The sequence below is a fragment of the Actinoplanes sp. NPDC049668 genome, assembly GCF_044465445.1.
In the GTDB taxonomy this organism is placed as follows: domain Bacteria; phylum Actinomycetota; class Actinomycetes; order Mycobacteriales; family Micromonosporaceae; genus Actinoplanes.
Window position 1 is genome coordinate 1 of sequence record NZ_JBITLR010000001.1, and the last position, 110840, is coordinate 110840.

The window sequence follows — 110840 nt, forward strand, 5'->3', positions numbered from 1 at the left end:
ATCGACAGCACGAAGAACAACCTGGCCGCGTTCAAGAAGCTCGCCGCCAACCCGATCTTCAACGTCAAGATCGCCTGAACCACCCCGCACCACCCGCACTACCCCACGAGCCGCCCGGCACCCGCCGGGCGGCTCGACCGCTTTTGCCGTACGGGCTGGCCGGCAACCGATCGGCGACCAGGTGGAACCCGTCTTGCTATGAGAACTCCCCGAACGGCGCCGACCAGAACTGTGAACCTGGCGACGGGCCAGGCGCCGAACGACGAAGGGACCTCCTTGCGCTACCGCCGTTACGTCTTGGCCGCCCTCGTTCCCGCCACCCTCAGCACCGCGATGTTCGTGTCCCCGGCCGTGGCCGCGCCGGCCAAGGCGTCGGAGCAGTCCCTGCAGGCGGACATCGCGCGCCTCACCAACGAGCAGCGCACCGCCAAGGGTTGCCCCGCCGTCACGGTCAACGCGCAACTCACGACCGCGGCCCGCGGCCACAGCGAGTGGATGGCGGAGACCGGCACGTTCTCGCACACCGGCCGGAACAACTCGAGGTTCGTGGACCGCGCCAAGGCCGCCGGCTACGTCCGCCCCTCCAGCGAGAACATCGCCTACGGCTACCGCTCCGCCGACGAGGTCGTCAAGGCCTGGATGAAGAGCTCCGGCCACCGCGCCAACATCCTCAACTGCAAGTCCAAGGCCGTCGGCGTCGGCGCCGTCTACAACGCCAAGGGCAACGCCTACTACACGCAGGTCTTCGGCTTCTGAGCCGACCGGAACGACAGCGCCCTCGCCGACCCCCTTCGGCGGGGGCGCTGTTTCATTCCGGACCGGGTGCGCGGGCGCGCACGTCAGCGTGGGCGGTGCGCAGCGCGTCGAGGCGGGCGTCGGCGCCCGGCGGGGAGAGCCGGTCCAGCTCCCGCCAGGCCTGCTCGAGCGCCCGCTCCAGGCCGACGTGCTGGCGCCTGAGCTCGGCGCGCAGCTTCTCGATGCGGCGGATCCAGCCCGCGGCGGCGCCGTCGCTCCGCTCGGCGACGGCCCCGGTCACCGGGACGATCGCCGCCAGCGGGCGGCCGCCGTCGGTGACCACAGTGGTCTGCCGGGTGAGACCGGCGAGCCGGGCCAGCTGCACGAAGCGGGCGCGCGCCTCGGCCAGCGGCAGCTCGAGCCTCGGGTGCGGAGTCGGGGCGGCGGTTTCAGCCATGCCCCGGATGATGCCGGGAGCCTGTGACAATTTCCGGCTCGGCGGGCGCGGCGAAGATCGGCCGGCCGTCGATGCTGACGCCGTTCTTCACCCGGCGGTACTCCGCGAGGTCCTCCTCGGTGCGCCGCTCGCTCCACCGCGTCAGCAGGTCACGGTCGCCCTCGTAGGCCATCAGCGGCACCGCGTAACCGCACGAGTCGCTGACCCGGGTGACGTCGACGTCGATGATCGAGCGGACGCCGTGGGTGTCCGGCGGGGCCGGGAAGAAGCGCACCAGCTCCGCGTACTCCGGGTCGGTGATCGGCACGGCACGGCCGCGGCCGTGCAGCCGGACGATGTTGGGCGGGCCTTGGAAGGCGCAGAACATCAGCGTGATCCGCCCGTTCTCGCGAAGGTGTGCGATGGTCTCCGCGCCGCTGCCGTGGTAGTCCAGGTACGCCACCCGGTGCTCGCCGAGCACCACGAACGTGCCCGTCATGCCCTTGGGCGAGACGTTGACATGACCGCCCGGGCCGGACGGCGCGGTCGCCACCAAGAACATCGGCTGCGCCTCGATGAAGTCGCGCAGCCGGCCGTCGATCCGCTCATGCACCTTCATGCCACTCATCCTCGCCGATCGGCGACGGGCCGGCCGACGTGATTTCCCACTCACCGTACGCTCGACGGTGTGAGCATCGCACCGCCGGCCGTGGCCCTCGGCAACCGCTTCGCCCGCGAACTCCCGGAGCTGGCGGTGCCCTGGCAGGCCGCGGCGACGCCCGATCCACGGCTGCTCGTGCTCGACGAGCGACTCGCCGGCGAGCTGGGCCTCGACCCCGCCTGGCTGCGCGGCCCCGGCGGTGTGCGCCTGCTGGTCGGCGCCGACGTCCCCGACGGCGCGACCCCGGTGGCGCAGGCATACGCCGGGCACCAGTTCGGCGGGTACTCCCCGCGGCTGGGCGACGGGCGCGCGCTGCTGCTCGGCGAGCTCGTCGACGCCGACGGCAACGTGCGCGACCTGCACCTCAAGGGCTCCGGGCGCACACCGTTCGCGCGCGGCGGCGACGGCCTGGCCGCGGTCGGCCCGATGCTGCGCGAATACATCGTCAGCCGGGCCATGCACGCCCTCGGCATCCCGACGACCCGCTCGCTCGCGGTGGTGGCGACCGGGCGCCCGGTGCGCCGCGAGACCACGCTGCCGGGTGCCGTTCTGACCCGGGTCGCCGGCAGCCACCTGCGCGTCGGAAGCTTCCAGTACGCCCGGGCCGCGGGCGACACCGGCCTGCTGCGCCGCCTCGCCGACCACGCGATCGACCGGCATCACCCCGGCGCGGCGGGTGCCGAGCGCCCGTACCTCGCGCTGTTCGAGGCGGTGGCCGCCGCGCAGGCCGCGCTGGTGGCCCGGTGGATGCACGTGGGATTCGTGCACGGCGTCATGAACACCGACAACATGACGATCTCGGGCGAGACCATCGACTACGGGCCGTGCGCGTTCATGGAGGCACACGACCCGGCCGCGGTCTTCAGCTCGATCGACCACGGCGGGCGCTACGCGTACGGCAATCAGCCGGTGGTGGCCGAGTGGAACCTCGCCCGGCTCGCCGAGTCCCTGCTGCCGCTCTTCGATGACGACGAGGAGCGGGCGGTCGCGCTCGCCCAGGAGTCCCTCGCCGGGTTCCGCACCGGCTACGACGCCGCGTGGTCGGCCGGCATGCGGGCCAAGCTCGGCCTCCCCTCCGGCCTCGCGGCGGCCGCACCGCTGATCGACGGATTGCCGGCGCTCCTACGCGCGGACCAGGTCGACCACACCTCGTTCTTCCGCGCGCTCGCCGTCGCCGCCCGCGGTGACGCCGAGCCCGTACGCCGCCTGTTCGCCGACCTCGCGCCGCTCGACGACTGGGTGGCGCGCTGGCGCGCCCTGCGCCCGGACGCCGACGCCATGGACCGGGTCAACCCGGTCTACATCCCCCGCAACCACCTCGTCGAGGCGGCCCTCGCGGCCGCGGCCGCGGACGACCTCGGTGAGCTCGACCGCCTGCTGGACGCCGTGACCGCCCCCTACGACGAGCGGCCCGGCCTGGAGCGCTACGCCGCGCCGGCGCCGCCGGACTTCGGCAGCTACCGGACCTTCTGCGGCACCTGAGGCGCGGCCCGGCCCGGGCGACCCCCGGCCCCGGAGCGGGTGACCGAGGGTCGCACCTGAGGCGGTCCGGCCCCGGCGCCCCCGGCCACCGGAGCGGGTGACCGAGGGTCGCCGTGCCCGATCGGCTACGGGCACTCCCTCCAGGCGAAGTGGTAGGTGGTGGAGATGCTGCCGTCGGTGGAGTCCATCGTCAGGAAGCTCGCGTCCGTGGATGTGCCCTTGGCGAGCCGCAGCTCAGTGTTGATGTTGAGGTTGCGCAGTTCCCCGCACGGATGCCAGACGACCGCGGCGACGGGGACCTCGTCGCTGGCGAACCAGTTGTCGTCCAGCGGAGCCGCGATCGGGTGCACGGAGTACGTGCTCTGGGTCATGCCCTGGAAGTAGTAGTTGGCCCGCTGCGAGGCGGTGGCACCCCGCTGCAGCAGCCCGTACCCGCGGTAGTCCACCTTGGTGATCGCGAAGGTGAAGCCCTGCGGTACGTGGACCAACACGTTCAGCTGGCAGTTCTTGCGGCCTTCCGTGGTGGGAATGCCCGTTCCGGCCTGTGCCAGGTAGTCGCTGTAGATCGCGGTGAAGGCGGTGTTGTCCGGCGAGACCGCGACGTCGGCCGTGCCGGGCCGGCAGCCGGACCCGGCCATCGCGACCAGGTCGATGACGATGTGGTCGGACGGCGGGTCGCCCAGCGGGCCTCCGGCTGAGGCGGGTGATCCCACGACAAGCGAGGCGGCTATTAACGCCAGCACGGCTCCGCCACGCACCAACAATTTACGCATGGAACTCCCTTCGAGGTGATACAACGATGCGCACGCGGATCGATGTTATGGGCATTCATTGATGTCGGTCAATGGGCTGCCATTTGGTCTCAATGCGCGGTAGTTGGATTGCGCCATACAGGCTTCTCGGGCATTTTCGACAGGTCGCGCAAAGCAACACATCGCATCTTCAGGATTTTTCGGGCCACACACCTGGTTGAAAGGACCGAAATATCCTTGCAATATCCGCGAATCGCCGCGATTACTGGGCGTCAGGCCGCCTCAACTCGGCGTACGCACAGGGCACGAGACATCGATCATCGTCAATGCTTGTGTAGGGGGTACCCGCTGGCTAGCATTCCCTAGCGGCACGTATTGACGCTATGGCCGCCACCGATGACGGACATCATCCCGGGTCGCACGCGGCCCGGGTAATTCAGCGATGAAGCACGCGCGATTCCCGGCAGAAATTGAGTAGCAATCGAGAGGAATACGATGACCAAAAGCTTCGCCGGCGCGAGACGAGGAGCTCTCGCCGCACTCTGCACGGTGCTGTCGCTGTCGCTGTCCGCCCCGGCACACGCCGCCGCTCCCGCCGCGGCCGCCACCGTCCCGGACACGAACATCACGCTCGAGGTGATCGCCGCCAACGGCTCGGGCTGCGCGCCCGGCACCGCAGCGGTGATCCCCAACTCCGACCGGACCGGCTTCCGGATCCGGTACTACGACTTCGTGGCCGAGTCGGGCGGCAACGCCGACCCGACGGACCGCCGCAAGAACTGCCAGGTCGGCGTGCTGGTGACCGTCCCCGCGGGATGGACCTTCGCGATCGCCGACGCGGAGTACCGCGGCCGGGCCCGGCTCTACTCCGGCGCGACGGCCCTGCAGCGCACGAACTACTACTGGCAGGGCTCCTCCACCAGCAGCAGCACCGAGGAGACGTTCGCCGGCCCGCTCCAGGGCTACTGGGAGACCCGGGACGTGGCGCCCGTGCTGGTCTACACGCCCTGCTCGGCGCAGAAGGTGCTGAACATCAACACCGAGCTGCGGGTGGACGGCGGCTCGTCGGGCAGCAAGAGCAGCATGTCGATGAGAACGAGCGAGGGCGACGTCGACACCCTCTTCAACTTCAGCTGGACGCGGTGCTGACACCGTAACCCGCCGCTGCAGCAGATCCGATGATCACGAAGGGCTCCGCGGAGCCCTTCGTGGTCGTTGCCCGGGCCCGCCCGATCCGATTCACCCCGAACAGGGTACTGAGTCGCGAAGACGCTGTCAGCGCTTCAAACTACCGCAAAAGCCCCGGGATCATCGACGCCCTCAAACTGCGTCGCTGGCTTCGCGCCCGTTTTTTCCTTATATGTTGGATTAAAGCGCGCGCATGGTCGGTGACTGCCGGGACGGAGGGTCTTCGTGCGTTGGTTCAACGACCTGTCGGTAGCTCTGAAGATCTACGTGGCGGTGCTGATCGCGGTGGTGACCGGCAGCGTCGTCGGCGCGGTCGGCCTGCAGAAGCTCGCGGACACGGCGGTGGCGACGGAGTACCTCTACAGCCAGACCCTGGTGCCGGTGGCCCAGCTCGGCAAGGTTCAGCAGGAGGTGCAACGGTCCTGGGTGTCGCTGCTCGACGCCCTCATCGCCGACGACTCCGCCGACCGGCTCAGCGATCTGCGGTCGATGTCCGACGCCGACGCCAAGGCCGATGCGGTGTTCGCCGGGTACACCGCGACGGACATGAGCGGGCGGGAGGAGGCGGTGGCCCAGTACCGCGACTCCCTGGAGACCCTGCGCGAGGTCCGCAACGAGGAGCTGGTGCCGCTCGCCGTCAACGGCGACGTACAGGGCTTCCAGCAGGTGGTCGACGAGGTCGCGCGCCCGGCGCTGAACTCCGCCGCGGCGGCGCTGGAGGAGCTGGTGATGATCGAGACGGCGGCGGCGGTCGAGAAGCGCGCGGAGACCGACGCGGCCTACCAGACGGCCCGCGTCCAGATGATCGCGGTGTGGCTGGCCGGGGTGCTGCTCGCCTTCGGCCTGGCGTACCTGATCGTGCGCGGCATCATGGCGACCCTGGCCGCGGTGGCGCGGGTGACCATGGCCCTGGCCTCGGGCCATCCGACGGTCGGCACCGGAGTGTCCGGCCGCGACGAGCTGGGCCGGATGGCCACGGCCCTGGACAGCGCCGTGGTGCACCGCGACCAGCTCACCGCCGAGCTGTCGGCGACGGTGACGGCCCTGCGCGCGGCGAGCGCGGCCAAGAGCGAATTCCTGGCCAACATGAGCCACGAGCTCCGCACGCCGCTGAACGCCATCATCGGGTTCAGCGACCTCATGCGCACGGAGCCCACCGTCGGCCAGAACAGCATGGTGCCGACCGAGTGGATCCACCACATCCACTCCAGCGGCAGCCACCTGCTCGGGCTGATCAACGAGATCCTCGACCTGGCCAAGGTCGAGTCCGGTCAGCTCGACCTGCACCCGGAGCCGGTGTTCCTGCCGGACGCCGTCGCCGAGGTGGTCGCCTCGCTGCGCGCGCTCTCGGAGCACAAGGAGATCGAGGTGACCGTTGCGGTCGCGTCGTTGTCGGTGCGGGCGGACCGGATGCGACTGCGGCAGATCGTGACGAACCTCTTTGCCAACGCCGTCAAGTTCACCCCCGCCGGCGGGCGGATCTTCCTGGCCGGGCGGCGGGTCGGCGCCGAGATCGCGCTGAGCGTCGCCGACACCGGGCCGGGGATCGCCGCCGCGGATCATCATCGGGTCTTCGAGGAGTTCCAGCAGGCCGGCGAGCTGGGCGCCCGCGCGCAGGGCACCGGGCTCGGCCTGGCACTGACCCAGCGGCTGGTCGCCGCGCACCGCGGCCGCCTCGAGCTGGAGTCCGAGCTCGGCCACGGCGCCAAGTTCACGGTCTACCTGCCGGCCGCGCGGTCACCGGAGGCCGGCCCGGGACCCGGCGGATCCGGGCCGGGCACGGCCGGCATCCTGATCGTGGAGGACGACCGCGGCGCCGCCGGGATGCTGTCCACACACCTCGAGAAGGCGGGCTACGACGTTCGGGTCGCCGCCGACGGTGAGCAGGGGCTCGCCGCCGCCCGGGACTGCACGCCGGAGGCCGTCCTGCTGGACCTGCGGCTGCCCGGCATGGACGGCTGGGAGGTGCTGGCCGCGCTCAAGGCCGACGACCAGCTCCGGCACATTCCCGTGGTCATCATCAGCGTCGCCGGCCCGCGGGCGATCGGCATGGCGCTCGGCGCGGTCGACTACTTCGTCAAGCCCCTGAGCCGGCCGGCCCTGCTGGCCTGGCTGGCGCGCCACGGACTCATCCCGGCGACGACCGACCGGACCCTCGACATCCTGGCCATCGACGACGACCCGCACAGCCTGGAGATCATCGACGCCAGCCTGACCGCGGAGGACATCCGGATCCGGCGCGCCGGCAGCGGCAGCGAGGGCCTCGCCCTCGCCCGCGCACGCCGGCCCGACCTCATCATCTGCGACCTGCTCATGCCCGGCATGGACGGGTTCGACGTCGTCGCCGCCCTGCACGCCGACCCGGCCACCAGCGGCATCCCCGTCGTGATCCTGACCGCGCGCAGCCTCACCACGACCGACAAGGCCCGGCTCAGCGCCAAGATCATCACGACCATGCCGCACGGCCCGGGCGCCACCAGCCTGCCGGAGCTGTCCCGGCTCGTCGGGGAACTCACCGGGCGCACGGCCGAGCACCGGGAATCGCTGAGCGTGTAGCCGGGCCGACCGCCTTGCCCCGAGCCGGGACATTGACCTACGCTGATCTCCGTCGCGAGCCGGGCAGTCATCGTCGGGTCCATGTCCGTGGGCCGGACGCCTCCTGCCCCCTTCTCCCGGGGCCACTCGTTCTGAGGTAGCTCATGAAGAGACGACTCGCCATCCTGGGCGCTGCCCTGCTCGCCATCGCCGCTTCGATGGTGGTGTTCTCCCCGCCGGCGTCGGCCGCCGTCGGACTGCACATCAGCGGCCGGAACATCGTTGAAGCCAACGGCCAGACCTTCGTCATGCGCGGCATCAACCACCCACACGTCTGGTACACCAACCAGACCAAGTCGTTCGCCGACGTCAAGGCGCTCGGCGCGAACACCGTGCGCGTCGTGCTCGGCAGCGGCAAGCGCTGGGGCCCGTCGACGGACGTCGCCAACGTGATCTCGCTGTGCCGGCAGCAGCGGCTGATCTGCGTCCTCGAGGTACACGACACCACCGGTTACGGCGAGGACGGCGCCGCCGCCTCGCTCGACGAGGCGGTCAACTACTGGATCAGCCAGAAGAGCGCGCTGGTCGGCCAGGAGAGCTATGTCGTGATCAACATCGGCAACGAGCCGATCGGCAACACCAACGCCGGCCAGTGGACCAGCGCGACCACCGCCGCCATCCAGAAGATGCGCAGCAACGGATTCGAGCACCTGATCATGATCGACGGCCCCAACTGGGGGCAGGACTGGCAGTACGTCATGCGGGACAACGCGCAGACCGTGCTGAACGCCGACACCCTGCGCAACACCGTGCTGTCGATTCACATGTACGACGTGTTCAGCACGCCCGCGAGCATCACCGACTACCTCAACCGCTTCCAGGCCGCGGGCTGGCCCCTGGTCATCGGCGAGTTCGGCTGGCAGCGCTCGGCCGGCAACGTCGATCACGAGACGGTGCTGGCCGAGTCGGTCTCCCGGGGCCTCGGTTACCTGGGCTGGTCCTGGTCCGGGAACACCGACCCGTACCTGGACATGGCGGCCGGCTTCGACCCGGCCCAGCTGACCACCTGGGGCCAGCGGATCTTCAACGGCGCCAACGGCATCAAGGCCACCGCCAAGGAGGCGACCGTCTACGGCGGCGGACCGACGACGCCGCCGACCACGCCACCCACCACGCCGCCGACCACGCCACCCACCACGCCGCCGACAACCCCGCCGACCACGCCGCCCAGCGGCCAGGGCTGCACGGCGACGTACAACGTCGTCGGCCAGTGGACCGGCGGCTTCCAGGGCAACGTGCGGGTGACCGCCGGCGGCGCCGCCGTCAACGGCTGGACGGTGAGCTGGACCTTCCCCAACGGCCAGAGCATCACCCAGTCGTGGAACGCGACGATCACCAGCAGCTCGTCCAGCGTCACCGCGCGCAACGTGAGCTACAACGGCCGGCTCGGCGCCGGCGCCTGGACCGAGTTCGGGTTCCTCGGCAGCTGGAACGGCACGAACGGCATCCCGGCCGTTTCCTGCACCGCGGCCTGAGATCGCCGGCGTGCGGGTCGGGCTGCGCGCCCGGCCCGCACGCGCCTCAGGTCAGCGGGCGGACGATCGCCCACACCACCTTGCCGTCCCGGGCCGGCATGGCGCCCCAGACACTGGCCCGGGCATCCACCATCCGCAGGCCCTCGCCGTACCCCCGCACGGCGGCGCCGGAGTCGTCGGCGCCCGGGCCGAGCACGCCCGTCAGCCCCGGATCGCCGTCGCGTACCCCCAGGTAGATGCCGCAGCCGCGGCGGGAGACCGTGACGGCCATGTCGGTGCCGGTGTGTTCGACCGCGTTGGTCACCAGCGCCGACATGACCTTCCGGCTGGTGTCCGTCAGGTTCGGCAGGCCCCAGGCGTCGCAGGCGACGGTGACCAGGTCGCCGGCGGCGCCGGCCGAGGCCGGCTCCGGGCGCAGCCGGCTCAGGTACAGGCGATCGGTCATCAGCGTCCGGTCGGCGACGGCGGCGCGGGCCTGCTCGACCGTGACGAAGATGGGCAGGGTGCGCACCGCGCCGAGCCTGCGCAGCCGGCCGGCCAGCTGCCTGGTCGGCGGCATGGCCAGGACCAGCTGGGCCGGCGGCGCGAGCGCGCTCGCCGCCCGGGCGTTGGCGAGCCACACGCCGGCGCTCGCGGCGTCCAGGTCGTTGAGGTCGTGCAGGTCGATGATGATCGCCGAGGGGTGCTCCGCCATGCACCCGCGCAGCAGGGCATGCACGTCGAGGCACATCCGGCGGCTCCACCGCCCGTGCACCGCGATCTCGATCACCGAATTGTCCGGGGCCCGGGTGACCGACAGGCCGGACTCCGCCTGGTGGTCCTTGCTGAACACGTACGGGGGCTCGACCTCCATGTCTTCTCCCCTGATCCCCTGCCCGTTTCATGCCTCATCGGCAGTCTGGAACGTCCTGCTGCGGGCGGTCAACATCGTCAGCCGCTTATGCTCCAGCGTCATCCGTTCGGGACCCTCGGCCCATGCAGCAGCCAGGATGCAGTCAGGGCCGGTCCGGCCGATCGACCCGGCCGCTACCGAGCGATCGCGACGGCCTCCGCGAAGACCGCGGTCGCGTCCGCGACGTCGACCTCCCGCAGCCGCAGCGGGCCGCCGGTCTCGGTCAGGCAGGCGTTGGTCGCCCCGCCCGCGAAGAACGGCGCGAACCCGATGTCCCCGATGAGCCGGGTGGCCGCGTCGCGCGCCGCCCGGTGGTCGGTGCAGATGAACTCCGCCAGCAGCGGATCCCGGCCCCGGCGGCGCCGGAGCACGCTGGGCGAGCAGGTGTTGAACGCCTTGACCCACTGGGCGTCGGGCGCCCACTCCGCCAGCGTCTCGATGCCGCTGTGGCCCTTCGGCACGGCGCGCTCGTACCCGTGCCCCCTGGTCCAGACGACGGGGTTGGTCGCGTCCAGCACGGGCTTGCCGGTCAGCGCGGCCCCGGTGGCGTCGATCAGCGAATGCGCGGACGCCCACTCGGGCGCGAAAAGTACGACGTCCCCGAAGTCGGCGGCGTCCGTCGCGGTGACGATGCCGGTGAGTCCCCGTTCGGCCGCCGGCGCGCTGATGACGACGTCGTGACCGGCCTGCGCCCACCACTCGGCCAACGATCCGCCCAGCTCACCACCGCCGATGATTCCGATGCGCATGTCGAGATTCTCCTCCCGCGGTCGGCGCCGCGAGGGGGAAACGCTTGAACGCGGCGGGGGTGGGCGCTCCCGCACCTCCCCGCCGCGCGCGCTTACGAGCCGAGGTTGGCCAGCGTGAGCACCAGCGCGAACGGGATGGCCAGTCCGATGATGGTCATCGGACGCTGCAGCAGGCGCGGGCCCGGCTCCATCGGCGGGCGGCTGGGGCCGTACGGGTTCGGCTGCGGCGCCGCCAGGTTGGCCACCTTGCCGCGCTTGGCCAGGTTGATCAGCACGGTGATCGGCGTGACGATGAACGACCCGTAGCCCCACCAGCCCTGCACCAGGGTGCGGGACGTCATGCTGCGGAAGGTGGCCAGTCCGCAGTCGCGGCAGAACGGACCCTCCTGGCTGAGGAACTGCATCAGCACCACGAGGCCACGGTGCCCACGGAAGGTCACCGGCACGGCGGGCACGCTGCCGCACATCCGGCAGGAGGAGACGGCGACCTGCGCGTAGGGCGCCTGCGTCATGGACGGCTGCTCTGAGTAGGACACGTTTGCCTCAATCGATCCGGGGGTGAAGGCGCGTCAGGCTACTCGCAGGCCTCCCGGATGATCGAGGCGGTGGCGCGGCGGGCCGGGGCCGCGCCGCGCAGGTCACCACATTGCCGGGCGATTCCGGCACACCCGCGCGGCAAGCGGGGACGACAACGGGCCACACCCGGATTCGGATGTGGCCCGTCTCGTGCTGTCGGTCAGGCAGGACTAGCCGCGGTGCCCGCCACCCTGGTGCGGACCCCCGCCACCGCCGTGCGGACCGCCGGGACCACCGGGGCCACCCGGACCGCCCGGACCACCGTGGTGGTTGTTGTTGTTCCAGTTGTTGTCGTTGTTGTTCCAGCGCCACCCGACCCAGAGGTCCCAACCGCCCCTACGGTTCCGGTCGCAGTGGTAGTAGTCCCAGCGGTCCCGCCACACCCCGCGACGGCCCGCGTCCCGGCAGTCGCCCCGCCAGCGGTAGCTGCGGATGTAGCGTTCGCGGGGAGACTGGGCCTGCTGCTTGGCGGCCTGCGTCGTCGCCGCGTTCGCGGTCAGCGCCGCCGCCGTCGACGGGGCCGCGGCAGCCGGAGCGACCACGAGGGTCATCCCGGTGACCAGAGTCATTCCGGTCACGGCCAGCATTCGTGTTGCCCTACTCATGAAACCACCTTTTCTAGGCAGGTCAATTGCTTGATCAACACAAACACAATCGGGCACCGGAATTCGCGATTCACGGCGACGTTAACCCGATTAGGTGATTTAGCGTGTCGCGCCGTTGCCGCTCGAGAAACCCGAGGGTAATTCCGCCGATTCGGGCCTTGTCCTCCGGGCGGACGATAGGCTCCCGCCGACCGGGTCGGAAGATCAGACCTTTCGGTTGATAAGAAACGCGCAACCAATCAGGCCGCGCGTGCTATTGCGGCCAGAGAGCCTATTCGGCCGGCCGTTGAGCGCGAACTACCTGGGCTCCGACGAACCGGAGGACCCACCATTTCCTGCGGTGACGGCCACACCGGAGCAGTGGAATATCGCCGCCAGGTCGCCGAAACGAGCGATTCAACGCGGTCGGAAATCGACTTTTCGCGATTTAATACATGTCTCACGGCAACGACACGCCACCAAATAATATTGCTCGGCAAACACTCGTAAGACGGTCGGGATCCGCGCGCGCAATAGACAGCGGTGCACCGCAAAAAGCCGGCGCCCGCCGGAGGGTCGTCGAAATGTTCACAGAATGAGGGAACTGGGTAGTGTCTGACAGGCCGATAGGCGGCGCGCCAGCTGGGGCCGCCGCGGCTCCCGGGTGCGCTCGACCCGCCCGGCGGCGGGCGCGGTGGCACGCCGCGACTCTGCCGTCCGCTCAGGTCAGGGTGCGGCCGTGCCGGATCGACGGGCCGGGATGCTCCGGGAGGTACACCACCTCGACGATCTGCACCCCGAGTTCGTCGAGCCGCAGGAGCACATCGGACAGGACCGCCTGATTCGGCAACTCCCCGCGCAGCACCGTCTGCGGCTGCGCGGAGAGCAGCGGAAATGCGGTCAGTAGCTCGTCGGAGAGATGCCCGGCCACCCGGATCAGGTAGTTGGTCACGGGCCGAGCCTGCCGGGTCCGCGCCCGCCGCGCCTCATCCCGGGCGAGCGAGAAGGCCTCCGTCCCCTGTGGTGGGTACTGCCCGGGTAGACATCGACCTCTGTCCGTTCCGCCCCCACCCCCGGGCCACACGACGGGGTACGGTTCGCCGGGCACAAACCCCGTCGACGGCCCCAGGAGTGCACAGGATGCGTCGGATTCTCGCCGCTGCCACCGCGATAACGACGCTGCTCGCGGCGTACGCCTGCACCTCGGACGAGGGGCCCGGCGTGGCGGCCACCCGGATCAGCGTCGGCGTCATCCCGATCGTCGACGTGGCACCGGTCTACCTCGGCCGGCAGAAGGGCTTCTTCAGCCGCCGGGGCATCGACCTCACGCTGGTGCCCGAGCAGGGCGGCGCGCTGATCGTCAAGGGCGTGCTCGCCGGGCGCTACCAGTTCGGCTTCAGCAACGTGACCTCGCTGATGGCGGCGCAGTCCGAGGGCGCGCCGCTCAAGGCGGTGGCGAACGGGGTCGCCTCGACCGGGCGGCCCGGCCGGGACTTCTCCGCGGTCGTCGTCACCGACGGCAGCCCGATCCGGTCGGCTAAGGACCTGGCCGGCAAGCGGATCGCCGTCAACACCCTGCGGAATCTCGGCGACACCACCGTGCGGCAGTCGGTGCGCCGGGCCGGCGGGAACCCGACCGGCATCCGGTTCCAGGCGATGCCGTTCTCGGAGATGCCGTCCGCGTTGCAGGCCCGGCAGGTGGACGCCGCGTGGGTGGTGGAGCCACAGCTCTCCGAGGCGCTCACCCAGGGCGGCCAGGTGGTGGCGTCCAACTTCGTCGACACCGCGCCGGACCTGACGGTGGCCATGTACTTCACCAGCCGCCCGACCATCGAGGCGGATCCGGACCTGGTCGCCCGGTTCGCCGAGGCGGTGAACGAGTCGCTGCGGTACGCCGCCGGCCACCCGGAGGAGATCCGCGACACGGTCGGCACCTACACCCAGATCACCGACACCGTACGCACGGCGATGATCCTGCCGAACTGGTCGAGCGACATCAACCGGGCGTCGCTGGAGCAGCTGGCCACGCTCGGCCGCGCGGACGGGATCTTCACCAGCTCCCCCGCCCTGGATCAGCTCCTGCCCTGACCGGGCGAGTGAGCGCTTCCCCATCGCGGCCGCATCTTTCCGCACATGATGCCTAGAATCCTGCCGCAGGGATCGAGAAAGCGCTTCCCCAGCGGCATACTCCGGGGCACCCCGAACGACCGACCGGCCCTCCCCAGCCGATCCCCCATCGCGGCGAGGGCGGCCCCGTCCCCCGAAGGATCGCCATGCACAGATCCCCGACCAGCGGCACGCGGGCGTTGCTCGCCGCGGCACTCACCACCGTCCTGACCGGCGCGCTCTGCCTGGCGGTCGCCGACACCGCGGCGGCGGCCACGACCGTCGTACAGGCCGAGGCGTACGCCGCGCAGTCCGGCGTGCAGCTCGAACCCACCGGCGACACCGGCGGCGGCCAGAACGCCGCCTACCTGGCGAGCGGCGACTGGATGCGGTACGACGGCGTCGACCTCGGCGCGGCCGGCGCGCTGACCGTGACCGCGCGGGTCTCCTCGGCCATCGGCACCGGCAGCGTCGAGCTCCGTACCGGGTCGGCGACCGGCCCGCTGCTCGCCCAGTTCCCGATCACGGCGACCGGCGGCTGGCAGAACTGGGTCACGCTGACGGCCACCGCCACGACCCATCCGGCCGGCGCGCAGACCGTCTTCGCGGTCATGCGGAACACCGGATCCGGCGACTTCGTCAACATCAACTGGTTCTCGTTCGGCTCCGGCGGCACCCCGGGCGACGGCTGGATCCCCATCGACCAGGCCAGGTGGAACGCCCAGCTCGCCGAGTTCCGGGCGATGGCGCCGCGGCCGGTGCCCGCCAACTCCGTGCGTGTGCCCGAGTTCAACGCGTCCTGCCTCTACAGCCACTCCAGGCCGGACGACCCGATCATCTTCCCCGGGATGCCCGGGGCCTCGCACATGCACAGCTTCATCGGCAACGACAGCACCGACGCCGGCACCACCACGGACACGTTGCTGCGCAACGCCGGCACCAGTTGCCGCCCGGCCGAGGATCTCTCGGCGTACTGGATTCCCAGCCTCTACGAGCGCGGCCAGGTCGTCGAGCCCAAGGACGTGGTCGTCTACTACGGCTCGCGGCTGACCAACGCGGCCGCCACGGTGCCGTTCCCGCAGGGTTTCCGGATGATCGCCGGTGACGCCCGGCTGCAGGCGCCCACCCCGGCCGGCTCGGTCAACCAGTTCTACTGCGCCGGCGCGGGCGGCGAGATCGGCCGGAGCGCGGACGGCAACTGGCCGCGGTGCGCGCCGGGCGCGACGCTGATGTTCCAGCTCGTCTTCCCGGACTGCTGGGACGGCGTGCACCTGGACAGCCCGACGCACAAGGCGCACGTCGCGTACACCTACGACGGCACCTGCGGCGGGGCCTTCCCGGTCGCCATCCCGTCGATCTCGTTCCTGATCGCGTACCCGACCAGTGGCTCGGCGGACGGCTTCCAGCTCTCCTCCAAGATGGCGTCGTCGATGCACGGCGACGCGTTCCTGGCCTGGGACAACGCCGCACTCGGGCACCGCGTGAAGAACTGCGTCGTGCAGCGCGCCAAGTGCAACACCGCCGGCGACTTCTGATCCGTACGCCCGTAAGCGCCGGCCGGAGCCGGTCGGCGCTCTACGGCGCGGTGCTGGCACACTCGAGGCGTGGGCGACGAGGAGCTGGAGAGTCACAGCCTCGTCGACCTCGCCGTCGACCGGCTCAGCCGCGAGATCCTCAGCGGCCGCACCGATCCCGGCGAGCGGCTCGTCGAGGAGCAGCTGACCCGCCGGCTCGGCATCAGCCGGGCGCCGCTGCGCGAGGCGCTGCGGCTGCTGGCCCAGCAGGGGCTCGTCGAGCACATCCCGCGGCGGGGCGTCCGGGTCGCCACACTCTCCGACGACGACGTCCGCGAGCTCTACGAGGTCCGCGACGTCCTGGAGCGGCACGCCGTCGCGGGCATCCCGCCGGGCGCGGACCTCTCCGCGCTGCGGGCCGCGCTCGAGGTGATGCGCAAGGCGACCGAGGCGGGCGACCGGCTGGCGATCGCGGACGCGCACCGGCACTTCCACGTCGCGGTGGTCGCGCTCGGCGGCAACCGCCAGCTGTCCGCGCTGTACGAGTCGGTGCTGGTCCGGCTCCAGCTCTACATGGCGGTCAACCTGCGCCGCGAGGCCGAGGTCGCCGAGCCGTCCGACGGCGTGCACCGGCACGAGCGCCTGTTCGCGGCGGTCGCCGAGGGCGGCGCGGAGGCCATCGTCTCCGCATTGAATGCGCACGGAGCACGGACCTACCTGCCGTAGGTTCCGGTCCGCCCAGGACCTAGATCACTTCGCGACATCAGTCCGTTACCTGGCGTGGACTCGGCCGAAACAGAACGGTCGACAATCGACAGAATGAAGGAAGTCTTCCAGCGCATCCGCGACCGCGGCGACGACGGAGTCTGGATCAGCACCGTCACCGAGGCGGAACTGCGGGACCGGGCCGCCGCCGTTCCGGACGGTCTGCCCCTGGCCGGACTCACCTTCGCCGTCAAGGACAACATCGACGTCGCCGGGGTGCCGACCACCGCGGCCTGCCCGGACTTCGCGTACGTTCCGGAGCGGACCGCGCCCGTCGTACGGCGCCTGCTCGACGCCGGGGCGCTGCTGGTCGGCAAGACCAACATGGACCAGTTCGCCACCGGGCTGACCGGCGCCCGGTCGCCGTACGGGACGCCGGAGAGCGTCTTCGGCGGTGGCCTGATCTCCGGTGGCTCCAGCTCCGGCTCGGCCGTCGCGGTCGCCGCCGGGCTGGTCGACTTCTCCCTCGGCACCGACACCGCGGGCTCCGGACGGGTGCCCGCGGGACTCAACGGGATCGTCGGTGTCAAGCCGACCCGTGGCCTGCTCAGCACCGCGGGGGTCGTGCCGGCCTGCCGCTCGCTCGACTGCGTGTCGATCTTCGCGCCGGACGCGGCCCGGGCCGCGGCCGTCCTGCGGGTGGCGCGGGGCCTGGCCGCCGGCGACGCGTGGGGCCGGACCGGCTCACGCCCGCTGCGGAGCCCGGCCGAGCTGCGCATCGGCGCGGGCCGCGGCCTCGACTTCCTCGGCGACGCCGGCCAGGAGAAGGCGTTCGCCGCCGGGCTCGACCGGTTCGGCGGCGCCGTCCGGGCCGTCGGCATCGAGCCGCTGCTCGAGGCGGGCGACCTGCTCTACCGGGGCCCGTGGGTGGCCGAGCGGCTGGCCGACCTCGGCGACTTTCTGAGCGGGCATCCGGACTCGGTGCTGCCGGTGACGCGGCAGGTGCTCGAGACCGGGCTGCGGTTCACCGCCGCCGACGCCTGGCGCGGCCTGCACCGGCTGCGGGAGCTGAAGGCCTGGACCGACCGGCTCTTCGAGACCGTCGACGTGCTGGTCCTGCCGACCGTCGCGACGACGTACACGCACGCCGAGATCGCCGCCGACCCCATCGGGCGCAACCTGAACCTGGGCCGGTACACGCAGTTCGCGAACCTGCTCGACCTGGCCGCGGTGACCGTGCCGAACGGGTTCACCGCCGACGGCCGGCCCGCCAGCCTGACGCTGTTCGGCCCGGCCTTCAGCGACGACACCCTCGCCCTGCTCGCCGAGGAGCTGGGCGGGACGCAGGACCTCATGACACTCGCCGTCGTCGGGCTGCACCTGAGCGGGGAGCCGCGCAACGCCGAGCTGACCGACCGCCGGGCGACGTTGATCGGCGCGGCCCGCACGGCGCCCTGCTACCGGCTCTACGCCCTGCCCTCCGGCGCGCCGGGCCTGGTCCGCGACGACACGGGCGCCGCCATCGACATCGAGCTGTGGCAGCTGCCGACCGCGGCCGTCGGCAGCCTGCTCGCCGGCATTCCCGCACCCCTGTCGCTCGGCCGGATCGTGCTGGCCGACGGCACCGAGGTGACCGGCTTCCTCTGCGAGGCCTACGCGGTCGCCACGGCACAGGACATCACCGCCGGCGGCGGCTGGCGGGCACACCGTTCCGCATCGGAAAGGCAGGACACATGACCGTCACCATCGGCCCGGTCAAGGCCTCCCCCTATCTTTGGCCCTACGACGGCTCGGTTCCAGTCGAGCGCACCGCCTTGATCTGCATCGACTGGCAGACCGACTTCTGCGGCCCCGGCGGCTACGTCGAGTCGATGGGCTACGACATCGCGCTCACCCGGGCCGGCCTGCCGGCCACCGCGCGGCTGCTCGCACACGCCCGCGGCCTCGGCATGCTCGTCGTGCACACCCGCGAGGGCCACGACCCCGACCTGTCCGACCTGCCGGCCAACAAGCGGTGGCGCTCGGCGCAGGTCGGCGCCGAGATCGGCGCGCCGGGACCGTGCGGCCGCATCCTGGTCAAGGGCGAGCCGGGCTGGGAGATCGTGCCCGAGGTGGCACCGGTGGCCGGCGAGGTGATCGTCGACAAGCCCGGCAAGGGCGCCTTCTACGCGACGAATCTCGACCTCGTCCTGCGTACCCGGGGAATCACGCATTTGATCCTGACCGGGATCACCACCGATGTCTGCGTGCACACGACCATGCGGGAGGCCAACGACCGCGGCTACGAATGCCTGATCCTCTCCGACTGCACCGGCGCCACCGAGGCGTCGAACCACGCCGCCGCGCTGCACATGGTCACCATGCAGGGCGGCGTGTTCGGCTGCGTGTCCACCTCGGACGACGTCATCGCCGCGACGGAGGCCTGAGATGCCGACCGTCGAGGCACAGCCCGCACCCTTCACGTTCGCACCGGAGAGCACCGCGCTGCTGGTCATCGACATGCAGCGCGACTTCCTCGAGCCCGGCGGCTTCGGCGAGAGCCTCGGCAACGACGTCTCCCAGCTGCGCCGCACGATCGCACCGCTCGCGGCCTTCATGACCACCTGGCGGGCCGCCGGCCTGCCGATCATCCATACCAGGGAGGGCCACCTGCCCGACCTGACCGACTGCCCGCCCGCCAAGCTCGAACGCGGCGCGCCCAGCAAGCGCATCGGCGATCCCGGCGCCTTCGGCCGCATCCTCATCCGCGGCGAGTACGGCCACGACATCATCGACGAGCTGCGGCCGATCCCCGGCGAGGCCGTCGTCGACAAGCCCGGCAAGGGCGCCTTCTACGCCACCGAACTTCAGGAACTGCTCGACAAGGGCGGCATCCGCAGCCTGCTCGTGGCGGGCGTGACGACCGAGGTGTGCGTGCACACCACGGTGCGCGAGGCCAACGACCGCGGCTACGAGTGCCTCGTGCTCGCCGACTGCGTCGGCTCCTACTTCCCCGAGTTCCAGCGGGTCGGCCTGCAGATGATCGCCGCACAGGGCGGCATCTTCGGCTGGGTCGCCGATTCCACCTCCGTGCGTCTCTAGGAGCGAGCCATGAAACTTCCCTACTGGGTACGCGGCGACACGAACGCGTTCTTCGGCTTCGGCGTCAACGTCCTCGTCAACGTGCTGACCCTGACCGGCCTCTGCATCGGCGTCGTCGGGATGGACCCGGCGAACGTCTTCGGCGTCATCCTGCCGGCGCTGGGCATCGCCCTGGTGCTCGGCAACATGTACTACACCTACCTGGCGCGCCGGCTGGCCGCCAAGGAGAACCGCGCCGACGTCACGGCGATGCCGTACGGGCCGAGCGTCCCGCACATGTTCATCGTCATCTTCGTCATCATGCTGCCGATCTACCTGCGGACCAAGGACCCGATCCAGGCCTGGACGGCCGGCATCGCCTGGGCGTTCATCATCGGCGTCATCGTGCTGATCGGGGCGTTCGTCGGGCCGTACATCCGTAAATACACGCCCCGCGCCGCCCTGCTCGGCACGCTCGCCGGCATCTCCATCACGTTCATCTCGATGAACCCGGCCGGGACGATGTGGAGCGCCGCCTGGATCGCCCTGCCGGTCTTCGGCCTGCTGCTGGTCGGCCTGCTCACCGACGTCAAGCTTCCCTTCAACCTCCCGATCGGCCTGGTCGCCCTGCTGGTCGGCAGCGCGATCGGCTGGATCGGCGGCGCCATGTCCGTGCCGGACGTGACGGCGGCCGCCAAGGACATCGCGTTCGCCTTCCCGCACCTGAAGGTCGACCTGCTCCTCGACGGCCTGCGCGACATGGCACCGCTGCTGGCGACGGCGATCCCCCTCGGCGTCTACAACTTCACCGAGGCGATGACCAATGTGGAGAGCGCGGCCAGCGCGGGCGACCGCTACAACCTGCGCAGCGTGCTGCTGGCCGACGGCGGCGGCGCGGTCGTCGGCTCGATGCTCGGCTCGCCGTTCCCGCCGGCCGTGTACGTCGGCCACCCGGGCTGGAAGGCGGCGGGCGGCCGCACGGGGTACTCGATGGCCACCGGCGTCGTCATCGCCCTGCTCTGCTTCTTCGGGATGTTCGGGCTGCTGGGCACGCTCTTCCCGACCGCGGCGATCGTCCCGATCCTGCTCTACATCGGCCTGCTCATCGGCGCGCAGGCGTTCCAGGCCACCCCGAGGGCGCACGCCGCGGCCGTGGTCGCCGCCCTCATCCCGAACATCGCGAGCTGGGCGACCGGCCAGATGGACAACGTCCTCGCGGCGGCGGGTACCTCGGCCGCCGAGGTGGGCATCAGCACCCTGGCCGGCGCGGGCGTCGTCTACGACGGGCTGAAGACGCTCGGCGAGGGCGCGATCCTGGCCGGCCTGGTCCTGGGCGCGATCGTCGCCTTCATCATCGACAAGCGCTTCTGGCACGCGGCGATCTTCTCCGGCACCGGCGCGGTGCTGACCTTCGTCGGCCTGATCCACGCGGAGAAGGTGCAGTTCAACGCCGACGGCCCGGTCAGCCTCGGCTACCTGCTGCTGACCGTGGTCTGCGTGCTGTTCGCGCTGACCAGGCCGGAGCCCCGGCAGCCGGACGCCGACGAGCTCGAGCTGGAGCGCCTGCACGCCGGCGGCAACCACACCGAGGAGGGCGTGCCCGAACCCAGCAAGGAGACCAGCGCGGTCTGATCCACCCGTCCACCCGGCGGCCCGGCGCGTCACGTGCCGGGCCGCCGAGCCCCGCCAGGAGGCGCCATGGAGATCAACCGGCCCGACGTCGTGTCCGAGGTCGCCGCCGCGTTCGCCGACTACGAGGACGCCCTCGTGGCCAACGAGGTCGAGCGCATTGTCGGCTTCTTCGCCGCCGGCGCGGTGCGCTTCGGCGTCGCGGACCGCCAGACCGGCCTGCCCGAGCAGGCCACCTGGCGGCGCGCGCAGCCGCCACTGCCGCCGGGCCGCCGGCTCAAGGAGACGATCATCACCGCGTACGGCGCGGACGTAGCGGTCGTAACCACGCTTTTCGGCTATCCGGGCACCGACGCCCTCGGCCGCCAGTCACAGACCTGGGTACGCCTACCGCAGGGCTGGCGCATCGTCACCGCGCACGTCAGCCATGAATTGACCTCATGACCCGTCGGGCCCTGCCGATGGGGATGGCCACGTGCCGTCCCCTCGGAAGGACCATGGATGCGCCTGACGTCGAAAGCCCTGACCCGGGTTTGGTTTGCCCTGGCCACGGCCGTCGCCGCCGGGTTGCCCGCCGTCGCCCCGGCGGTGGCCGCCGCGCCCTCGACGCCCGGTGCGCCTCCGCACGCCGTCGGCGGCTACCTGCCCAGCCCGGTCCTGACCTCCGCGAAGACCAGGCTCGGCGACGCGTCCGCGTTCGAGGTGCTGCCCGAGGCCGTCGACCTGCGCAAGTACGCCCCGCCCGTCGGCGACCAGGGGCAGATCGGCTCCTGCGTCGCCTGGACCGTCGGCTACAGCATCATGGGCTACTACGCGAACCGCGCCGGCGGCACCGGCGCGCCGTACGCCCCGCTCTTCCTCTACATGCGCAACGTCGCCAGGAACGGCGCGCCGACCGCCGGGCTCAACCCCGACGCCGTGCTGACCAGCGCGCAGACCGCGGGCGTCGACACCCAGGAGCACTACTGGCAGGGCACCACCAACTGGCAGTCGCCGCCGACCCAGGAGGAGATCGACAACGCCCGTGACTACCGGGTGAACGGCTGGAGCCGGCTGTTCGTCGGCGGCAACCAGGGCAGCCCCGCGCAGACGCTGATCAAGCAGACGCTGGCGTCCGGCCGCCCGGTGGCCCTCTCCATGCCGGTCTACGAGGACTTCATGTACCTGCGCGGCCACAGCCTCTACGACACGCTGACCGGCTCGAGCCTCGGCGGGCACATGATCGCCGCGTACGGCTACGACGAGCAGGGCGTGACCATCCGCAACTCGTGGGGCACCCACTGGGGCAACGGCGGCGACGCGAAGCTCTCCTGGGCGTTCATCAACAAGGCCGCCAGCAGCGCGTACGCGGTCGACGGCATCGCCACCCCGGCCCGGGTGGCGGCGCCCCCGGCCCCCGCGATCACCTCGATCACGCCGAACCGCGGGTTCGCCAACGCGCGGACCGCGGTCGTGGTGACCGGCGTGAACTTCACCGACTCCACCCGGCTGACCGTCGGCGGGGTCGGCGTCGCGTACACGAAGGTCTCGGCCACCCAGGTCAGGGTGACCCTGCCGGTGCACAAGGCCGGCGCGGTGGACATCCGGCTGACCACGCCGGGCGGCGTCACGGCGCCCGGCGCGTCCTCGCGGTTCACCTACCGCGCACCGGTTCCGGTGATCAGGCGGCTGAGCGTCACCAAGGCCGCCCTGCGGACCGCCACGCCCGTGCGGATCACCGGAAGCGGGTTCACCGGCGCCACCCGGGTCACGGTCGGCGGCGTGGCGACCACCTTCATGCGGGTATCGGACACCGAGATCAGGATGACCCTGAAGGCGCGGACCCGGGCCGGCTCGGCGCCCGTCGTGGTGACCGCCGCCGGCGGCAGGAGCGCGGCGGCGGCCTTCGCCTTCGTCGCGCGGCGACCCTAGCGCCGGGCGAGCGCGGTCTCCGACTCCACGCGGGTCAGCTTCGCCGGGTTGCGTACGTAGTAGAGGCCCGCGATGCGGGCGTCCTCGACGCGGACCGCGAGGATGCCGTCGATCTCCCCGTCCAGGCGCAGGAGCAGCGCCGGGTTGCCGTTGACCACGCGGGGCTCGGTGGTGATCGTCGCCGTCACCTTGGCGAGGCCGCCGAGGAGCAGGCGGCTCACCCTGTCGGCGCCGGTGACCGGCCGCAGCGCGGCCTGCTTGACGCCGCCGCCGTCGCCGATCAGCACCACGCCGGGGGCGAGCACCTCGACCAGGCCCTTCAGGTCACCGGTCTCCACCGCGCCGCGGAACGACTCCATGGCCGCCCGGGTCTCGTCCGCGGAGACCGCGGCGCGCGGGCGGCGGGCCTCGACGTGCCGGCGGGCCCGGTGCGCGATCTGGCGCACGGCCGCCGGGCTCTTGTCGACCGCCGCGGCGATCTCGTCGTAGCCGACGTCGAACGCCTCGCGCAGCACGAACACCGCGCGCTCGGTCGGCGACAGCGTCTCGAGCACGAGCATCAGCGCCATCGACACGCTCTCGGCGAGCTCGACGTCCTCGGCCACGTCCGGCGCGGTGAGCAGCGGCTCGGGCAGCCACGGGCCGACGTACGACTCCCGGCGGCTCTTCACCGCGCGCAGCCGGTTCAGCGCCTGCCGGGTGGTGACCCGGACCAGGTAGGCGCGCTGATCGCGCACCTGCGCCAGGTCCACCTTCACCCACCGCAGCCAGGTCTCCTGCAGGACGTCCTCCGCGTCTGCCGCCGACCCGAGCATCTCGTACGCGACCGTGAAGAGCAGGTTGCGGTGTGCGACGAACGCGCCGGTCGCCGGGTCGGTGGCCGGGTCGCTCACGTCAGGCCGTCCGATCGGCGGCGGCACGCAGCAGCTCCTGGCGCTTGGCGTCCCGGACCGGCCAGGTGTGCGAGCCGGGCCTGTGCGCCTCGTCCGCGAGCTGCTTCACCGGGCTCTTGCACGCGGCCTCCTTCAGCCTCGCGCCGAGCCATCCGCTGACGTGCAGCCGCATCGCGATGTCGTTGCGGTGTGCGACCTGGAACACGCCGGCCCGGCGACCAAGGCTGACACACATGGCGGCGATCCCCCGGCTGAAGTCCGCGGGTCGTTCGCCCGCGATCCGGCTCAGCACCGTGTCGGCGGCGTGCGAGCCGAGCGGAAGCGCGGCCTGACAGCTCATCCGCAGCGGCAGGCCCGAGGGTGCGGCCGAGTCGCCGGTCGCGACGATGCGCTCGTCGCCCACGCTGGTCAGCGTCTCGTCGGTGAGCAGCCGCCCGACGGCGTCGGTGCGCAGCCCGCTGCGGGCGGCCAGGTCCGGCACGCCGAAGCCGGCGGCCCAGATCGTCACCGCGCTCGGCAGCTCGCGGCCGTCGGCGAGCCGTACGGCGTCGCGCGTCACCGCCGCCGCCCGCGAGCCGGGGCCGTCGAGCACGGCGACACCGAGCCGGGACAGCGACCTGGCGACCGAGCGCCGTCCTCGCGGATGCAGGTACGGGCCGAGCACCCCGCCGCAGACCAAAGTCACGGCGCGGCCCTGCTCCGCCAGCTCGGCGGCGGTCTCGATGCCGAGCGGGCCGCCGCCGACGACCGTCACCGGCGCCGTCGCGGGCGCGGCGCCGAGGACCGACCGTAGCCGCTGCGCCTCCTCGAGCCCGGCGATCGGATGGGCGAACTCGGCCCCGCCGGGCACGCCGGGGTCGGCACTGCCGCTGCCCACCGCGTAGACCAGGTAGTCGTAGCCGGCCGCCCCGCCGGTCGCCAGCGTCACCCGGCGCTCGGCGGCGTCGATCCGGGTCACGGTGTCGACCACCAGCCGGACGCCCCCGGCGAGGACCTCCCGGTAGTCGACGACCGCGTCGTCGGATCCGCCCAGCAGCTGGTGCAGGCGAACCCGCTCGACGAAGACCGGCCGCGGGTTGATCAGCGTCACCGTCACGTCGTCGCGCTGCGTGAGGCGATTGGCCGCCAGCACGCCGGCATACCCGCCGCCGATAACCACTACCTCGATGTTCGCGCTCATGGTGTCTCTCCTCGTTCGCATCGGTTCGGCTCAAGACACCCCGGGCCGCGCCGTTGTGACACCAGTGAGCCGGATCACCTCACCTCCGCCGCCGCGGGGTATCAGCGTGCGCCGCCCAATGGTCTGTTTCCTGGACGCGCACGAGGGGGACGCGTCCCCGCCGCCCGCCCCCGGCGGGGCGGGCGGCACCCGCGGGCCGGGATCACGGTCGATTCCGGCCCGCGTTCGAACGCGCTCGGTAGCGGTCCGAATACGCAGCACCGGTGACGGCGCGTGAGCGCCGGGCGTCTGCCATCATGGCCGGATGCTTGTGATCGGCAGGGTCTTCCGGGTCGCCGTCGCCGCGTGCGCCGTCGCCGCTTTCGCCGGGTGTTCGTCGGACGATCCGCCCGACGGCGGCAACATCAGCGTGGACACCATGCGGAACGCTCTGCTCAAGGCCGCCGACATCGGCCCGACCTGGACGGCGCCGGGCGAGTCCGCGACGCCGAACCAGCTGGTCAGCATCTGCGGCGCGGACACCCCGCCGGTGGCCGTGCCGGGCAACCCGGCGATCGTGTCGGCGCCGCTGTCCGACGAGGGCAAGGAGGGTGTGCAGAGCCTCACCCAGCACGCCCTGGTCTACGAGGACGCCATCTCCGCCGCCACCGCCCTCGCCTCGCTGCGCACCGTCGCCGACGCCTGCGCGCCGAGCGTCTCGCGGCCCGCGAAGACCGGCGACCGGGAGGAGCCCGCGTACACGGAGACGGCCTCGACGACGCCGCTGGAGGAGGGCGCCTGGATCGGCTTCGTCACCGCCCGCAACAAGCAGTACGACAAGGCGCACCCGGCCACCGCCGACATCGCCGTGACGGCACTGGCCCGGGACAACGTCGTGCTGGTCGAGCAGTACGCGATCTACCGCCTCGGCCGGTCCGACGCGAGCGCCAACCCCCAGTTCTCCGGCGACTGGCAGAAGCTGGTTCGCACCACTCTCAACCGGATCGGTTAGGCGACCGTCTCGAGGTCGCGGTCGGGCTCGGCCGGGGTCGGCTCGTCCCGGACCTTCGTCAGCTTGCTCGGCCACCACATCCACCGGCCCAGGTCCAGGTTCAGCGCCGTCACCAGCACCGAGCGCACGACCAGGGTGTCGAGCAGGACGCCGAACGCGACCGCGAAGCCGATCTCCGCGAACGCCACCAGCGGCAGGCTGCCGAGCGCCGCGAACGTCCCGGCCAGCACCAGGCCCGCGGAGGTGATCACACCGCCGGTCGCCGCCAGGCCGATCAGGGCGCCGCGCCGGGTGCCGTGCTGGTGCGCCTCCTCGCGTACCCGGGTCATCAGGAAGATGTTGTAGTCGATGCCGAGGGCGACCAGGAAGACGAAGACGAAGAGCGGGAACGCGCTGTCCTCGCCGGCGAAGCCGAAGAGATGCCGGAAGGCCAGCGCGCTGACGCCGAGGGCCGCGGCGAAGGACAGCACGACGGTGGCGATCAGCACGATCGGCGCGACGATCGCGCGCAGCAGCACGCCCAGGATCACCAGCACGACGAGCAGGACCAGCGGAATGATCAGCCGGTTGTCGCGGTCGTTGGCGTTGTGGATGTCCAGGGTCATCGCGGTCAGGCCGCCGACCTGCGCGTCGCCGACCGGATGCACCGCCTCGCGGACCCGTTCGACGGTGTCCATCGCCTCGTCGCTGTCCGGTGCGGCGGTGAGAATGCCCTCGATCAGCGCCAGGTCGCCCTTGATCACGGGCTCGCCGGCCTCGCTGATGCCCGGCGTCGCGGCGACCGCCGACCGGATCGCCGGCGCCGACGCGGCCTCGCCGATCACCACGATCGGCTGGCCCTGCCCGGCCGGGAAGTGCCGGGCGAGCGTCTCCTCGCCGACCACCGCCGACGGCTTGCTGGTGAACTGGTCGGCCTGCGCGAGGCCGTTGGCGTCCAGCTGGAACAGGCCGAGGGACATGACGCCGAGCGCGGCCGCGGTGCCGATCCAGACGGCCCGCGGCCGGCGGGCGATGCGGTCGCCGAGGCGGGCGTAGACGCCGTTGGCGGTCGGCTCGACCGAGCCGGGCTTGGGGCGTACCGGCCAGAAGAGCCAGCGGCCGAAGATGACCAGCATCGCGGGCAGCAGGGTGATCATGGCGAGCAGGCCGACGACGACGCCGATCGCGGCGACCGGGCCGAGGCCGCTGGTCGCGTTCACCTCGGCCAGCGTCAGGCAGGACATGCCGACCGCTACCGTCGCGGCGCTGGCGATGATGGCGGGGCCGGCCCGGTGCAGGGCGAGCGCCATCGCCTCGTGGCGGTCGTCGTGCCGGCGCAACTCCTCGCGGTAGCGGGCGACGAGCAGCAGGGCGTAGTCGGTGCCCGCGCCGAAGACGAGCACCGTCAGGATGCCGGCGCTCTGCGCGTTGACCACCAGCCCGGCGTGCTTGGCCAGCAGGTAGATGACGGCCTGTGCGGTGGTGAGCGCGACGCCGGCGCTGATGATCGGCAACAGCCAGAGCACGGGGCTGCGATACGTGATCAGCAGGATGACCGCGACGATCACGAGTGTGGTGTACAGCAGCGTGCCGTCGATGCCCTCGAACGCCTCGGCGCTGTCGGCGGCGTTGGCCGCGGGGCCGGCGAACTGGACGTTCATCCCCGCGGGCGGCGTGCCCGTCGCGGCCCGCAGGTCGTCGACGACGTCGACGATCTTCTCCCAGCCCTCGGCGTCGACCTTGACCGGAACCACGGTCTGCAGGGCCTGCCCGTCCTTGGCCGGCAGCGGGCCGATGACGTCACCGCTCACCCCGTCGACCTGCCGCATCGCGGCGGCGTCCGCGGTGGCCTTCGCCACGTCGGCGGGCGTGATGCCGCCGGTGCGCTCGTAGACGACCACCGCCGGGGCGATGTCGTCGGGCTGGAACCGCTTCTGCAGCTCCGAGACCTTGGTGGCCTCGGCGTTACCCGGCAGCCAGGCGGAGTTGTCGTTCTTCTCGACGCCGGTCAGCTTCCCGGCCAGCGGGCCCGCGACGGCGAGCACGACCACCCAGAGGCCGAGCACGGCCCACTTCGTCCAGCGTCCGCAAACCAGCCAAGCCATCTCGCGTCCCCCCAGGTCGCCCGACGTCCGGGAGCCTAGGCCGTACGGGGAGACACGGAAAGCGGATTGTCGACCGCAGGGGGTATCTCAGGGGCATTTCAGGGTCGATACCGGACGTTCGGCCAGGCGAATCAGGGCTGGGTGTGCAACCAGCCACAGTCCGAGCAGACGTCGAAGCCGCGGAACTGCGCGAGCCGGCGGCGACCGCACACCGGGCAGACCACCCGGTACGTCTCGTGGTGGCCGGCGCCGCGGCGGGCCGGGTGCAGGAGCGTGAAGAAGACCCGCCGCTGCCAGACGCCGTCGCCGGCGTCGACGGCGACCACACCCGAGCGACTGGGCACGTCGACGCGGAGCAGCAGCCGGGTGTCGGCGCCGACGGCGGGCTCGACGAGCAGCAGGGGCGCGACGTCGGCGGGCTTGACGTCCTCGATCGCGCTGATCGCCGCGGCGCCGTCGCGGATGCCCTCGGCGCCGAGCGGGCCGAGCGGCAGGTCGGCACACCAGCCGGGGCGCGGGCCGTGATCGGACTGCCCGAGCCGGCACCGCAGTACCGCCCAGAGCCCGAGGTTCTCCGAGCCGATCAGGCCGATCTTGACGTCGGACCCGCGCTCGTCGTTGAGCCCGACCAGGGTGGGTCCCCACTTGGTGGCCCGCCGGGCGCTGCCGACCGCCGGCCCGATGCCGGGGAAGAGCACGTCGGCGACGCCCTCGGTGAACCGCCAGAGTCCACCTCGGATGTCGCCGACGATCTCGTCGCAGCGGGCCGCGGCCCACTCGGCGATCCGGCTCGGCTCGACGCTCGCCGTCAGGGCGGGCCTCGGCGGGGCCGCCGGTTCAGCCGGTTCGAACCAGGACGGTGGATCGCTCGAAGTCTCGCGAGGGCCGAATCGCATTGAAACATGCTGTCACTGAGCGGCTACGGTGGCCACCCGGCGGCCGTGTCAGAAGGCTCCCGTGTAGAGCAGGCGGTTGGGTGATCCGGAGCCCGGGCTGACCACCACGCCGGTCGTCGAGTTGCCGACGATGGCCGAGTGGACCTCCGCCGGCGCCGCCGACGGGTGGGTCTGCAGGTAGAGGGCCGCCGCGCCGGCCACGTGCGGTGCGGCCATCGAGGTGCCGCTGATCGTGTTCGTCGCGGTGTCGCCGGTGCCCCACGACGACGTGATGCCGATGCCCGGGGCGAAGACGTCAACGCACGTGCCGCGGTTGGCCCAGCCGGCCTTGCGGTCCGCGTTGTCGACCGCCGACACCGTGATCGCCGCCGGCACGCGGGCCGGCGACTGGGTGCAGGCGTCCAGGGCGAACAGGCCCAGGAAGCCGTTGCCCGCCGCGATCGCGTAGCTCACGCCGGAGGCGATCGAGCCGGCGACGGCGCTGTCCAGGGCCGCGTCCGCGCTGCCGCCCAGGCTCATGTTGGCGACCGCCGGCTTCGCCGCGTTCGCCGTCACCCAGTCGATGCCGGCGACGACCTGCGCGGTCGTGCCGCTGCCCTCGCAGTTCAGCACCCGTACGGCGACCAGTCGCGCGCTCTTCGCCACGCCGTACGCGGTGCCCCCGACGGTGCCCGCGACGTGCGTGCCGTGGCCGTGGCAGTCGTCCGCCGTGCCGCCGTCGATCGCGTCGAAGCCGCTCACCGCGCGGAGGCCGAAGTCCTGGTGCGTGGTCCGGACGCCGGTGTCGATGATGTACGCGTGCACGTCCGCCGCACCGTTGGAGTACGTGTACGCCGAGTTCAGCGGCCGGTTCCGCTGATCGATGCGGTCGAGCCCGTACGAAGGCGGGTTGTTCTGCGTGTCGCTCACCCGGTGGATCACGTCGGCCTGCACGTAGGCGACCGCCGGGTCGGCGGCCATCCGCCGGGCCTGCCGGGCGCTCATCGTGGCCGCGAAACCGCGCAGGGCGTGCGAATACGTCTGGCGCACCTGGGCGCTGTGCCGCCCGGCGAGCGTGCGGGCCTGGCCGGCGACGGCGGCCCGGTCGGGCTTGAGCACGACGACGTAACTGTCGGGCACGACCTCGGCTCCGGGTGCGGCGAGGACGGCTCGTTCGGCGGGCTGTGCACCGGCCGCCTGTGCGGCGCCCGGGATCCCGACTGCGGTGACGACGGCGACGGCGACTGTCCAGCGTGCGGTGCTACGCATCTGCGTCTCCCCACGTGACGGATTGGCTGCGTGCCGTGACGTTAACAGCTCAATCGATGATTGAGAATGTCTTACGGCCGCGGCCGGACGTCACTCCGCGTCGGCGGGACCCGCCAACCCGGCCCGCTCGTCACGCTCCGCCCACTCCAGCAGCGGCGCCAGATCGAAGGCGGTGTCGTCGATGCCCGCGTGCAGGTCGCCCAGCTCGGCGAAGCGGGCCGGCACGGTCAGCATGGTCAGGTCGTCCGGCCGCACGGCGTCGATCTCGTCCCAGCGGATCGGCGTGGAGACCGTGCCGCGCTGGTTGCCCCGCACCGAGTACGCGCTCGCGATGGTGTGGTCGCGGGCGTTCTGGTTGTAGTCGACGAACAGCGCCTCGGGGTCCCGGTCCTTGCGCCACCACGTCGTCGTCACGTCCCGGGGCGAGCGCCGCTCGACCTCGCGGGCGAAGGCCAGCGCCGCCCGGCGGACGTCGCCGAAGCCGTGCTCGGGTGCTATGCGGACGTAGATGTGCAGGCCGCGGCCGCCGGAGGTCTTCGGATAGCCGGTGATGCCGAGCTCGTCGAGCACCTCGTGCGCGACGTGCGCCACCCGGCGCACGGTGTCGAACCCGCACTCCGGCATCGGGTCCAGGTCGATGCGCCACTCGTCGGGCTTCTCCGTGTCCGCGCGGCGCGAGTTCCACGGGTGGAACTCGACGGTCGACATCTGCACCGCCCAGATGACCTCGCCGAGCTGGGTCACGCACAGCTCGTTCGCGTGCCGGCCGTACCGGGGGAACTCCACCCGGACCGTCTGCAGCCACGGCGGCGCGCCGTGCGGCACCCGCTTCTGGTGCACCTTGTCGCCGGCCAGGCCGTCGGGGAACCGGTGCAGCATGCAGGGCCGCTCGCGCAGCGCCCGGACGATGCCGTCGCCGACGCTCAGGTAGTAGTCGACCAGGTCGAGCTTGGTCAGCTTCAGCTCCGGGAAGTACACCCGGTCCGGGTTGGAGACCCGGACGGTGTGCTCCCCCGCGGCGACCTCGATCGCGGGCGGCTTGGTGGCCATGGAGTCAACCTAGCGGTTCAGTCCTCGGCGCGGTGGCGTCCCGCCCGGGCGGGCTCGCGCTGGTCGTTGGCCGCGCGGCGGCCGCCGCCGAGGTGCTTGACCGCGTACATCGCGTGGTCGGCGGCGCGCAGGGCCTGGTCCGGGTCGTCGCTCGGCGTCGCCAGGTGCACGCCGACGCTCGCGCCGATGGTGACCTCGTTGCCGAACACCAGGAACGGCCGCTCGATGGCCGTGCGCACCCGGCTGCTCATCGCGTCGGCGTCGGACTGCAGGGTGATGCCGGGCATCAGCACGACGAACTCGTCGCCGCCGACCCGGGCGAGCACGTCGCCCTCGCGGACGCAGGTGCTGAGCCGCTCCGCGACCTGGCGCAGCAGCTCGTCGCCGGCCTCGTGCCCGTGCGCGTCGTTGACCGGCTTGAACCCGTCGAGGTCGACGAAGAACACGGCCACCGCGTCGCCCTGCAGCGAGGTGCCCAGCGCGTCCTGCATCCGGCGCCGGTTCGGCAGCCCGGTCAGCGCGTCGTGGGTGGCCTCGTGGTGCAGCCGCTCCTGGAACGCCCGGTTCTCGGAGATGTCGCGGGCGTTGATGACGATGCCCGCCAGCGAGGGGTTGTGCATCTGGTTGGACGCGGTGAAGTCGAACCAGGTGGCCTGCCCCGACGCGTTCAGGATCCGGGTCTGCAGCCGCAGCACGCCGTCGCGCTCGGTGAGCAGCTTGCCGAACGCCTCCACCATCCGCGGGCGGTCCTCGGCGTGCACCAGCGCGAACACGGTCGAGCCCTGCAGCGAGCCGGCCGGGAAGTGCAGCAGGGACGCGGCGCTCGGGCTGGAGTAGGCGACCCGGCCCTCGGCGTCGAGCACGGCCACCATGTCGGGCGCGTGCTGGAACAGTGCCTGGAACCGCTCGTCCGCCCGGCGGCGCTGCACCTGGGTGCGGTACCCGAGGAGCGAGATGCCGACGGCGCCGATGATGAGCATCGCCAGCAGCGTCAGGTTGATGTTCTGGCTGCGGGAGTGCACCGGGCCGTCGAAGGAGGCCATGGTCTGCGTGCGCATGTACGTCCAGCCGCCCGGCAGCGCCTCGTCCTTGACGACGACGGAGATCATCTCGGTCTTGCCGACCTTGTACTCGACGAACTCGAACCCGGTGGTGATCCGCTGGACCGCCGCGAGGACCGCGGGGTCGATCATCGTGCCGATCTTGTCTTCCTCGCTGGTGTGGCCGATGCGCCCGGTGGAGTCGACGAACGTGGTGATGCTGCCCGGCGACCGCAGCCGGGTGGTGTAGTTCTGCAGGGTCGTGGACGCGATGTCGTTGTAGCCGATGAGGATCGCCCGCGGCGTCCCGCCGACCTGGATCGGCACCGCGAACGCCTGCACCGCGACGGTGGCGCCGGAGCTGACGTCGGCGGAGTCCTTGACCAGCATGACCGAGGAGAAGCCCGGCTTGCCGCTCTGCAGCGACTTGCGCAACGGCCCGTAGCCGGCGTCGTCGGCCGCGGGCAGCACGTGGGTCCGGGTGGCGTTCAGGACGGTGCCGTCGAGGGAGGTGATCGCGGCCCCGTACTTGAAGGCGGCGGACTTCGCCACGTAGCCCTCGAGGGCCTTGCGGTCCTTCTCGTTGCCGACGCCGAGGTCGAAGGTGCGCGCGTCGGCGAAGGCCTTGAGCTCCTTGGCGTTGAGCAGCTGCATCTGCCCGGCCAGGGTGGCGTTGTTCTTGGCGAGGGCATGCGTGTCGGTGCGGTGCACCGTGTCGGCGGCACGAAGCGCCGAACGGTTCACCAATACACCGACGATGCCGACCGTCACCAGCAGTAATACGCTGGTGACCACAGCGATCCAGTTACGCAGCCGCATCTGATTGCCTCCTCGCCGGACTCCATCGGGTGCGGGGAGGGTCACCTGAAGAATTCAGAGGAGATGTTGAGGAGCGCCTGCGCTACCTAGCGCCGCCAGGGCGGGGGCTGACCACGCAGCCACCACTGCAGCATCTTCGTCACCTGCGGCAACACCAGATACGCCATCAGTGGCGTCAGACACAGCGTGGTCACCAGCGTGCGCACCACCACGTTCTGCTCCGCGATCAGGTGCCCGAGGGTCACCGCCGCCAGCAGGCTGACCGGGAAGAAGCCGAGCCAGATCGTCACCGCCTGCTTCCAGCGCGGCGGCGCCGCCGGGGTGAGGTCGGACACCGAATGCTCCTGCGGCGGGTCGAACCAGCCCTCGATGCCCGTGCGCCGCTCTTCCCGGGTGTGCTCGACCATGCCCTGCGCCGACGACAGCCACCACTGCCGCTGCGGCGACTCCTCCCAGGCGTGCAGCGCGTCGGCGTCGGCGAAGCGGTACAGCATGTGCCACTCGGTCGAGCCGAGCACCGGTCGCACCCAGCCCACCCCGAGGAAGCCGGGGAAGTCCTCGGCCAGCGTCGTCCCCGCGCGGACCCACGCCAGCATCTCCGCGTTGCGCGACGGATCGGCCTTACGGGTGATCGCCACGGTCACGGCGAGCGGCGGTGATGCGGTCTCCATACCCCCGATACTTCATCGCGGGCGTCACGACTGGGCGGCAAACCGGCGCCCCGGGGCTGTGACGAACGGCGCGTGTGACGGCGCTCGCTCAGCCGTTGAGGTAGGTCAGCACGGCGAGGACGCGCCGGTTGTCGTCGTCCGACGGCGGCATGCCCAGTTTGGTGAAGATGTTGTTGATGTGCTTGCTGACCGCCTTCTCCGTGACGAAGAGCTTCGCCGCGATCGCCGCGTTCGACCGGCCCTCGGCCATCTCGCCGAGCACCTCGCGCTCGCGGGCGGTCAGCACCGCCAACGGCTCCCGGCGGGCGAGCAGCTGGGAGACCACCTCCGGATCCATCGCCGTTCCGCCGTCGGCGACCCGGCGGACCGCGTCGATGAACTGGGCCACGTTCGAGATCCGGTCCTTGAGCAGGTAGCCGACGCCGCCGTTGCGGTCGCTCAGCAGTTCCCGGGCATAGAGCGGCTCGACGTGCTGCGAGAGGACCAGGATCGGCAGGCCGGGCACCTCGGTGCGGGCCGCGATCGCCGCCTGCAGCCCCTCGTCGGTGAAGGTCGGCGGCAGCCGCACGTCGACGACGGCGACGTCGGGGCGGTGCCTGATCAGGGCCGGCAGCAGCGCCGGACCGTTGTCCACGGCCTCGACGACCTCGAACTCGAACGCCTCGAGCAGGCGGGTCAGGCCGTCCCTGAGGAGGGCGAGGTCTTCGGCGAGGACAACACGCACGGTAGCTCCATGGTCACGACCGTCGGCCCGCTCGGCGGGGAGGAGACCGTCATCGTGCCATCGAAGGCGGCCAGGCGACGATCTATTCCGCGCAGTCCGGTGCCGCGGGTCGGTTCGGCGCCGCCCACCCCGTCGTCACTGACGGTGATCGCGAGCACGCCGGCGGCGTACCGGATCGACACCGCGGCCGTCCGGGCGCCGCTGTGCCGGACCACGTTCGCCAGCGCCTCCGCGGTGGCGAAGTAGGCCGCGGACTCGACCGGCGTCTGCGGCCGGCCCGGCAGGTCCACCTCGACCGTCACCGGCAGCGGCAGGCTCAGCGCCAGCGCGCGGACCGCGCCGTCGAGCCCGCGCTCGGCGAGCACCGGCGGGTGGATGCCGCGTACCAGGTTCCGCAGCTCGAGCAGGGCCGCGCCGCTCACCTCGCGGGCCTCGACGAGCAGCTTGCGGGCCGCCGCCGGGTTCCGCTCGATCATCTCCTCGGCCAGGCCGATGGTCATGCCGAGCGACACCAGCCGGGCCTGCGCGCCGTCGTGCAGGTCACGCTCGATCCGGCGCAGCTCGGCGGCCTGCGCGTCGACGGTGTCGGCCCGGGTCTCGGTCAGCTGGGCCACCCGCAGGCGCAGCTCGGCGGCCTTGGTCGGGGCCAGGAAGAGCTTGGCGAACTTCGCGTTGACCTCGAGCAGCCAGGGCGCGGCGCCGAGCCCGAGCGCCATGAACAGCACGCCCTGCGGCATCGAGAGCATCGCCTCGCTGAAGTTCGCGATCGGCCAGAAGACGCCGTAGCCGTACCAGTCGACGCTCAGATAGAGCCAGAGCGGCAGCAGCGTGATGCCCTCGAGGCCGTACAGCGGGATGGCGACGGCGAGCAGGCCGAGGGAGAAGCCGACGAGCGCACCCGGCACCAGCCAGGCCAGGTCGCGCCAGGTGGCCGGGTCGGTGGCGATCCACCGGAACCGCTTCCAGCCGCCGGGCAGCGCCCGCTCCGGCGCCGGCTGGTACGGGCAGGCGATCGCGATCCCGGCCCGCCCGGCCAGCCGCCGCTCCAGGTTGGCGCGCATCCGGACGAGGTCGGTGACCCACGGCAGCAGGGCGAGACCGAGGAAGGGCACGGGGCTGAGCGCCAGCGCCACCAGCGAGACCACCAGCAGCGGCAGGTTGGTGATCGCGAGGCCGACCGCGTAGACGCCACCGGCGATGGCCCGCAGGCCGTCGCTCACCCACGATCGCGTCTCCATGTCCCCATTCTCCACGGCCGTCACGTGCACATCTTGATCAACGAAACTGGGGTGCTAGCACCACCATCCCCGGGGATCTGACACTCCTGACCGTTCGGCTATTGACCTTGAGTCTGTAGGTATGACGACAACGACGGAGCGGCCACGGTCGACGGCCGGAAGTGACTTCGCCGAATTGAACCGGCGGATCACCCGCTCGGGACTGCTCGAGCGCAAGCCCGCGTACTACGCCGTACGGCTCACCGCCGTGACGCTGGCGCTGGTGGGCGGCTGGACGGCGTTCTTCCTGATCGGCTCCTCCTGGTGGACCCTCGTAGTCGCCGCGTTCCTCGCCGTGACCTTCGCACAGGTGGCGCTCGTGGCGCACGACCTGGCGCACCGGCAGGTCTTCCGCACGAAGCGGCCCGGCGAGATCGCCGGCCGGATCGCCGGCAACCTGACCATCGGCATGAGCTACGGCTGGTGGATGGACAAGCACACCCGCCACCACAACAACCCGAACCACGACGACCTCGACCCGGACGTCGCGCCCGAGGTGCTGATCTGGGCCACCGAGTCCGCCTGGGGCCGGCGCGGACTCAAGGGCTTCATCACCCGCCACCAGGCCGGGCTGTTCTTCCCGCTGCTCACCCTGCTGGGCATCGACCTGAAGGTGTCCAGCGTCAAGGCGCTGATCCGCGGCGACATGAAGCGCCGCAACCTCGAGGCCGGGCTGCTGATCACCCACGCGATCGGCTACCTGACCGCCCTGTTCCTGGTCCTGTCCCCGCTGCAGGCGATCGCGTTCCTCGTGGTGCACCAGGCCCTCTTCGGCGTCTACCTGGGCATGACGTTCGCGCCGAACCACAAGGGCATGCCGCACCCGGACGGCACCGAGGACTACCTGCGCAAGCAGGTGCTGACCTCCCGCAACGTGAACGGCGGCTGGCTGACCGACGCCGCGCTGGGCGGCCTGAACTACCAGATCGAGCACCACCTGTTCCCGGCCATGCCGACGCCGAACCTGCGCAAGGCCCAGCCGATCGTCGAGGCGTACTGCGCCGAGGTCGGCGTCTCCTACGAGTCGACCAGCCTGCTGGAGTCGTACCGCCAGGCGCTACACCACCTCCACGAGGTCGGCGCCCCCCTCCGCGAGGCCAGGGCCAGGTAGCAACTGCAGCGCCCGCGGCCCGTAGGACAAAACCCGAAGACCGATCTTCTATTACGCGTCATCGGGGTGACCGCCGCCGCGTCGGCACTCGACGGCCCCGCCAATCCGGCCGGGGCCGTCACCGCCGACTTCGGCGGCACGATACCGGTCCATCCCGGTAGGCCCGAAGCACTATCGTGCCACCGTGATCAACGGTGAAGGCGCCCGGCTGGGCATCGAAGCGGCGCATCGCCTCGCGCAGACCGGGTGTTGTGAGATCGGGCCGGGCCTGACAGCTGCGGAGTTCGATCGCATCGAGAGGACGTACGGCTTCGAGTTCGCCGATGATCATCGAGCGTTCCTGGCGACGGGGCTGCCCCTGAACGTTCCGTTCGAGCCGGAGGAGGGCGTGTCCTACGCGTGGCAGCGACCCTGGCCGGAGTGGCGCGACGGCGATCCCGGCGCCATTCGTGAGCGCCTGGAGTGGCCGGTTGAGGGTGTGCTCTTCGACGTGGAACGCAACTCGGTATGGCACGACACGTGGGGCGCCCGCCCGGCCGGCCGTGCCGCGGCGTTGGAGACCGCGCGGCTGAAGCTGGCGCAGGCGCCACGACTGGTACCCGTCTACGGACATCGGTTCCTGCCCGCCGGGCGGGGAACCGCCGGGCACCCGGTCCTCTCGATGGTGCAGACCGACATCATCTACTACGGCACGGACCTGGCCGACTACATCCATCACGAGTTCGGCGGCCCGGGTATGGACAGGCCAGATCAGCGATGGAGCCCGACTGCGACGGTGGCGTTCTGGCGGGACTTCCTCTGACCCGCCCGCCTTCCACGTCTCCGTGATACCAGGCGTCGACGGGTCGGGTGTGGTCGCAGGCCCCGGTGTCGAACCGGGCGGGCCGCCCTTATGAGGGGCGGATGAGCAGCCAGCGCTCAGCCTGCGGAACTGCTTTCGTTGCAGGGGCGGGATTTGAACCCGCGACCTCAGGCCTATGAAACCTGCGAGCACTCCGAACTGCTCCACCCTGCTCGTGCGCCGCCGGGGAATCGAACCCCGAACCCTCCGGGTAAGAGCCGGATGCTCTGGCCAATTGAGCTAGCGGCGCGCGTACATCAAAAAGAAAGCCGCCCTCTCCCGTGCGGGATGGGCGGCAACGTTGTCGCGGCTTCAGCCGCGTCGCCGGCCCAGGTCGGGGCGCTTCATCCGCTTGTTGCGGAACATTTCGAACCCCCTTCGGCCGGTCGCTTCGTGCGGTGTGCTTCATAAGGTAGAGATCCGGAGCGGAACGCTCAACGCATTTAAATGAGCGGTCGTGCGCCGGGGCGCACGACCGCTCACCGGGTCACTGTGGCGCGTTCAATTCGTCCAGTGCCGTTACCGCGCCGCGGTGCAGGACCACCGGGTCGGTCTTGCGCGCGGTCTCGAGCTTGATCTCCTTGGCCGCCGCGTTCGCCTGCTCCAGTTGCGCCTTGCGGTCGAAGAGCGTTCGGGTCAGCACGCAGGCCACGTTCGCGTCCAGGTTCTCGCGGACCAGCAGCAGGTTCGGCACCACGATGGTCGGCACGTCCGCCGGCGTCTTGTAGGCGGTGGCCGGGATCGTGCCCGTCTCGTAGACCGGGTTGATCTTCTGCAGCTCGGGCAGCAGCGGCGTGACGTCGAGGAAGGCGACCTGGTCGGCCGAGGTGGTCAGCAGGTCGGTGATGCCCGGCGTGGGCAGGCCGCCCGACCAGAACAGCGCGTCGATCGAGCCGTCCTTGACGCCGTCCACGGTCTTGGCCAGGTCCAGCCGCTGCGCCTGCACGTCCTTGTCCGGGTCGAGCCCGGCCGCCGTGAGCATCCGCCGGGCGATGACCTCGGTGCCGGACTTCGGCGAGCCGGTCGAGACCCGCTTGCCCTTCATACCGGCCACGTCGGTGATGCCCGCCGCCTTGCGCACGATGACCTGCGTGTAGTTGGTGTGTATCCGGGCGAGCGCCTGCACCGGCTGCCGCGCGTTGAAGCTGTTGGTGCCGTTGACCGCGTCCGCCGCGCTGTCGGCGAGCGAGAAGGCGACGTCGAACTCCCCCGCGACCAGCTGCTGGATGTTCTGCACGGAGGCGCCGGTCTCGGCGGCGGTGGCCTTGAGCTTGCCGCCGGCGGCGTTGATCTGTTCGGCGTAGGCGTTGCCGAGCGCGAAGTAGACGCCCGTCGCGTTGCCGGTGGCGATGCCCACCCGGGTGTCGTCGGCGACCTCGCAGGTCACCTCGCCGCCCGCGTCCTGCTTCGCGGCGTCCTGCTTGCCGCCGCAGCCCACCAGCGCGGACGCGGCCAGCGACCCGGCCGCGGCCAGGGCGATTGCCTTCCTCATAACGTGGTCCTCCCTGTTCGATGGATGAACGCGATCCCGGCGGCGAGGGCGAGCGCGACGGCGCCCATCACGATGGTGAGCGGGGCGAGATAGAGCAGCAGCAGCCCGGCGGCGCCGCCGAGGATCCGGCTGGCCGGGCCGGCCGCGCCGATGCCGGGCACCCAGGAACCGGTCGCGATCGCCAGGCCGAGCACCGCGAAGACCGCGACGACGCTCGCCCAGAGGATGCCGAGCGCCGGGCCCCTGGCCAGCAGGTACTCGCCGGGCTCAGTGAGCACGAACGCGATCGGGACCAGGAAGGCCGGCAGCGCGTACTTGAGGGCCTGCCACATGGTGGGCACGGTGCGGCCGCCGGTGATCGCGCTGGCGCCGACCGCGGCGAGTGCCGTCGGCGGGGTGACCTCGGAGAGCACCGAGAAGTAGAAGACGAACATGGCGGCGGCCGGGGCCGAGACGCCGAGCGCGAGCAGCGCCGGGCCGATGATCACCCAGCCGATGATGAAGCTGGCCGTCACCGGCACGGCCAGGCCGAGGATCGCCAGCGCGATCGCGGCGAGCACGACGGTCAGGGCGAGCACCGCGGTCGGGTTGTCGGTGACCGCCTGCGCGCCGCTGACCAGCAGCGAGGCCAGCTGGGCGCCGAGCCCGGTCTTGGTGGTGGTCGCGGTGATGATGCCGGCCGCGGTGCAGACCGCGACCACCGGCAGCACGCCGCGGACGCCGGCCGACAGGGCCGCGAACAGCCGCCGCGGCGTCAGCCAGTTGCGCCGGTCCAGGAAGGAGAGCGCCGCGGCGAGCAGCGTCGCGTAGACGACGGCGCGGGTCGCGCTCTGGCCGACGGCGAGCAGGACGACGATCAGCACCAGCGACGAGAAGTGGTAGCCGAACCGCAGCAGCAGCCGGCCGGCGCTGGTCTGCGGCACGTCGACCGCGCGTACCCGGAACCGCCGCACGTCGATCTCGACCGCGAGCAGGATGCCCAGGTAGTAGAGGACGGTCGGGATCATCGCCCAGCCGAGCACGGTCAGGTACGAGACCTCGAGGTACTCGGCCACGATGAACGCGGCCGCGCCGAGGGTCGGCGGGGAGAGGATCGCGCCGACGCCGGCGGCGGCGAGCATGCCGCCGGCCTGCTCGGCGGGGTAGCCGGCCCGCCGCAGCATCGGCCAGGTGACGGCGCCGACGCTGACCGCGGTGGCGGTGCCCGAGCCGGAGACGGTGCCGAGCAGGAAGCCGGCGGCCACTGCCGTGCGCCCGGCGGCGCCCCGCGACCTGCGGAACGCGGCGACGGAGAGGTCGACGAAGAACCGGCTGGCGCCGGAGAGGTCGAGGACGGCGCCGTAGATGGTGAAGAGCACGATGTAGGTGGCGGCGACGTCGAGCGGCGTGCCGTAGAAGCCGCTGCCGGAGTTGTAGAGCGCGTCGACGATCTGGGCGAAGTCCAGGCCGGAGTGTGCGATCGACCAGTTCTGCGGCAGCAGGCCGCCGTAGTAGCCGTAGGCGAGGAACGCCAGGCAGACCAGCGGCAGGGCCAGGCCGGTGGTGCGCCGGCAGGCCTCGACGACGAGCACCAGCATGATCGCCCCGGCGGCGACGTCGGCGGTGTCGAGCAGGCCCTGCCGGTCGAGGAACGCGTCGTAGCCGCCGTTGAAAGGGTTCACCGGGTAGAGGCAGACCAGCAGGGTCACGGCGGCCAGCACCCAGTCGGGCACGGTCGGCCGGTCGGCGCCGGCTCGGGCGCCGCCGCGCGCGGGGAGCCCCGAGCGGTAGACGAGGAAGACGAGCGGCAGCGTCAGGGCCAGGAAGATGATCAGGTAGAACTGGCTGCCCTGCGCGAGCGGCCGGAAGACCTGCCAGAGCGCGAGCAGGGCCGCGGCGAAGGCGACCACGGCGACGCCGACGCCGATCGGGCCGGTCAGCGCGCGGGCCGGGCGCTCCTCGTCGTCGAAGTGGACGGCCGGCGGATCGGCGAGCGCGCCCGGCGCCGGCGGGTCCGGATCCACCGTGGACGCGGGACCGGGCGTGCCGCCCTCGGCCCCCGCCCGGTCGACCGGAGATCGACCGTTGACCATGAACGGACGTTACTATGCGCGCTGCTCTTTGTAACCTCTCAAACACGCAGACCTGCGTAACGATGCAGCCAATTCGTCACAAATAGTGCAAAGGTAGTGTCCGCCGCCGGATCGCTCCGTTGACACGGGTTATGGTGCGTCGTTCTTCACTGCAGGAAATCCGCGAGCAGACCTACAAGGTCCGGGACGCGTGGTGGACCGTCCTGCTCGTCGATCCGCTCGCGGCGAGGCTGGTCCGCCTCGTCGCGCCCTACCGGTGGATCACCCCGAACCTGCTGACCGGCCTGGCGACGCTGCTGGGCGTGGCCTCGGCGGCCTGCTTCCTGGCGCCGTGCTTCCTGTCCGGTGACCGGTGGTGGCTCGCCGCCGGCGCGGTCTTCTTCCACCTGAGCTTCGTCGTGGACTGCATGGACGGCAAGGTCGCCCGGCTGAACGGCACCGGGTCGCTCTTCGGCGCCTGGTTCGACTTCATGTTCGACCGGCTGCGCGTCTTCATGTGCGCGGTCGCGCTCTTCGGCGGCGGGTACGCCCGGACCGGCGAGATCGCGTACCTCTGGACCCTGATCCTGGTGACCTTCCTGGACCTGTTCCGCTACGTGAACGGGCAGCAGATGGCCAAGACCCGCGAGACCATGCGCGCGGACCTGGCGGAGGCGGGTGGGCCGGCGCCGCGCACCGCGCCGGACGTCGCCGAGCTGATGCCGCCGCAGGGCCCGCGTGCCCGGCTACGCGCGGCCCTGCTGCGGCACCGGATCCGGACGCACCTGGTCAGCGGCATCGAGTTCGAGATGGCGGTCTTCATCATCGGCCCGCTGACCGGCTGGATCATCGCCACCTCGCTGGTGGCCGGCGCCCTGCTGCTGGCATTCGAGCTCCTGCTGATCGTGAAGCTGTGGCGGGCCACCCGGGGCTTCCCGGTCGCCCTGGCGAAGGCTCAGGCGGCGGCCGCCTGTGGCCGGACCCTGCAGAACGCGGGGTCGGTGCCGAACTCCGAGGCGGGGATCAACGCCTGACGTCGCCCAGGTACTTGAGGACCGCCAGGACGCGGCGGTGGTCGATGTCGGTCGGCGGCAGGTCGAGCTTGGCGAAGATGTTGCCGACATACTTCTCGACCGCGCTGTGGCTGACGCCGAGGGCGTCGACGATGCCGCTGTTGGAGCGTCCCTCGGCCATCAACCGCAGCACCTCCAGCTCGCGGGGCGTGAGCCGGGCCCGCGGATCCGGTCGCCGCCGCACCATGAGCTGGGAGACCACCTCCGGGTCCAGGGCGGTGCCGCCGGCGGCGATGCGGCGCAGGGCGTCGAGGAAGTCGCCGACCCGGGCGACCCGGTCCTTGAGCAGGTAGCCGACCGAACTGGTTGCCGCCGACAGCAGGTCGGTCGCGTACCGCTCCTCGACGTACTGCGAGAGCACCAGGATCGCGGTGTCCGGCAGCAGGCGCCGGATCGCCAGCGCGGCGCGGATGCCCTCGTCGGTGTGCGTCGGCGGCATCCGCACGTCGACGACGACCAGGTCGGGCCCGTGCTCGACGACTGAGCGCAGCAGCGCCTCGCCGTCGCCGACGGCGTCGACCACCTCGAAGCCGCCGTCGGTGAGCAGCCTCGTCAGGCCCGCCCGCAGCAGCACCGAGTCCTCGGCCAGGATCACCCGCACGGCAGGACCACCCGGACGACCGTCGGCCCGCCGGCCGGGCTGGTGACGCTCAGCTCGCCGTCGACCGCGGCGGCGCGCTGGGCCAGGCCGGCGAGGCCGCCGCCGGCCCGCGGCGCCGCGTTGCCGCGGCCGTCGTCGGTCACCGTCACCGCGAGCCGGTCGCGCCGGCGCCGCAGCTCGATGGACGCCCGGGTGGCGCCGGCGTGCCGGGCCACGTTCGTCAGGGCCTCCGCGACGATGAAGTAGGCGATGGCCTCGACGGCGCCCGGGCAGCGGCGCCCGATGTCGACGGACACCTCGACCGGGATCGGCGAACGCGCGGCGAGGCCCGAGACGGCGGCGTCCAGCCCGCGGTCGTCGAGCACGGCCGGGTGCAGCCCGCGCACGAACTGCCGCAGCTCGGTCACCGCCAGCATCGCCTCCTCGTGTGCCGCCACGATCGCGTCCCGGGCCGGCGACGGCTCGGTGATCGCCTCCCGGGCCATCCCCAGGTTCAGTGCCAGGGACATCAGCCGCTGCTGGGCGCCGTCGTGCAGGTCTCGCTCGATGCGGCGGCGCTCCTCGTCGGTGGCGAGCAGGACCTCCCTGCGGCTGGTCCGCAGCGACTCCATCCGCTCGTACAGCAGCTCGACGTCGCCCGGGCCGAGCAGATCCTCGGCGACCCGCGTGTCCCACCGGGCGAACCGCCGGGCGACCGGCGGCGCCATGATCAGCACCGTCGCCGGCGCGGCCACCACCAGCGCCCACAGGTGATAGGCCAGTTGCCGGCCCACGCCGCGTGGCGTCCAGGACGGCTCGGGAATGTCGGCGCCGAGCAGGCGCCGGAAGCGCGCCCGGTGCAGCACGCCGATCTCGTGCACGAACCAGGAGAACACGAGCGGCAGTGCCGAGACCGCGCCGAGGTATAGCGCGAACAGGCCCCAGCCGCCGTCGGGCCCGCCGAGGAGGCTGAGCAGCGCCGCACCCCAGAGCGTTACGAGCGTGGCGAGCAGCGCGGCACCCAGCGTGGACAGCACGGCACCGGCCAGCAGGTGCCGGATCGGCCGCGCGCCGTTGTTCGTGTCGGTCGGTTTGCTCACGCCGTCGACCGTAGGCAGCCCGGCGCCGCCTGACCATCCGGCATTCCCCCGGTCTGGGGTGTGGAAATCCACACCGACGGCGGCGCGCACGCCCCACTGACCGGACGCGTCGCGGCCGCGAGCCTGGAGACGACAACGAGAAGGGGACACCATGATCGAGGCAATGGGCCTGACCAAGCGGTACGGCGACGACTACGCGGTCCAGGACCTGACATTCACCGTACGGCCGGGCGTCGTCACCGGCTTCCTCGGGCCGAACGGCGCCGGCAAGTCCACGACGATGCGGATGATCCTGGGGCTGGACGCGCCGACCCGCGGCTCGGTGCGCGTCAACGGCCGGCCCTACGCGGCGCACCGCACGCCGCTGCGCGAGGTCGGCGCGCTGCTGGACGCCCGGGCCGTGCACCCGGGCCGCAGCGCGTACCACCACCTGCTGGCGCTCGCGCAGACCAACGGCATCGCACGCTCACGGGTGCGTGAGGTCATCGACGCGGTCGGCCTGGACCGGGTCGCGAACCGGCGGGCCGGGCGGTACTCGCTCGGCATGGCGCAACGGCTGGGCATCGCCACCGCGCTGCTCGGCGACCCGCACACGCTGATCCTGGACGAGCCGCTCAACGGCCTGGACACCGAGGGCATCCGCTGGGTGCGCGGCCTGCTGCGGGACCTCGCCGCGCAGGGCCGGACGGTCTTCGTCTCGTCGCACCTCATGACCGAGATGGCGCTGACCGCCCAGCACGTCGTGGTCATCGGCCGGGGCCGGCTGATCGCGGACACGAGCCTGGACCGGCTCGTCGCGGACTCCGGGCACGGCTCCCTCGAGGAGGCCTTCCTCGAGCTCACCGCCGGCGCGGCCGAGTTCCGCACGGCCGCCACGAGGGGTGACGACCGATGAACGTCGTACTGGCCGAGCTGACGAAGCTGCGCTCCGTCGCCTCCACCGCCTGGTCGCTGCTCAGCGCCGTGGGTCTGATCGTCGGCTTCGGCATCCTCTACTCGACGGCGCGGGCGAGCCACCCGCCGGCCGCGGGGGCCGCCTTCGACGCCGTCGCGGTCAGCCTGGCCGGCGTGCAGGCGGCGCATCTCGCGGCGGGCGTGCTCGGCGTCCTGGCCGTCACGAACGAGTACGCGAGCGGCCTGATCCGCACCACCCTGGCGGCCGTCCCGCGGCGTACCCCGGTGCTCTGGGGAAAGGCCGTGGTGCTCGCGGGCGTGACGTTCGCGGTGAGCCTGCCCGCCGTCCTCGCCGCCTTCCTCGCCGGTCAGTCCGTGCTGGCCGCGGAGCACCTCGACACCTCCCTCGCGGCGCCGGGCGTGGCGCGCGCGGTCGTCGGCGGCGCCGGCTACCTGGCGCTTGTCGCGCTGCTCGGCCTCGGCCTGGGCGCCATCGTGCGGCACACGGCCGGCGGCGTCGCGGCGGTGTTCGGCGTCCTGCTCGGGCCGCAGATGCTGACCGGCTTCCTGCCGGCCGGCGTGGCCGACGACGTCTACGGCTGGCTGCCGTCGCCCGCGGGCCTGGCCGTCGCGACCGTCCGCCCGGACTCGGCACTGCTCTCGCCCTGGGCCGGTGCGGCCGTCTTCTCGCTCTACATCGCGATCGTGCTGTGCGCCGGCGCCTGGTGCCTGCGCCGCCGCGACGCCTGATCGGAGGTCCGCCGCCCCGCCGGGGTGGCGGACCGCCCGGTGCGGGGGCAGGCTGATTCGGACGACCCGGGGAGGCAGACATGGCGGCGAGTGCGGGTACGGCGGCGTTCCGCGAGGCCCGGGACTTCCTGCTCGCGCACCGGGAGGACTACGCCGGCGCGTACGCGGGGTTCGCCTGGCCCCGGCTCGGCGCGTTCAACTGGGCCCTCGACTGGTTCGACGTCATCGCCGAGGGCAACGACAGCCCGGCGCTCTGGATCGTCGAGGAGGACGACACGGAGCGGCGCTACTCGTTCGCGGAGCTGGCCCGCCGGTCCGATCAGGTCGCCGGCTGGCTGCGCGAGCGCGGGGTGCGCCGCGGCGACCGGGTGGTGCTGATGCTCGGCAACCAGGTCGAGCTCTGGGACTCGATCCTCGCGGTGATGAAGCTGGGCGCGATCATCATCCCGGCTACCCCGCTGCTCGGCCCGTCGGATGCCCGGGACCGGGTGGCGCGCGGCGGCGCCCGGCACGTCATCGCCCTGTCCTCGGCGGCGGAGCGCTTCGCCGGGATCGACGGCGACGTCACCCGCATCGCGGTCGGCACCGCGCCCGACGGCTGGCACTCCCTCTCCGACGCGTACGCCGGCCCGGCGGACTTCACGCCCGACGGGGTCACCGACGCCGGCGACACGCTGCTGCTCTACTTCACGTCCGGCACCACCGCGCGGCCGAAGCTGGTCGAGCACACCCACGCGTCGTACCCGGCCGGGCACCTGTCCACGATGTACTGGATCGGGCTGCGGCCCGGCGACGTGCACCTGAACATCTCGTCGCCGGGCTGGGCAAAGCACGCGTGGAGCAACGTCTTCGCGCCGTGGAACGCGCAGGCCTGCGTGTTCATTCACAACTACTCGCGGTTCGACGGCCCCCGGCTGCTCGCCGCGATGCAGCGCTGCGGGGTGACCAGCTTCTGCGCGCCGCCGACCGTGTGGCGGATGCTGATCCAGTCCGATCTGACCGCGTGCACCGACCCGCCGCGGCTGGTCGTCGGCGCGGGCGAGCCGCTGAACCCCGAGGTGATCGAGCAGGTGCGCAAGGCCTGGGGCGTCACGATCCGCGACGGCTTCGGCCAGACGGAGACCACGGTCCAGGTCGCCAACACCCCGGGCCAGGCGGTGCGGCCGGGCTCGATGGGCCGCCCGGTGCCCGGCTACCGGGTAACGCTGATCGACCCGTCCTCCGGCGCACCCGCCGACGAGGGCGAGATCTGCCTGGAGCTCGATCCCCGCCCGCTCGGCCTGATGACCGGGTACCACGGCGACGCCGCGCTGACCGCGGCGGCGACGGCCGGCGGTTACTACCACACCGGCGACATCGGCTCCCGCGACGCGGACGGCTACATCACCTACGTGGGCCGCACCGACGACGTGTTCAAGGCCTCCGACTACCGGATCTCGCCGTTCGAGCTGGAGAGCGTGCTGATCGAGCACGAGGCGGTGGTCGAGGCGGCGGTCGTGCCCTCGCCGGACGCGCTGCGGCTGCACGTGCCGAAGGCGTACGTCGTGCTCGCCGCGGGCTGGGCCGCCGACGAGGAGACCGCCCGGTTGATCTTCGCGCACTGCCGCGCGCACCTGTCGCCGCACCAGCGGGTGCGGCGCCTCGAGTTCGCGGACCTGCCGAAGACCATCTCGGGCAAGATCCGCCGGGTACAGCTGCGCGAGGCCGAGCGCGCCAAGCACGCGTCGCCGGACGTCACGCCGCCCGGCGAGTTCCACGACCGCGCCTGAGCCGGCGCCGCGCGAGGCGGGCGCCGGCTCAGGGCCATGCGGTCAGCAGCGGCCGAGGTCCTGCCACTGCTGCGTCCAGCCGGGCTCGGAGCCCTGCGTCCAGTACCGCGCCCGCCACAGGTGCTTGCCGTCGCCCGAGGGCGGCCCGCTCGGGTCGCCGTACCGGCTGCGCTCGTGCTTGACCGTCTGCCCGCCCGTGTAGACCGTGGAGAACGACCACTCGGGCGCGGTCGCGCAGTTGCCGGCCGGCGGCGTGGTCGGCGAGGTCGTCGGCGGGGTGGTGGGCGGCGTCGTCGGCGGGGTCGTCGGGGTGGTGCAGCCGCCCGTCGCGTCGACCGTGTCCGCGAACGTGCTGCCCGCGGTGCGGTACGCCGCCGCCTTCGACGTCACCTGCGCCGGGGTGAGCGCCTGGTTCTTCGCGAACAGCACCCAGTCCACCTGCTGCACGTACGTGCTCAGCCCGCCGGTGTGCGCCGCCGTGTCGATGAACCAGAGGTTCCAGTTGATCGTCATCGTCTGCCGTGGATAGAACTTGCCCGAGTGGTCGCCGACCAGCACGCCGTCGATGTAGTACCGGACGTGGCCGCCGGACACCGTCGCCACCAGGTCGTGCCAGCCGGCGAGGCTGCTGCGCTGCTCGGAGTGCACGTTGTCGGCGTACCAGGGATCGGCGCGGTAGGTGTACCAGGTGGTCTGGTAGTTGATCGGGCCCGTCTCGCCCCACCCACCGTTGGGCAGGTACTCGGAGATGTCCAGCTCGCTGTAGGTCGGGTCGAGGTCGCCGTTCAGCGGGCTGATCGTGAAGAACGTCTGGTTGATGTGGTCGCCGTCGTTGCCGCCGGACGGGGTGTCGGTGAAGCGGACCCGGCTGGCGTAGGTGCCCTCGAAGTAGCGCTTCTGGGTGCTGTACAGCTCCGCGTGGTTGGTGCCGGCGCCGGTGCCGTCGGTGGAGGCGGTCAGCTGCATGACCTTCTGGCCGCCGGAGGTGGGGAACGTGATGCTGTTCGGCGACCAGGTCGCGCCGGGCACGCCCGGTCCGCCCGGATAGCTGCGCGCCGTCCAGCCGTGCGAGGACAGCAGGCCGTCGCTGGAGGAGTTGTAGGCGAAGTCGTCGAACAGGTAGCCGCAGTCGGCGGCGGAGGCGCTCGGCGCGCCGCTGAAGATCGCCAGCGAGCCGAGGAGGGCGACCGCTCCCGCGAAGCATAGGGATTTACGTTTGTCGATTGACATGAGCAGGGTCCTCCGAAGATGGGGGATGGAAGGGACCTACTTGACCGCGCCGGCGGTCATACCGCCGCGGATGTGCCGTTGGAACGCGACATAGGCGATGAGCACCGGCAGCATGGCGATGGTCAGGCCGGCGAACAGACCGCTCCAGTCACTGCGGTACCCCTGGCTGACCGACAGGGCGGCCAGACCCTGCGCCAGGACGTACCGGTCCGGGTCGGGATTGAGAACCAGCGGAAGCAGGTACTGGTTCCAGAGCCCGAGGAAATTGAAGATGCCGACGGCGACCAGCCCGGGGCGGGCCATCGGCAGCATCACGCGGAAGAAGACCGCGCCGTGCGAGCAGCCGTCGATGAACGCCGCCTCCGCCACCTCGCCCGGCAGCGTGCGGAAGAACGCGTGCAGGAAGAAGACCGTGAACGGCACGGCGTACGCCGCGTACACCAGGATCAGCCCCTGGTAGGTGCCGAGCAGCCCGAGCTGCCGCACGACGAAGAAGAGCGGAACCAGGGCGAGGAAGACCGGGAAGAACATGGCCGCGACGAACGTGTAGTAGATGAGCCGGTTGCCGCGGAAGGAGTACCGGGCCAGGGCGTACGCGACGAGCGAGCCGAGCAGCATGGTGAGCAGCAGGGCGCCGCCGACCACCAGGACGCTGTTGAGGAAGTACCGGCCGATGTTCGCCTCGGTCCAAGCCCGCGCCCAGTTGGAGAGCTGCGGCGACTCCGGCAGCGACCAGGGATCGTTGAGGATCTCGTCGTCGGTCTTGAAGGAGCTGATCACCGCCCAGATCAGCGGCAGCGTGGTGACCACGGCCCAGGCCAGCATCGCCAGGTGCACGCCGACGACCGGGGTGGCACGCCGCCGGACGCGGGCCGGCGCGGGCGGGTCGGCGACGGCGGGCCGTTCGCGCAGCGCGGTCATGCCGGCACCGCCCGCTCCTCGCGGCCCGGCCGCAGCGCGAGCACGGCCAGGGTCAGCGTGGCGAAGAACAGCGCGACGCCCATCGCCGAGGCGTAGCCGAACTTCCCGTACTGGAAGGCGTTGCGGTACAGGGAGAGCCCGATCACCTCGGTCGCGCCGTCGGGGCCGCCGGGACCGACGGTCATCACCTGGACCACGGCGAAGGCGTCCAGCGCCGCGATGCCGAGATAGACGAACGCGACCTGCACGCTCTGGCGTACCAGCGGCAGCGTGACCTTCCGGAACGTCTGCCAGCCGCCGGCGCCGTCGATCAGCGCCGCCTCGAACAGCTCCCGCGGTATGCCGTCGATCGCGGCGCTGAACAGCACCACGTAGAAGCCGACCGACGACCAGATCAGCACCGCCATCACCGCGGGCAGCGCCAGCGACGGCGAGGCCAGCCAGCTGCGGGCCAGCCCGCCCAGCCCGGCCGCGCGCAGGGCGCCGTTCAGCAGGCCGTTGTTCGGGTTGTAGACGAAGCCCCACAGCACCGCGATGACGACCAGCGACAACAACTGCGGAAAGAAATACACGATCTGGTACGCGCCCGAGCCCGCGATCCCCCGCCTGCCGCCGCGACCGCCGAGGTGCATCATGCTGGCCAGGAAGAGCCCGATCCCGATCGTCACCAGCGGGACCACGACCAGCATGACGGCGTTGTTGCGGACCGCGTCGAGGAAGAGCGAGTCGCCGCCGAGGCGGGCGTAGTTGCCCGCCCCGACGAAGTGCGCCTCGCCGGCCACGCCGGTCCAGTCGGTCAGCGACAGATAGAAGGCCTGCGCGTACGGCGACAGCACGAGCACGACGTGCAGCGCCAGCGCGGGTATCAGCGCGCCGGCCAGGAACCGCCACCGACCGTGTCTCATCAGCGGGTGTACTTCTGCACCGAGGAGTCCCCGGCCAGCGCGTCGGCCGCCTTCTGGATCCGGTCCGACCACTGCGCCGCGGTGACACGCCGGTTGACCAGCTCCCCGGTGGCGTCGTCGACGGCCTTGGCCAGCGGCGCGTACCAGGTGCGGAACCGGTAGGTGAAGGTCTGCCGGCCGGCCGCCGCCACCGCGTCGCGCACCGAGCCGAGGCCGCTGGACAGCGTCAGCCCCTCGGTCGCGCCGGCCACCGCGGGCAGCGTGCCGGCGGACTCGGCGAACGCCTTCGCCGACTGCTTCGAGAACAGGATCCGCAGGTACTCCATGCCACCGGCGGGGTTCTTCGCCTTGGCCGGCACCAGGAACGACTCGCTGCTGGCCGCCTGCACGGCGGTCTGCTCCAGCGCGTCGGCCGCGGTCCGCGACGGCACCGGCGCCATCACCATGTCGAAGTTCGGCCGGGTGACGCCCTGCTGCTCGCTCTCCAGCCACGAGCCGCACGGGATGATCGCCGCCTTGCCCTGCGACCAGGCCGCCTGCGCCTCGGTGTGCGACAGCGCCTCGGAGCCGGACATCAGGTAGCCCTTGCCGGCCAGCTCCGCGAACGCCTCGGCCGCGCCGAGCAGGCCGGGCGCCTTCCAGGCGTTCGGCTCGAGGTTGTCGACGGCCTGGATCAGCGCCGGCCCGCCGGTCTTGGCGGCCATCGACAGCAGCGGGTCGTTGATGTACTCCGGGTACTTGCCCTGGTAGGTCCAGGGCGCGATGCCGTCGGCCTTGATGGTGGCGCAGAGCGCGAGCATCTCGTCCCAGGTCTTCGGGAAGGTCCAGCCCTTCGCCGCGAAGAGCGCCTTGGAATACCAGAGACCCCAGACCGTGTACGTGAGATTGAGCGTCAGCGGCACCTTGTCGAACGTGCCGTCGTCGACCACCCCGGGCAGCAGCGTGTCGCGCACGGTCTTGCCCGGCTGGTCGAGCGCGGGCGCGTCCAGCAGCTGGCTCAGGTCGCTGACCTGCTTGGCCGAGACGAGGGTGGCGATGTCGAGGCGGCTCGCGCCGGTGTTGTCCACGACGTCCGGCGGGGTGTTCGCGACGAACCGGGGCTGCAGCGCCTCCCCGATCTTCTGGATGCCCTGGTGGTCGACCTTCGCGCCGTACTTCTGCGCGTAGACGGCCTCGGCGTTCTTGGCGTACTCGTCGCCGTACCCGCCCTTGAAGATCACGACCTCGAGCGGCGTGCCCGTCTTGACCCCGAGGGGGTTGTCGGCGCTCTTGGCGCCGGTGTTGCCGGCGGCCGGGTCGGCGTCGTCGCCGCCGCCGGTCACGCAGGCGCTCAGCAGCGGCGCCGCGACGCCCGCGGTCAGCGCCGTGCGCAGCAGGGTTCGTCTAGTGGGGTACGGTCCTGGAAGGGGTGAACGGTTCATCAGCTGGGCCTTTTCCCTAAGCGGTACGCCGGATGCGCCCGGCGTACCGCGCTTCGATTTCGCGGTTGTGTTCCCGCCCGCCCGGCACGTTGTCGGACAGGTAGACCGGCGGGGTGACGCCGAGCGCCAGCAGCCGCGCCACCACCTCGACGACGATCTGCTGCGCGAGCAGCGCCGCGGTGATCGAGGAGACGGCACCGACGGCACCGTCGCCGTAGGCGAGAGACGCGTCGCCGTAGGGCGCGCCGTTGTCGAGGACGACGTCGGCGAGGTCGCCGAGCTTGAGCCCGCTGTCGTGCCGCGAGCCGGCCCGGGCCGAATGCGCGCTGGAGGTGATCGCGATCAGGGCGTGCCCGCGCTGCTTCACCAGGTGCGCCATCTCCACCACCGCGCCGTTGACGCCGGAGTTGGAGGCGATGACGAAGGCGTCGTCGGGCTTGATCGGCGCGAGGTCGTACAGCCGGTGCGCGACGCTGGGCGTGCGCTCGAGCTGTGGGTCGCTGAGCACGCTGGCCGGCTCGCCGCCGTACAGGACGAGGTCGCGCAGCGCGATCTTGTTGGTCGGCACCAGGCCGCCGGCCCGGCCGGCGATCTCCATGGCGAGCGCCTCGGAGTGCCCGCAGCCGAACGCCTGTATCACCCCGCCCGCCCGCAGCGTCCCGGTCAGCAGGTCGGCGGCGCGCGCCACCAGGTCGCCCTGCACGCCGATCCGCGCGATGGCCTCCCCGATGACCTCGGCGTAGGCGGCGCTCGTGATGGTCACAGCGGCTTCTCCCTCCGTGCTCGCTTGCGGTTGGCGGTGCCGTTCTCCGGTACGCGGTGCGCGTCGACGGCCCGCACGGTGAGCTCGAGCGCCTCCGCGGTCCGCTCGTAGGTGCGCTGCGCGACGGCGACGTAGATGAGGTCGAGGATCAGCAGCTGCGAGTGCAGCGCGGAGAGGGCGGCGAGCCGGAACGTGGTCTCGTGCACCGAGGTGGTGAAGACGACGTCGGCCACCTCGGCGAGCGGCGAGCGCGCGAAGGAGGTGACCGCGACGGTCAGCGCGCCGTGGTCGGCGGCCTCGGCGAGCGTCTCGATCGCCTCGCGGGTCCGGCCGGAGTGCGACAGGCCGATCGCCACGTCGCCCGGCCCCAGCAGCGCGGCGTTGGTCAGGGCGGTGTGCGTGTCGGCGCGGTACCGGACCGGTATCCGGATCCGCTCGAGGCGGAACGCCATCTCGCTGCCCGCCGTGCCGCTGCTGCCCAGCCCGAAGATCTCCACCCGGCCGGCGGCGGCGATCGCGGTCGCGACCCGCTCGATCGCGGCCGTGTCCAGGCCGGCGGCGGTCGCCTGGATGGCCCGGGTGTCGGCCGCGGTGATCACGTCGAGCACGCTGCCGAGCGGATCCTCCGGCGCGATGTCCCCGCTGATGTCGGTCTCCCAGCGCGCCTGCTCGGCCCGGCCGGTCTCGGTCGCGACGGCGACGCGCAGGTTCGCGTACCCCTTGAAGCCGAGCGCCCGGCTGAACCGGGTGACCGTCGCGGTCGACGTGCCCGATCGCTCGGCCAGGTCGACGATGCTCGCGTGCGCGGCCGTCTCCGGATCGCCGAGGATGGTCTCGGCGATCTTCGCCAGCGCCTCCGGCATGGTCGGTCCCTCGATGCGCAACCGCACCAGCAGCCCGCCGCTCTCACCCGTCACCAGTGGTCTTCCTTTTCATCGATTGGTTATGACGATGAAAATTACGACCACTTCATCGTCTGGTCAATAAGAAGTTTCTATGTTTCGATCTGACGCATGGTCCTGGTGCTGGGAGTCGACGCCGGCGGCACGGCGTCCCGGGCGGTGGTGGCGGCCGCCGACGGCACCGTCGTCGGGCGCGGCCGGGCCGGGCCGGGCAACCCGACGACCGCGGGCCCGGCGGCCGCGCACGCCATCGGGACGGCGGTACGCGAGGCGCTGTGCGGCCACGACCCGGCGAGCGTCGCGGCGGGCGTCGTCGGGGTCGCCGGCGCCGCGATCACGGCCGACCGGCGGATCGCGGCGGCGTTCGCGGACGAGTGGGCGGCGGTGGGCCTGAACTGCCCGGTCACCGTCGTCGGTGACGCGGTGACCGCGTTCGCGGCGGGCACCGCGGCGCCCTCCGGCGCGGTGCTCATCGCCGGCACCGGAGCGGTCGCGGCCCGCATCGGCGACCGGCGGGTGTGCCGCACGGCCGACGGCCTCGGCTGGCTCCTCGGCGATCAGGGCTCGGGCCTGTGGCTCGGCCTGCGGGCGGTCCGCGCGGCGGCCCGCGCCTGGTCCGGCCCGGCCGCGCCGGCCGGCCTCGCCGCCCGGATCGCCGCACACGCCGAAGTGGACTCCCGCGACGCCCTGGTGCACTGGGCCGGCGGCCGGCCACCGACCGAGTTCGCCGCGTTGGCACCGCTGGTCTGCGCGGCGGCCGCGGCCGGCGACCCCCTCGCCGGGCGGCTGACCGCCGAGGCCGGCGCCCACCTCGTCGCCACCCTCGCCGAGCTCGGCCCGCCGGACGGCCCGGTCGTCCTGGCCGGCGGCCTACTGACCCGGGACACCCCGGTGCGCGCCGCGGTCCTCGCGGCCGTGTCAACCCCGGTCACGACCGCCCGGGACCCGGCGACGGGAGCCGCCTGGCTGGCCCTGCGGACGACCACCGACCCCGGGCGGGCCCGGCGCCTGCACGCCCAGATGATCTAGGAGTCGCGCAGGCCGAGCAGCTCGACGGCCATCTCGCGCATCTCCACCTTGCGGACCTTGCCCGTCACCGTCATCGGGAAGCCCTCCACCACGTGCACGTAGCGGGGCACCTTGAAGTGTGAGAGCCGGCCCGCGCAGAACGCGCGCACCGCCTCCGCCGTCAGCGGCTTCGCGCCCGGACGCAGCACCACCCAGGCCATCAGCTCCTCTCCGTACCTGGTGTCGGGCACCCCGATCACCTGGACGTCGGAGATGTCCGGATGCGAGTAGAGGAACTCCTCGACCTCGCGGGGATACACGTTCTCGCCGCCGCGGATGACCAGGTCCTTGATCCGGCCGACGATGTTGACGTAGCCGTCGGCGTCCATCGTGGCCAGGTCGCCGGTGTGCATCCAGCGGGCCGCGTCGATAGCCTCCGCGGTCGCCTCGGGCTGGTCCCAGTAGCCGAGCATCACCGAGTAGCCGCGGGTGCACAGCTCGCCGGCCTCGCCGCGCGGCACCGGCAGGCCGGTCTCCGGGCTGATCACCTTCGACTCCAGGTGCGGCAGCACCCGGCCGACCGTCCCGGTACGCCGGTCCAGGCCGTCGTCGCGGCGGGTCATCGTGGACACCGGCGACGTCTCCGTCATGCCGTAACAGATGGCGACCTCGCCCATGTTCATCTCGGCGACCACCCGCTTCATCACCTCGACCGGGCACGGCGAGCCCGCCATGATCCCGGTACGCAGCGAGGACAGGTCGTGGTCGGCGAAGTCCGGCAGGCCCAGCTCGGCGATGAACATCGTCGGCACGCCGTACAGGGAGGTGCAGCGCTCGGCCGCGACGGCCCGCAGCGTCGCCGCGGGGTCGAAGCCTTGCGCCGGCAGCACCATGCACGCGCCGTGCGAGGTGGCGGCCAGGTTGCCCATCACCATGCCGAAGCAGTGGTAGAGCGGCACCGGGATGCAGATCCGGTCGGCCTCGGTGTAACCGACCAGCTCGCCGACGAAGAAGCCGTTGTTGGCGATGTTGTGGTGCGAGAGCGTGGCGCCCTTCGGGAAGCCGGTCGTGCCCGACGTGTACTGGATGTTGATCGGGTCGTCGAACGCCAGCGTCGCGGCCCGCTCGGCGAGCGAGAGCCCCGCGCCCGCGGCGATCAGGGCGTCCCAGTCCGGCGTGCCGATGAAGACCGTCGCGGTGAAGCCGATCTCGGCGATCATGCCGCGGTAGTCGCTGCCCTTGAACTCGGCCGCGCTGACCAGCAGGCTCAGCCCCGCCTGCCCGACGACGTAGGCCAGTTCGTGCGTCCGGTACGCCGGATTGATGTTGACCAGGATCGCGCCGACCTTGGCCGTCGCGTACTGCGTGATGACCCACTCCGCGCAGTTCGGCGCCCAGATGCCGACCCGGTCGCCCTTGGCGATGCCCCGAGCCAGCAGGCCACGGGCGACCTCGTTCACCGCGCCGTCGAATTCCGTGTAGGTCCACCGGCGACCGGACGGCACGTCGACCAGCGCCTCGCGGTCGCCGAAGGCCGCGACGGTGCGTTCGAGGTTGGCGCCGATCGTCTCGCCGAGCAGCGGCACATCGGAGGTTCCGCAGGCATAGGAGGACATTTCTGCATCATGGGCCGGGCAGGCGGGCGGCGCTACCCCGTTCAGGGGAACCGCACCCCGTTCACCCGTGACATGCTCCCGAGGGTGAAGCGAACGACGATCGCCGATATCGCCCGCGAGGCCGGCGTCTCCAAGGGCGCGGTGTCCTACGCGCTCAACGACCGCCCCGGGGTGTCCGACGCGACAAGGGCGCGGATCCTGGCCATCGCCGACCGGCTGGGCTTCCGGGCCAGCGCGGCGGCCCGGGCGCTGGCCGGCGCGCCGGCGAAGGTGATCGGGCTGGCGCTGCAGCGGCCGGCCAGCACCCTGGGGGTCGAGCCGTTCTTCATGGAGCTGGTGAGCGGCGTCGAGGCGGAGCTGTCCACCCGCTCCTACGCGCTGATGCTGCGGATGGTCCCGGACGACGACGCGGCGTCGGAGATCGACATCTACCGGCGGTGGTGGGTCGAGGGCCGGGTCGACGGGGTGCTGCTCTGCGACGTGCGCGCCGACGACCCGCGGGTCCCGGCGGTCGAGGAGATCGGCATGCCGGCGGTGATCGTCGGGCCGCCGGCGGCCGGCGGCGGGTGCGCGAGCGTGTGGTCCGACGACGCCGTCTCGGTGGCGGAGGCCCTCGAGCACCTGGCCGATCTGGGACACCGGCGGGTCGCCCGGGTCGCCGGCATCGCGGACCTCGCGCACACCGCCGCGCGGACGAGCGCGTTCGCCGACGCGTGCCCGCGGCTGCCGGTCACCTCGTCGAACACGGTCTGGACCGACTACACGGGCGAGGCCGGCGCCCGGGCCACCCGGGAGCTGCTCGGCGGCAGCCCGCGGCCGACCGCGATCGTCTACGACAACGACATCATGGCGATCGCGGGGCTGGCCGTCGCGCGGGACATGGGCTGCTCGGTTCCGGCGGATCTGTCCATCGTGGCCTGGGACGACTCGCCGGTCTGCGGGCTGGTGCACCCGCCGCTGACCGCGCTGACCCGCGACATCTCCGCGTACGGCGCGCACGCGGCCCGGCTGCTGCTCTCCGTCATCGGCGGCGAGCAGGTGGGCAGCCGGCTGCACGAGCCGGCCCGCCTGATCGCCCGCGGCAGCACGGCTCCCCCGCCGTGACTTCTCAGGGTCCGGTGCTGCCGCGCACCTCGAGGCGGCCGCTCTCCGCCTGGACCGGTGGGCGCGCCGCACCGTCGAGCGCGGCGAAGAGCTGCGCGGTCGCGAGGCTGCCGAGGGCCGCGATGTCCCGCCGGATCGCCGTCAGCGGCGGGCCGACGACCTGGCAGAGCGGCGAGTCCTCGCAGGCGACCACCGACAGCTCGGCCGGTACGGCCAGGCCGAGCTCGTCCGCGACCCCGAGGCCCGCGACGGCCATGACGTCGTTGTCGTACACGATCGCCGTCGGCCGGGGCGCCCGCCGCAGCAGCTCGCGGGTGCGCGCCGCGCCGTCCGCGCCGGTGTAGTCGCCCCGGACGACGGTGAGCCTGATGCCGCGCCGGGCGCAGGCCTTACGCATCGCCGCGTCGCGCAGCGTCGTGTGCACCATCCCGGCCGGCCCGCTGACCCGGGCGATCCGCGTGTGTCCCAGCCCGTCCAGGTGGTCGACCAGGTCCCGGGTCCACCCGGTGTCGTCGCACCAGGCGCCGGGCAGGGTGTCCCGCCGCGTGCCGCCGACCAGCGCGGCCGGCAGGCCGAGCCGGCGCACGGCGGTCATCCGCGGGTCGTCCAGGCGCGGATCGCAGATCAGCACCCCGTCGACCCGGCGCTCGGCGGCCCACCGCCGGTACACCTGCGCCTCCTCGCCCAGGTCGGCGACGAGCTGCAGCGCCAGCCCGAAGCCGCGCGCCGACAGCTCGGCCTGGATGCCGGCGATCAGCTGCCGCCGGAACACCTCGACGGTCAGCGCCGCCGAGGAGCGCAGCAGCACCAGCCCGACCGCGCTGGCGGCGGCGCCGTGCAGGGCGAGCGCGGGGCCGTTCGCGCGGTAGCCCACCTCGCGGGCGATGACCAGGATGCGCCGGCGCAGGTCGGCGGAGACGCCGGGGCGGCCGTTGATCGCGTAGGACACCGCGATCCGGGACACGCCAACGCGCCGGGCGATGTCGGCCATCGTCGCTGCACGCACGGCTATACGGTAGTACCCTGCTCGCCCCGGGCACACAGCTCTGGCCTGGCGCCGCTCGACGTGATGAGGTGTGCGGCATGACGAACTACGACGTCGTGGTCGTGGGCAGCGGCTTCGGCGGCAGCGTCACGGCGCTGCGGCTCACGGAGAAGGGCTACCGGGTCGGCGTGCTCGAGGCCGGCCGGCGCTACACACCGCAGACGCTGCCGAAGACCTCCTGGGACCTGCGGGCGTTCCTCTGGGCGCCCGCGCTCGGCCTGCGCGGCATCCAGCGGATCACGCTGCTCAAGGACATCGTGGTGCTCTCCGCGGCCGGGGTCGGCGGCGGCTCGCTGGTGTACGCGAACACGCTCTACCAGCCGCCCGCCCCGTTCTTCGCCGACCCGCGCTGGTCCGGGATCACCGACTGGGCCGCCGAGCTGGCGCCGCACTACGCGCAGGCGACGCGGATGCTCGGCGTCGCCGTCCAGCCGTCGATGACCCCCTCCGACGAGGTGGTCAAGTCGGTCGCCGAGGACATGGGCGTCGGCGGGACGTTCCGCCGTACCCCGGTGGGTGTCTTCTTCGGCGAGCCCGGCCGGACGGTGCCGGATCCCTATTTCGGCGGCGCCGGTCCCGATCGGACGGGGTGCACCGAGTGCGGCGACTGCATGATCGGCTGCCGCACCGGCGCGAAGAACCGGCTGGACCTGAACTACCTCTACCTGGCGGAGCGGGCCGGCGCGGTCATTCATCCGGAGACGACGGTCAAGGCGCTGCGGCCGGTCGACGGCGGCTGGCTGCTGACCACGTCCAAGGGCAGCTTCACCGCCCGGCAGGTGGTGCTCTCGGCCGGCGCGCTCGGCACCCAGCGGCTGCTGCACGCCATGCGGGACACCGGCGTGCTGCCGGGGCTGTCCGCCCGGCTCGGCGCCCTGACCCGGACCAACTCGGAAGCGCTGCTCGGCGCGCAGGCGCCGAAGGTGCCGGAGCGGCCGTTCTCGGCCGGGGTCGCCATCACGTCGAGCTTCCACCCGGACGCCGACACCCACATCGAGCCGGTCCGCTACGGCCCGGGCAGCAACGCCATGGGCCTGCTCACCACCCTGCTGGTCGACGGCGGCGGGCGGGTGCCGCGGCCGGTCCGCTTCCTCGGCCAGGCGCTGCGCCACCCGGTCCTGCTGCTGCGCTCGCTCTCCAACCGGCGGTGGTCCGACAAGACGATCATCGCGCTGGTCATGCAGACCCTGGACAACTCCCTGACGGTACGGCGCACCCGGCGCGGGCGGCTCACCACCGGGCCGGGGCACGGGCCGGCGAACCCGACGTGGATCCCGGTCGGCCACGAGGCGGTGCGCCGGATGGCCGAGAAGATCGGCGGCCACCCGGGCGGCGCGATCGGCGACGTCTTCGACATCCCGATGACCGCGCACATCCTGGGCGGCGTCACGATCGGCGACTCGCCCGAGACCGGCGTGGTCGACCCGTACCAGCGCGCGTACGGCTACGAAGGGCTGCACGTCGTGGACGGCTCGGTGATCCCGGCGAACCTCGGCGTCAACCCGTCGCTGACCATCACCGCGCTCGCGGAGCGGGCGATGTCGCTGTGGCCCAACGCCGGCGAGCCCGACGCCCGCCCGGCCCTCGGCGCGGAGTACCGGCGGCTCGATCCGGTCGCGCCGCGCTCCCCCGCGGTCCCCGCGCACGCGCCGGCGGCGCTGCGCATCCTGCCGACCGCCCCGCCGGCGTCCTGACGCGCCGCCGCCGGGATCGACCGGCGGCGGCGCGAAATCGGCCGGGAGAGCGCCGGCCACCCCGCCGCCGGGTTGACCGACGGCGCAGGACGATGCCAGCCGCCCCGCCATCGGGTTGATCGATGACGAGGCGGGGCCGTTCGGGGAGCCGTGCCCTAGGCGCGGGTGCAGGTCGCTCCGTTGAGGGTGAAGGCGGGCGGGGTGGCGAAGCTGCCGCCGTAGGTGCCCTGGAAGCCGAAGGAGGTGCTGCCGCCGGCCGGGATGCTGCCGTTGAAGGTGACGTTGCGGGCGGTCAGCGCGCCGCTGGTGCCGGAGAGCGTCGCGTTCCAGGAGTTGGTGATCGCCTGGCCGGCGGGGAGCGTGAAGCCGAGCGTCCAGCCGTTGATCGCGCCGCTGCCGGTGTTGGCGACCGTCACGTTGGCGACGAAGCCGTTGCTCCACGAGTCCGCCGCGTAGGTGACCCGGCACGCCGAGGTGCCGCCGGTCGGCGGGGTCGTCGGCGGGGTCGTCGGCGGGGTGGTCGGTGACGTGGTGGGCGGGGTGGTCGGTGACGTGGTGGGGCCGCCGCCGTTGACCGTCGCCGAGAAGCTCGTGACGGCCAGGCCGGCGCCGCCGATCCACGGCTCGAATCCGGCCTGAATGCTGGTCAGGTACCAGGAGTTGGTGATCGCGCCGCGGTTCTTCACGTCGTTGATGAAGTCCAGCACGCTGAAGTTCCAGCTGGTGATCGCCGACGGTGCCACGTACGAGATGACGTTGTTGGCGCCGTTGCTGCCCTGCCAGACCTGCCAGCTGCGGCCGCCGATCGTGGTGTTGCCGATGGCGGAGCCGATCGGCTGGATCGAGCCCTGCCGGTTGAACCAGATCATGATCTCCATGGCGTTGACGCCGTCGCGCCGCGGCGACGGGTCCAGCCAGATGTCATAAGCGGCGTCATAGGTGGCACCGGAGACATAGGTGTAGCCGATGCTGCTGTTCGCGCTGCTGATCGAGCTGACCTGCATCGGCAGGTTGGAACCGGGAGAACAGTTCGTGTAATGGCAGCCGAGGTAGACCGCCGGGTAGGACACCGGGGCCCCGCTGGTGTTGCCGACGCCCTGCTGGCGGGTGATCGAGAAACCGCTGGCGGTGACATTGATGCACTGTTCCGCGGAGGTGCCCCAGCGGTTGTTCATCACGGTGTAACGGCCGCCGATCGTGGTGGTCCCGTACTGCTCGCAGATTTGCGTGTCGGCGTGCGCGGGTCCGGCGACCACGAATGTGGTGACCGAGCCCGCGGCGAGCAGAGCGGCCGCCGTGATGGCGCGGATGGCGCGTCTCATGACTGCTCCTGGGTGGTGGGGGGATCCCCGGGGGAGGGGGTGTGGGAGCGCTCCCACGCAACCTACAACAGATTGATAGGCATGAGAAGTGTTGCGGAAAAGTTTCGGGCATGCGTCGAGGTGACGGCCGGCCCAGGCCCGATAACGGGCGCGCGGCGCGCGGCCGCGCGCCCGAATGCGGGGATGACGTTCGCGACATGCAGGCCGGACAATTTGCACTGGACATCATTCAGGGACAGAATGAATGCACAGGAATTCTCTAAGACAATGGCACCGTCACGGGAGCAACTACATCATGGCCAAGCAGGTAATTACCCTTCTGACCGATGACCTCGACGGCGGCGAGGCCGACCGAACCGTCGAGTTCGGACTCGACGGTGTGAACTACACGATTGACCTGTCGGAAAAGAACGCCGGCAAGCTGCGTAAGGCGCTCGACCCCTACCTGGCGGTCGCCACCCGCATCGGCCGGTCGGGCGTCGAGTCCCGGGCCGCCCGGCGCGGCGCCGCGCCGGTGAGCACCGGCCGGGCCAGCCGCGACCAGAATCAGGCCATTCGCGAGTGGGCGAGCAAGAACGGCTACGAGGTTTCCGAGCGTGGCCGGATCCCGACCTCCATCGTCGAGGCGTACCACAGCAAGCGATAGATTCACCCGGCACCGGAAATCGGCGTCGCCGCCCACCGGCGGCGCCGATTTTCTGCTTTATGGGAGGTATGGACATGCCGGTCGTCATCATCACGGGCGCCTCCAGCGGCATCGGCCGCGCCACCGCGCTGCGGCTGGGCCGGCCGGGCACGACGGTGGTGCTGGCGGCCCGGCGCGGGGCGGAGCTGGCGGAGGTCGCGGCCGAGATCGAGGCGAACGGCGGCACCGCGGTGCCCGTGCCCACCGACCTCGCCGACCCGGCACAGATCACCGCCCTGGTCGAGAAGGCCGGCCCGGTCGACGTGCTGATCAACAACGCGGGCCTCGGCGGGAAGGCGTCGGTGCTGATCGACGACGCGGCGGTCACCGGGATGGTCGACGTGAACCTGCTGGCGCCGATCCGGCTCATGCGCGCGGTGATCCCGTCGATGCGGGCGGCCGGATCCGGTTCGATCATCAACATCGGCTCGGTGGCCGGCGAGATCGGCATCGGCGGCGTCTACTCGGCGACGAAGTTCGCGCTGCGCGGCATGACCGACTCGGTCCGCCGGGAGCTCGCCGGTACCGGCATCGGCGTCACCCTGATCGAGCCGGGATACATCGCGACGGAGTTGACGGCCCACCGCAAGAGCCGGCTGCCGGGTCCGGAGATCGTGGTCGACGCGATCGAGCGGGCGCTGCGTCGGCCGCGGCGGCGCATCGTGGTGCCGCTGCGCTACCGCCTCGCGATCGCGGCGGCGAGCGCCCTGCCGCAGATCGCCGACCGCGCCTACGCCGGCAAGGCGGCCCGGTAGGCGCCTTACTCCATTCGCGACGGACCGGGAAACGGGACCAGCCCGGGCATCGCCGCGGAAGACTCCGCGATCGATGCCCGGGTCAGCGATCCGATTCAGACAGGGATCAACCGGGGCGCCTCGGTGAGGGGCCCCCGGCAGGGGCGTCCGCTACAGACGACCGTCAGTAGATGCCGACACCGACGCCGACACCCCAGAGGCCGCCGTAGCTACCGCCGTAGATTCCCCAGGGATTTCCCACCCCGTACCACGGGCGGTAGTAGTTGTAGCCGCCGTAGATGCCGTACCAGCAGTCGTTGCCATTATCCCAGTACCAGTCGCCGGGGTAGGCAACGACAGCGTTGCTGCCACCGCTTGCGGGAGCAGCGGACGCGGGTGCCGAGACGGCGAAGCCCACCCCCGTGGCAAGAAGGGCGCCGGCGAGGAGGAGACCAGTACGTCGCATGACATGTCCTTTCAGATGAGGATCTGACAACCGAAATCCTGACCCGCGCCTCGGACTTTTTCTCGCGTTTGCGGATTTAATATGATGCAGCATTAAACTCGGACATTTGAATGATCTGACCGTTGAGCTCGGTATGTCCTGAGTGGACGAGTCAGGCTGCGGCGAGTGGCATGGGGGCGCGCAGCCAGGCCAGCGCCTCGGTCGGGTCCAGCGGCGCCGAGTAGTAGTAGCCCTGGCCCAGCGGGCAGCCCAACTGCGCCAGCATCTGCCGGTGCGTCGCGTCCTCGATGCCCTCGGCCACCACCGTCAGGTTCAGCGTCTGCGCCAGGCTCACGATGCCCGCGACCAGCGCATGCTGCTGCGCACTGCCGATCATGTCGTCGATGAACGTCTTGTCGATCTTCAGGACGTCGATCGGCCGCTGCCGCAGGTAGCTCAGCGACGAGTACCCGGTGCCGAAGTCGTCGATCGCGATCCGGACGCCGAGATCCTGCAGCACGGCGAGGTCGGCCCAGATCTGTTCGTCGTCGCCCATCAGCAGGGTCTCGGTGATCTCCAGCATCAGCGCCTGCGGCGGCACGCCGGCGTACTCGAGCGAGGCCCGGACCTGCTCGACGAAGCCCTGCTGGCGGAACTGCCGGACGGAGACGTTGACGCTCACGTACGGCTGCCGGGCACGCGGCAGGATGCGGCGCCACTGCGCGACGGTGTGCAGCGCCTGGTCCAGCACCCAGCGGCCCATCGGCACGATGAGCCCGCTCTCCTCGGCGACCTCGATGAACTGGTCCGGCGCGATGACGCCGCGCGACGGGTGGTGCCAGCGCACCAGCGCCTCGAAGCCGACCGCCTCGTCGGTCCCCAGGTCGACGATGGGCTGGTACTGCAGCAGAAAGTGACCCTCGTTGACGGCGTGGTCCAGCGCGGAGCGCAGCTCGAGCCGCTGCACCATGACGTCGTGCAGGTGCGACTGGTAGCGCCGCCACTGGTTCTTGCCGGCGCCCTTGGCCACGTACAGCGCGAGGTCGGCCTGGCGCAGCAGCGCGTCGGCGGTGTCCGCCTCGGGCGTGGTGGTGATGCCGATGCTGGCCATCGCCTGCAGCGACTCGCCGTCGACGACGATCGGCTCGGCCAGCGCGGCCAGGATCCGGGCGGCGGTCTCCTCGACCGCGCCGGGATCCTGCACGTTCTCCACCAGCGCGGCGAACTCGTCGCCGCCGAGACGGGCGGCGGTGTCGTCGGCGCGCAGCGCGCCGGCGATCCGCGCGGCGACGGCGATCAGCAGCTGGTCGCCGACCGCGTGACCCAGCGTGTCGTTGATGATCTTGAAGTCGTCCAGGTCGATGAAGAGCACGCCGACCACCGCGCCGTCGCGGACGCCGCGGGCCAGGGCGTGCTGCAGCCGGTCGGCGAAGAGGACCCGATTGGCCAGGCCGGTCAGCGAGTCGTGGAACGCCTGGTGGGTGAGCTCGCGCTCGAGCTGGCGGCGCTCGGTGACGTCACGCAGGGTGACGACCAGCCCGGCGACGGTCTGATCCGCGCGCAGGTCCCGGCAGTGCATCTCCAGCATCACCTCGGTGCGCCGGCGCCCCACCGCCCGGAAGTCGAGCCCCTGCTGGGTGCCCGCGCCGCCGCGTACGGAGGCCAGCACGTCGGCCAGCCGGAGCCGGTCGCCCGGGTGGATGATGTCCGGCAGGCACACGCCGACCGGCTCCGCCCCGAGCACGTGTACGGCCGACGGGCTGGCGTACCGCACCCGGTCCTCGTCGTCGACGATCAGGATGACGTCGGAGGTGTTCTGCACCAGGGTGCGGAAGTAGGTCTCGCTGTTGCGCCTGGTCACCTCCTCGCTCAGGGCGATCCGCTCGAGGGCGAGCGCGACCTGGGTGGCCAGCACCTCCAGCGCCCGCTGCAGGCCGCGCAGGGCCCAGCTCGGACCGCCGACGTGCAGCACCCCGACGAGCGGGTCGCCGTTCGGGCGGTCCTTGAGCACCAGCGGGCAGCGCAGCACCGTGTTGAACTGGGTCAGCCGGACCGCGACGGCCCAGTCGACGTCGCGGGTGGCGACGAGGCGGGCGGCCGTGCCCGTGCTGCGGTCGTGCGCGGACTGGGCTGCCGCCTCGGGCGAGACCGGGTGCTCGGGTTCGGTGAACGCCATGGCGAGCACCACCCGGTGCGGCACGTCCGCGGGCAGCAGCTCGGCCACCGCCGTGCGGACCGCATCGCCGACCTCGTCGGCGTCGGCCGCCGAGACCAGCGCGGCCGAGGCGCCGCGCAGCCCGCGCTCGCGGGCCATGGCCTGCTGATGACTCGCCATGACGCCGGCCATCCGGGCCAAGACCAGCAGGAACGTGCAGGCGCTCAGCACCGCGACCACGTTGAGGTCGAACACCCCGCCGTCGAGGCGGGCCTGGAACACCAGCACGGCCGGCGCGGCCAGCGAGGCCAGCGCCAGCAGCGCCAGCCGGATCCGGCCGAGCTCGGTCGAGGGCGCCGCGGCGGGCCGGGTCAGCTCGGTCATCGACGCGCTCAGGGCGGCGAGGCCGGCGGCCGCGTACAGGGGAATCCGCCCGAAGGCGGACAGGAAGGCGACGTCGTCGCGGAAGGAGACCAGGGTCGCGACGTCGGTCAGCAGCAGCGCCAGGATGCCGGCGGCCAGCCAGAGCGCGGCCCGGCCGCCCCGGCCCGGCGTGGTGAGCAGCCGGGTCAGCAGGGCCAGGCAGACCAGGTCGCCGACCGCGAACGCGATGGTGACCCACCGCTCGACCGCGGACAGGTCGGCGTCGCGCAGGTGCGGGCCGATCACGAACGTCCAGGCGAGCAGTGCCATGCCGGCGGTGAGGGTGAGCGCGTCGAGCAGGCCGCCCCGGTCGCGCCGCCCGCCGGTGCGCAGCCGGACGAACCAGAACAGCGTCACCGCCAGCAGCGGGCGGGCCGCGAGCAGAAGGCCGACGCCGATCTCGTCAAGGTTCGCGAGCACGCGCTCGCCCGCCGGGCCCGCCCTGCTGGCGGCCGTTCCGGTCGCCGAGAAGGCCACCGCGACGGCGAGCAGATGCCAGGGCACGCGCGAGTCGGGCCGGTGCCGGCGGATGCCGACGGCGATGATCAGGATCGCGACGAGGCCGGCGATCAGGAGCAGGGGCAGCTGCCAGGCCGGCGCGGCGTAGTGTGCCCCGCCGAGCAGGACCATCCCGGCGCCGAAGAGGGCGGCCGCGAACTTGGTCGGCATGCGGCTCCTCTCCCGAAAAATCCTCCGACGCTGCCCCCTGATCGGTCCCCGGCACGGTCAACTGAGCAGAATCGGTGTGTGTCCACCGACTTCGTGCGCGCCAACACGCGCCTCTCGCCCGTGCCCTTCCTGCCCGAACTCGTCCTGCACCAGGCCGAGGAGCCGATCGAGCTCTGGGAGCGGACGGAGGCGGCGGGCGCCGAGCAGCCTCCGCCGTTCTGGGCGTTCGCGTGGGCCGGCGGCCAGGCGCTGGCCCGGCACCTGCTCGACGACCCGGACCTGGTCGCCGGCCGGTCCGTGCTGGACCTGGCGACCGGTTCGGGCCTGGTCGCGGTCGCCGCCGCCCGCGCCGGGGCGCGGCCGGTGACCGCGAACGACATCGACCCGCTCTCGCTCGCGGCCGCCGAGGCCAACGCCCACGCCAACGGCGTCCAGGTCCGGACCGTCGAGGGAGACCTTCTCGAGGCCGGGTACGCCGAGGCCGACGTGATCCTGGCCGGCGACGTCTTCTACAGCCGCGAGATGGCCGGCCGGGTGCTGCCGTTCCTGCGGCGGGCCGCGGGCCGGGGCGCGCTGGTGCTGGTCGGCGACCCGGGGCGGGCATACCTGCCGATCGAGGGGATGGTCCTGCGCAGCTCCTACGACGTGCCGGTGATCGAGGCGCTGGAGAGCGTGCCGGTACGCCGGACGAGCGTCTGGCAGGTGGTCATCGACCACCGGTAACGTCGGTGTTGCCGTTCGCCCGTACCGTCTGGATGCAGGAGCGCCATGGACCTCAACAGCGATCTCGGCGAGGGCTTCGGCGCCTGGCGGCTCGGCGACGACGACGCCATGACCGACGTGGTGAGCAGCGCAAACATCGCCTGCGGGTTCCACGCTGGCGACCCGCGGACCCTGCTCGAGGTGTGCGAACGGGCGGTCGCCAAGGGCGTCGTCATCGGCGCGCAGGTCGGCTACCGGGACCTGGCCGGCTTCGGCCGGCGCTTCATCGACTACGAGACCGCCGACCTGGTCGCGGACGTGATCTACCAGCTCGGCGCGCTGGACGGGCTGGCCCGGGCGGCCGGCGACCGGGTGCTCTACGTCAAGCCGCACGGCGCGCTGTACAACGCGATCGTGCACCACGAGGGGCAGGCGGCGGCGGTGGTCGACGCCGTCCGCCGCTACGACCCGGACCTGCCGGTGCTCGGCCTGCCGGGCTCGGTCTTCCTGCACCTCGCGCACGAGGCCGGCCTGCGGGTGGTCCGCGAGGCCTTCGCGGACCGCGGCTACCGCCCGGACGGCACGCTGGTGCCGCGCCGCGAGCCGGGCGCGCTGCTGCACGACCCCGCCGAGGTCGCCGAGCGGATGCTCCGGCTGGCGAACGACCACACGCTGGTCGCGGTCGACGGCAGCGTGATCAAGATCGAGGCCGACTCGATCTGCGTGCACGGCGACTCGCCGGGTGCGGTCGAGATGGCCCGCGCGGTGCACGACGCCCTGGCCGGCGCCGGCGTGCCGATCGCCGCGTTCGCGACCACGGTGCCATGAGATTCCTCCGCTGCGGCCGCGAGGCCGTGCTGGTCGAGGTCGACGACCTGCCCGCCGCCCTCTCGCTGTACGCGGCCCTGCGCGCGGCCGCCCTGCCCGGCGTGGTCGACCTGGTACCCGCGGCCCGGACGGTGCTGATCCACCTCGACCCGGCGGCCACGTCACCGGCGGCGATCGAGCGGGCGACCGCCGGGCTGCCCGTCGGCGGCCCGGACCCGGCCGGCGCCGGCGCGGTCGAGATCCCGGTGCGGTACGACGGCCCCGACCTGGACGACGTCGCCGCGCACACCGGGCTGACCCGGGAGGCGGTGGTCGCCCTGCACACCGGGTCGGCGTGGACGGTGGCGTTCGCCGGCTTCGCGCCGGGCTTCGGCTACCTGACCGGCGGCGATCCCCGCCTCGACGTGCCGCGGCGTGACTCGCCGCGTACCCGGATCCCGGCGGGCTCGGTCGGGCTGGCCGGCCGGTTCTCCGGGGTCTACCCGAACGACAGCCCCGGCGGCTGGCAGCTGATCGGCAGCACCACCGAGCGCATGTGGGACCTCGACCGGCCGGAGCCGGCCCTGCTCGCGCCCGGCGTCAGGGTGACCTTCCGGGCGGTGCCGGGATGACGGTGACCATAGTGCGGACCGGCCCGTTGACCGTGCTGAAGGACCGCGGGCGGGCCGGCCACGCCGGGCAGGGCGTCGCGCCGTCGGGTGCCGTCGACCGGACGGCCTTCGCCCGCGCGAACGCCCTGGTCGGGAACCCGCCGGACGCGGCCGTGCTGGAGTGCACCCTCGGCGGCCTGCGGGTCCGCTTCGACCACCCGGGCACCGCCGTGCTGACCGGCACCGACGCGGTCCTCTCGGTCGGCGGCGACCGCGCGGGGGTCGAGGAGGTCGTCGAGGTGCCGGCCGGCGCCGAGGTCACCGTGACGATGCCGCGCCGGGGCCTGCGCAGCTACCTCGCGGTCCGCGGCGGCTTCGCCGTCCCGCCGGTCCTCGGCTCGCGCTCGACGGACCGGCTGACGGGCATCGGCCCGCCCCGGCCGGCCGCCGGCGACGTGCTGCCGGTCGGCGCGGCGCCGCCGGTCGGCGCGGCGCCGCCGGGCGGCCTCGGGACCGGCGCCGTGGCCGCGCGCCTCGCGACCCCGCCGGCCGGCGCCGACGCCGAGCCGTGGGAGGTCGATCTCGGGCCGCGCGCGGACTGGTTCACCGCGCAGGCCGTCGAGACCCTGCTCGGCGCGGAGTTCACCGTCTCCCCCGCCGCCGACTCGGTCGGGCTGCGTCTCACCGGGCCCGCACTGTCCCGGTCCCGCACCGAGGAGCTGCCCAGCGAGGGCGTGGTCCGCGGCGCGATCCAGGTGCCGCCCGACGGGCAGCCGATCATCTTCCAGGCCGATCATCCGGTCACCGGCGGCTATCCGGTGATCGCGGTCCTGACCCCGGCGGCGGCCGACCGGGCCGCGCAGGCCCGCCCGGGCAGCAAGGTCCGCTTCACCGTCGCGCCCGACACCCGGCCCGACTGATCAACCGCCCGGGGTCGCGGCGCGCAGGAGGCCGGCGCCCGGCCTGCTCACCTCGGCGCGGCCGCGGCGCGGAGGAGGCCGGCGCCCGGCCTGCTCACCTCGGCGCGGCCGCGGCCCGGAGGAGGCCGGCGCCCGGCCTGCTCACCTCGGCGCGGCCGCGGCGCGGAGAAGGCCGGCGCCCGGCCTGCTCAGCTCGGCGCGGCCGCGGCGCCGAGCAGGTCGCGCAGACCGAAGCCGTCCTCGACCACGGCGTCCGGCTCCGGCCGGCCCGCCGCGCCCTCCCGGTCGGTGCGCGGCGAGCGCATCAGGATCGCCGCGGTCACGCCGGCGCGCCGGGCGCAGGCGATGTCGCGCCGCCGGCTGTCGCCGACGAACCAGCACTGCTCGGCCGGCACCCGCAGCTCGTGGGCGGCCCGCCGGATCATCTCCGGGTTCGGCTTGCGCACGCCCGCCTCGTCGCTGTAGACCTGCGCCGCGAACAGCCCGCCGACCCCGGCGCCGGCCAGGAAGTCCCGGTGCGCCGCGCCGCACAGCGTGTTGCTGACGACCGCCATCGGCAGCCCCGCCGCGCGGGCCGCGCCCAGCGCCTCCGGAATGCCGGGGCGCAGCGCCCACTCCGGCGACCGGGCCCACTCGTAACTCAGCGGCGTCGCCCGCCGGCGTACTGCCTCCCGGGCCGCAGCGGGCCAGCCCGCCGTGAGGAACCGCCCCCAGGCCTCGGCGTGGGTCAGCTCCTCCGGGTGGTCCTCGTCGCGCCACGCCGCGTACGCGGTGGCGCCCGCGACCAGCGACCGTTCGATCTCGTCGGGCGCCGGCGCACCGCCGGTCAGGTCGCCGAGGCGCCGGACCAGCCCGGGTGGGGCCGGATGCCGGCGGGGCGAGTCGGCGAGCACGCCGCCGAAGTCGAGGAGCAACGCACGGGGACCGGGCAGCATGCCCACGAATCTATCGAGAGTCGTCGGCCCGCAGGGTCCAGGCGCGTACCCCGCCGACGATGCCCGCCGTGTTGGGCACCACCACCACGTCGTCGCCCATCCGGGCCAGCTGGGTCGGGGTGATCAGGCGGGAGTTGCCCCCGCCCAGGTAGATGCGGTCCCAGAGGAAGACCGGGCGCAGCCCGTCGACCACGTTGCGGACCCGGCGGGACCAGAGCGCGTCGCCGAGCCGACGCCGCTCGGGCTCGCCGATGTAGGTGTCGTAGCTCATCCCCCAGCGCACCGGCGCCTGCGACATCTCCAGGTGCGGTGCGAGCTTGCCGCCGTCGAACAGCGCACAGCCCAGCCCGGTGCCCAGGGTCAGGACCAGCTCGCAGCCGGTGCCCGCGACAACGCCGGCGCCGTGCACCTCGGCGTCGTTGAGCACCAGCGTCGGCAGCCCGAACGCCCCGGCGAGGGCGGTACGCGCGTCGAAGCCGTGCCAGGCGTGCACCAGCTCGGGGTCGACCTTGGTCCGGGGCCCGCTGCGGGTCACGTAGTGCGGCGTGGCGACCACCACGCCGTGCCGCAGCATGCCCGGCATGCCGACGGTGACCCGGTCCGCGCTCGGCAGCCGCGCGCCGAGCTCCAGCAGGGTCTTGACGAAGAGGTCGGGCGGCAACGGGTACGGCGTCGGCACGCGCAGCGGCTGCGCCCGCATCGTGCCCGCGTCGTCGAGCACCGAGCCCTTGATGCCGCCGCCACCGCAGTCGATCGTCAACGTGAAGGCCACGCCCAAGTGTGCAACGACCGAACGCAGTGCGAAACCTAGAACCTCGCGAAGGAGCGGACCGGCATCCGCGGGCCGAACCGGGGCGCGCCGATCCCGCCCGCGGCGAGCAGCTCGCACACCCGGCCCCGGTGCCCCCGGAACGGCTCCAGCAGCTCGAGCATCCGCTCGTCGGTGCCGCGCGCCTCGCCGGCCAGGCTCCAGGCCACCGTGTTCGGGATGTGGAAGTCGCCGACGCTGACCGCGTCCGGGTCGCCGTACGCGGTGCGGACCACCTCGGCGGCGGTCCACGCGCCGATGCCGGGTATCGCGGTCAGCCGCCGGGTCGCCTCGGCGCTGTCGGCGCACCGTTCCAGCCGGTCCGCGACCAGGGCGGCGCGCTGGAGCGCCTGGGTGCGCCGCTGCTCGACGCCGAACGGGTGAAAGGCCCAGTACGGCGTCGCCGCGACGGCCTGCGGGTCCGGCGGCAGCAGCAGCCCGGCCGGGCCCGGCGCCGGCTCGCCGAAGTGTTTGATCAACGCCCGGTACGCCCGGTGCGCCTCGACCCCGGTCACCTTCTGTTCCAGGATCGCCCGGATCAGCCGGTGGAAGATCTGGCCGGTCGCGGGCAGGCGTACCCCCGAGAAGGTCCGGGCCAGGCGGGCGACCAGCTGGTGCGACGCGGCGAGGGCGGGGAAGCCGGTGAGGTCGTCGCGCAGGCCGGCGATCGCGTCCGCGCGCTCGACCAGCCAGGCCGCGCCGGGCCCGTGCCCGGTCGCGGTGAGCTCCGCGCCCGCGCGGGCGAGGTGCAGGGACCCGGGACCGTCGGGGGTACGCGCGGCGAGCCAGAAGTCGCCGTCCGAGAGCGTGCCGCACGGGTCCTGGCGGACCGCGAGCAGGGTGCGCAGGGTGCGGTGAAAGTGGTAGCCGTCCGGCGGGCTGAGCCGGCGGGTCCTGGTCACCCGGCCACTCTGCCACTTTCCGGCCCCGGCACCAACCTGCGCCGGGTGCGCCGCGGGTGGGCTCAGACATGCCGATGGCCCTGACCGCGCTCCCGGTCAGGGCCATCGGTGGGGTTTGGCGGACACCCGAGTCGGTCCGCGTCACCCGGTGGCGGAGCTGCGTAGCTCGGCTCGAGAGTGGTACCGCGCCTCCTTTCGTCAGCCGATTCCTTACTCGAGCCGCCTGCCGCTGCTTGCCGTCCTCAGGGGGGTGGACGGCGGCCGGTTCCGACGGGGGGTCCCGCGCGGGGCGGCGTCACCTCGGCGACGCGGCCCCACGGGGGTTCGGACCCGGTTGCGGCAGGGGCTCCGTACTCAGTTGTTGTTGTTCTGGTTGTTGCCGTTGTTGTTGTTGCCGTTGTTGTTGTTCTGGCCACCCTGGTCCTGCTGGCCCTGGCCCTGGTCCTGGTCGTCGTCGTTGTTGCCGCCGCCACCGACCTGGATGCGGACCGCGTCGAACGCGGGCGTCTGGTTGGCGCGCTGCATCATCGGGATGCGGTGCGAGCCGTCACCGGCCCACGAGGCGCACTGTGCGGTGCCCTCGGCCGGAATCCCGGCGACCTGGATGGTGACCACGTCCGGGGCGGCGCTACCCCGCTGGTCCTCGGTCGCCACGAAGAACGCGGGGACCGGAGCCGGGTCGGGTGCCTCGGTGGTGCTCGCCAGCAGGCGGCAGGCGGTGTGGAAGTGACCGCGGACGAGACCGCCCTGCAGCACCGAGCTCTCCACGTAGTAGCCGCCCTGGCCGGCCGCGAGGAAGCGGTCCCGGATCAGGTTGCGGGTGCTGACCCGCAGGGTGAACGGCGTGTTCGGCTCGACCTGCGTGGGCGCCTCGACGATCAGCAGCGACGGGTTGTTCTCCTGCGAGCCGACCTCACCGAACTCGGTGGAGACGCAGCGGTTGCCGTTCTGGAAGCCGTCGTGCGGCGTCAGCTGGCTGCCTTCGCAGCTGTTGGCCAGGATGCCGAGACCCGCGCCGGGGGGCGGGGTCGCGGCGCCGCCGCCGTTGTTGCCGCCGTTGTTGGCCCCACCGTTGTTGCCACCGTTGTTGGCACCACCGTTGTTGCCACCGTTGTTGGCACCACCGTTGTTGCCACCGTTGTTAGCGCCACCGTTGTTGCCACCGTTGCCGGCCGCGGTGCTGGCGCTGCTCGACGGCGCGGCGGTCGCCCCGCCACCGTTGTTGGCACCGCCGTTGTTGTTGCCGGCGTTCTGCATGACCCACTGCCGGCAGCGGGACCGCATCTGAGCGGTGGTCGCCACATCGCCGGCGCCGTCGTCGGCGTGCTGGGTCACCCGTCCATTGTTGGTGGTGTAGGTGCCCTTCCGGGTCTTCGTGGAGAGCCTGGTGGAGTTCGGCGCCTGGAGGTTGTTGCAGGCGGCCAGAGCACGCTGGGTGGAACGCTTGGTGCTCGCGTCCGATACCTGCGTGACGGTGACGATGCCGCCGAAGGCAACCAGGGTGGCTACCGCGGCGATGATCCGGCGCCGACCGGTGAACCACTTGGAATACTTGGATTCGCGCCGGTACTGCGACCTTCGCATGGTGACACCTTTCTCTGTCGCACACTTGGCGGGCGGTGGAGCAGCCGCCTGGGGGTGATGCCGTACGGCCTGGTCGGCTGGCCAGGTCGAGACCGTCCGCGGGCTATCGCGTCCGGAAGATGCGCATGGTGGTGACCACACCGGCGACGAGCGCACCGGCGAGAACGAGGAGGATCACTGAGGTGCTCACGCCCGGGATGCCGTTGGCCTCCGCGGCGGCGAGCATCTGGTTGTCGACCGGCACCGGGCCACCGCCCGGCGCCGCGGCCGGAGCCGGGGCCGTCGGCAGCGAGCCGTAGTCGACGATGCCGCTGCTCTCCAGCAGCGTCATGTGGGTCATGACGAACTGGTTGGTCTGCTGGGCAAGCTTGCGGACCGAGTCGTTGCGGGTGCTGGCCCGGATCGTCGCGATGGCCGGGAAGATCTTGCCGTGCGCCGCGCGGAGCCGGTCGATGAAGATCTGGTCGAGCTGCTGCGGCGTCGGCGCGTTGCGCATCTCGTTGAGCCAGCCCTCCTGATCCCGGTTCGGCTCGTTCGGCAGCGCGATGCCCAGCTGCTTGGCAACGGCGAGGTCGAGCTTGTCGAGCGTGACGTGCTGCGCCGCGATCGACCGGCCGACCTCCGCGACCCGGGGGTCCTCCGACCGCTCGGCCGCCATGTTGCCGGCCGGGATCTCCCAGAGCCCGGCGAGCCGGACCTTGATCACGAAGTCACGGTCGGCGGCGCTGACCACCCCGGTGCCCTTCGTGGTCAGTCCGGTGTTCGGCGGCACCGGGACGGGGACGTCGGCGCGGGCCATGCCGGCCGGAGCCAGCAGGAACGCCAGGACCATCGCCAGGGTGCCCACCAGCCAGCGCTGAAGCCGGCGTGAGGAGCAGGCGGCAATCATCTTTCACACCTCCGACGATGGGTTCGGGAAGAAGCTAGGAGAGGAACTTCCCGTAAAGCAATTGGAATGCGGAACACTTAGGCCCGACTTAACGAGAACTTATGGACCGAATTCCCTCGCGTATGTGGCCGGTCACCGCCCGGATTGGCGTCGACCGGCCGCACCGCGAGGCGTATCTCAGTAGCTGTAGTCGGAACCGGCGCTGTCGCTGCCCGCGTCGCCGCTCGAGTCGGCCTCGTCGCCCTCCGCGGGGGGAGCGACGGCCTTCGACGGCGCCGGGAGACAGGTCAGGTTCTTCTTGCCGGCGGGGGTGATGACGAACCACTTCTGCCCGACGTTCTGGCCCTTCCACTGACCCGGCTTCTTGTCACCGATGTAGGTGTAGACCGGCCAGTCGTCGATCGTCAGCTGCAGCGTGCCGTCCTCGCGGGTCACGGTGCCGACGGCGTCGGCGGCCACGCCCTTCAGCTTCGGCTTCTCGCCCTTGTTGACCATCGCGGGCGGCCAGACCTTGGCGCAGTCGTCGTTGCAGTTGGAGACGACCTCGGGCTTGACCTTGTCGTCGTCGAAGCGGTAGAGGACGAAGCCGTCCTCGTTCTGCACCGTCTCGCCCATCCGCTTGACCTTGGTGGCGTTGAGCTCACCGGTGGTCTCGTCGTCGCTCAACTCGGGGGCGTCGGCGTCGCCCGCGGCGGCCGCGTCGCCCTCGACCTCGGCGCCGGGCGAGGGGCTCGCGGCAACGTCGACGGCGTTGGCGGCCGGCTGGGCGCCGTAGTCGCTCGCGGTGTCCACTCCCGCCGGGGCGCAACCGGTCACGGCGAACGCCGCCGCGATAGCGGCGCCGACGACCATCAACTTTCGCTTCTCCGGAACCACGGTGTGCCCTCCAACTGGATTGTCCATCTCAGCGTTCGGGCAGTAGTACGCGTCCGGGCCGCCCGCGGTTGAAGTATCGGCCCATGAAATTCCCAGATTTTTGATTGAACCGAACGACCCCGCGGTACGTAATTGAGCGGCCCGGCGACACGCTTATTGCACAGCGTGGCGATGCCATTCACGCGGGGTGATAATGCGCCGATAAGCGCCGGGCTAATAGACGCCGAAGCCCGGCAGCGCACTCGCTGCCGGGCTTCGATCGTGCTCTGCGACCGGGATCAGGGAACGCGGACCAGGGTCTCGGTCGCGCCCTTGTCGTCGATCGACTGGATCTGCAGGTGGGCGATCTCGTCGCGGGGCAGCGCCGTGGCGGCCTGGAGCAGCAGCGGCGCCGGCTGTGCGGCCGTGCCCCAGCCCTTGTCGCCGACCTGCCACGTCGACAGGACCTCGGACGAGCCGTCGGTGCGGACCGCCACCAGCCGGCAGGTCAGCGGGCCCTTGATGTTGGAGACGGCGAAGGAGACCTGAGTGCCCCAGTCCTTGGGCTCCAGCCCCACGTCGGCGCGGACGGCGGACCGGGCGTCGGTGCCGCCGAGCCGCTCGCCGGGCAGCTCGGTGCCACCGATGCCGACGCCGCCCTCGGCGAACGGCAACGGGTCCAGCTGCGTGCTGGAGCGCTGCGCCTGGGTCGGCGGGGAGCTCTGGTCCGGCGCCAGCCACTGGCCGCCGGCGAACAGGGCGCCGATCGACAGCATGGCGAAGACCACGACCGCGGCGGCCAGGGAGTAGAGCCGCCGGCTGTTCGCCCGCCGCCGGTCCTGCTTGACCTCGACGATCATCTTCTTGAGCATGAGGCCGTCGCGGCGGGACTGCTCGGTGGCGACCAGCGCGTCGGCGTCGACGTCCGAGAGGATGTCCACGACCGGCAGCATCGACTCGAGCTCGATCGCGCAGGTCGCGCAGTCGATCAGGTGGTCCTCGAAGCGTGCGGCGTCCCGATCGTCGAGCACGCCGAGGGCGTACGCCGCGACGTCGAAGTGTTGTTCCTGTGTCATTCCGTCACCCCCCGCTGCTGCAGAGCCGTACGCAGGGCCCGCAGGGCGTAATACACGCGAGACTTGGCTGTGCCCAGTGGCAGACCGAGAACCTCGGCCGCCTCCGGGACGGTCTTGCCGCGGAAGTACGTCTCCACCAGGATCTCACGGTGCGACTGGCTGAGCGTACGCAGCGCATCGGTGACCGTCATGAGCTGCAACACCCGGTCGGTGTCGTCGGCCGTACTCGGGAAGCTCTCCAGCTCCCGGTCGTAGGTCTCCGGCGGCCGCGCGCTGACGCTGCGGTGATCGTCGATGGCGATCCGCCGGGCGACGGTGACCAGCCAGGGGCGCAGCGACTGCTGGCCCTGGGCGCCGAGCCGGTGCGCGTTGCGCCAGGCCCGCAGCAGCGTCTCCTGGACGATGTCCTCGGCCCGCTGGCGGTCGCCGCCGGTGAGCCGGAGCACGAACATCAGCAACGGGCCCGCATGCTCCTCGTAGAGCATCCGGACGAGCGTGTCTTCGTGGCTCGCCGCCTCCGAGGTAGCGCCATGCCGGGCCTGTCGTGGAATCACGGCATCATCATTATCCGCACCACGGCCTCCGTCGAGAGCCTGCCAACCACCGCCGGACCGCTGCTGCGTCATCGCGCACACCCTGTCCGCCGTGGGCCGCTCCATGACCAACGCATGCATCGAATCCTCCAGCCGGTGCTTTCCCCGTCGCCTGTCATACGGCCACGAACCCCGGCCGGGATCAAAGCGAACGGGAAAATTTCCGGGAGCCCCAGGGGCCGGCCGGCAGGGCGGAGCAGTTGCAAGAGGTTCCTCCGGGTCCAAGCCGCGGGGGGCCACGGCTTTCATTCATAGACACCGATTTGTACTCGGGGGCAGGCGAATAATACTCAGCAACCACCGGCCGTCGACAGACGTGCGGTGCACACTCCACCCGCAAAGCGGATGCAACACCAGCAACCGGTGCCTCAGTGGTTACAGAAAGTCACGAAAGCCGGGAGCGCGCGGTGGCCAGGGTCAGCGCCCGGTGCAGCACCCGCGCGTCGCCCAGCAGGCCACGCAGCCGCCGCTCAAGACCCGCGATCGGTACCAGATTCTGGGGTGCCCGCGGATCCTTGTAGGCAGAAGAGGCAAAGCGGGGCAGAACGGCCGATGAAATCTCGGCCAGCTCCACGGCGGCCTCGGCGGGCAGGTCCGGCGAGCACTCCACCCGGACGATCCCGGACCAGGGCGCGCCGGACGCACCGGGCAGCCGCAGGTACCAGGACCAGCCGCCCCAGACGGTGCCCAGCTGGAAGACCGGGGTCCGCTGCCCGGGCCGCAGCGACGTCACCACGGGCGTCAGCGCGGCCGGCAGGTACTGCTTCTGCTGGGTCTTCACGTATCCGATGGTCCGCGGCAGCTGGCGACGGTTCCGCAACGGCCCGTCGACCACCAGCAGGTCGGCACCGTCGGAGCCGCCGTCCCGGGCCGCGCCGGAAATATCGATCTCCAGGGCCGTCAGCGGCGCCTGCACGGCCGCGGGCAGCTTGCTCGCCTCGCCGGTACCGCTGACCCGGTGCACCTCGTACAGCACCGATCCGGCGCGCAGGTCCGAGGCGCTGGGCGAGGCGGTGAACAGCCCGCGGGCCACCCGGGCGCCGACCAGCTCCGCCACCCCGTTGCCGAGGTCACACCGCACCACCCCGGCGGCGTAGGAGGCGGCGAGCCCGGCGTACGACAGGCCGTCGTCCTCGGCCGTCCAGAGTCCGGCGTCGTTGCGCCGCACCCCGTCCACCAGGAACACTACGTCCGGGCACCGGACCCCGGGCGCGACATCGATCGGCGCCCATTTCGCGGCCGGCACCTCGACGTCGGTGTCCACCTGCGCGCTGCTCGGCGAGGCCGGGCCGTCGGACGACTCGCCGCCCTCGAACGACGCACCGTAGGACGGGTCCCAGGCGTCGACGAACATCCGGGTCACAGACCAACCCTCTCCACGTAGGCCGTCCGGGCGTCCTTGTGCACCTCGAAGCGGACCGGCACCCGGTCCGCCAGCGCGTTGACGTGCGTCACCACGCCGACCATCCGGTCGCCGCGGGCCGCGAGGTTCTCCAGGGTCGCCGCCACCACGTCCAGCGTCGCCGCGTCGAGGGTGCCGAACCCCTCGTCCAGCACGATCGACTCCAGGCTCGCCGCCGTGGTCGACATCCCGGCGAGCTGCTCGGAGAGGGCGAGCGCCAGCGCCAGCGAGGTCTGGAACGTCTCGCCGCCGGACAGCGTCCGCACGCCGCGGCGCAGACCCGCGTCGTGGTGGTCGACGACGAAGAACTCACCCTTGTCGTGCATCAGGTCGTACTGTCCTCCGGTCAGCTCGCGCAGGATCCGCGACGCGCCGTCGACCAGCAGATCGAGCGCCTCCTCGAGCAGCCAGCGCTCGAAGTTGTTGGCCCGCAGGTGCCCGGCGAGGGCCTTGGCGACCCGGCCCTCCCGCAGCAGCGCGGCCCGCTGCTCGACGAACTCGCGGGCCTGCTCGCGCCGCTCGACCAGCCGCTGCCAGGCCGCGCCGGCCCGCTCGGCGGCGACCGCGGCGGCCCGGATCAGGTCCGCGTCGGCGCCGCCGGGCGGCGCGCCGAGCCCGGCGCCGGTGAAGAGCTCCGCGACGGCGGCCCGGGCACGCTGGGTCTCGGCGTGTGCCGCCTCGACGGCGGCGACGGCCTCGGCGCGGGCCTGCTCGCGCTGCCGCGCCGAGTCCCGGGCCCAGCCGGCCAGCGCCGACCAGGCCGCGGCGAGGTCCTCCCGGTCGGCCGGCGGCGGCGCGAACCGGGCCACCCCGTCGCGCATCGCGTCGAACGTGCGCCAGGCGGCCCGCTGCTGCTCCTCGGCCGCGGTGACCGCCGAATGCGCGTGCCGCTGGGCCTCCCGGGCCGAGCGGACGGCCGCGCCGGCCTCGTCCAGCTTGCGCTGCAGCCCGGTCAGCTCCGCGAGCCGGCGCCGCAGCGCCTCTACGCCCGGCGAGTCGGCCAGGGCGGCGCGCACCTCGTTCAGCCGGGACCGGTGCTGCTCGAGCTGGGCCCGCTTGCGGTCCACGCCGCGCTCGAGCTCCCGCGCCACGGCGTCGCGCTGCCGGAACGCCGTGGAGGCGACGTCCGCGGCCGCCCGGGCCGCCTTGCCGGTCCGCTCCGCCGTCTGCACGGCCGAGCCCTCGGGCGTCGGCGGCACCTCGGCGACCGGCTGGGCGCAGACCGGGCAGTCGTCCCCCGGCGCGAGCACCGCGCGCAGCGCCGCGGCCCGGTCCAGCGTCTGCGCCTCGGCGTAGTCCAGCCGCGCCTGCTCCAGCAGCTGCTCGGCGCCGTTGTGCGCGGCGCGCGCCAGGTCGGCGGCGGCGACCGCGTCCTTGTACTCGACCTCGGCGACCGACGCCTCGCCCGCGAACCACTCGGCCTGCCCGATCAGCCGGTCGAGCTCGACGTGGCGGTCCAGCAGCAGGCCGAGCGAGCCCGCGTCGCCGGCGGCCGCCAGCTCGCCGCGCACCTTCTCCTCGCGCTCCTCGGCGGCGTGCACGGCGTCGGCGGTCTCGGCGGCGCGGGCCCGGGCGGCGGCCGCGGCCTCGGCGACCTTGGTGCTGCCGGCCGGCACCTTCACCCGGGTGAGCGCGGCCAGCTCGCCGGCGATCGCGTCGCGGGTGGCGGCGAGCCCGGCCTCGGTGTCGCGGACCGCGTTCAGCAGCGGCACGGCGCGCTCGACGGCCAGCGTGAGCTCGCGCATCGCGGCCAGGCGCGCCTCGGCGGCCGCGACCGCCTCGTCGTCGGCGTCGGCGAGCCCGGCGAGCATCTGGTCGACGGCGGCCAGTCCGGCCTCGGCCTTGCCGGCCCGCGCCGACGCCTTGGCCTGCACCTCCTCGTAGACGTGCAGGCCGAGCAGGTTGACCAGGATCTGCTGGCGGGTGGCCGGCTTGGCGTGCAGGAAGTCGGCGAACTGGCCCTGCGGCAGCACCACGCAGCTGGTGAACTGCTCGTAGGGCAGCCCGACCGCCTCGACGATCGCGGCGTCCATCTCGGCCGGCGTGCCGGCGAGCACGTCGCCGAGGTCCTCGAGGCTCATCCCGGTGTCGAGCCGGGTGACGTCGAAGCCGGGCGGCATGAGCTGCAGCCCCGCGCCGGCGGTCTTGACGTTGCCCCGCCCGTCGCGGCGTACCACCCGGGTGGCCACGTAGCGCGAGCCCGCGGACTCGAAGACGAGCCGCACCCGGGCCTCGTTGGCCGAGGGGGCGAGCGCGTTCACGATGCCCCGGGTGCCGCCCCAGCGCGGCACCGTGCCGTACAGGGCGAAACAGATGCCGTCGAGCACGGTGGACTTGCCCGAGCCGGTCGGCCCGACCAGCGCGAAGTAGTCCGCGTCGGTGAAATCGATCGTGGTCTCGTCCCGGAACACCGTGAACCCGGCCAGATCAAGCCGCAGGGGCCTCACGCGCTGCTCACCTCGTCGTAGAGCTCGTCGAAGAGTTCGCGGACGCCGTCCTCGGCGTTGCCGCGGCTGTCCAGGTAGTCGCCGAAGAGCTGGCGCGGCGAGCGGCCGGCGCGCTGCGCCATCCGCTCGCCGGCCCGGTCGGGCACCATGTCGGGGTCGATGCGCACCTCGAGCGCGTGCGGCAGCAGCTCCTGCACGTCCTCGCGCAGGCCGACCCGGGGCGTCTCCCGGACGAACACCCGCAGCCAGGCATCCGGCAGGTTCACCGTCGCGAGCTGGTCCAGCGAGCCGCGCACCGTGCGCAGCGTCTTCGCCACGGTCACCGGCACGTCGCGGACCTTGGCCGCCTTGTCCGCCGCGACCTCGACGATCGCCACGGAGCTGACGTTCTCCTCCTCGCCGAAGTCGACGGCGAGCGGGCTGCCGCTGTAGCGCACCGGGCAGGGGCCGATGACCTGCTGGGAGCGGTGCAGGTGGCCGAGCGCGACGTAGTGCGCGCCCGGCGGGAAGACCGTGGCCGGCACCGCGTAGCCCATCACCGTGTGCGCCTCGCGCTCGCCGCCGCCCGCGCTGGCGCCGACGACGGTCAGGTGCGCGGTCAGCAGGTTGACCACCCCGGGCTCGCCGAAGTCCTCGGCGAGCCGGGCGATCAGCCGGGCGATGTGGTCGGCGTAGGTCTGGCTCGCCTCGGCCGCGGTCAGCTCGTACATCTCGACGGCGCGGATCGCGAACCGCTGCGAGAGGAACGGCAGGGCGGCCAGCCGCCAGCGCTCGCCGCCGGCGGTCGTGCCCGTGATGATCAGGTCTTCGGGCTTGTCCCGCACCGAGCCGCGCAGCGTGATGCCGGCCGCGTCGGCCCAGGGCCGCAGCGCGTCCAGGGCCTGGCCGTTGTCGTGGTTGCCGCCGATCGCGACGATCTCGGCCCCGGTCTGCCGCAGCGCCGACAGCGCCCGGGTGACGACCCGCACGGAGTCGGGCGACGGTGCCGCGGTGTCGTAGAGGTCGCCGGCGATGATGACCAGGTCGGGCCGCTCGGCACGGGCGATCTCCACGACCTGGGCGAGCACCCGGATGTGTTCCTCGTGCCGGCTCCGGCCCTTGAGAACCTTGCCGACATGCCAGTCGGACGTGTGCAGGATGCGCATCGCAGAACCCTAACGCCTGTTTCGAATTGGATGACCGGGCCGGAAACAGGGCTCAGAACGGGATGTCGTCGTCGGCTGACCCGGCCCGGCCGCCGACCACCACGAACGGGTCGACGCCCTGCACCACCGAGCGCATCGCGTCCGCCGGCGGGGGCCCCGACTCGGACTTGCGGGTGGCCCAGGCCGGGAAGGGGAACTCGACGCAGAGCGGCACCGGGATGTCCGGCTGGTTGACGAACATCGTGCCCGGCCGGGCCAGCAGCGCGCGCTGGCGCATGGCCGGCGGCAGGAAGCCGTACTCCGGGCGGGACGCCTCCGCCGGGTCCAGGCGGCCGACCACCCGGATCGCGGAGTTCGTCACGATGCGGCGCTCGACCTCGCTCGCCGTCTGCTGTGCGCCGATCAGGATCACGCCGAGCGAGCGGCCGCGCTCGGCGATGTCGAGCAGCACCTCCTTGATCGGCGACGAGCCCTCGCGGGGCGCGTACTTGTTCAGCTCGTCGAGGACCACGAAGAGCAGGGGCCGGCCGGTGCCCGACTTCTCCTTGTCGTCGAACTCCGTCTTGAGCGTCACGCCGACCACGAAGCGCTGCGCGCGGTCCGGCAGGTTGTGCAGGTCGACGACCGTGACCTGTGCGCTCTCGGCGGTCTTGATCTGGTGCGGGCGCCGGCTCGCCAGGTCGCCGCGGATGAGCCGGGCCAGGTCCCGCTTGCTGCCGATCAGCCGCCGGGCGAACGCGTTGACGGTGCCCATGTTGATCGCGCTGCCGGCCCACATCGAGCGGGTCTCGTCGTCGGTGAGCTGGTCGACGACGTGGTCGACCAGGTCGCCGTACGACGACAGGCGCCGGCCGTCGATGCTGATGCCGCCCTCGGCGGGCAGCGCGTGCCGGGCCAGGTGCGCGGTCACCGAGTGCACGACCATCGTGTACTGCTGGCGCTCGTCGTCGGCGTCGGCGAAGACGTAGGGCAGTAGGCGCTTGGCGCAGAACTCCTCGAGGGTCCAGTAGAAGCTGTCCACCCCGGTGAGCCGGCTCTGCACGTCGGGCGCGCCGGAGGAGTCGCCGGCGCGCGGCGGCGCGTAGACCCGGACGTCCGGGAACGGGGTCGCCGGCAGGCCCAGCTTGGCGTAGGCCGCCGTGGTCGCGGCGTCGAGCCGGGTGTTGGGGTGGTCGAGGAAGAGCAGGTCCTCGCCCTTGACGTTGAAGATCAGCGCGCGGGCGTTGACCGCGTCGCCGCCCAGCTGCCCCGAGCGGAAGACCGAGTAGAGCAGGAAGGTGGCGAAGCTGGTCTTGGTCGCGACGCCGGAGATGCCGGAGATCGAGACGTGCGCGCCGCGGGTGCCGTCGAGGAAGTCGGCGTTGAGGAAGACCGGCACGCCGTCGCGGCCGGTGCCCATCGGGACCCGGCGCTCCATCCGGTCGAAGTGCAGGGCCGCGTCGCGGGCGCTGCCGGATGCCCGGTGCACCACCGCGCCCGGCGCCGGCGGCACATAGAGCTCCGGGTCGACACGGGTGGTGGTGATCTCGGCGGCCTCCTGCACGAGGGCGGGCAGGGTGCCGTCGGCGATGGCGAAGACGTCGGAGTCGAACTGCGCGCCCTCGTGGCGGGCGCGCACCTGCGTGACGACGCCCGCGATCGTGACGGGCTCGCGGTCGGGCAGCTCGCGGCGGGTCACCACCACGTCGTCTAGCTGCAGGTAGCTGCCCGGCGTGACCGCCGTCCAGAACTGCAGCGGGGTGGCATCGGCGGTGCCGAGGACACGCCCGACCGGTTCGTTGACTTCGGCTGGTTCGTCAGACACGCCGATCATGTTGCACCAGACGTATGACATCCGACGGACGGCGCGTCGGTTGGCATGCGTTGTCCACAACTTCTAGGGGTCATCCACAGGTTTGTCCACAACTTCTAGCGGCTGCGGGCGTACCGGAGGAAAAGCATGTCCTTATCGGCCAGGACGCGGCGCAGCGACATCTCCCGCGGCGGGGTGCCGGGCCCGGCCGCGATGCGGCCGGCGCCGCCGCCGACGAGCCGGGGCGAGACGGTCAGGCAGAGCTCGTCGACCAGGTCGGCGGCGATCAGCGCGCCGAACAGCCGCGGGCCGCCCTCGCAGAGCAGCTGCGTCGCGCCCCGGGCGTGCAGCGCGGCGACCGCCGCGGCCAGGTCGACCGCGGTGTCTCCGCAGGTCAGGACGTCGGCGACCGGTGCCAGCGCGGCCCGGCGCTCGGGCGGGGCGCCGGCATGGGTGACCACCAGCGGCCGGATCGGCGCGTCCGCGAAGACCAGCTGCGCCGGATCCAGGTCGAGGGCGCCCGAGACGACCACCATCAGCGGGAACTCGGCCAGGCCCCGGGACCGGCGCCAGTCGCGGGCGGCCGGGTCCAGGCGCAGCCCGTCGTAGTTCTCGGTGCGGACCGTGCCCGCGCCGACCACCAGCGCGTCGCAGACCATGCGCAACGAGTCGAAGACCAGCTTGTCGCCGGGCCCGCCCAGGGCGGCGGACTTGCCGTCCACGGTCACGGCGCCGTCGAGGCTGGCCACGAAGTTGACCCGCAGCACCGGGTCGGCGCTGCGCGGATAGGCCTCGACGAGGTCGGCGTCGGTTACGTCGATCACGGCCCCGGCGGCCCGGTCACGGGCGGCGTCGGCTTCTCGGGCCGGTGCTGGCAGTCGCACCACGACCCGCCCCGGCACTCCTCGTGACGTCGCTCCCGGCACGCGCGGCAGATCATATGCAAACCCTAGCCGCCCCAGCATGGTCAATTCTCCGGCCACGGGAGAGACATCGGCGGATCCGCGGGCGATAATGCCCGGATGACCAGGCAGCCCGTCCGCTCACCGGGGCGACCGACGCTCGACGCCGTCGCGGCACGCGCGGGGGTCGGCCGTGGCACCGCATCCCGAGTCCTCAACGGGTCGACGCAGGTCAGCCCGCAGGCGAAGGCGGCGGTCGAGGCCGCGATCCTGGAGCTCGGCTACGTGCCGAACCGGGCGGCGCGGTCGCTGGTCACCCAGCGCACGGACTCGGTGGCCCTGGTCGTCTCGGAGTCGCAGGAGCGGGTGTTCGGCGAGCCGTTCTTCGCCGGCGTGCTGCGCGGCATCAACGCGGCGCTGCTCGAGACGCCCCTGCAGCTGTGGCTGGCGATGGCCGCCTCGCCCGGGCAGCGCGAGCGGGTCGAACACCACCTGACCGGCCAGCACGTCGACGGCGTGCTGCTGCTCTCCCTGCACGACGACGACCCGCTGCCCGCGGTGCTGCGCGAGCGCGGCATGCCGTTCGTCTTCGGCGGCCGCTCCACCCGCGCCGTCGAGGGCGACTTCATGGTCGACGTCGACAACTCCGCCGGCGCCCGCAAGGCGGTCGAATACCTGCTCGGCAACGGCGCCCGGCGGGTCGCCACGGTCGCCGGGCCGCAGGACATGGAGGTCGGGCGCGAGCGGCTGGCCGGCTACCGCGCGGCCGTGAGCGGCCCCGGGCTCGTCGAGTACGGCGACTTCAGCGAGGCCGGCGGCGCCCGGGCGATGCGGGCCCTGCTGGAGCGGGAGCCGGACCTGGACGCGGTCTTCGCGGCGTCCGACCTGATGGCCAGCGGCGCGCTGCGTGCCCTGCGCGACAAGGGCCTGCGGGTGCCGCAGGACGTCGCCGTCGTCGGGTTCGAGGACGCGCCCGTCGCCCGGCAGTGCGAGCCGCCGCTGACCACGATCCACCAGCCCGTCGAGGAGATGGGCCGGCGGATGGCGGAGCTGCTGGTGTGCCGCATCCGCCGCGAGCCCGTCGAGAATTCACACGTTCTGCTCGACACCCATCTCGTCCGTCGCGCCTCCGCCTGACCTGGCCTAACCTGGATGTGATCCAGGGCATATCTCTGCGCCTTGACGGCCGGGACACGGCGGCGCAACGGGTGTGAAACGCCGCTTCGGCAATCTTGGTGCCAAGGACGGCGCCGCCGTGCCGTCTTTCCTGACGGGAGGAGTTGCATGTTGCTGCGGGTACGGGTCACTCTGCCGGACCGTCCTGGCGCGCTCGGCCAGATCGCGCGCACGCTGGGCGTGGCCGGGGCCGACATCGTCCAGGTCGTGGTGCTGGAGCGACTCGGCGGGCGAGCCGTCGACGACTTCACCGTCGTGTGGCCGGGCGCCTCCCGCGTCGAGCGACTCCTCGCCGGCCTCGCCGCCATCCCCGGCGTACAGGTCGACGGCGTGTGGCGGGCCATCGGCGCGCCGGTCTCCGGCGGCCACGACGCCGAGCTGCTGGCCCAGGTCGCGGCGAACCCGCAGGACGGCCTGGCCACCCTCGTCGACGCCGTGCCGGGCCTGCTCGCCGCCGACTGGGCGGCCGCCGCCGTGGTGCCCGCCGACTGGGCCGCGCGCACCGCCGCGCCGCGCCCGGCCGGTACCGACGAGCCGGGGCTGCCGCTGGCGACCGGCAGCGAGCCGTCGGTGACCTACGCGAGCTGGCGCGCGCCGGACCCGCTGCGCCTGCCCGAGGTCACCCCGCTGCGGGCCCGCCCGATGACCGGCCCGGACGGCACCCGGTACGCCGTCGCCCCGTTCGGCCGCGCGGGCCTGGTGCTGGTCACCGCCCGTGCCGACGACGACGAGCTGCCGGCCGCCGCGTTCCACGTCACCGAGGTGGACCGGATCGCCCAGCTGGTCCGCGCCGCCGCCGTCATCCTCGGCGACCGGCTGGACCACACCTTGCCGAGCGTGGCGGCGGCTGTGACCGAGCACTCATAGTTCTCCCAGCTCAGGCAATATGCGGGTAACACCGGCCAGGCACGCTTAGGTTCGTCAGAGGGGCGGCCGGGCGGAAGGGGAGTGCCTCGCATGGCGTTGTGGCGGATCAGGGCGACGGTCGACGACCGGCCGGGCTACCTCTCGGTGCTCACCGCCAGCCTCGCGCTGCGCTCGGTCAACATCCTCGCCGTCCAGGTGCACACCACCGAGGGCGGCGCGGTCGACGACTTCCTGGTCGACGCGCCCAACACGATGACCGAGGCGGAACTGCACGCCGCGATCGACCGCGGCCGCGGCCGCGACGCCTTCGTCACGCGCGCCGAGGCGCAGGGCCTCGCCGACCAGCCGACCCGGGCGCTGGCCCTGGCCGGCCGGCTCGTGCACGACCCCGACACGCTGGGCGAGGCGCTGGTCACCCTGCTCGACGCCGCCGAGGCGCGCTGGCGCCCCGAGGGCACGGTGGTCCTGCACGGCTTCGACGAGGAGCGGATGACGCTCATCGACCCCGCCGGCGGCACCTACGAGGTGCTGCGCGCGGCCCCGGCCTTCACGCCGGCCGAGTACGCCCGGGCACAGGCGCTGGTCGAGATCAGCGGCGCCCTGGTGCGCCGCGCCGCCGAGCAGACCACGCTGCTGCTCCCCGACGGCGCCGAGCTGCTGATCCGGGCCGCCACCACCGACGACGTCGAGGGCGTACGCCGGCTGCACGCCCGCGGCTCGGCGCAGTCCCGCCGGCGCCGCTACCCCGGCCTCGCACACGGGCCGTCCGACGCCCGGCTGCGCCGGATGCTCGAGCCGGCCACCGGCCTGACCCTGCTCGCCGTGAGCACCGAGCCGGCCGACGGTGAGCACATCGTCGCGATGGCCAACCTGCTGGTGGAGGGCGACCTGGGCGAGGTCGCGCTGCTGGTGGAGGACTCCTGGCAGCGCCGCGGCATCGGCACGGCGCTGCTGCGCCGGCTGATCGCGGCGGCGCGCAGGATGCGGGCGTCCGCGGTCGTGGCGCACACCGGCGCCGACAACGTGGCGATGCTGCGCACCCTGCGCCGGTTCGGGGTGACCGACCGCGCCGACCGCGACGGCGCGCTGCTGAGCCTGACGCTGCCGATCGCCGGCACCGGGCACCAGCCGGCAACGGACGAGACTCCCGCCGCCTCAGGGTGAGGGTGACGGGTGACGGGTGAGAACGGCGGCGGCGGGCCTCGCGAGGGGTCCGCCGCCGCCGACGGGGCTTAGGGCCTAACGGATCAGCTCCGCGGCGAGCAGGTCCATCATCAGCCCGTCGTGCCAACGGCCGTCGGCGCCGCGCTCGTACTCCCGCATGACGCCGACCGGCCGGAAGCCCACCTTGGCGTAGCACCGGATCGCGGCCGCGTTGTCCGCCGCCGGGTCGATGGTCAGCCGGTGGAAGCGGCGCGTGTCGACCAGGTGGGCGGCCAGGGTCCGCACGGCGTCGGTGCCGACGCCGCGGCCGTGCACCGCCGGGTCGACGAAGACGTCGATGCTCGCGTGCCGGTAGTCGGGGTCCTCCTCGGCCGCCCACTGGATCGCGCCGACGACCCGGCCGTCGAGCACGATCGCGAGGTAGTGCAGCCCGCCGTCCTCGATCGACTCGACGATCTCCGGCGCGGGGTCCTCGGCGCCGCGCCAGCGGGCGCGCACCTCGGGGGTGGCGCGGATGGCGGCCAGCGCCGACACGTCCGCCCGCGTCGCCGCCCGCAACGAGACGACCGCGCCGGTCAGCGCGGGATCGTCAGGAGCGGCGGACACCATGCTCGACACAGGTCGCCGTCCAGCCGGCCGGCACGACCTGCACCTTCATCCGGCGGCGGCAGTCCGGGCAGAACCGCGGCGGCTCCAGCTCGCGCGCCGCGGCGCAGGCCGAGTGGTCGCCCTCGGCGGCGGGTGAGCCGCAGCGGTCGCAGTACACCAGCACGGTCACAGCGTCGCCGACAGCGCCTTGACGGGCATCTTCAGCTCGCGCAGCAGCTCGAGGTCGGAGGTGGCCGGGCGGCCCAGCGTCGTCAGGTAGTTGCCGACGATGACCGCGTTGATGCCGCCGAGCAGGCCGTCGCGGGTGCCCAGGTCGCCGAGGGTGATCTCGCGGCCGCCCGCGTACCGCAGGATCGTCCTGGGCATCGCCAGCCGGAAGGCGGCGATGGCGCGCAGCGCGTCCTTGCCCTCCACGACCGGGCGGTCGCCGAGCGGGGTGCCCGGGCGGGGGTTGAGGAAGTTGAGCGGTACCTCGTGCGGGTCGAGCTCGGCCAGCTGGGCCGCGAACTCCGCGCGCTGCTCGATGGACTCGCCCAGGCCGAGGATGCCGCCGCAGCAGACCTCCATGCCGGAGTCGCGCACCATCTTCAGCGTGCCCCAGCGCTCCTCCCAGGAGTGGGTGGTGACCACGTTCGGGAAGTAGGAGCGGCAGGTCTCGAGGTTGTGGTTGTAGCGGTGCACGCCCATCTCGACCAGCTCGTCGACCTGCTCCTGGGTGAGCATGCCGAGGCTTGCCGCGACCTGGATGTCGACCGCTTCCTTGATCGCCTTGACGCCCTCGCGCATCTGCGTCATCAGCCGCGCGTCGGGGCCGCGCACCGCCGCGACGATGCAGAACTCCGTCGCGCCCGTCGCCGCGGTCTGCTTCGCCGCCTCGACCAGCGAGGGGATGTCGAGCCAGATCGAGCGCACCGGCGAGGTGAACAGGCCGGACTGCGAGCAGAAGTGGCAATCCTCGGGGCAGCCGCCGGTCTTGAGCGAGACGATGCCCTCGACCTCGACCTCGGGGCCGCACCACTTCATCCGTACGTCGTGGGCGAGCTGGAGCAGCTCCGGCAGGTCCTCGTCGCCGAGGCGGAGGACCTCGAGGATCCCCTCCTCGTCGAGCCCGGCACCGTCGGCAAGAACCTGGGCCCGGGCCCGGTCGAGGATCTCTGGCATGCCCGTACCCTACAAGGCGTTCCGGCCGCAGGCGTTGTCGGCGCCGGGTGATAGTTTCCCCGGCGAGCGGGTCTTGACGGCGAGGGTGAGGGTGCTTTGGCGGGCTGGCAGGAGGCGCTGGAGTGCCAGGCCCGCACCCGGGCGAAGGCCGGGCTGACCCGGACCCTGCGGCACCGCGCCCCCGACGACTCCGTCGTCGATCTGGCCGGCAACGACTACCTCGGCCTGGCCGTCCATCCCGAGGTGATCGCGGCCTCGGTCCGGGCACTTCAGGCGTACGGGCTGGGCGCCACCGGTTCCCGGCTGGTGCGGGGCTCGACGGACGCGCACGCGGAGCTGGAGACGGAGCTGGCCGGCTGGCTCGGCGCCGAGCGGGCCCTGGTCTACTCCTCGGGCTACCTGGCCAACCTGGGCGCGGTCCGCGCGCTGGCCGGCCCGGGGACGCTGCTGGTCTCGGACCGCTACAACCACGCCTCGCTGATCGACGGCTGCCGCGGCTCGGGCGCGGAGGTGGTCGTCGCACCGCACGCCGACCCGGCCGCGCTGGCGGCGATCCTCGGCGCGCACCCCGACCGGGCCAAGGTCTTCGTCACCGAGTCGGTCTTCTCGGTGGACGGCGACCTGGCCCCGCTGGCGCAGCTGCACGCGGTGACCTCGGCGCACGACGCGCTGCTGCTGGTCGACGACGCGCACGCGATCGGCATCCTCGGCCGGCACGGCTCCGGCGGCGTCGCGGCGGCCGGCCTGGCCGGCCGGTCCGATGTCGTCGTCACCGCGACCCTGTCCAAGTCCCTCGGCGGCGCGGGCGGGGTGGTCGCCGGCCCCGCCGCGCTGATCCGGCACCTGGTCGACACGGGACGCACCTTCATCTACGACACCGCGCCGCCGCCGGCGGTGGTGGCGGGGGTGCACGCCGCGCTGCGGATCACCCGCGCGGCGGACGATCGCCGGGCCGTGCTGGCGGACCGCGGCCGGCTGACCGCCCGCCGGCTGACCGCCGCGGGTTTCACCGTCTCGACGCCGGCGGCGGGTGTGCTGTCGGTGCGGGCGCCCGGACCCGAGGCGGCGCTGAGCTGGGCCGCGGACTGCCGCGACCGCGGCATCGCGGTCGGGTGCTTCCGGCCGCCGTCGACACCGGACGGCTCGTCGCGGCTGCGCCTGACCCTCAACGCGGGCATCTCGCCGGAGGACTTCGACCGGGCCCTTGACGTGATCGTGGAGTGCGCACCGTGACGAGCGACCCGACCCGGCCGGCCCAGCCCGAGGCCGATCCCACCGAGCCCGAGCCCGAAGCCGGGGATGCCGACGCACCCGCGGCGGCCGTCGAGGAGCCGGCGGCGGCCGTCGAGGAACCGGCGGCGGAGCCCGCGACCCGGCCCGCCGCCCGACCGGCGGAGGCCGGCGAGTGGCGCGGCATCGTGCTGGTCACCGGGACGGACACCGACGTCGGCAAGACCATCGTCACCGCGGCGATCGCGGCGGCGGCACAGGCCGCCGGGCTGCACGTGGCCGTGGTCAAGCCGGGCCAGACCGGCACGGCCGTCGGCGGACCGACCGACATCGAGCTGGTGACCCGCCTGGCCAACCCGCACACCGCCCGCACCCTGGCGTCCTACCCGGAGCCGCTGGCCCCGCTGGCCGCGGCCAAGGTCGCCGGATGCGCGCCGATCGAGCTCTACGAGGTGGTCGACGCCATCCGCGCCGAGGCCGGCAAGCACGACCTCGTCCTGGTGGAGGGCGCCGGCGGCCTGCTGGTCCCGATGGGCGTCCGGCCCTCGGGCGAGGCGTGGACGGTGGCCGACCTGGCGACGACGCTGGGCGTGCCGACCATCGTGGTGGCCCGGGCCGGCCTGGGCACGCTGAACCACACGGCGCTGACGCTGGAGGCGCTGGACCGCCGGGGTGTGCCGGCCAAGGTGATCCTCGGCGCCTGGCCGGCCGAGCCGGAGCTGGTCCACTGGGCCAACCTGACCGAGCTGCTCCCCCACCTGATCGGTGCCCTTCCGGACGGCGCCGGCGGGATGGAGCCGGGCGTCTTCCAGCGCTCCGCGCCCGGCTGGCTGACCCCGGCCCTCTACGGAGTCCTCGACGACTGGCGGGTCTGGGCCGACGAGGTCAACTAAAGGCACGGACCTGCCAGCCTGCCGCCGCGCGACTTCGCACCAACGTCGCTAGCGTGTGTGGCTCGTGATCCGTTCGCCCGAGGAGCTGGGACTGTCGTGGATGGCATAGGCGGGCAGCTCGCGCTCGTGCTGGTGCTGGTGCTGGTGAACGCGGCCTTCGCCGGCAGCGAGATGGCCCTGGTGTCCCTGCGCGACAGCCAGGTGCACAAGCTCGAGCGCGCGTCGCGCCGCGGCCGGGTGCTCGGTCGGCTGACCCGGGACCCGAACAGGTTCCTGGCGACCATCCAGATCGGCATCACCCTGGCCGGCTTCCTCGCCTCGGCGGCCGCCGCGGTGTCGCTGTCCAAGCCGCTGGTCGAGCCGCTGAGCTTCCTCGGCTCGGCCGCGGAGCCGACCGCCATCGTGATCGTGACGGTCGTGCTGACCTTCGTCACGCTGGTGATCGGCGAGCTGACGCCGAAGCGGATCGCGATGCAGCGCGCCGAGGGCTGGTCGCTGCTGGTCGCCCGCCCGCTCGACCTCCTCTCGACGATCTCGCGGCCGGTGGTGTGGCTGCTCAGCGTGTCGACGAACCTGCTCGTCCGGCTGGCGGGCGGCGACCCGGCGGCGCAGCGCGACGAGGTCAGCACCGAGGAGATCCGCGACATGGTGGCGGCGCAGCAGGACTTCTCGATCGAGCAGCGGACCATCATCAGCGGCGCGTTCGAGATCGCCGACCGGATCCTGCGGGAGATCCTGGTGCCGCGCCGCGACGTGCTGACGCTGCCGGCCGGGCTGGCCGCGCCCGAGGCGCTGACCCAGCTGATCGCGAGCGCACACTCCCGGGCGCCGATCGTGGGGCCGGCCGGGCTGGACGACGTGTACGGCGTGGTGCACCTGCGCGACCTCATCGGCGCGCAGGGGCCGGTCGACGCGGTGGCGCGGCCCGGGCTGTTCCTGCCCGAGACGCTGCGGGTCTCCGACGCGCTGCGGCAGATGCGGCTCGAGCGCCAGCAGATCGCGCTCGTGGTCGACGAGCGCGGCGCGATCGACGGCATCATCACGATGGAGGACCTGGTCGAGGAGATCGTCGGGGAGATCTACGACGAGACCGACCGCGACGTGCTCTCGGTGGTGAAGGAGGCGGACGGCGCGCTGCTGATGCCGGGCTCGTTCCCGATTCACGACCTGCCGGACATCGGCTTCGACGACTCCGGGCCGGACGAGGGCGACTACACGACCGTCGCCGGGATGGTGCTCGCCGCGCTGGGGCACATTCCGACCGCGCCGGGCGAGGTGGTGACGCTGCCGCAGTTCACGGCCGAGGTCGTCGAGATCACCGGCCGCGCGATCACCCGGGTCCGGCTGCGCGCCCTGCCCCGCGCCGCCGACGACGAGGACTGATTGTGCGACATTCGCGCCCTCGGGCGTTGATCGCCGCAAATTTGGCTTAACTAGCCATTGCGGATTCCCAGGCCACTTTCACTAAGCTCACAGTGACTGCGAGCGATCTTTGCGTGAGGTGGTTCCCCCGTGACCAACAGCAGCCCGGTGTCGGGCGATGCCTTCGAATATCTCGACAGCGTCGGGCCCGACGAGCAGCGTCGCCTCGACGCGGTGCGCCGGTACCAGCTTGTCGACCAGCCCGTCGAGGACGCGTACGACCGGATCGCGTTCGTCGCCGGCGCCATCTTCGACACCCCGATCGCGACGGTGTCGCTCGTGGAGCAGGACCGGGTGTGGCTCGCCGCCTGCCACGGGCTCACCGGCGTCCGCGAGGTCGGCAAGGAGCCGGGCCTGTGCGCGACGGTCATCGCGCAGGACGACGTCTACGTGATCAACAATGCGGCGGTCGACCCGCGGACACTGGAGCATCCGCTGGTCCGCGGCGAGCTCGGCCTGCGCTTCTACGCCGCCGCGCCGATCCGCACGCACGACGGCTACCGGCTGGGCACCGTCAACGTGATCGACAACCGCCCCCGCGAGGCGACGCCGCGGCAGCTCACCGCGCTGGAGCACCTGGCGTCGATGGTCTCCGACGAGCTGGAGCTGCGGCTGATGGTGATCCGCAGCGCCGCCGCCGAGCAGCGCATGCGCGAGTCGGTGCACTGAGACTTCACACCGGGAGGGACGGTCGGTGATGGGCCGTCCCTCCCCCACCCGTGCCCGGGCGTAGGAATCGGCGGCAGCGGGTAACGGCGATCCATGCGGACTTCCCGGAAAGTCGCCGTGGTCGCACACCGGCGCAAGACCCTGGGCGGCGGGCTCGACGAGCTGCGCCGCCTCATCACCGACGAGGGCGTCGACGACCTCGCCTGGTACGAGGAGCCGAAGAGCCGAAAGGCCCCCAAGCGGGTACGCAAGGCGCTGAAGGATGGCGTCGACCTGCTGATCGTGTGGGGCGGCGACGGCATGGTGCAGCGCACGCTGGACGCGCTCGCCGGCACCAAGGGCGGCGCGAAGGTGCCGGTCGGCATCATCCCGGCCGGGACCGCCAACCTGCTGGCCACCAACCTGGGCATCCCGCACGACCTGCCGGAGGCCGTGCGGATCGCGTTCCACGGCCGCCTGCGCCGGCTCGACCTCGGCGTGCTCAACGGCGAGCACTTCGCGGTGATGGCCGGCATCGGCTTCGACGGCGCGATGATCCACGACGCGGACGGCGCGCTGAAGGAGCGGATGGGCAAGCTCGCGTACGTCTGGACGGGCCTGCGCCACCTGGACGACCCGGCACCGAAGGCGAAGATCAAGGTGGACGGCACGCGCTGGTTCTCGGACGAGGCGAGCTGCGTGCTGGTCGGCAACGTCGGCATGGTGACCGGCGGCATCACCGCATTCGACGACGCCCGGCCGGACGACGGCTGGCTGGACGTCGGCGTGGCGACCGCCCGCAACGCGACACAGTGGGCACGCACGATGGGCCGGATGGCGGTGGGACGCTCGGAGGACTCGCCGTACGTGCAGATGACCCGCGCCCGCCGGATCGACGTGCGGCTGGCCGAGCCGCTGCGGTACGAGTTGGACGGCGGCGCCCGAACGGCGGCGCGGAGGATCCGGATCGACGTGGCGCCGGCCGCCGTCAAGATCTGTGTCCCGGAGAGTGAATCCGAAGAGCCATAGAAAACGATGGAAGGTGTGCGTGGGACCCATAGTCAGGCGAAATTCGCGGCATGTCCCGGTTGCACGGGTCTGGCACGCGGCGGGCGGACCTGACAGAGTGCCCGCATGATCTGGAAGGGGCGGCCCGGGGAGGTCGCCGCGCTCGGACTCCTGCTGGACCGCACCTACGCCGAGGTCGCCGCGGCGGGTGCGCATCCGCACCGCCTGGACCGGCCCGCCCTGCTCGGGCAGTTCGAGCTCTGGGACGCCCACCTGCTGCCCGCCGTCGCCGCGGCGGCGGCACCGGTCCGGGAGCGGAGCCGGGCCGCCCGGGCGGTGTGGCACAGCCTCGGCGCGCACGCCCGGCCGGAGCTCGCGGACTGGCTGCGGGCGCACCTGACCGAGATCGGCATCGACCCCGGGCCGCTGCTCGACCCGGCCGGTACCGCCGGGCCGCCGGCCGGCCCGGTCCGCGGGCGCGTCGGCACGCTGGCCGCGCTGCAGACGCGGATCCTCGAGCGGCTCAGCGAGATGAGGGACCTCGCCCGGTTACGCCGCTGGGAGCTGGCCGCGGCGGGCGCGCTCTGCGCGGGGCTGGGCACGGAGACGATGCACATCGCCGGCGGCTTCGGCGGGACGGCCCACCGCGAGCGCTCGGCGGACCGCCGGCTCCGGGCGCTGGTCGAGGAGAGCGACGGCCCGGCCCGCGCCCTCCTGCGTACCGTCGCCGCCGGCCTCGACCTCGACCTGCCGGAGGCGGCGGGCGAGGCGACCCCCGCGCCCGAGCGGATCACGGTCGGCACCGCCGGCCGGCTCCTCGACGGCCTCGACTTCACCGGCGCGCGGATCCGCGCGGTCGACGGCACCGATCCGGCGATCGTCCGCCTCGACCTGCGCCGGGCCGATCAGGACCGGGAGGCGATCGTCGTGGTCGTCCTCAACCTGCCGCGGTTCACCGCGCTCGACGTCCCGCCGGACGGCCTCGCGCTCACCGGCCGCCCGCGGCTGGCCGCGAGCGCCGACGACATCGAACTCACCGTCCCGCTGGCCGGCGGCGACTGGACCGTCAGCGCCGCCGCCGGCACCTGGTACGCGGACTGAGGGAGACCTAGACGAGCTGCTGCCACCAGCCGTCGACGGCCGGCGGGTCGTCGACGTCCACCCGCTCGCCCGGCCGCGGGATCGCGAGGCGCACGTCGCGCGCCTTCGCCTCGCGCCAGACCCGGTCGGCCGGCTCGGACCAGTCGTGCAGGGCCAGGTTGAACGTCGCCCAGTGCACCGGGATCAGCAGCCCGCCGCGCACGTCGACGTGGGTCGCGACGCCGTCCTCCGGCAGCATGTGGATGTCCGGCCAGGCGTCGCCGTACGCGCCGACCTGCACCAGCGTCACGTCGAACGGGCCGTGCTCCGCGCCGATCTCGGCGAAGCCCGGGAAGTAGCCGGTGTCGCCCGAGTAGAACGCCCTGCGGTTCGGGCCGGCGATCACCCAGGACGCCCAGAGCGTCTCGTCGCGGGAGAAGCCGCGGCCGGAGAAGTGCCGGGCCGCCGTGGCGACGAACTCGATGCCGGCCACCGTGGCCCGCTCGTTCCAGTCCAGCTCGATGATGCGGGTCGCCGGTACGCCCCAGCGCTCCAGGTGCGCACCGACGCCGAGCGGCACCAGGAACGGCGCCGCCTGCAGGTCGACCAGGTTGCGGATCGACTCCATGTCCAGGTGGTCGTAGTGGTCGTGCGAGATCAGCACGGCGTCGATCGGCGGCAGCTCACGCAGCGCGATCGGCGGCTCGTGCAGGCGCTTCGGGCCGGTCAGCCGCGACGGCGAGCAGCGCTCGCTCCACAACGGGTCGAGCAGGACCCGGCGGCCCTCGATCTCGATGAGAGCCGAGGAGTGGCCGTACCAGGTGACGTAGAGGCCGGCCGGGTCCGTGCCGCCCGGCACCGGGCGGACCAGCGGGATCGGCGCGGACGGGTGCCGGCGGTCGCGGTCGGTCAGGGCCGAGGCCAGGATCCGCGGCATCGCGGCGGCCGCGATCTCGGTCGCGGGCACGGTGTTGCGGAACTTGCCGCCGGAGAACTGGGGTGACCGGCGGTACCGCTCGCCGCGCTCGCCGTCGGCCCGGGCGCCGATCCGGCGGGCGCCGATCTGTAGCGGGATGTCGCGCGCGGCCCACACCGCGGCGGCCCCCAAGGCCAGGGCGATCCATGCCCCGGTACGCCGCCGACGGCCGTCTGCCTGTTTCGCCATGCGCGATTCCTCCGTGTCAGTTCCGTCCGACTTCCAAGTCTGACCGCCCACGGGCGCCAACCGCCACCGTCGTGCTGTGGATCTCCTCAGCTAGGGGACACGTCACCGGGCCGAGAAGCGGGATGCATTAGCGTCGGGCACATGGACGACCCTCGCGTTCGGCGCCTCTTCGGCGACCGGCTCGTCGCACCCGGCGACCTCGCCGCCAGCCCTTTCCGCGTGGATCGCGACCGGATCGTCAGCTCGCCGTTCTTCGCGCGGCTGGCCGGCGTCACCCAGGTGATCAGCCCCGGCGGCGGCGGCCTGCTGGTGCACAACCGCCTCACGCACAGCCTCAAGGTCGCCCAGGTCGGCCGGGCGATCGCCGAGCGCCTGCTGCGCGACCAGCGGTACGCCGACGTGCTGGAGAAGCTGGGCGGCTGCGACCCGGACGTGGTCGAGGCGGCGGCCCTGGCGCACGACCTGGGCCACCCGCCCTTCGGCCACCTCGGCGAGCGGGTGCTGGACCGGCTGGCCCGCCAACGGCTGCGGCTGCGCGACGGCTTCGAGGGCAACGCGCAGTCGTACCGGATCGTGACGAGCACGGAGATCCGCGGCCAGGCCACGATCGGCCTCAACCTGACGGCCGCGACCCGCGCGGCGATCCTCAAGTACCCGTGGACCCGGCGCAGCTACCCGGCGCCGCACCCCCGCCACCTGGACCCGCCGCCGCGCGGCGCGGCGGCGCCGCCGGACGACCCGGACGGCGGCTCGCTGAAGTTCGGCGCGTACTCGACCGAGGTCGAGGACATGGTGCAGGCCCGGCTGCCGTTCGCCGGCCTGGTCGAGGACTGGCAGCAGACGGCCGAGGCTTCGGTGATGGACACCGCCGACGACATCGCGTACGCGATCCACGACCTCGAGGACGTGCACCGGGTCGGCGTGCTCCAGCAGGGCGCGGTGGCGGCGGAGCTGATGGCGTGGCAGCGCTCGGCATTCCGCGACGTGCCGGACGAGGAGCTCGCGCCGGCCCAGCGCCGGACGGGCAGCTCCATCGAGGCGCTGCGCCGCCAGCTGCACCGCAAGGACGGCTGGATCAGCGACGACGACGCCTTCGCCGCGGCGGTGGAGAAGGTCCGCGCGGAGCTGGTCGACGGCCTGCTGAGCGCGCCGTTCGACGGATCGCTGGAGGCCGAGGCGCAGGTCGCGGCGTTCTCGGCGAACTGGACCCGGCGGCTGGTCGAGTCGATCGAGGTCACCGGGTCGCCGGCGGTGCGCTCGGGCCACGTGCTGCTGGCGCCGGCGCAGTGGCACGAGGTGCAGGTGCTCAAGTTCGTGCAGAACCGGTTCGTGCTGGCCCGCCCGGACCTGGCGCTGCACCAGCGCGGCCAGGCCCGGCTGCTGGGCTCGCTGGTCGAGGCGCTGCTGGCCTGGCTGGCCGACCCCGACGAGGCCGAGCGCCTCCCCCGGCGGCTCCGCGACCTGGTCGAACTGGCGGAGGCGGAGCTGCCGGACGGCATCGGTGACCGGGTGGGCCGGGCCCGCGGCCGCGCGGTGATCGACTTCGTGGCCGCGCTGACGGACAGCCAGGCTGTGGCGCTGATGGAGGCCCTGTCCGGCCGCTCCCGCCAGCTCTGGACGGACGCCTTCGTCCTCTGAGAGCTGAATCGGAGTCGTGGCGATTCTCCAACAACGGTGTAAGTATGTAATCAACACCGATGCTGGAGGTTGTTGTCATGCGCTTCCGTCCGCCCTCCGGGGCCCGTACCGAGCCGCCGCCCGCCGACGACGCCGCCGCCTGGATCACCGGCGCCTCGCCCGACGGGTGGTTCACCGAGCCGCCGCAGGTCGTCGTCGACCGCGACGAGATCATCATCTGGGGCCGGGTGCCGACGCCCGAGCTGGGCGGCGACGCCACCGACGCCGACCGGGCCGCCGCGCAGGCCGGGCGGATACACCAGTTCCGGGAGGACACCCGGGACGACCGGATCAAGGTCGCCCTCCAGGTCGAGCACCGCTACCAGCGCAAGGTCAGCTGGGGCGTGCGCTGCGGCGACAACGAGGAGCTGTTCACCCACCTCTCCGCGCCGGTCATGACGCGGCTGCGCCAGCCGGAGCGGCAGGTGCTCGACACGCTGGTCGACGCCGGCGTCGCCCGCAGCCGGTCCGAGGCGCTGGCGTGGTGCGTGCGCCTGGTCGGCGAGCACACCGAGGACTGGCTCACCGACCTGCGCGACGCCATGACCAAGGTCGAGGACCTGCGCCGCCGCGGCCCCGGCACCGCCTGACGACTAGGGTGGGCGGGGTGCTGCCCCAGGTCAAAGCCACCCGATACGTGACACCGCTACGCGAGGGCGGATCGCTGCCCGGCATCGTGGAGGCCGACAACCTCGGCACCTACGTGGTGAAGTTCCGCGGCGCCGGGCAGGGACCCAAGGCGCTGATCGCCGAGGTGATCGCCGGCGAGCTCGCCCGGCGCCTCGAGCTGCCCGTGCCGGAGCTGGCCGTCACCCACCTGGATCCGGTCGTCGCGCGCGCGGAGCCCGACCAGGAGGTGCAGGAGCTCATCAAGGCGAGCGCGGGCGCCAACCTCGGCATGGACTACCTGCCCGGCGCGCTCGGCTACGACCCGGTGGCGCACCCGGTCGAGGCCGAGCTCGCCTCGCGCACGCTGGCCTTCGACGCGTTCGTGGAGAACGTCGACCGCAGCTGGCGCAACCCGAACCTGCTGGTCTGGCACGGCGAGCTCTGGCTCATCGACCACGGCGCCACGCTCTACTTCCACCACGACTGGTCCCGGGCGGGCCGAGTCGCGCAGCGGCCGTACAAATGGGACGACCACGTGCTGAGGCCGTACGCGTCCGTCCTGGCGACCGCGGGGCCGGCGCTCGCCGCCGAGCTCACGCCGCGGCTGCTCGAGGAGGTCATCGCGCTGGTGCCGGACGAGTGGCTGGCCGAGTTCGACTTCCCGGGCCCGGACGAGGCGCGCGCCGCCTACCTGGACCACCTGCGGACCCGGGCCGCCGCCTCCACGGCCTGGCTGCCGGGGGTCACGGCATGAGCGACTGCACCGAGCGCAGCGAGGGCCAGGAGCGCATGCGAAAGGCGGGCACCGCATGAGCACCCCCTATGAGTACGCGATCATCCGCGCGGTGCCCCGGGTCGAGCGGGGCGAGCTGATCAACGTCGGCGTGGTCCTGTACTGCCAGCGCCTCGACTTCCTGGCCGCCCGCACGCACCTGCACGAGGACCGGCTGCTCGCCCTCGACCCGCACGCCGACCTGGACGGCATCCGGGCCGCCCTGAAGTCCTGGGAGATCACCTGCGCGGGCGGCGTGGACGGCGGCGCGGCGCGCGAGATGAAGCCGGGCGAGCGGTTCCGCTGGCTGGTGGCGCCGCGCAGCACGATCCTGCAGGCCGGCCCGGTGCACATGGGCCTCGCCGCCGACCCCTCCGCCGAGCTGGACCGGCTGGTGGAGCTGCTGGTCCGCTGAGCCACTAGATAGTGGCGCTAACTAGGTAGCGGTGCTACCTTCTGCCGCGTGGATCGACGGACCCAGTGGCTGCGCGGGGTGCTCGACCTCTGCGTGCTCGGCGCCCTCGCCCGCGGCGAGTCATACGGCTACGAGATCGCCCAGCGGCTCGAGGCCGGCGGCCTCGGCGTCATCGCGGGCGGCACGCTCTACCCCGCCCTGCTCCGGCTGGAACGCCTCGGCCTGGTCGTCGCCGACTGGCGGACCGGGGCGAGCGGACCGGCACGCAAGTACTACCGGCTCAGCGACGACGGGGCCGCGACCCTGCGCAGCGCCGGCGCGGACTGGGCCGTCTTCGTGGGCAACGTCAACGCAATCATGGAGGTTCCGTGACCGCCGATGACTGGCTCGCCGCGCTGTCGGCAGAGCTACGCCGCCGCCGGATCGACCCCGCCGGGCCGGTCGGCGAGGCCGCCGCGCACCTGCGCGACGGCGGCCAGGACCCCCTCGAGGCCTTCGGGCCGCCGGCCGCATACGCCCTGGCCGTCGTCGCCGGCCTGCGCGACGCGACGCCGCGGCCGCGCGGGCCGTCCGGCGAGCCGCGCCTGCGGGCCACCGGCATCACCAAGCGGTACGGCCGCAGAACCGTCCTGAACGGCGTCGACCTGAGCGTGCACGCCGGCGAGGTGGTCGCGATGATCGGCGCCAACGGCAGCGGCAAGAGCACCATGCTGCGCATCTGCGCCGGGCTGCTCTCGCCCGACTCCGGTCACGTCCGGCTCGGCGGCACCGTCGGCTACTGCCCGCAGAACGGCGGCACGTCCGACTTCCTCACCCCCGACGAGCACTTCGTGCTGGTCGGCGCCGGCCGGGGCGTCGGGCGTACGGAGGCCAGGGCGCGCGGCCGCTCGATGGCCGCGGCCCTCGACTGGGCCGACGCGCCGCGGGCCGGGCAGAGCCGGCACCTGTCCGGCGGCACCCGGCAGAAGCTGAACCTGATCCTCGGCCGGCTGGGCGACCCGGACGTGCTGCTGCTCGACGAGCCCTACCAGGGCTTCGACAACGGCACCTACCTGGACTTCTGGCAGCAGGTCTGGCACTGGCGCGACGCCGGCAAGGCGATCGTCGTGGTCACCCACCTGCTCAACGAGCTGGACCGGGTGGACACCGTGCTGGACCTGACACCCGGGAGGGCCCGATGAAGAAGACCCTGGTCGTGGCCGAGATGGCGCTGCGTGAGATCTCCCGGCGCCGCGGCGTGCTGATCCTGCTGGCGCTGCTGCCGCTGGCGTTCTACTACAGCCGCCGGGGCGAGGCCTACTGGCAGTCGGTGCGCTTCGTGTCGCTGGGCATCGGCTGGACGCTGAGCACCGCCGCCCTGTTCGCGGGCAGCGCGGCGCGCGGCATCGAGCCCCGGCTGCGGATCGCCGGCTACGCCACCCACCAGCTCTACCTGGGCCGGCTCGCCGCGCTGTGGACCGTCGGGCTCACCCTCGCGCTGCCGTACTACCTGCTGATCCTCGTCGACCTCGACGGCAAGGTGCGCAACGACGCCATCGCGCTGATCCTGGTGCTGACCGTCGCGGTGGCGCCGCCGCTCGGCCTGGCCGTCGCCGCGCTGCTGCCGCGCGAGCTGGAGGGCATGCTGGTGCTGCTCACCATCGTCGCCATGCAGATGATGCTCGACCCGGAGAAGACCGCGGCGCAGGCGCTGCCGTTCTGGTTCACCCGCGAGATCGGCACCTACGCCGTCGAGAGCGGCGCCGGCGCCGACCACGTGGGCCGCGGGCTCGCGCACGCGGGTGCCACCCTGGTCGTGTTCCTCGCCGTGGTGGCGCTGGCCACGACGCTGCGGCTCCGGCGCCGGTCGCACATCTCCATGGCCTGAGAAATGCGCATTGACGGGCACGACGGCGGGCCGCGAAGAGGCACACTGTGCCGATGGACCTGCCGATCAACCCGCCCGTCAAGCCGATGCTGGCCAAGCCCGTCGCCGCCATCCCGCCCGGGCAGCTCTACGAGCCGAAGTGGGACGGCTTCCGGTCGATCATCTTCCGCGACGGTGACGAGGTGGAGATCGGCAGCCGCAACGAGAAGCCGATGACCCGCTACTTCCCCGAGGTCGTCGAGGCGGTGCTGGCCAACTTCCCGCCGCGTTCGGTGATCGACGGCGAGATCATCGTCGCCGACACGGCCCGCAACACCCTCGACTTCGAGGCGCTGCAGCAGCGCATCCACCCGGCGGCGAGCCGGGTCAAGCTGCTCTCCGAGCAGACGCCGGCCGGCTTCGTCGCGTTCGACCTGCTGGCGCTCGGCGACGAGGACCTGACCACGCTGCCGTTCGCCGAGCGCCGGGCCCGGCTGGAGCGATGCCTCGCGGACGCGAAGCCGCCCGTCTACGTCACCCCGGCGACCGACGACCTCGAGACGGCCCAGCGGTGGTTCGCCGAGTTCGAGGGCGCGGGCCTGGACGGGCTCATCGCCAAGGGCAAGGACCTCGGCTACGAGCCGGACAAGCGGGTGATGTCCAAGATCAAGCACAAGCGCACCGCGGACTGCGTGGTCGCGGGCTACCGGGTGCACAAGTCCGGCGAGAACCGGATCGGCTCGCTGCTGCTCGGCCTGCACGACGAGCGCGGCGTGCTGGCCTCGGTCGGCGTGATCGGCTCGTTCCCGATGGCGGTACGCGAGGAGCTCTTCGTCGAGCTGCAGCACCTGGTCACCACGTTCGAGGGGCACCCGTGGAACTGGGCGGCGCACGAGCAGGGCGAGCGCACCCCGCGCAAGAACGAGGTGAGCCGCTGGAACAGCGGCAAGGACCTGTCCTTCGTGCCGCTGCGCCCGGAGCGGGTGGTCGAGGTGCGCTACGACTACATGGAGGGCGTGCGCTTCCGGCACACCGCGCAGTTCGAGCGCTGGCGGCCGGACCGGGAGCCGGCGTCCTGCACCTACGAGCAGCTCGAGCGGCCCGTGCGCTTCAACCTGGCGGACGTGCTCACGAGCCGCTGACGCTCGCGCTGCGACGGTTCGCGTAGCCTCGTGGCGAGCAAGAGCCGATCGAGAAAGGCCGCGCACCGTGCCGCGTACCCCCCGCTTGGTCCTGGCCGCACTGCTCGCCGCGGTCGTCGCGACCGCCGGTTGCACGCTGCCGGCGTTCGCGCCCGACGACGACGGCGACGGGCCGGGCACCGCCGTCGGCAAGGCGCCGCCCGCGGTCCCCGGCACGCAGGCGCAGTGGACGCCCTGCCCCGAGGTCCCGCGGCAGCTGATCGGCCGCGGCGCCTCCGGCATGACCTACGAGTGCGCGTCCGTCGCGGTGCCGCGCGACTGGGCGGCGCCGGGCAGCGGCCAGACCTACGAGGTGGCGCTGCTGCGGATCCGTTCGCGGACGCAGCGGGACCGGATCGGTTCGCTGCTCGTCAACCCGGGCGGTCCCGGCGCCTCCGGCATCGACACGGCCGTCTACCTCTCGTTCGGCCAGGCCCTCGGCGGCCTGCCCACCGAGATCACCGACCGGTTCGACATCGTCGGCTTCGACCCGCGCGGCGTGCACCGGTCCGACCCGGTCAAGTGCATCAGCGCCGCCGACCAGGACGCGACGTTCGCGGCCGTGCCGGACCCGGAGACCGACGCCGAGTTCCAGGAGATCGTCGCGCTCAACAAGCGCATCGCCGGCGGCTGCGGCGAGAAGTACGGCGCGCAGCTGGCGTTCTTCTCCACCGAGCAGGCCGCGCACGACATGGACGCGATCCGCGCGGCCGTCGGCGACCCGAAGACGACCTACCTCGGCTACTCGTACGGCACCCTGCTCGGCGCGACCTACGCACAGCTGTACCCGGACAAGGTCCGCGCCCTGGTGCTGGACGGCGCGGTCAACCCGAAGCAGGACTTCGTGGCCGGCTCAGAGGCGCAGGCCAAGGGCTTCGAGCGCGCGTTCACCAACTTCACCGCCTGGTGCACGGCGAACGCCGGCAAGTGCCCGATCGCGCCGGACGCCCGCGGCGCCGTCACCGACGCCATGGCCAAGGCGGACGCCTCCCCGATCGAGGGCGAGGACGGCCGCGCCGCCACCTCCGGCTGGATCTTCCTGGCGGTGATCTCGTCGCTCTACACCGAGTCGGGCTGGCAGCAGCTCGCCAAGGCGGTCGACGACCTGCGCGGCGGCGACCCGTCGGGCATCTTCGACCTGGCGGACCAGTACGCCGACCGCAAGCCCGACGGCACCTACTCCAACCTGTTCGACGCGAACCTCGCGGTGAACTGCGCGGACACCGACAAGGCGCCGACCGCCGAGCGGGTCCGGCAGCTGCAGAGCGACTGGCGCAGGAAGTACCCGCTGTTCGGCGCCCCGCTGGCGATCGGCATGCTGTCGTGCACGTTCTGGCCGGGCACCAAGGACCCGTACCCGGCCGGCCCGGCGACCGGCGCGCCGCCGATCGTGGTGGTCGGCACGACGGGCGACCCCGCGACCCCCTACGAGAACACGGCCGAGCTGGCGTCCATGCTGGGCACCGGCCGGGTGCTCACCTGGGAGGGCGAGGGACACACCGCGTACCCGAGCACGAAGTGCATCGTGACGGCGGTGGACGGCTATCTCATCGATCTGAAGGTGCCGCAGGAGGGTCTGCGCTGTCCGGCGAAGTGACGCCCTGACGGGTCGCGAGCTCGTCGAGGAGCCGGCGCACGTGCCGTAGGTTGTTCTTCAGCTCCTCCTGCTCCTCGTGCCGGAACGCGTCGTGATCGACGATCAGCTTGCTGGCGAAGTGCGCCGTGATCAGCGGCACGACGATCAGCACCATGACCGAGATGAGCACGGCGGCCATGACCCGGGCCTGCCACGTCTCCGGCGAGATGTCCCCGTAGCCGACCGTCGACGCGGTCACCACCGCCCACCACAGCGAGTCGCCGAAGGACTCCTCCTCGAAGAAGTGGTAGAGCACGCTGCACACCACGATCAGCAGCAGGTAGGAGAGCATCAGGTTCCGCGGGGAGTTCGCGAGCCGCACCAGCCCGCGGTAGATGGCCCGGAAGGGCGTCAGCAGCACTCGCATCCGGCCATCCTGCACCGAGCCGCCCGACCGGCGGCTCAGCCCGACGGCCGTGTCAGGATGGCCGGGTGGCCCAGACGATCTTTCGAACCGCGACCAGGGCGGATGTCCCGGCGATCCTCGACCTGCTGGCGGACGACGACGTAACCCGCGCCCGCGACGCCGCGGCGCACGGCACGCCGGCGGTCCCCGAGGAGACCGACGCGGCCTGCTGGGCGGCGTTCGAGGCGATCGACGCCGACCAGCGCAACGAACTGATCGTGGCCGAGCAGGCCGGCGCGGTGGTCGGCACCTGCCAGCTGACCTTCATCCCGTCGCTGAGCCGCCGCGGCGCGGAACGCATGACCATCGAGGCGGTCCGGGTCCGCGCCGACCTGCGCGGCCACGGCGTCGGCCGGGCCATGATGCGGTGGTCGCTGGACCGGGCCCGCGAACGCGGCTGCGGCCTGGCCCAGCTCACCACGGACAAGCGCCGCACCGACGCGCACCGCTTCTACGCGGACCTCGGCTTCGAGGCCTCACACGAGGGCTTCAAGCTGCGTCTCTAGCCCGGGGTCTCCCAGTTCGCGGCGTTTTTTCGGCTGGGCTGGACGCGGGGTGGCTCGCCCGGCATCTTCGGGTGGTCGGGCGGGTAGGGCAGGTCGCCGAGGCCGGCCGCGGCGTCGCGGTCGGACCACTCGAGCAGCGGCGCGAGGTCGTGGGCGACGTCGTCGATGCCCGCGTGCGGGTCCCCGCCGGCGGCGAACCGCGCCGGCACCGTGCGCAGGTCGAAGTCGTCCGGCTCGACCTCGGTCAGCTCGTCCCAGGTGACCGGCGTGGAGACCGTCGCCCGGGCGTTGGCCCGCAGCGAGTACGCGCAGGCGATCGTGCGGTCCCGCGCCATCTGGTTGTAGTCGATGAAGACCCGCTCGCCGCGCTCCTCCTTCCACCACGCCGTGGTGATCCGGTCGGGGCTGCGCCGCTCGACCTCGCGGGCCAGCGCGATGGCCGCCCGCCGCACGTCGACGAACGGGTGCCCGGGCGCGATCCGCACGTAGACGTGCACCCCGCGGCCGCCCGAGGTCTTGGGGTACCCCGTCCAGCCGAGGTCGGCGAGGACCTCGCGGACCACCCCGGCGGTGGCCACCACGTCGCCGAAGCCGGTGCCCGGCTGCGGGTCCAGGTCGATGCGCAGCTCGTCCGGGCTGTCGGCCGAGTCGCCGCGCACCGGCCAGGGGTGGAAGACGATCGTGCCCATCTGCGCCGCCCAGGCCACGTGCGCGAGGTCCGCCGGGCACAGCTCGTCGGCCTTGCGGCCGCTCGGGAACGCGACCGTCGCGGTCTCGATCCAGGGCGGCACCCCGCGGGTCGGTATCCGCTTCTGGAAGAACGCCTCGCCCTCGATGCCGTCGGGGAAGCGCTGCAGGGTCGTCGGGCGGCGGTGCAGGGCGCGCATGATGCCGTCGCCGACCGCGAGGTAGTACTCGAACACGTCCCGCTTGGTGTAGCCCGGGCCGGGAAAGACGATCTTGTCGGGGCTGCTCAGCCGTACCGGACGACCGGCGACCTCGACCTCGACGGCGGGTGACTTGGCAGATGGGGCCATGCGACGACCTTAAGGCAGCAACGGCGAAGGCCGCCCCCGGAAAGATCCAGGGGCGGCCTTCGGGTGCCGCGAAGGTCAGGCGCTGCGGCGGCGCCGGGTGTAGTAGACGGCGGCCGCGCCGGCGGCGACCAGCAGGCCACCGATCGACATGGTCAGGGCCATCGGCGCACCGGTGAGCGGGAGCGTGCCCGCCGGGCTGACCCCGCCCGGCACGCTGGGCGTGGCCGCGGGAGAGGTCATCGGGAGCTCGCCGCCCGGCGGCACGGTGGCCGGCGTCGCCGGGCCGTAGCCGGGGTTGCCGCGGACCGGCGCCTCGGCGTCGGCGGGTGCGACGGCGGCATCGCCGGGCGCGACCGCGGCGTCGCCGGGCGCGACCGCGGCGTCGCCGGGCGCGACCGCGGCGTCGCCAGGCGCGACCGGCGCCTCGCTGGCGTCGTCGCACTGCTGGCCGTACGGACATGGGGTGGCCATCACGGCGGGCTGCTTGGCGACGGCGGACTCGTCGCCCGTCGCGGCGGCCGGGGACCCGGTGAGGGCCAGAGCGGCGATGACGGTGACGCCGACCGCGGGAAGTCCAGCGGTCAACCGGCGCGTCAAACTCATGAAGGGAATCCGTTCTGTTGCGAAAAGTCGTCAAGGTCCGATGTGAGCTTAGCGGCTTATGCCCGAATTCGTCGCATCTTCCCTCAGCGGGTCATTTCAGCTTGGAACGCCCCCGAAGCGATGACTGCGCCACAAGTGCGACAGTGCGAAGACCTTCAGCTCGAACTGCGGGTCCGCCGCGAACAGCTCGCCGCTGTACGGCGCGCGCAGCTGCACGCTCGCGCCGGACTCCAGGTAGACCGAGACGACATTGCGGCCGCCGCGGCGCTCGGCGCGCAGGTCGACGACCCGGCTCCACGGCTCGACGCCCCCGCGGAACGGCGTCACCGTGCGGATGCCGCCGGCGTCGACCGTGGTGCCGAGCCGGGGCCGCAGCAGGACCCCGGCGACCGCACCGGCCAGCGGCGGCCCGAACGCGAGCAGCGGCCACACCCAGTGCGGCGGCGCGCCGCGGGTCCAGCCCAGCACTCCCAGCGTGGCGACCAGTACCGCCGCCGCGGCGAGCGCGCCGAGGTACATGCCGTGGCCGAGGGCCTGCTGCCAGGTGGGGCGGAATCGCGCTGCATCCATGTCCGTTCAACGGCGCGGGTCACGGCCCTGGCCGCACTGGCAGTGCGCCGTCACGCATCGACGTACCTTTGGGGGCATGGCAACCGACAAGACCTCCCTGCCTGCCACCGAGGACGAGTGGCGGGTCCGCCTGAGCCCCGACGAGTTCCGGGTGCTGCGCGAGGGCGCCACCGAGCCCGCCTGGCACGGCGAATACGTCGACACCAAGACCGAGGGCATGTACGCGTGCCGCGCCTGCGGCGCCGAGCTCTACCCGAGCGACACGAAGTTCGACTCGCACTGCGGCTGGCCGTCGTTCGACGACGCCGTGCCGGGCGCGATCCGCGAGATCGAGGACCGCAGCCACGGCATGGTCCGCACCGAGATCCGCTGCGCCCGATGCGACAGCCACCTCGGCCACGTCTTCAAGGGCGAGATGATGACGGCCAAGAACACCCGGCACTGCGTGAACAGCCTGTCGATCAGGCTGGACCCGAAGTAGGCACCCGGGTCAGATCCTCCACCGTGTAACGCACGCCGGTGCCCGGCGCCTGCGCGTCGGCACCGGCGGTGACCCGCCACTCCGGACCCAGCCGCGGCGCGAACGTGTCGCCCTCGACGTCCAGATCGATGCGGGTACGCACGATGTGGCCGGCCGTCGGCAGGAACTCGGCGTAGATCGCGCCGCCGCCCATCACCCAGAACTCGTCGTGGACCTTGAGCAGGTCGTCGATCGAGCCGAAGACCTCCGCGCCGTCCGCGCTCCAGCCCGGCTGCCGGGTCAGCACCACGTTGCGGCGGCCGGGCAGCGGCCGGAACCGCTCCGGCAGCGAATCCCAGGTGGCGCGCCCCATCACGACGGTCGAGCCCATCGTGCGTTCCTTGAAGATCTTCTGCTCGCCGGGCAGGTGCCAGGGAATGCCGCCGCCCGCCCCGATCACCCCACCCCGGGCCTCGGCCCAGATCAGGTGCACTGTCATACCGCTACCGGGGCCCGCAGCGCCGGGTGGTGTTGGTAGCCCGCCACCGAGAAATGCTCGTAGGTGTAGTCGAACAGCGAATCCGCCGGTGCCAGCTCCAGCGTCGGGAACGGGTACGCGGGCCGGCTGAGCTGCTCGCGCACCTGCTCGACGTGGTTGGCGTAGATGTGGCAGTCGCCGCCGACCCAGATGAAGTCGCCGGGCACCAGGCCGACCTGGGCCGCGATCATCTGAGTCAGCAGCGCGTAGCTGGCGACGTTGAACGGGACGCCGAGGAACATGTCCGCGCTGCGCTGGTACAGCTGGCAGGAGAGCCGGCCGTCGGCGACGTAGAACTGGAACATCGCGTGGCACGGCGCGAGCGCCATCTCCGGCAGCTGGGACACGTTCCAGGCCGAGACGATCATGCGGCGCGAGTCCGGGTCCGCGCGCAGCGTGGCGAGCAGCTCGGCGATCTGGTCGACGTGGCCGCCGTCCGGCGTCGGCCACGAGCGCCACTGCCGGCCGTACACCGGGCCGAGGTCGCCGTTCTCGTCGGCCCACTCGTCCCAGATGGTCACACCCCGGTCGCGCAGCCACTGCGTGTTGCTGTCGCCGCGCAGGAACCAGAGCAGCTCGACCGCGACGGACTTGAAGTGCACCCGCTTGGTGGTGATCAGCGGGAAGCCCTGCGACAGGTCGTAGCGCAGGCGCTCGCCGAAGAGGCTGACCGTGCCGGTGCCGGTGCGGTCCGCCTTCGGGGTGCCGGTCTCGAGGACCCGGCGCAGCAGATCTTCGTACTGGGTGTCGGCCATGACCGCCACGCTAGCGCCTCGGCGCGCCCGGGGCGGTCGCCGCCCCCGGGCGTCGCGGGTCACAAAATCAGTGCGCCCAGGACTCGCTCATCGCCGAGATCTGCTGGTTGAGCTGCTGGAGGTCCCGGTTGGGCTCCTCGCCCTTCTGCTTGGCCGGGTCGACGGCCGTGAAGCCGAGCCGGCTGCCGAGCTCCTGCCACCGGGCGAACAGGATCGACTCGATCAGGACGCCCTTGACGTCCTCGTGGGCGGCCTCGAGCTCCGTCACCGCGGACTCGTACCGCTCCACCTTCTTCAGCAGGTCAGAACTATCGCGAGTGGTCATAGGGGCAGGCTACCCAGAAATGAACCTTATTCAGGTTGATATCCGGAAAGACCGGCATGCCCTTGATTCACCACGCTACAGGTCG

The 110840-nt window shown here is 72.5% G+C and carries 107 protein-coding genes, 2 tRNA genes and 1 pseudogene (1 of these 110 running past the window's edge); 50 read left to right on the forward strand and 60 right to left on the reverse strand.

What is annotated here, in order from left to right; translation table 11 throughout:
* Positions 1 to 276 precede the first annotated feature (276 nt).
* Positions 277 to 756, forward strand: coding sequence for a CAP domain-containing protein (locus ACIBSW_RS00005; RefSeq protein WP_354730311.1), 480 nt, complete (start codon positions 277 to 279; stop codon positions 754 to 756).
* 52 nt (positions 757 to 808) lie between these two features.
* On the opposite strand, the gene ACIBSW_RS00010 is transcribed toward ACIBSW_RS00005, so the two are convergent.
* Both ACIBSW_RS00010 and ACIBSW_RS00015 read right to left on the reverse strand, forming a co-directional pair.
* Positions 809 to 1192, reverse strand: coding sequence for a hypothetical protein (locus ACIBSW_RS00010; protein ID WP_354730313.1), 384 nt, complete (start codon positions 1190 to 1192; stop codon positions 809 to 811).
* Positions 1185 to 1790, reverse strand: coding sequence for a pyridoxamine 5'-phosphate oxidase family protein (locus ACIBSW_RS00015; protein WP_354730315.1), 606 nt, complete (start codon positions 1788 to 1790; stop codon positions 1185 to 1187). Before ACIBSW_RS00015 ends, ACIBSW_RS00010 begins: the two co-directional genes overlap by 8 nt.
* 69 nt (positions 1791 to 1859) lie before the next feature.
* Here ACIBSW_RS00015 and ACIBSW_RS00020 point away from each other — a divergent pair, with 69 nt between their 5' ends.
* The gene (locus ACIBSW_RS00020; RefSeq protein ID WP_354730317.1) at positions 1860 to 3314 is read left to right on the forward strand and encodes a protein adenylyltransferase SelO; all 1455 of its coding nucleotides are present in this window, start codon (positions 1860 to 1862) and stop codon (positions 3312 to 3314) included.
* Between the two features lie 125 nt (positions 3315 to 3439).
* On the opposite strand, the gene ACIBSW_RS00025 is transcribed toward ACIBSW_RS00020, so the two are convergent.
* On the reverse strand, positions 3440 to 4087 hold the full coding sequence (locus ACIBSW_RS00025) for a DUF4360 domain-containing protein (protein WP_354730319.1): 648 nt from the start codon (positions 4085 to 4087) through the stop codon (positions 3440 to 3442).
* A 474-nt stretch (positions 4088 to 4561) separates the two neighbouring features.
* Here ACIBSW_RS00025 and ACIBSW_RS00030 point away from each other — a divergent pair, with 474 nt between their 5' ends.
* From ACIBSW_RS00030 to ACIBSW_RS00040, 3 genes are all read left to right on the forward strand, one after another.
* Entirely contained in the window at positions 4562 to 5215 is a 654-nt protein-coding gene (locus ACIBSW_RS00030) for a DUF4360 domain-containing protein (RefSeq protein WP_354730321.1), read from the forward strand.
* Between the two features lie 264 nt (positions 5216 to 5479).
* Positions 5480 to 7810 carry a response regulator gene (locus ACIBSW_RS00035; protein ID WP_354730323.1) on the forward strand — a complete coding sequence of 777 codons (2331 nt, stop codon included), beginning with the start codon at positions 5480 to 5482 and terminating at the stop codon, positions 7808 to 7810.
* Positions 7811 to 7953: 143 nt separating this feature from the next.
* Positions 7954 to 9324, forward strand: a complete 1371-nt coding sequence (locus tag ACIBSW_RS00040) for a cellulase family glycosylhydrolase (protein WP_354730325.1) — start codon at positions 7954 to 7956, stop codon at positions 9322 to 9324.
* Positions 9325 to 9370: 46 nt separating this feature from the next.
* Here the strand turns inward: ACIBSW_RS00040 and ACIBSW_RS00045 are convergent, their stop codons facing one another.
* The 5 genes from ACIBSW_RS00045 to ACIBSW_RS00065 all read right to left on the reverse strand — a co-directional run bounded on the left by ACIBSW_RS00045 (position 9371) and on the right by ACIBSW_RS00065 (position 13077).
* Positions 9371 to 10177: an ATP-binding protein gene (locus tag ACIBSW_RS00045; protein WP_354723889.1), complete on the reverse strand. Its 807-nt coding sequence runs from the start codon at positions 10175 to 10177 to the stop codon at positions 9371 to 9373.
* A gap of 173 nt (positions 10178 to 10350) precedes the next feature.
* On the reverse strand, positions 10351 to 10965 hold the full coding sequence (locus ACIBSW_RS00050; RefSeq protein WP_354723888.1) for an NAD(P)-binding domain-containing protein: 615 nt from the start codon (positions 10963 to 10965) through the stop codon (positions 10351 to 10353).
* Positions 10966 to 11057: 92 nt separating this feature from the next.
* Complete coding sequence (locus ACIBSW_RS00055; protein WP_354723886.1) at positions 11058 to 11477, reverse strand: hypothetical protein; 420 nt, start codon at positions 11475 to 11477, stop codon at positions 11058 to 11060.
* Positions 11478 to 11711: 234 nt separating this feature from the next.
* Complete coding sequence (locus ACIBSW_RS00060) at positions 11712 to 12146, reverse strand: hypothetical protein (RefSeq protein ID WP_354723885.1); 435 nt, start codon at positions 12144 to 12146, stop codon at positions 11712 to 11714.
* Positions 12147 to 12846: 700 nt separating this feature from the next.
* Positions 12847 to 13077 carry a hypothetical protein gene (locus ACIBSW_RS00065; protein ID WP_184990602.1) on the reverse strand — a complete coding sequence of 77 codons (231 nt, stop codon included), beginning with the start codon at positions 13075 to 13077 and terminating at the stop codon, positions 12847 to 12849.
* Between the two features lie 188 nt (positions 13078 to 13265).
* On the opposite strand from ACIBSW_RS00065, the gene ACIBSW_RS00070 reads away from it, so the two are divergent.
* The 9 genes from ACIBSW_RS00070 to ACIBSW_RS00110 all read left to right on the forward strand — a co-directional run bounded on the left by ACIBSW_RS00070 (position 13266) and on the right by ACIBSW_RS00110 (position 23050).
* Positions 13266 to 14213, forward strand: a complete 948-nt coding sequence (locus ACIBSW_RS00070) for an ABC transporter substrate-binding protein (RefSeq protein ID WP_354723884.1) — start codon at positions 13266 to 13268, stop codon at positions 14211 to 14213.
* A 185-nt stretch (positions 14214 to 14398) separates the two neighbouring features.
* Positions 14399 to 15766, forward strand: a complete 1368-nt coding sequence (locus tag ACIBSW_RS00075) for a DUF1996 domain-containing protein (protein WP_354723883.1) — start codon at positions 14399 to 14401, stop codon at positions 15764 to 15766.
* 69 nt (positions 15767 to 15835) lie between these two features.
* A complete protein-coding gene (locus ACIBSW_RS00080; protein ID WP_354723882.1) occupies positions 15836 to 16471 on the forward strand; it encodes a GntR family transcriptional regulator in 636 nt (211 codons plus the stop codon).
* A gap of 54 nt (positions 16472 to 16525) precedes the next feature.
* On the forward strand, positions 16526 to 18187 hold the full coding sequence (atzF, locus tag ACIBSW_RS00085) for an allophanate hydrolase (RefSeq protein WP_354723880.1): 1662 nt from the start codon (positions 16526 to 16528) through the stop codon (positions 18185 to 18187).
* Entirely contained in the window at positions 18184 to 18876 is a 693-nt protein-coding gene (locus ACIBSW_RS00090) for an isochorismatase family cysteine hydrolase (RefSeq protein ID WP_354723879.1), read from the forward strand. Before atzF ends, ACIBSW_RS00090 begins: the two co-directional genes overlap by 4 nt.
* Before the next feature lies 1 nt (position 18877).
* Positions 18878 to 19531, forward strand: coding sequence for an isochorismatase family cysteine hydrolase (locus ACIBSW_RS00095; protein ID WP_354723878.1), 654 nt, complete (start codon positions 18878 to 18880; stop codon positions 19529 to 19531).
* A gap of 9 nt (positions 19532 to 19540) precedes the next feature.
* Complete coding sequence (locus tag ACIBSW_RS00100) at positions 19541 to 21142, forward strand: regulator (protein ID WP_354723876.1); 1602 nt, start codon at positions 19541 to 19543, stop codon at positions 21140 to 21142.
* Positions 21143 to 21208: 66 nt separating this feature from the next.
* Positions 21209 to 21583 (forward strand): AtzH-like domain-containing protein, encoded by a 375-nt coding sequence (locus ACIBSW_RS00105; protein WP_354723874.1) that lies wholly within the window; start codon positions 21209 to 21211, stop codon positions 21581 to 21583.
* A gap of 57 nt (positions 21584 to 21640) precedes the next feature.
* Positions 21641 to 23050 (forward strand): IPT/TIG domain-containing protein, encoded by a 1410-nt coding sequence (locus tag ACIBSW_RS00110; protein WP_354723872.1) that lies wholly within the window; start codon positions 21641 to 21643, stop codon positions 23048 to 23050.
* On the opposite strand, the gene ACIBSW_RS00115 is transcribed toward ACIBSW_RS00110, so the two are convergent.
* Complete coding sequence (locus ACIBSW_RS00115; RefSeq protein ID WP_354723871.1) at positions 23047 to 23943, reverse strand: RNA polymerase sigma-70 factor; 897 nt, start codon at positions 23941 to 23943, stop codon at positions 23047 to 23049. The genes ACIBSW_RS00110 and ACIBSW_RS00115 overlap by 4 nt on opposite strands.
* Before the next feature lies 1 nt (position 23944).
* Positions 23945 to 25123: an FAD-dependent oxidoreductase gene (locus ACIBSW_RS00120; protein ID WP_354723870.1), complete on the reverse strand. Its 1179-nt coding sequence runs from the start codon at positions 25121 to 25123 to the stop codon at positions 23945 to 23947.
* Positions 25124 to 25427: 304 nt separating this feature from the next.
* Between ACIBSW_RS00120 and ACIBSW_RS00125 the strand changes: the two genes are divergently transcribed.
* Positions 25428 to 26114 carry a hypothetical protein gene (locus tag ACIBSW_RS00125; RefSeq protein ID WP_354723868.1) on the forward strand — a complete coding sequence of 229 codons (687 nt, stop codon included), beginning with the start codon at positions 25428 to 25430 and terminating at the stop codon, positions 26112 to 26114.
* Here ACIBSW_RS00125 and ACIBSW_RS00130 read toward each other — a convergent pair.
* The 8 genes from ACIBSW_RS00130 to ACIBSW_RS00165 all read right to left on the reverse strand — a co-directional run bounded on the left by ACIBSW_RS00130 (position 26111) and on the right by ACIBSW_RS00165 (position 35884).
* Positions 26111 to 28198, reverse strand: a complete 2088-nt coding sequence (locus ACIBSW_RS00130; protein WP_354723866.1) for an MMPL family transporter — start codon at positions 28196 to 28198, stop codon at positions 26111 to 26113. The genes ACIBSW_RS00125 and ACIBSW_RS00130 overlap by 4 nt on opposite strands.
* A gap of 131 nt (positions 28199 to 28329) precedes the next feature.
* Positions 28330 to 29094: a hypothetical protein gene (locus ACIBSW_RS00135; RefSeq protein ID WP_354723864.1), complete on the reverse strand. Its 765-nt coding sequence runs from the start codon at positions 29092 to 29094 to the stop codon at positions 28330 to 28332.
* A 48-nt stretch (positions 29095 to 29142) separates the two neighbouring features.
* On the reverse strand, positions 29143 to 30342 hold the full coding sequence (locus ACIBSW_RS00140; RefSeq protein ID WP_354723863.1) for a S8 family serine peptidase: 1200 nt from the start codon (positions 30340 to 30342) through the stop codon (positions 29143 to 29145).
* 90 nt (positions 30343 to 30432) lie between these two features.
* Positions 30433 to 31392, reverse strand: coding sequence for a non-homologous end-joining DNA ligase (gene ligD, locus ACIBSW_RS00145; protein ID WP_354723861.1), 960 nt, complete (start codon positions 31390 to 31392; stop codon positions 30433 to 30435).
* 17 nt (positions 31393 to 31409) lie between these two features.
* On the reverse strand, positions 31410 to 33251 hold the full coding sequence (locus ACIBSW_RS00150) for a diguanylate cyclase domain-containing protein (protein ID WP_354723859.1): 1842 nt from the start codon (positions 33249 to 33251) through the stop codon (positions 31410 to 31412).
* Between the two features lie 86 nt (positions 33252 to 33337).
* Entirely contained in the window at positions 33338 to 33922 is a 585-nt protein-coding gene (locus ACIBSW_RS00155; RefSeq protein WP_354723858.1) for an antibiotic biosynthesis monooxygenase, read from the reverse strand.
* 88 nt (positions 33923 to 34010) lie between these two features.
* Complete coding sequence (locus tag ACIBSW_RS00160; RefSeq protein ID WP_354723856.1) at positions 34011 to 34646, reverse strand: response regulator transcription factor; 636 nt, start codon at positions 34644 to 34646, stop codon at positions 34011 to 34013.
* On the reverse strand, positions 34598 to 35884 hold the full coding sequence (locus tag ACIBSW_RS00165) for a sensor domain-containing protein (protein WP_354723854.1): 1287 nt from the start codon (positions 35882 to 35884) through the stop codon (positions 34598 to 34600). The genes ACIBSW_RS00160 and ACIBSW_RS00165 overlap by 49 nt, the downstream gene beginning before the upstream one ends.
* 121 nt (positions 35885 to 36005) lie before the next feature.
* Between ACIBSW_RS00165 and ACIBSW_RS00170 the strand changes: the two genes are divergently transcribed.
* Together ACIBSW_RS00170 and ACIBSW_RS00175 are read left to right on the forward strand one after the other, a co-directional pair.
* Positions 36006 to 37034 carry an acyl-CoA desaturase gene (locus tag ACIBSW_RS00170; protein ID WP_354723852.1) on the forward strand — a complete coding sequence of 343 codons (1029 nt, stop codon included), beginning with the start codon at positions 36006 to 36008 and terminating at the stop codon, positions 37032 to 37034.
* 184 nt (positions 37035 to 37218) lie between these two features.
* Positions 37219 to 37836, forward strand: coding sequence for a hypothetical protein (locus tag ACIBSW_RS00175; protein ID WP_354723850.1), 618 nt, complete (start codon positions 37219 to 37221; stop codon positions 37834 to 37836).
* A gap of 138 nt (positions 37837 to 37974) precedes the next feature.
* Here ACIBSW_RS00175 and ACIBSW_RS00180 read toward each other — a convergent pair.
* From ACIBSW_RS00180 to ACIBSW_RS00195, 4 genes are all read right to left on the reverse strand, one after another.
* A tRNA-Met gene (locus tag ACIBSW_RS00180) sits at positions 37975 to 38049 on the reverse strand.
* A gap of 2 nt (positions 38050 to 38051) precedes the next feature.
* Positions 38052 to 38125, reverse strand: a tRNA-Lys gene (locus ACIBSW_RS00185).
* A gap of 237 nt (positions 38126 to 38362) precedes the next feature.
* Positions 38363 to 39367, reverse strand: a complete 1005-nt coding sequence (locus ACIBSW_RS00190) for a TAXI family TRAP transporter solute-binding subunit (RefSeq protein ID WP_354723848.1) — start codon at positions 39365 to 39367, stop codon at positions 38363 to 38365.
* Entirely contained in the window at positions 39364 to 41439 is a 2076-nt protein-coding gene (locus tag ACIBSW_RS00195; RefSeq protein ID WP_354723846.1) for a TRAP transporter fused permease subunit, read from the reverse strand. Before ACIBSW_RS00195 ends, ACIBSW_RS00190 begins: the two co-directional genes overlap by 4 nt.
* Before the next feature lie 131 nt (positions 41440 to 41570).
* Here ACIBSW_RS00195 and ACIBSW_RS00200 point away from each other — a divergent pair, with 131 nt between their 5' ends.
* Positions 41571 to 42452, forward strand: a complete 882-nt coding sequence (locus ACIBSW_RS00200) for a CDP-alcohol phosphatidyltransferase family protein (RefSeq protein WP_354723844.1) — start codon at positions 41571 to 41573, stop codon at positions 42450 to 42452.
* Here the strand turns inward: ACIBSW_RS00200 and ACIBSW_RS00205 are convergent.
* Entirely contained in the window at positions 42442 to 43092 is a 651-nt protein-coding gene (locus tag ACIBSW_RS00205) for a response regulator transcription factor (RefSeq protein ID WP_354723842.1), read from the reverse strand. The two genes, ACIBSW_RS00200 and ACIBSW_RS00205, sit on opposite strands and share 11 nt — an antisense overlap.
* Positions 43083 to 44171, reverse strand: coding sequence for a sensor histidine kinase (locus tag ACIBSW_RS00210; protein ID WP_354723840.1), 1089 nt, complete (start codon positions 44169 to 44171; stop codon positions 43083 to 43085). Before ACIBSW_RS00210 ends, ACIBSW_RS00205 begins: the two co-directional genes overlap by 10 nt.
* Before the next feature lie 151 nt (positions 44172 to 44322).
* Here ACIBSW_RS00210 and ACIBSW_RS00215 point away from each other — a divergent pair.
* The 3 genes and pseudogenes from ACIBSW_RS00215 to ACIBSW_RS00225 all read left to right on the forward strand — a co-directional run.
* Positions 44323 to 45060 (forward strand): annotated as a pseudogene (locus ACIBSW_RS00215) (ABC transporter ATP-binding protein); the annotation flags it as partial.
* A gap of 2 nt (positions 45061 to 45062) precedes the next feature.
* On the forward strand, positions 45063 to 45815 hold the full coding sequence (locus ACIBSW_RS00220) for an ABC transporter permease (RefSeq protein ID WP_354723836.1): 753 nt from the start codon (positions 45063 to 45065) through the stop codon (positions 45813 to 45815).
* Between the two features lie 80 nt (positions 45816 to 45895).
* Positions 45896 to 47584 (forward strand): AMP-binding protein, encoded by a 1689-nt coding sequence (locus ACIBSW_RS00225; RefSeq protein WP_354723835.1) that lies wholly within the window; start codon positions 45896 to 45898, stop codon positions 47582 to 47584.
* 42 nt (positions 47585 to 47626) lie between these two features.
* Here the strand turns inward: ACIBSW_RS00225 and ACIBSW_RS00230 are convergent, their stop codons facing one another.
* Genes ACIBSW_RS00230 through ACIBSW_RS00255 form a run of 6 tightly spaced genes read right to left on the reverse strand, consistent with a single transcriptional unit; the run spans position 47627 to position 53741 of the window.
* Complete coding sequence (locus ACIBSW_RS00230) at positions 47627 to 48814, reverse strand: glycosyl hydrolase (protein WP_354723833.1); 1188 nt, start codon at positions 48812 to 48814, stop codon at positions 47627 to 47629.
* Positions 48815 to 48850: 36 nt separating this feature from the next.
* Positions 48851 to 49735 (reverse strand): carbohydrate ABC transporter permease, encoded by an 885-nt coding sequence (locus tag ACIBSW_RS00235; protein ID WP_354723831.1) that lies wholly within the window; start codon positions 49733 to 49735, stop codon positions 48851 to 48853.
* Entirely contained in the window at positions 49732 to 50640 is a 909-nt protein-coding gene (locus ACIBSW_RS00240; protein WP_354723829.1) for a sugar ABC transporter permease, read from the reverse strand. The genes ACIBSW_RS00235 and ACIBSW_RS00240 overlap by 4 nt, the downstream gene beginning before the upstream one ends.
* On the reverse strand, positions 50640 to 52061 hold the full coding sequence (gene ngcE / locus ACIBSW_RS00245) for an N-acetylglucosamine/diacetylchitobiose ABC transporter substrate-binding protein (RefSeq protein ID WP_354723827.1): 1422 nt from the start codon (positions 52059 to 52061) through the stop codon (positions 50640 to 50642). Before ngcE ends, ACIBSW_RS00240 begins: the two co-directional genes overlap by 1 nt.
* Before the next feature lie 16 nt (positions 52062 to 52077).
* Positions 52078 to 52824: an SIS domain-containing protein gene (locus ACIBSW_RS00250; protein ID WP_354723825.1), complete on the reverse strand. Its 747-nt coding sequence runs from the start codon at positions 52822 to 52824 to the stop codon at positions 52078 to 52080.
* The gene (locus ACIBSW_RS00255; protein WP_354723823.1) at positions 52821 to 53741 is read right to left on the reverse strand and encodes a MurR/RpiR family transcriptional regulator; all 921 of its coding nucleotides are present in this window, start codon (positions 53739 to 53741) and stop codon (positions 52821 to 52823) included. The genes ACIBSW_RS00250 and ACIBSW_RS00255 overlap by 4 nt, the downstream gene beginning before the upstream one ends.
* A 96-nt stretch (positions 53742 to 53837) precedes the next feature.
* Between ACIBSW_RS00255 and ACIBSW_RS00260 the strand changes: the two genes are divergently transcribed.
* Positions 53838 to 54755: a BadF/BadG/BcrA/BcrD ATPase family protein gene (locus tag ACIBSW_RS00260; RefSeq protein ID WP_354723821.1), complete on the forward strand. Its 918-nt coding sequence runs from the start codon at positions 53838 to 53840 to the stop codon at positions 54753 to 54755.
* Here ACIBSW_RS00260 and ACIBSW_RS00265 read toward each other — a convergent pair.
* Positions 54752 to 56350, reverse strand: coding sequence for an AMP-binding protein (locus ACIBSW_RS00265; RefSeq protein ID WP_354723819.1), 1599 nt, complete (start codon positions 56348 to 56350; stop codon positions 54752 to 54754). The two genes, ACIBSW_RS00260 and ACIBSW_RS00265, sit on opposite strands and share 4 nt — an antisense overlap.
* 72 nt (positions 56351 to 56422) lie before the next feature.
* Between ACIBSW_RS00265 and ACIBSW_RS00270 the strand changes: the two genes are divergently transcribed.
* Entirely contained in the window at positions 56423 to 57454 is a 1032-nt protein-coding gene (locus ACIBSW_RS00270) for a LacI family DNA-binding transcriptional regulator (RefSeq protein WP_354723817.1), read from the forward strand.
* 4 nt (positions 57455 to 57458) lie between these two features.
* On the opposite strand, the gene ACIBSW_RS00275 is transcribed toward ACIBSW_RS00270, so the two are convergent.
* Complete coding sequence (locus tag ACIBSW_RS00275; RefSeq protein ID WP_354723891.1) at positions 57459 to 58466, reverse strand: LacI family DNA-binding transcriptional regulator; 1008 nt, start codon at positions 58464 to 58466, stop codon at positions 57459 to 57461.
* A gap of 71 nt (positions 58467 to 58537) precedes the next feature.
* Here ACIBSW_RS00275 and ACIBSW_RS00280 point away from each other — a divergent pair, with 71 nt between their 5' ends.
* Positions 58538 to 60193 (forward strand): GMC family oxidoreductase, encoded by a 1656-nt coding sequence (locus tag ACIBSW_RS00280; protein ID WP_354723815.1) that lies wholly within the window; start codon positions 58538 to 58540, stop codon positions 60191 to 60193.
* Between the two features lie 155 nt (positions 60194 to 60348).
* Here ACIBSW_RS00280 and ACIBSW_RS00285 read toward each other — a convergent pair whose 3' ends face one another.
* On the reverse strand, positions 60349 to 61515 hold the full coding sequence (locus tag ACIBSW_RS00285; RefSeq protein ID WP_354723813.1) for a GH12 family glycosyl hydrolase domain-containing protein: 1167 nt from the start codon (positions 61513 to 61515) through the stop codon (positions 60349 to 60351).
* A 295-nt stretch (positions 61516 to 61810) separates the two neighbouring features.
* Here ACIBSW_RS00285 and ACIBSW_RS00290 point away from each other — a divergent pair, with 295 nt between their 5' ends.
* A complete protein-coding gene (locus ACIBSW_RS00290) occupies positions 61811 to 62161 on the forward strand; it encodes an Lsr2 family protein (RefSeq protein ID WP_354723811.1) in 351 nt (116 codons plus the stop codon).
* Positions 62162 to 62235: 74 nt separating this feature from the next.
* The gene (locus ACIBSW_RS00295; protein WP_354723809.1) at positions 62236 to 62955 is read left to right on the forward strand and encodes an SDR family oxidoreductase; all 720 of its coding nucleotides are present in this window, start codon (positions 62236 to 62238) and stop codon (positions 62953 to 62955) included.
* Positions 62956 to 63118: 163 nt separating this feature from the next.
* Here the strand turns inward: ACIBSW_RS00295 and ACIBSW_RS00300 are convergent, their stop codons facing one another.
* Both ACIBSW_RS00300 and ACIBSW_RS00305 read right to left on the reverse strand, forming a co-directional pair.
* A complete protein-coding gene (locus ACIBSW_RS00300) occupies positions 63119 to 63400 on the reverse strand; it encodes a hypothetical protein (RefSeq protein WP_354723807.1) in 282 nt (93 codons plus the stop codon).
* Between the two features lie 151 nt (positions 63401 to 63551).
* Positions 63552 to 66626 carry an EAL domain-containing protein gene (locus ACIBSW_RS00305; protein WP_354723805.1) on the reverse strand — a complete coding sequence of 1025 codons (3075 nt, stop codon included), beginning with the start codon at positions 66624 to 66626 and terminating at the stop codon, positions 63552 to 63554.
* A gap of 78 nt (positions 66627 to 66704) precedes the next feature.
* Here ACIBSW_RS00305 and ACIBSW_RS00310 point away from each other — a divergent pair, with 78 nt between their 5' ends.
* Genes ACIBSW_RS00310 through ACIBSW_RS00325 form a run of 4 tightly spaced genes read left to right on the forward strand, consistent with a single transcriptional unit; the run spans position 66705 to position 69666 of the window.
* Entirely contained in the window at positions 66705 to 67349 is a 645-nt protein-coding gene (locus ACIBSW_RS00310) for a 50S ribosomal protein L11 methyltransferase (protein WP_354723804.1), read from the forward strand.
* 45 nt (positions 67350 to 67394) lie between these two features.
* Positions 67395 to 68156: a 5-oxoprolinase subunit PxpA gene (locus tag ACIBSW_RS00315; protein ID WP_354723802.1), complete on the forward strand. Its 762-nt coding sequence runs from the start codon at positions 67395 to 67397 to the stop codon at positions 68154 to 68156.
* Positions 68153 to 68767, forward strand: a complete 615-nt coding sequence (locus tag ACIBSW_RS00320; RefSeq protein ID WP_354723800.1) for an allophanate hydrolase subunit 1 — start codon at positions 68153 to 68155, stop codon at positions 68765 to 68767. Before ACIBSW_RS00315 ends, ACIBSW_RS00320 begins: the two co-directional genes overlap by 4 nt.
* Entirely contained in the window at positions 68764 to 69666 is a 903-nt protein-coding gene (locus ACIBSW_RS00325) for a biotin-dependent carboxyltransferase family protein (protein WP_354723798.1), read from the forward strand. Before ACIBSW_RS00320 ends, ACIBSW_RS00325 begins: the two co-directional genes overlap by 4 nt.
* 188 nt (positions 69667 to 69854) lie before the next feature.
* Here ACIBSW_RS00325 and ACIBSW_RS00330 read toward each other — a convergent pair whose 3' ends face one another.
* The 13 genes from ACIBSW_RS00330 to ACIBSW_RS00390 form a co-directional block, all read right to left on the reverse strand.
* Positions 69855 to 70601 (reverse strand): HAD family hydrolase, encoded by a 747-nt coding sequence (locus ACIBSW_RS00330; RefSeq protein WP_354722165.1) that lies wholly within the window; start codon positions 70599 to 70601, stop codon positions 69855 to 69857.
* Between the two features lie 10 nt (positions 70602 to 70611).
* Complete coding sequence (locus ACIBSW_RS00335) at positions 70612 to 71373, reverse strand: ROK family protein (RefSeq protein ID WP_354722166.1); 762 nt, start codon at positions 71371 to 71373, stop codon at positions 70612 to 70614.
* A gap of 35 nt (positions 71374 to 71408) precedes the next feature.
* On the reverse strand, positions 71409 to 72311 hold the full coding sequence (locus tag ACIBSW_RS00340) for a DNA-3-methyladenine glycosylase family protein (protein WP_404799181.1): 903 nt from the start codon (positions 72309 to 72311) through the stop codon (positions 71409 to 71411).
* Between the two features lie 354 nt (positions 72312 to 72665).
* Entirely contained in the window at positions 72666 to 73895 is a 1230-nt protein-coding gene (locus tag ACIBSW_RS00345) for a Pecanex-like protein 1 (RefSeq protein WP_354722167.1), read from the reverse strand.
* A gap of 103 nt (positions 73896 to 73998) precedes the next feature.
* Positions 73999 to 74784: a DUF4142 domain-containing protein gene (locus tag ACIBSW_RS00350; protein ID WP_354722168.1), complete on the reverse strand. Its 786-nt coding sequence runs from the start codon at positions 74782 to 74784 to the stop codon at positions 73999 to 74001.
* Between the two features lie 177 nt (positions 74785 to 74961).
* Entirely contained in the window at positions 74962 to 75636 is a 675-nt protein-coding gene (locus ACIBSW_RS00355; protein ID WP_354722239.1) for a hypothetical protein, read from the reverse strand.
* A 302-nt stretch (positions 75637 to 75938) separates the two neighbouring features.
* Positions 75939 to 76715 carry a zf-HC2 domain-containing protein gene (locus ACIBSW_RS00360; RefSeq protein WP_354722169.1) on the reverse strand — a complete coding sequence of 259 codons (777 nt, stop codon included), beginning with the start codon at positions 76713 to 76715 and terminating at the stop codon, positions 75939 to 75941.
* On the reverse strand, positions 76712 to 77389 hold the full coding sequence (locus tag ACIBSW_RS00365; RefSeq protein ID WP_184990500.1) for a sigma-70 family RNA polymerase sigma factor: 678 nt from the start codon (positions 77387 to 77389) through the stop codon (positions 76712 to 76714). The genes ACIBSW_RS00360 and ACIBSW_RS00365 overlap by 4 nt, the downstream gene beginning before the upstream one ends.
* A gap of 304 nt (positions 77390 to 77693) precedes the next feature.
* Positions 77694 to 78671, reverse strand: a complete 978-nt coding sequence (locus tag ACIBSW_RS00370) for a hypothetical protein (protein ID WP_354722170.1) — start codon at positions 78669 to 78671, stop codon at positions 77694 to 77696.
* Positions 78668 to 81157, reverse strand: a complete 2490-nt coding sequence (locus tag ACIBSW_RS00375; RefSeq protein WP_354722171.1) for an SMC family ATPase — start codon at positions 81155 to 81157, stop codon at positions 78668 to 78670. Before ACIBSW_RS00375 ends, ACIBSW_RS00370 begins: the two co-directional genes overlap by 4 nt.
* Entirely contained in the window at positions 81154 to 82302 is a 1149-nt protein-coding gene (locus ACIBSW_RS00380) for an exonuclease SbcCD subunit D (protein WP_354722172.1), read from the reverse strand. Before ACIBSW_RS00380 ends, ACIBSW_RS00375 begins: the two co-directional genes overlap by 4 nt.
* Positions 82303 to 82354: 52 nt before the next feature.
* Positions 82355 to 84115, reverse strand: coding sequence for an ATP-binding protein (locus ACIBSW_RS00385; protein ID WP_354722173.1), 1761 nt, complete (start codon positions 84113 to 84115; stop codon positions 82355 to 82357).
* Positions 84116 to 84210: 95 nt separating this feature from the next.
* Positions 84211 to 84918 (reverse strand): pyrimidine reductase family protein, encoded by a 708-nt coding sequence (locus ACIBSW_RS00390; RefSeq protein ID WP_354722174.1) that lies wholly within the window; start codon positions 84916 to 84918, stop codon positions 84211 to 84213.
* A 198-nt stretch (positions 84919 to 85116) separates the two neighbouring features.
* Between ACIBSW_RS00390 and ACIBSW_RS00395 the strand changes: the two genes are divergently transcribed.
* From ACIBSW_RS00395 to ACIBSW_RS00405, 3 genes are all read left to right on the forward strand, one after another.
* A complete protein-coding gene (locus ACIBSW_RS00395) occupies positions 85117 to 86133 on the forward strand; it encodes a LacI family DNA-binding transcriptional regulator (protein WP_354722175.1) in 1017 nt (338 codons plus the stop codon).
* Positions 86134 to 86280: 147 nt separating this feature from the next.
* Positions 86281 to 87039, forward strand: coding sequence for an amino acid-binding protein (locus ACIBSW_RS00400; RefSeq protein WP_354722176.1), 759 nt, complete (start codon positions 86281 to 86283; stop codon positions 87037 to 87039).
* Between the two features lie 90 nt (positions 87040 to 87129).
* Positions 87130 to 88203, forward strand: coding sequence for a GNAT family N-acetyltransferase (locus ACIBSW_RS00405; protein WP_354722177.1), 1074 nt, complete (start codon positions 87130 to 87132; stop codon positions 88201 to 88203).
* Positions 88204 to 88278: 75 nt separating this feature from the next.
* Here the strand turns inward: ACIBSW_RS00405 and ACIBSW_RS00410 are convergent, their stop codons facing one another.
* Genes ACIBSW_RS00410 through bioB form a run of 3 tightly spaced genes read right to left on the reverse strand, consistent with a single transcriptional unit; the run spans position 88279 to position 89973 of the window.
* Positions 88279 to 88812 (reverse strand): GNAT family N-acetyltransferase, encoded by a 534-nt coding sequence (locus tag ACIBSW_RS00410; RefSeq protein ID WP_404799240.1) that lies wholly within the window; start codon positions 88810 to 88812, stop codon positions 88279 to 88281.
* Positions 88793 to 88981 carry a hypothetical protein gene (locus tag ACIBSW_RS00415; RefSeq protein WP_354722179.1) on the reverse strand — a complete coding sequence of 63 codons (189 nt, stop codon included), beginning with the start codon at positions 88979 to 88981 and terminating at the stop codon, positions 88793 to 88795. The genes ACIBSW_RS00410 and ACIBSW_RS00415 overlap by 20 nt, the downstream gene beginning before the upstream one ends.
* Entirely contained in the window at positions 88978 to 89973 is a 996-nt protein-coding gene (bioB, locus tag ACIBSW_RS00420; protein ID WP_354722180.1) for a biotin synthase BioB, read from the reverse strand. The genes ACIBSW_RS00415 and bioB overlap by 4 nt, the downstream gene beginning before the upstream one ends.
* A 96-nt stretch (positions 89974 to 90069) precedes the next feature.
* On the opposite strand from bioB, the gene ACIBSW_RS00425 reads away from it, so the two are divergent.
* The 6 genes from ACIBSW_RS00425 to ACIBSW_RS00450 all read left to right on the forward strand — a co-directional run bounded on the left by ACIBSW_RS00425 (position 90070) and on the right by ACIBSW_RS00450 (position 96275).
* Positions 90070 to 91206, forward strand: coding sequence for an 8-amino-7-oxononanoate synthase (locus tag ACIBSW_RS00425; RefSeq protein ID WP_354722181.1), 1137 nt, complete (start codon positions 90070 to 90072; stop codon positions 91204 to 91206).
* Between the two features lie 182 nt (positions 91207 to 91388).
* Complete coding sequence (bioD, locus tag ACIBSW_RS00430) at positions 91389 to 92096, forward strand: dethiobiotin synthase (RefSeq protein WP_354722240.1); 708 nt, start codon at positions 91389 to 91391, stop codon at positions 92094 to 92096.
* Positions 92097 to 92192: 96 nt separating this feature from the next.
* The gene (locus ACIBSW_RS00435) at positions 92193 to 93479 is read left to right on the forward strand and encodes a hemolysin family protein (RefSeq protein WP_354722182.1); all 1287 of its coding nucleotides are present in this window, start codon (positions 92193 to 92195) and stop codon (positions 93477 to 93479) included.
* 129 nt (positions 93480 to 93608) lie between these two features.
* Positions 93609 to 94187: a GAF domain-containing protein gene (locus ACIBSW_RS00440; RefSeq protein ID WP_354722183.1), complete on the forward strand. Its 579-nt coding sequence runs from the start codon at positions 93609 to 93611 to the stop codon at positions 94185 to 94187.
* Positions 94188 to 94280: 93 nt separating this feature from the next.
* Positions 94281 to 95195: a YegS/Rv2252/BmrU family lipid kinase gene (locus ACIBSW_RS00445; protein WP_354722184.1), complete on the forward strand. Its 915-nt coding sequence runs from the start codon at positions 94281 to 94283 to the stop codon at positions 95193 to 95195.
* A gap of 105 nt (positions 95196 to 95300) precedes the next feature.
* Entirely contained in the window at positions 95301 to 96275 is a 975-nt protein-coding gene (locus ACIBSW_RS00450) for a hypothetical protein (protein ID WP_354722185.1), read from the forward strand.
* 7 nt (positions 96276 to 96282) lie between these two features.
* On the opposite strand, the gene ACIBSW_RS00455 is transcribed toward ACIBSW_RS00450, so the two are convergent.
* Positions 96283 to 97419, reverse strand: coding sequence for an MBL fold metallo-hydrolase (locus tag ACIBSW_RS00455; RefSeq protein WP_354722186.1), 1137 nt, complete (start codon positions 97417 to 97419; stop codon positions 96283 to 96285).
* Between the two features lie 141 nt (positions 97420 to 97560).
* Here ACIBSW_RS00455 and ACIBSW_RS00460 point away from each other — a divergent pair, with 141 nt between their 5' ends.
* From ACIBSW_RS00460 to ACIBSW_RS00500, 9 genes are all read left to right on the forward strand, one after another.
* Positions 97561 to 99057 (forward strand): dGTP triphosphohydrolase, encoded by a 1497-nt coding sequence (locus tag ACIBSW_RS00460; protein ID WP_354722187.1) that lies wholly within the window; start codon positions 97561 to 97563, stop codon positions 99055 to 99057.
* 77 nt (positions 99058 to 99134) lie between these two features.
* Complete coding sequence (locus ACIBSW_RS00465; protein ID WP_354722188.1) at positions 99135 to 99686, forward strand: hypothetical protein; 552 nt, start codon at positions 99135 to 99137, stop codon at positions 99684 to 99686.
* 17 nt (positions 99687 to 99703) lie between these two features.
* Positions 99704 to 100459 carry a HipA family kinase gene (locus ACIBSW_RS00470; RefSeq protein ID WP_354722189.1) on the forward strand — a complete coding sequence of 252 codons (756 nt, stop codon included), beginning with the start codon at positions 99704 to 99706 and terminating at the stop codon, positions 100457 to 100459.
* Between the two features lie 55 nt (positions 100460 to 100514).
* Positions 100515 to 100892 carry a DUF3037 domain-containing protein gene (locus tag ACIBSW_RS00475; protein ID WP_354722190.1) on the forward strand — a complete coding sequence of 126 codons (378 nt, stop codon included), beginning with the start codon at positions 100515 to 100517 and terminating at the stop codon, positions 100890 to 100892.
* Between the two features lie 48 nt (positions 100893 to 100940).
* On the forward strand, positions 100941 to 101264 hold the full coding sequence (locus tag ACIBSW_RS00480; protein ID WP_184990461.1) for a PadR family transcriptional regulator: 324 nt from the start codon (positions 100941 to 100943) through the stop codon (positions 101262 to 101264).
* The gene (locus ACIBSW_RS00485) at positions 101261 to 102073 is read left to right on the forward strand and encodes an ATP-binding cassette domain-containing protein (protein ID WP_354722191.1); all 813 of its coding nucleotides are present in this window, start codon (positions 101261 to 101263) and stop codon (positions 102071 to 102073) included. Before ACIBSW_RS00480 ends, ACIBSW_RS00485 begins: the two co-directional genes overlap by 4 nt.
* Entirely contained in the window at positions 102070 to 102759 is a 690-nt protein-coding gene (locus tag ACIBSW_RS00490) for a hypothetical protein (RefSeq protein WP_354722192.1), read from the forward strand. The genes ACIBSW_RS00485 and ACIBSW_RS00490 overlap by 4 nt, the downstream gene beginning before the upstream one ends.
* A gap of 53 nt (positions 102760 to 102812) precedes the next feature.
* A complete protein-coding gene (locus ACIBSW_RS00495) occupies positions 102813 to 103880 on the forward strand; it encodes an ATP-dependent DNA ligase (RefSeq protein ID WP_354722193.1) in 1068 nt (355 codons plus the stop codon).
* Positions 103881 to 103947: 67 nt separating this feature from the next.
* Positions 103948 to 105516: an alpha/beta hydrolase gene (locus ACIBSW_RS00500; RefSeq protein ID WP_354722194.1), complete on the forward strand. Its 1569-nt coding sequence runs from the start codon at positions 103948 to 103950 to the stop codon at positions 105514 to 105516.
* Here ACIBSW_RS00500 and ACIBSW_RS00505 read toward each other — a convergent pair.
* Positions 105467 to 105922, reverse strand: a complete 456-nt coding sequence (locus tag ACIBSW_RS00505) for a potassium channel family protein (protein ID WP_354722195.1) — start codon at positions 105920 to 105922, stop codon at positions 105467 to 105469. The two genes, ACIBSW_RS00500 and ACIBSW_RS00505, sit on opposite strands and share 50 nt — an antisense overlap.
* A 65-nt stretch (positions 105923 to 105987) precedes the next feature.
* On the opposite strand from ACIBSW_RS00505, the gene ACIBSW_RS00510 reads away from it, so the two are divergent.
* Entirely contained in the window at positions 105988 to 106467 is a 480-nt protein-coding gene (locus ACIBSW_RS00510) for a GNAT family N-acetyltransferase (protein ID WP_354722196.1), read from the forward strand.
* On the opposite strand, the gene ligD (ACIBSW_RS00515) is transcribed toward ACIBSW_RS00510, so the two are convergent.
* The 3 genes from ligD (ACIBSW_RS00515) to ACIBSW_RS00525 form a co-directional block, all read right to left on the reverse strand.
* A complete protein-coding gene (gene ligD / locus ACIBSW_RS00515; RefSeq protein ID WP_354722197.1) occupies positions 106464 to 107504 on the reverse strand; it encodes a non-homologous end-joining DNA ligase in 1041 nt (346 codons plus the stop codon). The genes ACIBSW_RS00510 and ligD (ACIBSW_RS00515) overlap by 4 nt on opposite strands.
* Positions 107505 to 107579: 75 nt before the next feature.
* Positions 107580 to 108107 (reverse strand): LPXTG cell wall anchor domain-containing protein, encoded by a 528-nt coding sequence (locus ACIBSW_RS00520; RefSeq protein WP_354722198.1) that lies wholly within the window; start codon positions 108105 to 108107, stop codon positions 107580 to 107582.
* 96 nt (positions 108108 to 108203) lie between these two features.
* Positions 108204 to 108677, reverse strand: coding sequence for a PH domain-containing protein (locus ACIBSW_RS00525; RefSeq protein WP_354722199.1), 474 nt, complete (start codon positions 108675 to 108677; stop codon positions 108204 to 108206).
* A 76-nt stretch (positions 108678 to 108753) separates the two neighbouring features.
* On the opposite strand from ACIBSW_RS00525, the gene msrB reads away from it, so the two are divergent.
* Complete coding sequence (msrB, locus tag ACIBSW_RS00530) at positions 108754 to 109158, forward strand: peptide-methionine (R)-S-oxide reductase MsrB (protein ID WP_354722200.1); 405 nt, start codon at positions 108754 to 108756, stop codon at positions 109156 to 109158.
* On the opposite strand, the gene ACIBSW_RS00535 is transcribed toward msrB, so the two are convergent.
* The 4 genes from ACIBSW_RS00535 to ACIBSW_RS00550 all read right to left on the reverse strand — a co-directional run.
* On the reverse strand, positions 109139 to 109636 hold the full coding sequence (locus ACIBSW_RS00535; protein ID WP_354722201.1) for a dihydrofolate reductase: 498 nt from the start codon (positions 109634 to 109636) through the stop codon (positions 109139 to 109141). The two genes, msrB and ACIBSW_RS00535, sit on opposite strands and share 20 nt — an antisense overlap.
* Positions 109633 to 110430: a thymidylate synthase gene (locus tag ACIBSW_RS00540; protein WP_354722202.1), complete on the reverse strand. Its 798-nt coding sequence runs from the start codon at positions 110428 to 110430 to the stop codon at positions 109633 to 109635. Before ACIBSW_RS00540 ends, ACIBSW_RS00535 begins: the two co-directional genes overlap by 4 nt.
* A gap of 67 nt (positions 110431 to 110497) precedes the next feature.
* Positions 110498 to 110755 (reverse strand): hypothetical protein, encoded by a 258-nt coding sequence (locus ACIBSW_RS00545; RefSeq protein WP_354722203.1) that lies wholly within the window; start codon positions 110753 to 110755, stop codon positions 110498 to 110500.
* 75 nt (positions 110756 to 110830) lie between these two features.
* Positions 110831 to 110840 carry the end of a DUF397 domain-containing protein gene (locus tag ACIBSW_RS00550; RefSeq protein ID WP_354722204.1) on the reverse strand. The gene runs 203 nt beyond the window's last position, so only the last 10 of its 213 coding nucleotides appear in the window; its start codon lies off the right edge, out of view; its stop codon occupies positions 110831 to 110833.

Excerpts from the sequence above, each read along its gene's own strand:
- ACIBSW_RS00010 (WP_354730313.1), bottom strand. The coding sequence starts at position 1,192 with ATGGCTGAAACCGCCGCCCCGACTCCGCACCCGAGGCTCGAGCTGCCG.
- ACIBSW_RS00015 (WP_354730315.1), bottom strand. The coding sequence starts at position 1,790 with ATGAAGGTGCATGAGCGGATCGACGGCCGGCTGCGCGACTTCATCGAG.
- ACIBSW_RS00025 (WP_354730319.1), bottom strand. The coding sequence starts at position 4,087 with ATGCGTAAATTGTTGGTGCGTGGCGGAGCCGTGCTGGCGTTAATAGCC.
- ACIBSW_RS00030 (WP_354730321.1), top strand. The coding sequence starts at position 4,562 with ATGACCAAAAGCTTCGCCGGCGCGAGACGAGGAGCTCTCGCCGCACTC.
- ACIBSW_RS00040 (WP_354730325.1), top strand. The coding sequence starts at position 7,954 with ATGAAGAGACGACTCGCCATCCTGGGCGCTGCCCTGCTCGCCATCGCC.
- ACIBSW_RS00045 (WP_354723889.1), bottom strand. The coding sequence starts at position 10,177 with ATGGAGGTCGAGCCCCCGTACGTGTTCAGCAAGGACCACCAGGCGGAG.
- ACIBSW_RS00050 (WP_354723888.1), bottom strand. The coding sequence starts at position 10,965 with ATGCGCATCGGAATCATCGGCGGTGGTGAGCTGGGCGGATCGTTGGCC.
- ACIBSW_RS00055 (WP_354723886.1), bottom strand. The coding sequence starts at position 11,477 with ATGACGCAGGCGCCCTACGCGCAGGTCGCCGTCTCCTCCTGCCGGATG.
- ACIBSW_RS00060 (WP_354723885.1), bottom strand. The coding sequence starts at position 12,146 with ATGAGTAGGGCAACACGAATGCTGGCCGTGACCGGAATGACTCTGGTC.
- ACIBSW_RS00070 (WP_354723884.1), top strand. The coding sequence starts at position 13,266 with ATGCGTCGGATTCTCGCCGCTGCCACCGCGATAACGACGCTGCTCGCG.
- ACIBSW_RS00075 (WP_354723883.1), top strand. The coding sequence starts at position 14,399 with ATGCACAGATCCCCGACCAGCGGCACGCGGGCGTTGCTCGCCGCGGCA.
- ACIBSW_RS00090 (WP_354723879.1), top strand. The coding sequence starts at position 18,184 with ATGACCGTCACCATCGGCCCGGTCAAGGCCTCCCCCTATCTTTGGCCC.
- ACIBSW_RS00095 (WP_354723878.1), top strand. The coding sequence starts at position 18,878 with ATGCCGACCGTCGAGGCACAGCCCGCACCCTTCACGTTCGCACCGGAG.
- ACIBSW_RS00100 (WP_354723876.1), top strand. The coding sequence starts at position 19,541 with ATGAAACTTCCCTACTGGGTACGCGGCGACACGAACGCGTTCTTCGGC.
- ACIBSW_RS00105 (WP_354723874.1), top strand. The coding sequence starts at position 21,209 with ATGGAGATCAACCGGCCCGACGTCGTGTCCGAGGTCGCCGCCGCGTTC.
- ACIBSW_RS00110 (WP_354723872.1), top strand. The coding sequence starts at position 21,641 with ATGCGCCTGACGTCGAAAGCCCTGACCCGGGTTTGGTTTGCCCTGGCC.
- ACIBSW_RS00120 (WP_354723870.1), bottom strand. The coding sequence starts at position 25,123 with ATGAGCGCGAACATCGAGGTAGTGGTTATCGGCGGCGGGTATGCCGGC.
- ACIBSW_RS00125 (WP_354723868.1), top strand. The coding sequence starts at position 25,428 with ATGCTTGTGATCGGCAGGGTCTTCCGGGTCGCCGTCGCCGCGTGCGCC.
- ACIBSW_RS00130 (WP_354723866.1), bottom strand. The coding sequence starts at position 28,198 with ATGGCTTGGCTGGTTTGCGGACGCTGGACGAAGTGGGCCGTGCTCGGC.
- ACIBSW_RS00135 (WP_354723864.1), bottom strand. The coding sequence starts at position 29,094 with ATGCGATTCGGCCCTCGCGAGACTTCGAGCGATCCACCGTCCTGGTTC.
- ACIBSW_RS00140 (WP_354723863.1), bottom strand. The coding sequence starts at position 30,342 with ATGCGTAGCACCGCACGCTGGACAGTCGCCGTCGCCGTCGTCACCGCA.
- ligD (WP_354723861.1), bottom strand. The coding sequence starts at position 31,392 with ATGGCCACCAAGCCGCCCGCGATCGAGGTCGCCGCGGGGGAGCACACC.
- ACIBSW_RS00150 (WP_354723859.1), bottom strand. The coding sequence starts at position 33,251 with ATGCGGCTGCGTAACTGGATCGCTGTGGTCACCAGCGTATTACTGCTG.
- ACIBSW_RS00155 (WP_354723858.1), bottom strand. The coding sequence starts at position 33,922 with ATGGAGACCGCATCACCGCCGCTCGCCGTGACCGTGGCGATCACCCGT.
- ACIBSW_RS00165 (WP_354723854.1), bottom strand. The coding sequence starts at position 35,884 with ATGGAGACGCGATCGTGGGTGAGCGACGGCCTGCGGGCCATCGCCGGT.
- ACIBSW_RS00170 (WP_354723852.1), top strand. The coding sequence starts at position 36,006 with ATGACGACAACGACGGAGCGGCCACGGTCGACGGCCGGAAGTGACTTC.
- ACIBSW_RS00190 (WP_354723848.1), bottom strand. The coding sequence starts at position 39,367 with ATGAGGAAGGCAATCGCCCTGGCCGCGGCCGGGTCGCTGGCCGCGTCC.
- ACIBSW_RS00195 (WP_354723846.1), bottom strand. The coding sequence starts at position 41,439 with ATGGTCAACGGTCGATCTCCGGTCGACCGGGCGGGGGCCGAGGGCGGC.
- ACIBSW_RS00200 (WP_354723844.1), top strand. The coding sequence starts at position 41,571 with ATGGTGCGTCGTTCTTCACTGCAGGAAATCCGCGAGCAGACCTACAAG.
- ACIBSW_RS00220 (WP_354723836.1), top strand. The coding sequence starts at position 45,063 with ATGAACGTCGTACTGGCCGAGCTGACGAAGCTGCGCTCCGTCGCCTCC.
- ACIBSW_RS00225 (WP_354723835.1), top strand. The coding sequence starts at position 45,896 with ATGGCGGCGAGTGCGGGTACGGCGGCGTTCCGCGAGGCCCGGGACTTC.
- ACIBSW_RS00230 (WP_354723833.1), bottom strand. The coding sequence starts at position 48,814 with ATGTCAATCGACAAACGTAAATCCCTATGCTTCGCGGGAGCGGTCGCC.
- ACIBSW_RS00235 (WP_354723831.1), bottom strand. The coding sequence starts at position 49,735 with ATGACCGCGCTGCGCGAACGGCCCGCCGTCGCCGACCCGCCCGCGCCG.
- ACIBSW_RS00240 (WP_354723829.1), bottom strand. The coding sequence starts at position 50,640 with ATGAGACACGGTCGGTGGCGGTTCCTGGCCGGCGCGCTGATACCCGCG.
- ngcE (WP_354723827.1), bottom strand. The coding sequence starts at position 52,061 with ATGAACCGTTCACCCCTTCCAGGACCGTACCCCACTAGACGAACCCTG.
- ACIBSW_RS00260 (WP_354723821.1), top strand. The coding sequence starts at position 53,838 with ATGGTCCTGGTGCTGGGAGTCGACGCCGGCGGCACGGCGTCCCGGGCG.
- ACIBSW_RS00265 (WP_354723819.1), bottom strand. The coding sequence starts at position 56,350 with ATGTCCTCCTATGCCTGCGGAACCTCCGATGTGCCGCTGCTCGGCGAG.
- ACIBSW_RS00270 (WP_354723817.1), top strand. The coding sequence starts at position 56,423 with ATGCTCCCGAGGGTGAAGCGAACGACGATCGCCGATATCGCCCGCGAG.
- ACIBSW_RS00280 (WP_354723815.1), top strand. The coding sequence starts at position 58,538 with ATGACGAACTACGACGTCGTGGTCGTGGGCAGCGGCTTCGGCGGCAGC.
- ACIBSW_RS00285 (WP_354723813.1), bottom strand. The coding sequence starts at position 61,515 with ATGAGACGCGCCATCCGCGCCATCACGGCGGCCGCTCTGCTCGCCGCG.
- ACIBSW_RS00290 (WP_354723811.1), top strand. The coding sequence starts at position 61,811 with ATGGCCAAGCAGGTAATTACCCTTCTGACCGATGACCTCGACGGCGGC.
- ACIBSW_RS00295 (WP_354723809.1), top strand. The coding sequence starts at position 62,236 with ATGCCGGTCGTCATCATCACGGGCGCCTCCAGCGGCATCGGCCGCGCC.
- ACIBSW_RS00300 (WP_354723807.1), bottom strand. The coding sequence starts at position 63,400 with ATGCGACGTACTGGTCTCCTCCTCGCCGGCGCCCTTCTTGCCACGGGG.
- ACIBSW_RS00305 (WP_354723805.1), bottom strand. The coding sequence starts at position 66,626 with ATGCCGACCAAGTTCGCGGCCGCCCTCTTCGGCGCCGGGATGGTCCTG.
- ACIBSW_RS00315 (WP_354723802.1), top strand. The coding sequence starts at position 67,395 with ATGGACCTCAACAGCGATCTCGGCGAGGGCTTCGGCGCCTGGCGGCTC.
- ACIBSW_RS00320 (WP_354723800.1), top strand. The coding sequence starts at position 68,153 with ATGAGATTCCTCCGCTGCGGCCGCGAGGCCGTGCTGGTCGAGGTCGAC.
- ACIBSW_RS00325 (WP_354723798.1), top strand. The coding sequence starts at position 68,764 with ATGACGGTGACCATAGTGCGGACCGGCCCGTTGACCGTGCTGAAGGAC.
- ACIBSW_RS00330 (WP_354722165.1), bottom strand. The coding sequence starts at position 70,601 with ATGCTGCCCGGTCCCCGTGCGTTGCTCCTCGACTTCGGCGGCGTGCTC.
- ACIBSW_RS00345 (WP_354722167.1), bottom strand. The coding sequence starts at position 73,895 with ATGCGAAGGTCGCAGTACCGGCGCGAATCCAAGTATTCCAAGTGGTTC.
- ACIBSW_RS00350 (WP_354722168.1), bottom strand. The coding sequence starts at position 74,784 with ATGATTGCCGCCTGCTCCTCACGCCGGCTTCAGCGCTGGCTGGTGGGC.
- ACIBSW_RS00355 (WP_354722239.1), bottom strand. The coding sequence starts at position 75,636 with ATGGTCGTCGGCGCCGCTATCGCGGCGGCGTTCGCCGTGACCGGTTGC.
- ACIBSW_RS00360 (WP_354722169.1), bottom strand. The coding sequence starts at position 76,715 with ATGACACAGGAACAACACTTCGACGTCGCGGCGTACGCCCTCGGCGTG.
- ACIBSW_RS00365 (WP_184990500.1), bottom strand. The coding sequence starts at position 77,389 with ATGCATGCGTTGGTCATGGAGCGGCCCACGGCGGACAGGGTGTGCGCG.
- ACIBSW_RS00380 (WP_354722172.1), bottom strand. The coding sequence starts at position 82,302 with ATGCGCATCCTGCACACGTCCGACTGGCATGTCGGCAAGGTTCTCAAG.
- ACIBSW_RS00385 (WP_354722173.1), bottom strand. The coding sequence starts at position 84,115 with ATGATCGGCGTGTCTGACGAACCAGCCGAAGTCAACGAACCGGTCGGG.
- ACIBSW_RS00395 (WP_354722175.1), top strand. The coding sequence starts at position 85,117 with ATGACCAGGCAGCCCGTCCGCTCACCGGGGCGACCGACGCTCGACGCC.
- ACIBSW_RS00400 (WP_354722176.1), top strand. The coding sequence starts at position 86,281 with ATGTTGCTGCGGGTACGGGTCACTCTGCCGGACCGTCCTGGCGCGCTC.
- ACIBSW_RS00405 (WP_354722177.1), top strand. The coding sequence starts at position 87,130 with ATGGCGTTGTGGCGGATCAGGGCGACGGTCGACGACCGGCCGGGCTAC.
- ACIBSW_RS00410 (WP_404799240.1), bottom strand. The coding sequence starts at position 88,812 with ATGGTGTCCGCCGCTCCTGACGATCCCGCGCTGACCGGCGCGGTCGTC.
- bioB (WP_354722180.1), bottom strand. The coding sequence starts at position 89,973 with ATGCCAGAGATCCTCGACCGGGCCCGGGCCCAGGTTCTTGCCGACGGT.
- ACIBSW_RS00445 (WP_354722184.1), top strand. The coding sequence starts at position 94,281 with ATGCGGACTTCCCGGAAAGTCGCCGTGGTCGCACACCGGCGCAAGACC.
- ACIBSW_RS00450 (WP_354722185.1), top strand. The coding sequence starts at position 95,301 with ATGATCTGGAAGGGGCGGCCCGGGGAGGTCGCCGCGCTCGGACTCCTG.
- ACIBSW_RS00455 (WP_354722186.1), bottom strand. The coding sequence starts at position 97,419 with ATGGCGAAACAGGCAGACGGCCGTCGGCGGCGTACCGGGGCATGGATC.
- ACIBSW_RS00460 (WP_354722187.1), top strand. The coding sequence starts at position 97,561 with ATGGACGACCCTCGCGTTCGGCGCCTCTTCGGCGACCGGCTCGTCGCA.
- ACIBSW_RS00465 (WP_354722188.1), top strand. The coding sequence starts at position 99,135 with ATGCGCTTCCGTCCGCCCTCCGGGGCCCGTACCGAGCCGCCGCCCGCC.
- ACIBSW_RS00475 (WP_354722190.1), top strand. The coding sequence starts at position 100,515 with ATGAGCACCCCCTATGAGTACGCGATCATCCGCGCGGTGCCCCGGGTC.
- ACIBSW_RS00490 (WP_354722192.1), top strand. The coding sequence starts at position 102,070 with ATGAAGAAGACCCTGGTCGTGGCCGAGATGGCGCTGCGTGAGATCTCC.
- ACIBSW_RS00495 (WP_354722193.1), top strand. The coding sequence starts at position 102,813 with ATGGACCTGCCGATCAACCCGCCCGTCAAGCCGATGCTGGCCAAGCCC.
- ACIBSW_RS00505 (WP_354722195.1), bottom strand. The coding sequence starts at position 105,922 with ATGCGAGTGCTGCTGACGCCCTTCCGGGCCATCTACCGCGGGCTGGTG.
- ligD (WP_354722197.1), bottom strand. The coding sequence starts at position 107,504 with ATGGCCCCATCTGCCAAGTCACCCGCCGTCGAGGTCGAGGTCGCCGGT.
- ACIBSW_RS00520 (WP_354722198.1), bottom strand. The coding sequence starts at position 108,107 with ATGAGTTTGACGCGCCGGTTGACCGCTGGACTTCCCGCGGTCGGCGTC.
- ACIBSW_RS00525 (WP_354722199.1), bottom strand. The coding sequence starts at position 108,677 with ATGGATGCAGCGCGATTCCGCCCCACCTGGCAGCAGGCCCTCGGCCAC.
- msrB (WP_354722200.1), top strand. The coding sequence starts at position 108,754 with ATGGCAACCGACAAGACCTCCCTGCCTGCCACCGAGGACGAGTGGCGG.
- ACIBSW_RS00535 (WP_354722201.1), bottom strand. The coding sequence starts at position 109,636 with ATGACAGTGCACCTGATCTGGGCCGAGGCCCGGGGTGGGGTGATCGGG.
- ACIBSW_RS00540 (WP_354722202.1), bottom strand. The coding sequence starts at position 110,430 with ATGGCCGACACCCAGTACGAAGATCTGCTGCGCCGGGTCCTCGAGACC.
- ACIBSW_RS00545 (WP_354722203.1), bottom strand. The coding sequence starts at position 110,755 with ATGACCACTCGCGATAGTTCTGACCTGCTGAAGAAGGTGGAGCGGTAC.